The organism is Nocardia sp. NPDC058058, from assembly GCF_042885355.1.
Classification (GTDB): Bacteria; Actinomycetota; Actinomycetes; order Mycobacteriales; family Mycobacteriaceae; genus Nocardia.
Map to the genome: position 1 here is coordinate 511159 of NZ_JBHVSA010000003.1, position 115343 is coordinate 626501.

General features: G+C 65.4%; 98 protein-coding genes and 1 pseudogene (2 of these 99 only partly in view). 59 read left to right on the top strand and 40 right to left on the bottom strand.

Annotation, left to right across the window (positions count from 1 at the left end):
• From ACFVUS_RS25945 to ACFVUS_RS25955, 3 genes are all read right to left on the bottom strand, one after another.
• On the bottom strand, positions 1-171 hold the start of the coding sequence (locus tag ACFVUS_RS25945; RefSeq protein ID WP_387771555.1) for a non-ribosomal peptide synthase/polyketide synthase. Its footprint begins 20796 nt before the window's first position; 171 of the gene's 20967 nt are visible here — the first part of the coding sequence; it begins with the start codon at positions 169-171; the stop codon falls past the left edge of the window.
• Positions 172-241: 70 nt separating this feature from the next.
• Positions 242-16198: an amino acid adenylation domain-containing protein gene (locus ACFVUS_RS25950; RefSeq protein WP_387771558.1), complete on the bottom strand. Its 15957-nt coding sequence runs from the start codon at positions 16196-16198 to the stop codon at positions 242-244.
• A 20-nt stretch (positions 16199-16218) separates the two neighbouring features.
• Positions 16219-16449, bottom strand: a complete 231-nt coding sequence (locus ACFVUS_RS25955) for an MbtH family protein (RefSeq protein WP_387774690.1) — start codon at positions 16447-16449, stop codon at positions 16219-16221.
• A gap of 681 nt (positions 16450-17130) precedes the next feature.
• On the opposite strand from ACFVUS_RS25955, the gene ACFVUS_RS25960 reads away from it, so the two are divergent.
• Positions 17131-18561, top strand: coding sequence for an alpha/beta fold hydrolase (locus tag ACFVUS_RS25960; RefSeq protein ID WP_387771561.1), 1431 nt, complete (start codon positions 17131-17133; stop codon positions 18559-18561).
• 238 nt (positions 18562-18799) lie between these two features.
• Entirely contained in the window at positions 18800-20236 is a 1437-nt protein-coding gene (locus tag ACFVUS_RS25965) for a carotenoid oxygenase family protein (protein WP_387771564.1), read from the top strand.
• A gap of 63 nt (positions 20237-20299) precedes the next feature.
• Here ACFVUS_RS25965 and ACFVUS_RS25970 read toward each other — a convergent pair whose 3' ends face one another.
• Entirely contained in the window at positions 20300-25765 is a 5466-nt protein-coding gene (locus ACFVUS_RS25970) for a carboxyl transferase domain-containing protein (RefSeq protein WP_387771567.1), read from the bottom strand.
• Positions 25766-26041: 276 nt separating this feature from the next.
• Between ACFVUS_RS25970 and ACFVUS_RS25975 the strand changes: the two genes are divergently transcribed.
• Both ACFVUS_RS25975 and ACFVUS_RS25980 read left to right on the top strand, forming a co-directional pair.
• The gene (locus tag ACFVUS_RS25975) at positions 26042-26410 is read left to right on the top strand and encodes a hypothetical protein (RefSeq protein WP_387771570.1); all 369 of its coding nucleotides are present in this window, start codon (positions 26042-26044) and stop codon (positions 26408-26410) included.
• A gap of 92 nt (positions 26411-26502) precedes the next feature.
• Positions 26503-27150, top strand: a complete 648-nt coding sequence (locus tag ACFVUS_RS25980) for a uracil-DNA glycosylase (protein ID WP_387771573.1) — start codon at positions 26503-26505, stop codon at positions 27148-27150.
• 38 nt (positions 27151-27188) lie between these two features.
• On the opposite strand, the gene ACFVUS_RS25985 is transcribed toward ACFVUS_RS25980, so the two are convergent.
• Both ACFVUS_RS25985 and ACFVUS_RS25990 read right to left on the bottom strand, forming a co-directional pair.
• The gene (locus ACFVUS_RS25985; RefSeq protein ID WP_387771576.1) at positions 27189-27563 is read right to left on the bottom strand and encodes a hypothetical protein; all 375 of its coding nucleotides are present in this window, start codon (positions 27561-27563) and stop codon (positions 27189-27191) included.
• 43 nt (positions 27564-27606) lie between these two features.
• Positions 27607-28683 (bottom strand): PucR family transcriptional regulator, encoded by a 1077-nt coding sequence (locus ACFVUS_RS25990; protein WP_387771578.1) that lies wholly within the window; start codon positions 28681-28683, stop codon positions 27607-27609.
• Positions 28684-28995: 312 nt separating this feature from the next.
• Here ACFVUS_RS25990 and ACFVUS_RS25995 point away from each other — a divergent pair, with 312 nt between their 5' ends.
• The 5 genes from ACFVUS_RS25995 (at position 28996) to ACFVUS_RS26015 (ending at position 33347) form a co-directional block, all read left to right on the top strand.
• Positions 28996-30819, top strand: coding sequence for an FAD-dependent oxidoreductase (locus ACFVUS_RS25995; RefSeq protein ID WP_387771581.1), 1824 nt, complete (start codon positions 28996-28998; stop codon positions 30817-30819).
• A 96-nt stretch (positions 30820-30915) separates the two neighbouring features.
• Complete coding sequence (locus ACFVUS_RS26000; protein ID WP_387771584.1) at positions 30916-31365, top strand: hypothetical protein; 450 nt, start codon at positions 30916-30918, stop codon at positions 31363-31365.
• Positions 31366-31569: 204 nt separating this feature from the next.
• A complete protein-coding gene (locus ACFVUS_RS26005) occupies positions 31570-31863 on the top strand; it encodes a hypothetical protein (RefSeq protein ID WP_387771587.1) in 294 nt (97 codons plus the stop codon).
• Between the two features lie 85 nt (positions 31864-31948).
• A complete protein-coding gene (locus ACFVUS_RS26010) occupies positions 31949-32578 on the top strand; it encodes a LysE family translocator (RefSeq protein ID WP_387771589.1) in 630 nt (209 codons plus the stop codon).
• Between the two features lie 64 nt (positions 32579-32642).
• The gene (locus ACFVUS_RS26015; RefSeq protein WP_387771592.1) at positions 32643-33347 is read left to right on the top strand and encodes a hypothetical protein; all 705 of its coding nucleotides are present in this window, start codon (positions 32643-32645) and stop codon (positions 33345-33347) included.
• 40 nt (positions 33348-33387) lie between these two features.
• Here ACFVUS_RS26015 and ACFVUS_RS26020 read toward each other — a convergent pair whose 3' ends face one another.
• A complete protein-coding gene (locus ACFVUS_RS26020; RefSeq protein WP_387771595.1) occupies positions 33388-34671 on the bottom strand; it encodes an NADH:flavin oxidoreductase/NADH oxidase family protein in 1284 nt (427 codons plus the stop codon).
• Positions 34672-34754: 83 nt separating this feature from the next.
• On the opposite strand from ACFVUS_RS26020, the pseudogene ACFVUS_RS26025 reads away from it, so the two are divergent.
• The 4 genes and pseudogenes from ACFVUS_RS26025 to ACFVUS_RS26040 all read left to right on the top strand — a co-directional run bounded on the left by ACFVUS_RS26025 (position 34755) and on the right by ACFVUS_RS26040 (position 38978).
• Positions 34755-35680 (top strand): annotated as a pseudogene (locus ACFVUS_RS26025) (acetoacetate decarboxylase family protein).
• Positions 35677-36360, top strand: coding sequence for a type 1 glutamine amidotransferase domain-containing protein (locus tag ACFVUS_RS26030; RefSeq protein WP_387771598.1), 684 nt, complete (start codon positions 35677-35679; stop codon positions 36358-36360). Before ACFVUS_RS26025 ends, ACFVUS_RS26030 begins: the two are co-directional and overlap by 4 nt.
• Positions 36361-36616: 256 nt before the next feature.
• On the top strand, positions 36617-38176 hold the full coding sequence (locus ACFVUS_RS26035; RefSeq protein ID WP_387774693.1) for an acyl-CoA synthetase: 1560 nt from the start codon (positions 36617-36619) through the stop codon (positions 38174-38176).
• Between the two features lie 40 nt (positions 38177-38216).
• Complete coding sequence (locus ACFVUS_RS26040) at positions 38217-38978, top strand: dienelactone hydrolase family protein (RefSeq protein WP_387771601.1); 762 nt, start codon at positions 38217-38219, stop codon at positions 38976-38978.
• A gap of 8 nt (positions 38979-38986) precedes the next feature.
• On the opposite strand, the gene ACFVUS_RS26045 is transcribed toward ACFVUS_RS26040, so the two are convergent.
• Positions 38987-39325, bottom strand: coding sequence for a YrdB family protein (locus tag ACFVUS_RS26045; protein ID WP_387771604.1), 339 nt, complete (start codon positions 39323-39325; stop codon positions 38987-38989).
• Between the two features lie 93 nt (positions 39326-39418).
• Between ACFVUS_RS26045 and ACFVUS_RS26050 the strand changes: the two genes are divergently transcribed.
• Complete coding sequence (locus ACFVUS_RS26050; RefSeq protein WP_387771607.1) at positions 39419-40045, top strand: peptide deformylase; 627 nt, start codon at positions 39419-39421, stop codon at positions 40043-40045.
• Between the two features lie 39 nt (positions 40046-40084).
• Here ACFVUS_RS26050 and ACFVUS_RS26055 read toward each other — a convergent pair whose 3' ends face one another.
• Both ACFVUS_RS26055 and ACFVUS_RS26060 read right to left on the bottom strand, forming a co-directional pair.
• Entirely contained in the window at positions 40085-41497 is a 1413-nt protein-coding gene (locus ACFVUS_RS26055) for a pyridoxal phosphate-dependent decarboxylase family protein (protein WP_387771610.1), read from the bottom strand.
• Between the two features lie 200 nt (positions 41498-41697).
• A complete protein-coding gene (locus ACFVUS_RS26060; protein ID WP_387771612.1) occupies positions 41698-42375 on the bottom strand; it encodes a TetR/AcrR family transcriptional regulator in 678 nt (225 codons plus the stop codon).
• Positions 42376-42531: 156 nt separating this feature from the next.
• Between ACFVUS_RS26060 and ACFVUS_RS26065 the strand changes: the two genes are divergently transcribed.
• Complete coding sequence (locus tag ACFVUS_RS26065; protein WP_387771614.1) at positions 42532-43962, top strand: MDR family MFS transporter; 1431 nt, start codon at positions 42532-42534, stop codon at positions 43960-43962.
• Positions 43963-43993: 31 nt separating this feature from the next.
• Here ACFVUS_RS26065 and ACFVUS_RS26070 read toward each other — a convergent pair whose 3' ends face one another.
• The gene (locus tag ACFVUS_RS26070; protein ID WP_387771616.1) at positions 43994-44674 is read right to left on the bottom strand and encodes a TetR/AcrR family transcriptional regulator; all 681 of its coding nucleotides are present in this window, start codon (positions 44672-44674) and stop codon (positions 43994-43996) included.
• 66 nt (positions 44675-44740) lie between these two features.
• Here ACFVUS_RS26070 and ACFVUS_RS26075 point away from each other — a divergent pair, with 66 nt between their 5' ends.
• Both ACFVUS_RS26075 and ACFVUS_RS26080 read left to right on the top strand, forming a co-directional pair.
• Positions 44741-45850, top strand: coding sequence for an FAD-dependent oxidoreductase (locus ACFVUS_RS26075; RefSeq protein WP_387771618.1), 1110 nt, complete (start codon positions 44741-44743; stop codon positions 45848-45850).
• Positions 45851-45962: 112 nt separating this feature from the next.
• The gene (locus tag ACFVUS_RS26080) at positions 45963-46163 is read left to right on the top strand and encodes a CsbD family protein (protein ID WP_387771620.1); all 201 of its coding nucleotides are present in this window, start codon (positions 45963-45965) and stop codon (positions 46161-46163) included.
• Positions 46164-46177: 14 nt separating this feature from the next.
• Here ACFVUS_RS26080 and ACFVUS_RS26085 read toward each other — a convergent pair whose 3' ends face one another.
• The gene (locus ACFVUS_RS26085; RefSeq protein WP_387771622.1) at positions 46178-46756 is read right to left on the bottom strand and encodes a hypothetical protein; all 579 of its coding nucleotides are present in this window, start codon (positions 46754-46756) and stop codon (positions 46178-46180) included.
• Between the two features lie 156 nt (positions 46757-46912).
• On the bottom strand, positions 46913-47059 hold the full coding sequence (locus ACFVUS_RS26090; RefSeq protein WP_387771624.1) for a hypothetical protein: 147 nt from the start codon (positions 47057-47059) through the stop codon (positions 46913-46915).
• A 451-nt stretch (positions 47060-47510) separates the two neighbouring features.
• On the opposite strand from ACFVUS_RS26090, the gene ACFVUS_RS26095 reads away from it, so the two are divergent.
• A complete protein-coding gene (locus tag ACFVUS_RS26095; RefSeq protein WP_387771627.1) occupies positions 47511-47948 on the top strand; it encodes a response regulator in 438 nt (145 codons plus the stop codon).
• Positions 47949-47964: 16 nt separating this feature from the next.
• On the opposite strand, the gene ACFVUS_RS26100 is transcribed toward ACFVUS_RS26095, so the two are convergent.
• Positions 47965-48369 (bottom strand): MerR family transcriptional regulator, encoded by a 405-nt coding sequence (locus tag ACFVUS_RS26100; RefSeq protein WP_387771630.1) that lies wholly within the window; start codon positions 48367-48369, stop codon positions 47965-47967.
• A 49-nt stretch (positions 48370-48418) separates the two neighbouring features.
• Between ACFVUS_RS26100 and ACFVUS_RS26105 the strand changes: the two genes are divergently transcribed.
• From ACFVUS_RS26105 to ACFVUS_RS26130, 6 genes are all read left to right on the top strand, one after another.
• Positions 48419-49300 (top strand): NAD(P)-dependent oxidoreductase, encoded by an 882-nt coding sequence (locus ACFVUS_RS26105; RefSeq protein ID WP_387771633.1) that lies wholly within the window; start codon positions 48419-48421, stop codon positions 49298-49300.
• Positions 49301-49381: 81 nt separating this feature from the next.
• The gene (locus ACFVUS_RS26110) at positions 49382-50272 is read left to right on the top strand and encodes an alpha/beta fold hydrolase (RefSeq protein ID WP_387771636.1); all 891 of its coding nucleotides are present in this window, start codon (positions 49382-49384) and stop codon (positions 50270-50272) included.
• Between the two features lie 9 nt (positions 50273-50281).
• Positions 50282-51202: an ABC transporter ATP-binding protein gene (locus tag ACFVUS_RS26115; RefSeq protein ID WP_387771639.1), complete on the top strand. Its 921-nt coding sequence runs from the start codon at positions 50282-50284 to the stop codon at positions 51200-51202.
• Positions 51199-52050, top strand: coding sequence for an ABC transporter permease (locus tag ACFVUS_RS26120; protein ID WP_387771642.1), 852 nt, complete (start codon positions 51199-51201; stop codon positions 52048-52050). The genes ACFVUS_RS26115 and ACFVUS_RS26120 overlap by 4 nt, the downstream gene beginning before the upstream one ends.
• 84 nt (positions 52051-52134) lie before the next feature.
• On the top strand, positions 52135-52554 hold the full coding sequence (locus ACFVUS_RS26125) for a hypothetical protein (protein ID WP_387771645.1): 420 nt from the start codon (positions 52135-52137) through the stop codon (positions 52552-52554).
• Between the two features lie 89 nt (positions 52555-52643).
• Entirely contained in the window at positions 52644-53309 is a 666-nt protein-coding gene (locus tag ACFVUS_RS26130) for an NAD-dependent epimerase/dehydratase family protein (RefSeq protein ID WP_387771648.1), read from the top strand.
• Positions 53310-53404: 95 nt separating this feature from the next.
• Here ACFVUS_RS26130 and ACFVUS_RS26135 read toward each other — a convergent pair whose 3' ends face one another.
• Positions 53405-53836, bottom strand: coding sequence for a nuclear transport factor 2 family protein (locus tag ACFVUS_RS26135; RefSeq protein WP_387771651.1), 432 nt, complete (start codon positions 53834-53836; stop codon positions 53405-53407).
• 194 nt (positions 53837-54030) lie between these two features.
• Here ACFVUS_RS26135 and ACFVUS_RS26140 point away from each other — a divergent pair, with 194 nt between their 5' ends.
• Positions 54031-55440: an amidase family protein gene (locus ACFVUS_RS26140; protein ID WP_387771654.1), complete on the top strand. Its 1410-nt coding sequence runs from the start codon at positions 54031-54033 to the stop codon at positions 55438-55440.
• A 13-nt stretch (positions 55441-55453) separates the two neighbouring features.
• Here ACFVUS_RS26140 and ACFVUS_RS26145 read toward each other — a convergent pair whose 3' ends face one another.
• Positions 55454-56182 (bottom strand): nuclear transport factor 2 family protein, encoded by a 729-nt coding sequence (locus tag ACFVUS_RS26145; RefSeq protein ID WP_387771657.1) that lies wholly within the window; start codon positions 56180-56182, stop codon positions 55454-55456.
• A gap of 60 nt (positions 56183-56242) precedes the next feature.
• On the opposite strand from ACFVUS_RS26145, the gene ACFVUS_RS26150 reads away from it, so the two are divergent.
• Positions 56243-56836 carry a TetR/AcrR family transcriptional regulator gene (locus tag ACFVUS_RS26150; RefSeq protein WP_387771660.1) on the top strand — a complete coding sequence of 198 codons (594 nt, stop codon included), beginning with the start codon at positions 56243-56245 and terminating at the stop codon, positions 56834-56836.
• Here the strand turns inward: ACFVUS_RS26150 and ACFVUS_RS26155 are convergent.
• Entirely contained in the window at positions 56830-57402 is a 573-nt protein-coding gene (locus ACFVUS_RS26155) for a TetR/AcrR family transcriptional regulator (RefSeq protein WP_387771663.1), read from the bottom strand. The two genes, ACFVUS_RS26150 and ACFVUS_RS26155, sit on opposite strands and share 7 nt — an antisense overlap.
• Positions 57403-57580: 178 nt before the next feature.
• On the opposite strand from ACFVUS_RS26155, the gene ACFVUS_RS26160 reads away from it, so the two are divergent.
• Both ACFVUS_RS26160 and ACFVUS_RS26165 read left to right on the top strand, forming a co-directional pair.
• Positions 57581-58720, top strand: a complete 1140-nt coding sequence (locus ACFVUS_RS26160) for a PucR family transcriptional regulator (RefSeq protein WP_387771666.1) — start codon at positions 57581-57583, stop codon at positions 58718-58720.
• Positions 58721-58918: 198 nt separating this feature from the next.
• Positions 58919-61003, top strand: coding sequence for a CocE/NonD family hydrolase (locus ACFVUS_RS26165; RefSeq protein ID WP_387771669.1), 2085 nt, complete (start codon positions 58919-58921; stop codon positions 61001-61003).
• A 57-nt stretch (positions 61004-61060) separates the two neighbouring features.
• On the opposite strand, the gene ACFVUS_RS26170 is transcribed toward ACFVUS_RS26165, so the two are convergent.
• On the bottom strand, positions 61061-61726 hold the full coding sequence (locus ACFVUS_RS26170) for a hypothetical protein (RefSeq protein WP_387771672.1): 666 nt from the start codon (positions 61724-61726) through the stop codon (positions 61061-61063).
• On the opposite strand from ACFVUS_RS26170, the gene ACFVUS_RS26175 reads away from it, so the two are divergent.
• The gene (locus ACFVUS_RS26175; protein WP_387771675.1) at positions 61703-62404 is read left to right on the top strand and encodes a hypothetical protein; all 702 of its coding nucleotides are present in this window, start codon (positions 61703-61705) and stop codon (positions 62402-62404) included. The two genes, ACFVUS_RS26170 and ACFVUS_RS26175, sit on opposite strands and share 24 nt — an antisense overlap.
• Here ACFVUS_RS26175 and ACFVUS_RS26180 read toward each other — a convergent pair.
• From ACFVUS_RS26180 to ACFVUS_RS26190, 3 genes are read right to left on the bottom strand one after another with little or no spacing between them, the layout of a single operon-like run.
• A complete protein-coding gene (locus ACFVUS_RS26180; RefSeq protein WP_387771678.1) occupies positions 62392-63897 on the bottom strand; it encodes a multicopper oxidase family protein in 1506 nt (501 codons plus the stop codon). The genes ACFVUS_RS26175 and ACFVUS_RS26180 overlap by 13 nt on opposite strands.
• Positions 63898-63948: 51 nt before the next feature.
• Positions 63949-64575 carry a sortase domain-bontaining protein gene (locus tag ACFVUS_RS26185; RefSeq protein ID WP_387771681.1) on the bottom strand — a complete coding sequence of 209 codons (627 nt, stop codon included), beginning with the start codon at positions 64573-64575 and terminating at the stop codon, positions 63949-63951.
• A gap of 2 nt (positions 64576-64577) precedes the next feature.
• Positions 64578-65435: a hypothetical protein gene (locus tag ACFVUS_RS26190; protein ID WP_387771684.1), complete on the bottom strand. Its 858-nt coding sequence runs from the start codon at positions 65433-65435 to the stop codon at positions 64578-64580.
• Between the two features lie 212 nt (positions 65436-65647).
• Here ACFVUS_RS26190 and ACFVUS_RS26195 point away from each other — a divergent pair, with 212 nt between their 5' ends.
• The gene (locus tag ACFVUS_RS26195; protein ID WP_387771687.1) at positions 65648-66319 is read left to right on the top strand and encodes a TetR/AcrR family transcriptional regulator; all 672 of its coding nucleotides are present in this window, start codon (positions 65648-65650) and stop codon (positions 66317-66319) included.
• 85 nt (positions 66320-66404) lie between these two features.
• Positions 66405-67784 carry an MFS transporter gene (locus ACFVUS_RS26200; RefSeq protein WP_387771690.1) on the top strand — a complete coding sequence of 460 codons (1380 nt, stop codon included), beginning with the start codon at positions 66405-66407 and terminating at the stop codon, positions 67782-67784.
• Here ACFVUS_RS26200 and ACFVUS_RS26205 read toward each other — a convergent pair whose 3' ends face one another.
• From ACFVUS_RS26205 to ACFVUS_RS26215, 3 genes are all read right to left on the bottom strand, one after another.
• Complete coding sequence (locus ACFVUS_RS26205; protein ID WP_387771693.1) at positions 67785-68186, bottom strand: hypothetical protein; 402 nt, start codon at positions 68184-68186, stop codon at positions 67785-67787.
• Positions 68187-68280: 94 nt separating this feature from the next.
• On the bottom strand, positions 68281-68892 hold the full coding sequence (locus tag ACFVUS_RS26210; protein ID WP_387771696.1) for a TetR/AcrR family transcriptional regulator: 612 nt from the start codon (positions 68890-68892) through the stop codon (positions 68281-68283).
• Positions 68889-70505 carry an FAD-binding oxidoreductase gene (locus ACFVUS_RS26215; protein ID WP_387771699.1) on the bottom strand — a complete coding sequence of 539 codons (1617 nt, stop codon included), beginning with the start codon at positions 70503-70505 and terminating at the stop codon, positions 68889-68891. Before ACFVUS_RS26215 ends, ACFVUS_RS26210 begins: the two co-directional genes overlap by 4 nt.
• Before the next feature lie 264 nt (positions 70506-70769).
• On the opposite strand from ACFVUS_RS26215, the gene ACFVUS_RS26220 reads away from it, so the two are divergent.
• Positions 70770-72386, top strand: a complete 1617-nt coding sequence (locus ACFVUS_RS26220; RefSeq protein ID WP_387771702.1) for a carboxylesterase/lipase family protein — start codon at positions 70770-70772, stop codon at positions 72384-72386.
• Here ACFVUS_RS26220 and ACFVUS_RS26225 read toward each other — a convergent pair.
• Positions 72367-72699 (bottom strand): putative quinol monooxygenase, encoded by a 333-nt coding sequence (locus ACFVUS_RS26225; RefSeq protein WP_387771705.1) that lies wholly within the window; start codon positions 72697-72699, stop codon positions 72367-72369. The genes ACFVUS_RS26220 and ACFVUS_RS26225 overlap by 20 nt on opposite strands.
• 305 nt (positions 72700-73004) lie before the next feature.
• On the opposite strand from ACFVUS_RS26225, the gene ACFVUS_RS26230 reads away from it, so the two are divergent.
• Positions 73005-74321 carry an FAD-binding oxidoreductase gene (locus tag ACFVUS_RS26230; protein WP_387771707.1) on the top strand — a complete coding sequence of 439 codons (1317 nt, stop codon included), beginning with the start codon at positions 73005-73007 and terminating at the stop codon, positions 74319-74321.
• A 72-nt stretch (positions 74322-74393) separates the two neighbouring features.
• Positions 74394-75350: an NADP-dependent oxidoreductase gene (locus tag ACFVUS_RS26235; RefSeq protein WP_387771710.1), complete on the top strand. Its 957-nt coding sequence runs from the start codon at positions 74394-74396 to the stop codon at positions 75348-75350.
• 99 nt (positions 75351-75449) lie between these two features.
• On the opposite strand, the gene ACFVUS_RS26240 is transcribed toward ACFVUS_RS26235, so the two are convergent.
• On the bottom strand, positions 75450-75677 hold the full coding sequence (locus tag ACFVUS_RS26240; RefSeq protein ID WP_387771713.1) for a hypothetical protein: 228 nt from the start codon (positions 75675-75677) through the stop codon (positions 75450-75452).
• Positions 75678-75830: 153 nt separating this feature from the next.
• On the opposite strand from ACFVUS_RS26240, the gene ACFVUS_RS26245 reads away from it, so the two are divergent.
• Together ACFVUS_RS26245 and ACFVUS_RS26250 are read left to right on the top strand one after the other, a co-directional pair.
• Entirely contained in the window at positions 75831-76178 is a 348-nt protein-coding gene (locus ACFVUS_RS26245; protein ID WP_387771716.1) for a hypothetical protein, read from the top strand.
• A 108-nt stretch (positions 76179-76286) separates the two neighbouring features.
• Complete coding sequence (locus tag ACFVUS_RS26250) at positions 76287-77369, top strand: YihY/virulence factor BrkB family protein (RefSeq protein WP_387771719.1); 1083 nt, start codon at positions 76287-76289, stop codon at positions 77367-77369.
• Here ACFVUS_RS26250 and ACFVUS_RS26255 read toward each other — a convergent pair.
• Both ACFVUS_RS26255 and ACFVUS_RS26260 read right to left on the bottom strand, forming a co-directional pair.
• Positions 77274-78494, bottom strand: a complete 1221-nt coding sequence (locus ACFVUS_RS26255; RefSeq protein ID WP_387771722.1) for a serine hydrolase domain-containing protein — start codon at positions 78492-78494, stop codon at positions 77274-77276. The genes ACFVUS_RS26250 and ACFVUS_RS26255 overlap by 96 nt on opposite strands.
• Before the next feature lie 108 nt (positions 78495-78602).
• Entirely contained in the window at positions 78603-79619 is a 1017-nt protein-coding gene (locus ACFVUS_RS26260) for a DUF6670 family protein (protein WP_387771725.1), read from the bottom strand.
• Between the two features lie 109 nt (positions 79620-79728).
• Between ACFVUS_RS26260 and ACFVUS_RS26265 the strand changes: the two genes are divergently transcribed.
• Positions 79729-80334, top strand: a complete 606-nt coding sequence (locus ACFVUS_RS26265; protein WP_387771728.1) for a TetR/AcrR family transcriptional regulator — start codon at positions 79729-79731, stop codon at positions 80332-80334.
• Between the two features lie 32 nt (positions 80335-80366).
• On the opposite strand, the gene ACFVUS_RS26270 is transcribed toward ACFVUS_RS26265, so the two are convergent.
• The 5 genes from ACFVUS_RS26270 to ACFVUS_RS26290 are packed head-to-tail and all read right to left on the bottom strand — an operon-like array spanning position 80367 to position 83646.
• On the bottom strand, positions 80367-80984 hold the full coding sequence (locus ACFVUS_RS26270) for a HEAT repeat domain-containing protein (protein WP_387771731.1): 618 nt from the start codon (positions 80982-80984) through the stop codon (positions 80367-80369).
• Between the two features lie 45 nt (positions 80985-81029).
• On the bottom strand, positions 81030-81914 hold the full coding sequence (locus ACFVUS_RS26275; protein WP_387771733.1) for an LLM class flavin-dependent oxidoreductase: 885 nt from the start codon (positions 81912-81914) through the stop codon (positions 81030-81032).
• Between the two features lie 24 nt (positions 81915-81938).
• Entirely contained in the window at positions 81939-82391 is a 453-nt protein-coding gene (locus ACFVUS_RS26280) for a hypothetical protein (RefSeq protein WP_387771736.1), read from the bottom strand.
• A 9-nt stretch (positions 82392-82400) separates the two neighbouring features.
• Positions 82401-82859, bottom strand: a complete 459-nt coding sequence (locus tag ACFVUS_RS26285; RefSeq protein ID WP_387771739.1) for an SRPBCC domain-containing protein — start codon at positions 82857-82859, stop codon at positions 82401-82403.
• Positions 82860-82908: 49 nt separating this feature from the next.
• On the bottom strand, positions 82909-83646 hold the full coding sequence (locus tag ACFVUS_RS26290) for an oxygenase MpaB family protein (RefSeq protein ID WP_387771742.1): 738 nt from the start codon (positions 83644-83646) through the stop codon (positions 82909-82911).
• A 271-nt stretch (positions 83647-83917) separates the two neighbouring features.
• On the opposite strand from ACFVUS_RS26290, the gene ACFVUS_RS26295 reads away from it, so the two are divergent.
• The 13 genes from ACFVUS_RS26295 (at position 83918) to ACFVUS_RS26355 (ending at position 96404) form a co-directional block, all read left to right on the top strand.
• Positions 83918-84142: a hypothetical protein gene (locus tag ACFVUS_RS26295; RefSeq protein ID WP_387771745.1), complete on the top strand. Its 225-nt coding sequence runs from the start codon at positions 83918-83920 to the stop codon at positions 84140-84142.
• Complete coding sequence (locus ACFVUS_RS26300) at positions 84143-84331, top strand: hypothetical protein (RefSeq protein ID WP_387771748.1); 189 nt, start codon at positions 84143-84145, stop codon at positions 84329-84331.
• 273 nt (positions 84332-84604) lie between these two features.
• Positions 84605-85423: an MlaE family ABC transporter permease gene (locus ACFVUS_RS26305; RefSeq protein ID WP_387774696.1), complete on the top strand. Its 819-nt coding sequence runs from the start codon at positions 84605-84607 to the stop codon at positions 85421-85423.
• 1 nt (position 85424) lies between these two features.
• On the top strand, positions 85425-86288 hold the full coding sequence (locus ACFVUS_RS26310) for an ABC transporter permease (RefSeq protein WP_387771751.1): 864 nt from the start codon (positions 85425-85427) through the stop codon (positions 86286-86288).
• 10 nt (positions 86289-86298) lie between these two features.
• Positions 86299-87696 carry an MlaD family protein gene (locus ACFVUS_RS26315; protein ID WP_387771754.1) on the top strand — a complete coding sequence of 466 codons (1398 nt, stop codon included), beginning with the start codon at positions 86299-86301 and terminating at the stop codon, positions 87694-87696.
• Positions 87693-88715 (top strand): MCE family protein, encoded by a 1023-nt coding sequence (locus ACFVUS_RS26320; RefSeq protein ID WP_387771757.1) that lies wholly within the window; start codon positions 87693-87695, stop codon positions 88713-88715. The genes ACFVUS_RS26315 and ACFVUS_RS26320 overlap by 4 nt, the downstream gene beginning before the upstream one ends.
• Positions 88712-89731, top strand: coding sequence for an MCE family protein (locus ACFVUS_RS26325; protein WP_387771760.1), 1020 nt, complete (start codon positions 88712-88714; stop codon positions 89729-89731). Before ACFVUS_RS26320 ends, ACFVUS_RS26325 begins: the two co-directional genes overlap by 4 nt.
• Positions 89731-90837 (top strand): MCE family protein, encoded by a 1107-nt coding sequence (locus ACFVUS_RS26330; RefSeq protein WP_387771763.1) that lies wholly within the window; start codon positions 89731-89733, stop codon positions 90835-90837. The genes ACFVUS_RS26325 and ACFVUS_RS26330 overlap by 1 nt, the downstream gene beginning before the upstream one ends.
• Complete coding sequence (locus ACFVUS_RS26335) at positions 90834-91967, top strand: MCE family protein (protein ID WP_387771766.1); 1134 nt, start codon at positions 90834-90836, stop codon at positions 91965-91967. Before ACFVUS_RS26330 ends, ACFVUS_RS26335 begins: the two co-directional genes overlap by 4 nt.
• The gene (locus ACFVUS_RS26340; protein WP_387771769.1) at positions 91964-93142 is read left to right on the top strand and encodes an MCE family protein; all 1179 of its coding nucleotides are present in this window, start codon (positions 91964-91966) and stop codon (positions 93140-93142) included. The genes ACFVUS_RS26335 and ACFVUS_RS26340 overlap by 4 nt, the downstream gene beginning before the upstream one ends.
• A 10-nt stretch (positions 93143-93152) precedes the next feature.
• The gene (locus ACFVUS_RS26345) at positions 93153-93833 is read left to right on the top strand and encodes a hypothetical protein (RefSeq protein ID WP_387771772.1); all 681 of its coding nucleotides are present in this window, start codon (positions 93153-93155) and stop codon (positions 93831-93833) included.
• A gap of 14 nt (positions 93834-93847) precedes the next feature.
• Complete coding sequence (locus ACFVUS_RS26350) at positions 93848-95068, top strand: TetR/AcrR family transcriptional regulator (RefSeq protein WP_387771775.1); 1221 nt, start codon at positions 93848-93850, stop codon at positions 95066-95068.
• 133 nt (positions 95069-95201) lie between these two features.
• Positions 95202-96404 carry a TetR/AcrR family transcriptional regulator gene (locus ACFVUS_RS26355; protein WP_387771778.1) on the top strand — a complete coding sequence of 401 codons (1203 nt, stop codon included), beginning with the start codon at positions 95202-95204 and terminating at the stop codon, positions 96402-96404.
• 28 nt (positions 96405-96432) lie between these two features.
• On the opposite strand, the gene ACFVUS_RS26360 is transcribed toward ACFVUS_RS26355, so the two are convergent.
• On the bottom strand, positions 96433-97395 hold the full coding sequence (locus tag ACFVUS_RS26360) for a LysR family transcriptional regulator (protein ID WP_387771781.1): 963 nt from the start codon (positions 97393-97395) through the stop codon (positions 96433-96435).
• 206 nt (positions 97396-97601) lie between these two features.
• Between ACFVUS_RS26360 and ACFVUS_RS26365 the strand changes: the two genes are divergently transcribed.
• From ACFVUS_RS26365 to ACFVUS_RS26375, 3 genes are read left to right on the top strand one after another with little or no spacing between them, the layout of a single operon-like run.
• Entirely contained in the window at positions 97602-98285 is a 684-nt protein-coding gene (locus tag ACFVUS_RS26365) for a succinate dehydrogenase cytochrome b subunit (protein ID WP_387774699.1), read from the top strand.
• A gap of 2 nt (positions 98286-98287) precedes the next feature.
• Positions 98288-100222, top strand: a complete 1935-nt coding sequence (locus tag ACFVUS_RS26370) for a fumarate reductase/succinate dehydrogenase flavoprotein subunit (RefSeq protein WP_387771783.1) — start codon at positions 98288-98290, stop codon at positions 100220-100222.
• Between the two features lie 12 nt (positions 100223-100234).
• Positions 100235-100978, top strand: a complete 744-nt coding sequence (locus tag ACFVUS_RS26375) for a succinate dehydrogenase/fumarate reductase iron-sulfur subunit (protein ID WP_387771785.1) — start codon at positions 100235-100237, stop codon at positions 100976-100978.
• Positions 100979-101031: 53 nt separating this feature from the next.
• On the opposite strand, the gene ACFVUS_RS26380 is transcribed toward ACFVUS_RS26375, so the two are convergent.
• The 3 genes from ACFVUS_RS26380 to ACFVUS_RS26390 form a co-directional block, all read right to left on the bottom strand.
• Positions 101032-101952, bottom strand: coding sequence for a formylglycine-generating enzyme family protein (locus ACFVUS_RS26380; RefSeq protein WP_387771787.1), 921 nt, complete (start codon positions 101950-101952; stop codon positions 101032-101034).
• 9 nt (positions 101953-101961) lie between these two features.
• On the bottom strand, positions 101962-104301 hold the full coding sequence (locus ACFVUS_RS26385; protein WP_387771789.1) for an arylsulfatase: 2340 nt from the start codon (positions 104299-104301) through the stop codon (positions 101962-101964).
• Positions 104302-104543: 242 nt separating this feature from the next.
• Positions 104544-105605, bottom strand: a complete 1062-nt coding sequence (locus ACFVUS_RS26390; RefSeq protein ID WP_387771791.1) for a hypothetical protein — start codon at positions 105603-105605, stop codon at positions 104544-104546.
• A 108-nt stretch (positions 105606-105713) separates the two neighbouring features.
• On the opposite strand from ACFVUS_RS26390, the gene ACFVUS_RS26395 reads away from it, so the two are divergent.
• On the top strand, positions 105714-106331 hold the full coding sequence (locus tag ACFVUS_RS26395) for a TetR/AcrR family transcriptional regulator (RefSeq protein ID WP_387771793.1): 618 nt from the start codon (positions 105714-105716) through the stop codon (positions 106329-106331).
• A gap of 86 nt (positions 106332-106417) precedes the next feature.
• A complete protein-coding gene (locus tag ACFVUS_RS26400) occupies positions 106418-106729 on the top strand; it encodes a hypothetical protein (RefSeq protein ID WP_387771795.1) in 312 nt (103 codons plus the stop codon).
• Positions 106730-106735: 6 nt separating this feature from the next.
• On the opposite strand, the gene ACFVUS_RS26405 is transcribed toward ACFVUS_RS26400, so the two are convergent.
• The gene (locus ACFVUS_RS26405; RefSeq protein ID WP_387771797.1) at positions 106736-107689 is read right to left on the bottom strand and encodes an endonuclease/exonuclease/phosphatase family protein; all 954 of its coding nucleotides are present in this window, start codon (positions 107687-107689) and stop codon (positions 106736-106738) included.
• A gap of 111 nt (positions 107690-107800) precedes the next feature.
• Between ACFVUS_RS26405 and ACFVUS_RS26410 the strand changes: the two genes are divergently transcribed.
• The 4 genes from ACFVUS_RS26410 (at position 107801) to zomB (ending at position 114312) form a co-directional block, all read left to right on the top strand.
• The gene (locus ACFVUS_RS26410) at positions 107801-108286 is read left to right on the top strand and encodes a hypothetical protein (RefSeq protein WP_387771799.1); all 486 of its coding nucleotides are present in this window, start codon (positions 107801-107803) and stop codon (positions 108284-108286) included.
• Between the two features lie 72 nt (positions 108287-108358).
• A complete protein-coding gene (locus ACFVUS_RS26415) occupies positions 108359-110650 on the top strand; it encodes an MMPL family transporter (protein ID WP_387771802.1) in 2292 nt (763 codons plus the stop codon).
• 133 nt (positions 110651-110783) lie between these two features.
• Positions 110784-111929 carry a low temperature requirement protein A gene (locus ACFVUS_RS26420; RefSeq protein WP_387771805.1) on the top strand — a complete coding sequence of 382 codons (1146 nt, stop codon included), beginning with the start codon at positions 110784-110786 and terminating at the stop codon, positions 111927-111929.
• A gap of 496 nt (positions 111930-112425) precedes the next feature.
• Positions 112426-114312, top strand: a complete 1887-nt coding sequence (gene zomB, locus ACFVUS_RS26425; protein WP_387774702.1) for a flagellar motor control protein ZomB — start codon at positions 112426-112428, stop codon at positions 114310-114312.
• Positions 114313-114331: 19 nt separating this feature from the next.
• On the opposite strand, the gene ACFVUS_RS26430 is transcribed toward zomB, so the two are convergent.
• On the bottom strand, positions 114332-115111 hold the full coding sequence (locus ACFVUS_RS26430) for a class I SAM-dependent methyltransferase (protein ID WP_387771808.1): 780 nt from the start codon (positions 115109-115111) through the stop codon (positions 114332-114334).
• A 19-nt stretch (positions 115112-115130) separates the two neighbouring features.
• A protein-coding gene (locus ACFVUS_RS26435; RefSeq protein WP_387771811.1) for a hypothetical protein crosses the window boundary here: on the bottom strand, positions 115131-115343 show its 3' portion. It continues 180 nt past the right edge of the window; the window shows 213 of its 393 coding nt (coding positions 181-393); the start codon falls outside the window, past its right edge — the gene reads right to left on this strand; its stop codon occupies positions 115131-115133.

Consider the following 115343-nt stretch of genomic DNA (forward strand, 5'->3'; position numbering starts at 1 on the left):
GAATACGACCGCGACCGAATCGGGAGCGGCGGCAGCCTGCGCTTCGAACAGAGACACCAGGGTGGCAGCGGATTCGGTGGGAGTTCCCGCGGCGGCGACCTTGGCGAGCAATGCCTGCACGCTCAGGCCGCGGCGGTTTCCGGTGGTACTGGAACGGTCCAAGCTCGTCATGCGAATGTCCTCGACTGTTTCGATCACGTACTGGTTTGGGCGGGGCCGATTCGGTGGCGCAGGACGCGGCTCACACGGTGTCGGCCAGGGTCAACGCGATCGCGGCCTGGAACGCCGCGGTGAAGGGTGTATCGGGTCCGGCCGGATCGGCGAAGATATCGCCGGTTCCACCGGAGTCGAGCCAATCCTTGGCCCCGATGACGGTCACACCGGGAATAGCCGCGCATTCAACGGCGAGTCCGGCTTCCCAATCGGCCCAACCACATTCGGAGTCCGGGCAGGGGAGCAATCCCACAGTCACCGGACTTCTGGTCGCGGCGGCACGAATGGCGGTCAGATACCGGGCGGTGACCGCATGAGGGTCGGCACCGGCATGATCGCAGCCACGGATCAGCAGGGCCGTGGCGACTGCCGCCGGATCGAGCGATTCCGGGTGCGGTCCGGACGGTGCGACGGTGTACACGGTCTGATGCAAATCGGTTGCGCCCGCGCACAATTCGGCGAGAATACCGGGCGGGAAACTGGTCGCGAGCAGCATGGTGGAGGGCACCGGAGCACCCAGCGCCGCACGCTCGGCCGCATCGAGTATCTCGATCCGCGAGATACGTACCGCAGAGTCGGTGCTCACCTGCTCGAGCACCGCCAGATACCTTCCGGCCAGGGCCTGCACGGTGTCGCGGTCGAACAGGTCGGTGGCGTATTCGATCGTGCCCCGGTAGCCCTCCGATGTGCTGTCGATGAGCATCGACAGGTCGAAACGCGCTGTGCCCGTGACGATGTCGACCGGCTGGACGGTCACCTCGGGCGGCGTTGCGGCAAGCGGATCGCTGCCGCGACCGACCGTGCCCTGGAACGCCAGCGATACCTGGAACAACGGATGGAATCCGGTGGAGCGCAGCGGATTCAGCGCCGTCACCAGATGGTCGAACGGCACCTCCTGGTGGGCATAGGCAGCCAGCGCCTTGTCCCGGACCCGGACCAGCAGATCCGCGAATGCCGGATCTCCCGATGTATCGACCCGCAGCACCCAGGTATTGGCGAAGTACCCGACCAGATCGGCCAGCGCTTCGTCGGTACGACCCGCGATCGGCGCACCGATCGCGATATCGGTCCCCGCGCCCAGGCGAGACAGCAACGCGGCCAGGGCCGCCTGGGTGACCATCGATACCGTAGTGCCGTGGCAGCGGGCCAAGTCCTCGATCCGGGTGCGTAGCTCCAACGGCACGGTGAAACCGACGGTGCCACCACGGTTGGACGCGATCGCGGGGCGCGGGCGGTCCGTGGGCAATTCGATCACCTCCGGAAGTCCGGCCAGCTCCCGTCTCCAGTACGAAATCTGTTCCGAGATCAGCGATTCCGGGTCGTCGAGATCACCCATCAGTTCGCGCTGCCACAGCGTGTAGTCGGCGTACTGGACCGGCAACGCCTGCCATTGCGGTGCGAGACCCCGGTGCCGTGCGGTGTACGCGGTGAGCACATCGGTCACCAATGGAGCCATCGACGCGCCATCACCGGCGATGTGATGCAGCACCAGCGCGAGGACGAATTCGCCCGGGCCACAGGCGATGATCGTCGCCCTGATCGGTATCTCGACGGTCAGATCGAATCGATGCGCGGCCGCCGTGGCGACGACGTCGGCCGATCGGTTCGCCGGCTCGGTCACGCCGGTCAGATCGACGAACCGCACCGGTACCGCCGCGGTATCCAGAATCCGCTGGGTGCCGACACCGTCGACCTCGGCGAATAGCGTGCGCAATGCTTCGTGCCGCAGCACCACATCGGTCAATGCCGCAACGAGCGCCTCGGCATCGACAGCTCCGCTCAGCCGCACCGCGAACGGCATGTTGTAGGTCGCCGAGGGCCCCTCCAGCCGATGCAGGAACCACAACCGCTGCTGCGCGAACGACAACGACAATACCGCCGGACGCTCCCGGCGTGTCAGTGCCGGACGCAGCGCCCCGCCCTCTCCCATCCGCGCGGCCAGGCCGGCGACAGTGGGGGTATCGAACACCATGCGCACCGGCATTTCCACACCCAATGCGGTGCGCACTCGCGCCGATAGCCGCATCGCCGAGAGCGAATGGCCGCCCAATTCGAAGAAGGAATCATCGACACCGATGTGGTCGAGGCCGAGCAGCTCGGCGAAAATCTCGGCCAAGACCCGCTCGGCAGCGCTGCCAGGTGCCCGGTAGGCGGCGCTGGAGCTGATCTCGGGTTCGGGTAAAGCGCCCCGGTCCAATTTTCCGCTCACCGTCAACGGCAACTGTTCGAGCGGCACCACCGCTACCGGAATCATGTACTCGGGCAACCGGTCCGCCACGAATCGGCGCAACCGCAGCGGATCGAGCGGATCTGTGGCGGCGGAATCAGCGATCACGTACGCGACGATGTGCTTGCCCGTCATTCCGGCGATCTCTCGGACTATCACCACCGCCCGCCCGACATCCGGATGTCTGCGCAGGGTGGCTTCGATCTCCGCCGGCTCGATGCGGACACCGCGTACCTTCACCTGGAAGTCCGCGCGGCCGATGTACTCCAGGGCGCCGGAAGCGTTCCAGCGCACCACATCACCGGTCCGATACAACCGCTGCCCGGAGCCGAATGGATCGGCAACGAACCGCGTCGCCGTCAGCACCGCATGGCCGCGATACCCCCGCGCCACACCGGACCCCGCGATGTACAGCTCACCCGAAACCCCCTGTGGCACCGGATGCAACCACTGGTCGAGCACGTACACGCGGGTGTTCGCGATTGGGGCCCCGATCGGCACGGGCCCACTGTCGTCAATGCTCAGGGGCACCCGGTGCGCGGTCGCGTACACCGTGATCTCGGTTGGGCCATACCAATTCGTCAACCTGATCCGCGGAGCGATCTCGGCCAGCAACGCCACGGTCCGCGGCGAAATCGCCTCCGCACCGGTGGCGATCTCGACCAGTCCATTCAGATCCGCTCCGCGCTGAGCGCGAACCTGTTCAGCTACCTCGGCGAGGACAGCCGGGGTGAGGAACGCACGCTGAATCTGTTCGGTCCGTAGCAGATCCAGCAATCGAGCGGGATCGAGCGGCGATCCCTGTGCGAGCACGACTGTGCCACCGGCGGTCAGCGTCGGCCACAACTCGACGGCGAACGCATCGAATGCCGGAGACGCGGCGGCCAGCATTCGCTCGCCTGCGCCGACGCGCCAGTGCTGATGCACCAGATGCACCACATTTCCATGCGAGACTCCCACCCCTTTCGGCCGTCCGGTCGACCCGGAGGTGTAGATGACGTAGGCGAGGTTTCCCGGACGCAGCGAACCGCGTCGATCTGCATCGATGACGTCGCCAGGATCGGTTGCCCCACTTCGCCTTCGCAACCTCGATGCGGTGATCTCCAGGACCTCCGGACCGGTCACCACGGCCTCGGGAGTCGTGACCACCACCGCGGGAGCGGCTTCGGCGAGAATCGTGGCAATGCGCTCACTCGGAGATCCCGGATCGAGCGGTAGATAGGCGGCGCCCGCCTTGAGTACCGCGAGCATGGCCACCACCAGCTCGGGTGATCTCGACATGGCCAGTGCGACCACATCGTCCACGCCGATACCGCGCCGGATGAGGGTGCGGGCAAGCCGATTCGCGGCCACGTTCACCTCGGTATAGCTCCACGAGGTTCCCGCATAGCGGATCGCGATCGCGTCCGGGCTGGTACCGACGCGGTCCTCGAACATCGAGACCACGGTCGCCGCCAGATCGATCGGCGCGGCGGTGTCGTTGCGATCTTCGATCAGCACCGTTCGCTCACCCGGATCCAGCATCTCGAACTGCGACAGCCGAATACCGGCGTCCGCGATCAGTTGCCGCAGGATCCGCTCATATCGACCGGCTATGGTCTCGATGGTTTCCCGGGCGAAAATGTCGGTCGCGTATTCGATCCGGCAGACATATCCCTCCGACACCGGGGTGGCGGCATCGATGGAAATCGACAGGTCGAATCGTGCAGTACCGGTCGATATCCGGAGCGGAACCGCGCTGACACCCATCAGTGACAACGAGTCCGGGACGGGGCTGTCCCCGAAAGTGAGCGCGACCTGGAACAGCGGGTGATGTCCAGCCGAGCGCACCGGGTTCAGTGCCGTCACAAGTTGTTCGAACGGCAGGTCCTGATGAGTGAAAGCGGCCAGCGCCTTGTCTTTCACCCGCGCCAACAGATCACCGAACTCCGGATCACCCGACATGTCCAGGCGCAGCACCCAGGTGTTGGCGAAGAATCCGACCAACCCGGTCAACGCCTCATCGGTGCGCCCGGCGATCGGCGTGCCGATCGCGATATCGGGCCCGGCTCCCAGCCGTGACAGCAGGACGCCGAGCGCTGCCTGGGTCACCATCGATACGGTGGCCCCGTTCGCGCGGGCGAGGTGTTCGAGCCCCGCGCGCACCGGTGCCCCGATCACGAACTCAACCGTGTCACCACGGTGGGACGAAACGACCGGGCGTGGGCGGTCCACCGGCAGTTCGATCACTTCCGGCAAGCCGGCCAGTTCACGCTTCCAATACGAAACCTGCTTGGAGAGCAGCGATTCCGGATCATCATGGGTGCCGAGGAGCTCCCGCTGCCACAGCGTGTAGTCCGCGTACTGCACCGGCAGCCGATCCCATTGCGGGCCGCTCCCCCGCTGCCGTGCCGCATAGGCTGCCAGCACATCGCTCAGCAGAGGGGCCAGCGATGCGCCATCACCCGCGATGTGGTGCAGCACGATGACCAATACGTATTCGGCTGCGCCACAGTCGATCACCGTGGCGCGGATCGGTATTTCCGCGGTCAGGTCGAAGGCATGCGCCGCGGCGTCGGCCAGGGCCGCGGCGATGTCGGCGGGGCCGGCGGTGCGGATCTCGACCGGAACCGAGACCGTCGACTCGTCCAGGATTCGTTGCGCACCAACGCCATCGACCTCTGTGAACACTGTGCGCAGCGCTTCGTGCCGCAGCAGCACATCGGTCAGCGCCGCGACGAGCGCAGCGGTATCGACAGCACCGATGAGCCGTACCGCAAACGGCATGTTGTAGGTCGCCGACGGCCCCTGCAGTCGATGCAGAAACCACAACCGCTGCTGGGCGTATGACAACGGCACCACATCGGGGCGCTCCCGCGGAGTCAACGGCAGCCGCGCAGAGTTGCCCCCACCGAGCCGGAGGGCGAGTTCGGCAACGGTCGGCGCCTCGAATATCACTCGAACCTCGAGCTCGACCGCCAGTTCGGCCCGCAGCCGGGCCAGTACCCGCATCGCCGACAGCGAGTGACCACCCAGGTCGAAGAAGGAATCATCGACCCCGACCCGCTCCACGCCCAATACCTCGCCGAAGATCCCGGCCAGCACGCGCTCAGCCTCATCACGTGGTGCGCGATAGGACGCTCCGGAGGCCATCTCCGGTTCGGGCAGCGCCGCGCGGTCGAGCTTGCCGTTGGGCGTCACGGGCAATCCGTCCATCACCACGACCGCCGACGGAACCAGATGACCGGGTACCCGGGCCGCCACGTAGTCGCGCACCGAACGGCTCAGATCAAGAGCGGCACAGCCTTTTTCGGCCACCACATAGGCGACGAGCACGGCTCCCGACATAGCGCCGGGCACCTCGCGCGCGACCACGGCGGTCTGCGACACCTCCGGATGCGCCGCCACGATCGTTTCGATCTCGGCGGGCTCTATCCGGATACCGCGCACCTTGAGCTGAAGATCGGCTCGGCCGATGTAGTCCAGCACGCCGGAATCATTCCAGCGCACCAAATCTCCCGTGCGATACAGCCGTTCACCGGAACCGAACGGATCGGCGACGAACCGCGCCGCGGTCAACACCGGACGGCCGCGATAGCCACGCGCCACGCCCGCACCGGCGACGTACAGCTCACCGGCTACCCCGGGTGGCACCGGGCGCAACCAGTCGTCGAGCACGAACACCCGCGCATTCGCAATCGGCCCGCCGATCGGCACCGGTCCCCTGTCACCGATGGTCGAGGGCATCCGATACGCGGTCGCATACACGGTGATCTCGGTCGGGCCATACCAGTTCGTCAGCCTGACATGCGGGGCGATCTCGGCCAGCAGCGCCACGGTGCGGGGCGATATCGCCTCCGCCCCCGTCGCTATTTCGTTCAGGCCATCGAGTTCGCCTGCGCCGCTTCGAATCTGCTCGAGTACCTCGCTCAGGACCGCCGGTGTCAGGAAGGCACGATCCACCCGCTCCGCCCGGATCAGCTCGGCCAGCAGTCGCGGATCCACCGGCGGTTGCGGAGCCAGCACGAGCGTGCCGCCGGCGGTCAGCGTCGGCCACAGTTCCACCGCGAAAGCATCGAAAGCCGGGGACGCGGCGGCGAGCATGCGTTCGCCGCCGCCGACGCGCCACCGCTGACTCGACAGGTGCACGACGTTGCCATGGGTGACGGCAACGCCCTTCGGGAATCCGGTGGAGCCGGACGTATAGATTACGTACGCCGAATTCGACTGCCGCACAAGACCGGTCCGCTCATCGGCCACCACGTCGGCCGACCCCGCACGGGACGGATCGATCCGGTCCAGGACCACGACGCCGGCCGTCGTACTCGGCAAGCCCGCGCGTACCGCCGCCGTTGTCAGCACCGCCGCCGGTGCGGCATCGTCGAGCAGATAGGCGATGCGATCGGCCGGATACGCCGGATCCACCGGGAGATAGGCCGCCCCGGCCTTCAACACAGCCAGGTACGAGATAATCGATTCCGATGACCTCGGCATCGCCACCGCGACCACATCGTCGAGCGCAACACCTTCGTTCAGCAGCGTGCGCGCGAGATCATTTGCCGCGCAATTCAATTGTGCGTAGGTCAGCGAGAGGCCAGCGGAGCGCACTGCCACCGCCTCGGGGGTGGCGGCGGCCTGCAGCTCGAACAACGACACCACGGTCGCCTTGGGATCTATTGGATGCGCTGTCGCATTACGGGTTTCAAGCAGCAACGTCTGCACCGTGGAGTCGAGTGTGCGCAACCGGGACACCAGCGCCAGCGGATCCGCGACCAGGGCGCACACCGTGTCGGCCAGCCCGCGTAGCAGTCCCGCGATCATCGTCCGGTCGAACAGGGTGGGCTGGTATGACGCCCGCAGGTGCAGCTGCCCGTCGATCAGGTGCGCGATGATCGCCAGCGGGTAGTGGGTTCCGTCGCTGACCGTCATCTCGGTGACCGATAATCCACCTACCGACGCGGCCTGACCGCGCAGTGCCGCATCATCCATCGGATAGGACTCCAGCACCAGCAATGTGTCGAAACGGGTGGCCGCACCGGCAACAGCCTGAATCTGTCCGAGGCCGGCGCGATAGTGGTGGTCAAGCAATCCGATCTGCTCGCGCTGCAACCGCGCGAGTGCTTCGTCCACGCGCTCACCCGGCACCATGCGCACTCGCACCGGCAGTGTGTTGATGAGCGATCCGACCATGGTCTCGACGCCCGGCACCTGTGCGGGACGACCCGAGACCGTGGTGCCGAACACCACATCCGAACGGCCGGTGGCGGACCCGAGCACGAGCGCCCAGCCGAGCTGCAACAAGGTGTTGACGGTGACGCCGAGTTCGGCAGCACCGCCGGTAACTCGTTGCGTCTGCTCGGAATTCAGTGTCCGACGGATGTCCTGCGGTAACCCGTGCGGCGTAGCCCGAGAGTCGTTGGCGCAGAGCAGCGTTGGTTCCTCGACACCGGCCAGCGCCACGCGCCACGCGTCCAGATCTTCCGCCGGGTCACTCTGGGCAAGCCAGCGCACGTAGTCGCTGAAGGGCGCCACCGCACCCAGCGGCCCAGGATCGGACTCGGTGAGGTACAGCACCAGTAGATCGCGAAGTAGCAGCGGCACCGACCAGCCGTCGAGCAGGATGTGATGCGCGGTCACGATCAGCGTGGCGGTCTCATCGCGCAGACGCACGAAGGTGAACCGGAGAGCGGGGGCCCGGGCCAGATCGAATGCGGTATCGCGGTCGGCCCCGAGCACCCCGGCCAACTCGGATTCGGCCGTATCGGCGTTCAATTCGATTCGACGCCAACGCAATTCGACAGCAGCGGGAATGATCTGGCGCACCCTGCCATCGGCATCGGTGACGAACGCCGCCCGCAGATTCGAATGCCGCGCCAACAGTGCCGCCGCTGCCGCACGCAACCGCTGCTCGTCGATGAGGCCCGCCAACCTCAGCACCGCTTGAATCGAGTAGGCATCGGTCTGCGCGCCGGCCAGGGCGGAGTGGAAATACAGACCCGATTGCAGCGGAGTGCAGGGCAATACGTCCGCCAGCCGCCCATACCGGCGTTCGAGGTCGTCGATTTCGCGGCGAGAAGCCCGCACCAGTGGAAAGTCCGAGGGAACCGCGCCACCGGCATCCGGCGAATTCAGGTGCACCGCAATTGATTCCAGGGCTCGAGTCCAGAGCTCGGCGAATTCGAGGACGTCGTCGTGTGAGAGCAGGGTGTGTGCGTACTGCCAGCGCGCTACCAAACGGCCTTCGCGCACCACGCAGTCGACCGCGATTGCCGCGGGCACGGGACGATCGGCGTCGGGAGTGGCGACCAACTCACCCAGTTCGGGGTCCGGCAGCCACGGACCGGCGTCTGGAAGCACGATCTGGCCCAGATAGTTGAACGCGATCTGCGGCATGATTTCCGCCGCGCGGTCGGGCTCCGAACGCCCATACCGCGTCAGGCCGTATCCGACACCACGGGCGGGAATCGCGCGCAGTTGCTCCTTCACCGATTTGATGACCGCGCCCGGGTTACCGCTCAGTGCCGCTGCGGTGTCGGTCCTCGACAGTTCGATGCGTGCCGGGTACAGCGTGGTGAACCAGCCGACCGTGCGCGCCAGGTCCGCACCCGGCACCAGATCCTCCGTTCGACCGTGCCCTTCCAGGTTCACCAGCAGCGCGGCGTGCGGCGTGCCGCGCCGGGCCCGCCAGCCCGATGCCGCCAGCGCGAGCGCCGCGATGAGGCCGTCCTCGACGCCGGTTCGATATTGCGCGGGCAACCCGCTCACCAGCCGCGCGGTCACCGCCTCATCCAGTTCGACTGCCACACTTGCCATGTGGGCCATCACATCGATCGCCGGATCGACGGGCCTGCTGCCGAGTAACGGATCCCGCTGCTGCGACAGGTCCCGCCAGTACTCGATGTCCCCGGGATCGGCCGCGGCCAACGCATGCGCCCAGCGCCGCATCGAGGTGCCGACCGGAGACAATTGCGGTGCCGTTCCGGCCGCGATATCCGGCCAAACCCCGAGCAGGTCGGCCACGATGATCCGCCAGGAGACCGCGTCGACCACCAGATGGTGGGCTACCAGCAGCAATCGACCTGCCGCCTCGGCTCCGCAATCGAGCCATACCGCCCGGAACATCACGCCATCTACGGGTCTGAGTGTCGCGACCGCGTCGTCGAGTGCGGTCACCGTCGTGGCCCGCAGGTCCGCGCCGACCTCCACACGCCACAGCAAGTCGGCTATATCGACCGCGCCGTGTTCCCGCACCACCAATCGGTGGTGGCCCGAATCGACTACCAGCCGCGCGCGCAACATGTCGTGGTGGTCGATCACCGCCGCCAAGACCGTCGTCAGGGACTCGCGATCGATTCCGATCGGCAGCTCGAGCACCACATGCTGGCTGAATCGGTCCCAGCCACCTGGCCGGGACACCATCCAGGCGGCGATCGGCGGCAGCGGCATGGAACCGATTCCGCCGCCGGATAATTCAGCCAGCACCGTACTGGCCGGCCCCGATTCGGAGTGTGCGGCCAACCGCGCGACCGTCCGATATTCGAACACGTCCCGCACCGTGAAATTCACCCCGCGGGCACGCGCTCGCGACACCAACTGGATGGCGATGATGCTGTCGCCGCCCAGTTCGAAGAACGAGTCGTCGACACCGACGCGGGCGCAACCGAGCACCTCGGTGAATACATCGGTGAGTGCGTGCTCGGCCGCGGTGGACGCCGGCCGAAAATGCGTGCCGGAGAAGGGCTCCGGATCCGGTAGTGCGGCCTGATCAAGCTTGCCGTTCACGGTCAGCGGCAAGCGATCGACCGCAACCAGCGCGGAGGGTACCAGGTGCGCGGGCAGCCGCTCGGCCACGGCCAGCCGCAGCCCGGTCACATCCACACCGTCACCGGCGGGCACCACGTACCCGACAAGTCGGCTGCCCGATGCCGCGGGGCGGGCCACGACCGCGGCCTGCGCCACTGCCGGATCCGCCAGCAGTACCGCTTCGATTTCACCCGGCTCGACCCGGAAGCCTCGCACCTTCAGCTGCGTATCGGAGCGGCCCAGGTACTCCAGTTCCCCGGCCCGATTCCAACGAACCACATCCCCGGTGCGGTACATGCGCTCATCGGTATCGAACGGACTGGCGACGAAGCGCGCCGCCGTCAACGCCGGTCGGCCACGGTAGCCTCGGGCCAAGCCGATACCCGCTATGTACAACTCGCCCGCTACCCCGGGAGCCACCGGGCCGAGCCCCGAATCCAGCACGTACACGCGAACATTGGCGATCGGACGGCCGATCGGCACCGGACCCGCGCCCGTGCCGGCCGGAACTCGATGAGCTGTCGCCCATACGGTGCCTTCGGTCGGACCGTAGGCATTGACGACCGGCGCACCGGGCAGGGCGGCGGCGGTCGAATCGACGACCGCCCGCGACAATGCCTCCCCGGCGTAGACAACCGCCTCCGGGATGCCCTCGAATCGGCCGGCGCATGCGGCCAGCACCTGGCCGAAGGCCGAGGGAACCGTGCAGATCATGCCGTACCCGGTGCGGCGGGATTCGGACAGCGACACGATATCGCGCACAATCTCCACACCGGCTCCGGCGCACAGCGCGGGAAAGAGTTCGAATACCGACGCATCGAATGACACCGAGGAGCTGACCAGCACGGGTGCCGAAGGCTTTCCGTCCCACAGGGTCTCGATGACGGCCCGGACGAGATTCACCACGCTGCGATGGGTGACGGCGACGCCTTTGGGCGCTCCCGTGGAGCCGGAGGTATAGATGACGTACGCCAGATTCGCCGGACGCAATGCGCCGGTGCGCGCGCTCTCCATCGGAGGTGTGGGATGCGCTGCCGGATAGGCATTTTCGAGCTCGGTGAGCAGCAGCGTCGGGGCGGTGGCCGGGAGTGCCGTGACGGTTCCCGTTGTGATCGTCAATGCCGGTGCCGCGTCTCGGAGAATGTACGCGATGCGTTCGCCCGGATAACCCGGATCGATCGGCAGGTACGCCGCACCGGCCTTCAGCACCGCCAGCAAACACACCACCAGATGCGGTGACCGCGGGACCGAGACAGCGACCACATCATCGACCGAAACACCCCGGCGCATCAGCAGACGAGCCAATTCATCCGCGGCAGAGCCCAGTTCGGCATAGGTTAACGACGAGCCCTCGTGCACCACGGCAGTCGCGTCCGGATCGGTCGCAATTCGGCGCTCCAGCAGGGATACCAGCGTCGCGCTGTCGTCGACCGGGCCGGTCGTGTCGTTCCAGACACCGAGAACAAGTGATCGCTCGGCGTCCCCGAGTACATCGAATCGCGTCATCGGGGTGCCGATATCGGAAACCGCTCGGCGCAGCACCCGCAAGTAACGCTCAGCGAAGGCTTCGATCGTGGCGCGGTCGAACAGATCGGTCGCGTATTCGATACTGCCGCGGTAACCCTGCTCGGCGTGACTGGTGGTGTCGATCATCACGGCAAGGTCGAAACGCGCAGTGCACGTGGGGATCTCAAACGGTTGCAGTGATACACCGGGCAGCAGATCCGCAATCCGAGACGCGCTCACCACCTGGTTGTTCTGGACGGTCAGCGACACTTGGAACAGTGGGTGGTGCGCGGTGGACCGCACCGGATTCAGCAGTCCCACAAGCTGTTCGAACGGAATGTCCTGATGCTCGTACGCGGACAGAGCCCGATCGCGAACCTGCGCCAAGAGGTCTTCGAATGCCGGATCGCCCGAGGTGTCCACCCGCAACACCCAGGTGTTGACGAAGAACCCGACCAGATCTGCCAGCTCCGCATCGGTTCGGCCGGCAATCGGCGAGCCGATGGCGATATCGTTGCCCGCCCCCAGTTTCGAGAGCAGCACCGCCAGCGCGGTCTGGGCAATCATCGATACGGTGACCGAACGATCCCGAGCCGCCGCCTCCAGCCCCTCCCGCAGCGGCGCGGGGATCGAAAAGCCTAGCGTTTCACCGCGATACGAGGACACCGCGGGGCGTGTTCGATCCATCGGGAGCTCGATAGCGTCCGGCAGTCCCGCCAGTTCGTGTCGCCAGTACTCAGCCTGCGCTGAGATAACCGACTGCGGATCATCCAGCTCGCCCAGCAGGTCTCGCTGCCACAGCGTGTAATCGGCGTACTGCACCGGCAGGGGCGGCCACTGCGGATCCACACCGCATTGCCGGGCGGCGTACGCGGTCAGCACATCGGTCACCAGCGGTGTGATCGAGGCGCCATCGCACGCGATGTGGTGAACCACGACCGCCAGGACCACCGTGCCGTCGCACTCGATTATCGAAGCGCGGAAAGGGATTTCGGCCGCCAGGTCGAAGGTGTATCGCGTCAGCACGTCGACGGCGTCGGCAACCGATTCCGGTGTGAGCGCCTCGACGATATCCACCGGTACGTGGACCGCCCCGGGAGCCAGCACCCGTTGCGACCCGGCATTCGCAACCTCGGCGAAAATGGTTCGCAGCGCCTCATGGCGCACCACCACATCGTGCAGCGCCGCATGCAGCGCCGGCACATCGACCGCTCCGCACAGCCGGACCGCATAGGGCATGTTGTAGGTCGCCGACGGTCCCTCCAGCCGATGCAGGAACCACAACCGCTGCTGCGCGAACGACAGCGGCACCGTGTGCGGCCGGTCCCGCCGGGTCAGCGCCGGGCGCGCCGGTGTGGCGTCTGAGAGGCGGGTGGCGAGCCGCGCCACCGTCGGCGCGTCGAACATCGCCCGCACCGGCAGTTCGACGGCCAATTCCGCGCGTACTCGCGCAAGCACCCGCATCGCCGACAACGAATGGCCGCCGAGGTCGAAGAAGGAATCATCGGCGCCGACCCGGTCGACCCCCAGCACCTCGCCGTATATGTGCGCCAGCATGCGTTCGGCGGGGGTCGAGGGATCGCGGTACACGGTGCTCGAGACCGCCTCGGGATCCGGCAGCAATGCCCGGTCCAGCTTTCCGTTCGACGTCAACGGGAGCCGGTCCAACAGCACGATCGCCGTGGGCACCATATGGTCCGGCAATTGCCGCGCCACACGGCGCCGCAGTTCCGCCGCGTCCACATCCCCGGTCGCGACGACGTACCCAACCAGCCGTGAGTCCAGCCCGGCCCGCGAACGCGCGACAACGACAGCCTGGGCGACTCCGGGTTGTTCGGTAAGCACGGCCTCGATCTCGCCGGGTTCGATCCGGAACCCGCGCACCTTCAGCTGAAAATCGGAACGCCCGATGTACTCCAGTCGGCCCGACCGATTCCAGCGCACCAGATCGCCGGTTCGGTACAGACGTGCGCCGGAACCGAATGGGTCGGCGACGAATCGCGCGGCCGTCAGTGGTGCTCGGCCTCGATATCCGCGCGCCAGTTGCACACCGGCCAAATACAACTCACCGATGAGGCCCGGCCCGACGGGGCGAAGCCATTGATCCAGCACATACGCGCGAGTGGCCGTCACCGGGCGGCCGATCGGGACAGAGACGGTGTCCGCGTCGGACACCTGGTGATAGGTGACGTCGACAGCTGCTTCGGTGGGCCCATACAGATTGTGCACGGCAGCGCGAGTCGCCGCGCGCGCACGTTGGGCGGTATCTGCGGGCAGTGCCTCGCCGGAGGTGAAAATCCTTTGTAGCGAAGACATCTCACCGAGCGGGAGCTCGAGGAATTCGGCGAGCATCGAGGGTACGAAGTGCACGGTGGTGACCTGCTCGGCGTCGATCAGCCGGGCAAGATAAGTCGGATCACGATGTCCGCCGGGAACTGCGAGTACTTGCTTGGCCCCGGTCAGCAAGGGCAGGAACAGTTCCCAGACCGATACATCGAAGGTGATCGGCGTCTTCTGGAGCACCACATCGGCGGTGGTCAGACCGTATTCCCGGCCCATCCAACACAGCCGATTGACTATCGAGCCATGCTCGACCGCAACGCCTTTCGGGCGACCGGTGGAACCGGAGGTATAGATCACGTATGCCACGTTCGACGAATGCAGCACACCTGCCCGCTCACCATCGGTGACATCGGTTCGGTCGACATCATCCGAAGCCGTGTCATCCGGCCCGATGATCAAGGTTTCGACGGCGGATTCGGGCAGCGCGGCGCGATTCGCCTCGGTGGTGATCAACAGGGCGGGATCGGCGTCGGTGAGGATGAAGGCCGAACGTTCGGCCGGATGCTCAGGATCGATCGGCAGGTATGCTGCACCCGCTTTGAGGATGGCCAGCAGCGCCACAATCAGTTCCGGGCACCGCTGCGCGGCAACCGCGACGACATCGTCGACGGCGACCCCTGCGTGGATCAGTCGGCGAGCCAACCGGTTCGCCGCCGAATTGACCTGCGAATAGGTAAATTCCGAGCCCTCGAACACCACAGCGATAGTCGACGGCGTCTCGGCGGCACGAGCCTCGAACAGCGAGATCAGCGTTTCCTCAGCCGATCCAGCTGTACCGGTATCGTTCCATGTCCGCAGCACGAGGGCCCGCTCGGCCGGGCTTTCGTGATCCACCCGGCAGACCCGCAGACCTGGATCGGCCACCACCTGTCGCAGCACCCGGACGATCGTGTGGGCATAGCGTCGCAGGTCGGAACGACCGAATTGCCTGCCGTCGGCCTCGATCTCGATCCGGCCGTCGGTGTATCTCCCGGAGTCATAGGCGAACAGAACACTCAGATCGGAGTCCGGCGCCATCGGCAGATGCCGGAACTCCACGCTCCCGTATTCGAACGGAATCGACGCGTTGAGAAAGGGGATGATGTTGACGGTCGGACCGAAGGAGTCGCCTGCGGCGATGTTCGCATAACGCCGAATATGGGAGATATCCAGCTTGGACCTGCGCAGAATGCTCGAAATCTCCGACGCGACGGCCGCACAGAATTCCCGGAAATCCATTTCGGGCCTCATGCGAATATGCAGCGGGAGAACATTGGCGAGCAGTGCCGGCGTCGATCGAGCCCGTCCTACCCGGTTGGCCACCGGGAATTGAACATAGAATTCATCCGATTGGCCGAAGTATCGAAGGGCCAGCGTAACCACTGCGGTCAACACCGCCGGCAGCGGCAGTCCCAGACCCTCTGCGGTCTTGGCGATCAGTGCGACATCCTCGGCCGCGACATCGATGCCTTCGCTCAGCAGCACATCGTGACCACCAGCGGTCTCCCGGGAAATCCGATAGGTTTCCGCGAATTCACCCACGTAATCCTGCCAGAACGCAGCATCGCGCTCGAACCTCGCGGATTCGTAATACTCCGCGACGGTGTCCACATATTCACCGATGCCGAGGAATCCTGATTCGCCGGCTGTCGGTCCTCCCAGCAATTCCGTATATCGCTCGACAATTCGCCGCCCCAGGATCACCCAGCTGGCCGCGTCACCGATCACATGATGCGAGACAAACCCGAACAGCAATCGCTGCGCGGACAGAGATATCACATAGCAGCGAAAGAGAATATCGTGTTCCAGATCGAACGATTCATTGTCGAGTTCGGCAAAGAATTCCAGCGCACTCTGCTCGGGGTTCGAATGCCCGGAGAGATCGACCAGTTGTGGCGTCCACGAATCGATATTCCGGAAATTCTGCCGTAGGCCATCGGCACCCTCGGTAATGCAGACCGTGACGGTAGGTGCGTCCACGATGACGCGCCGTGCGGCCTCGACAAACTTCTCCGGATCAGCGATACCACGCACGTCCAGGTATCCGGAGACGTTGAGATTCTTTTCGGGATCCAGTTGCTGCGCGAACCAAACCGACATCTGCTGCGGAGTCAACGGGTATGACGCGGACACATGCTGGTCTTGCACGAAAAATCTCCTGTGTGCTCTTACCCCGCTTGAGCGGCGTCTGCTGCCATGGCCTCGCGCAAACTGCGCGGGCGCATATCCGTCCAGGTACGCTCGACGAATTCCGTACACGCCTGGCGACTATCGGCCCCGAAGGCGACCGTCCAACCGGCCGGAATCTCGGCGAATATCGGCCAGAGCGAGAACTGTTCCTCGGCATTCACGAGGACATAGAACTCACCGGATTCGTCATCGAAAGGATTTACACTCATCGCTTCTCCATAGTGTGCGCCGAACACAAACAGCGCCATCGAATTGATGGTCTCCCCACCACCGTCAGACCGGACGGCGAAGCGACACCATCAGATATGAATTACACCGTCATTCGCGGTGCACAAGGTCAAGCCGACGGTCTACCGACACGTAGGCTGAGAATGATCCACCATGCAGCACAAATCGAGCGACAGACGCGTTCGATCAGCTGCTGCGGGGATGTTATTTCACGGAATGTCCGGTCATATCGACATTCATGCAGGTATCAGCCACTGCCCGACGATTTTACGTAATTCGTGCAGCAAAGCCTCGATGATATCCATATCCCCTCCAATGACCCTGATACAGGCATGTTCCAACAGAAGGAAGGCAGGAGCAGAGGTCCCCCGACCCATCTATTGATGTAGCCGAAACTCCCTTTTCAGCTACTAGCACAGAGGCTACCACGGCATTGCATACCCGATGATTCTGTCACATGTGACGACAGTCACACACATTGTATTCGGTCCCCACCCGGGGCACATAGGCGGCAAACAATTAACCGTAAGATAAGAACCCGTTTCAATTCTGGCTGAAAATGACAACCTCCTGTCGGACTCGGACAAATTTCAAATGCCAGGGCTGGAACCGGGCTCACCAGGCATGCACTACGATTCGCCTGGCACCCAGTGGAGGGGAATATGCGCATGAAACTGGATTTCAGGTGGCGAGCTCTGGCGCTGACAACTTTCGTCGTCGCGGCTTTCGGGTTTCAGACCACCGGGGCGAGCCTCACCGCCGCACCGCCCGCGGGCCTGGACTGGGCGGCCTGCCCTGCCGATGCCTCAGTAGACGGTGGTTCGTGCGCAACACTCCCGGTTCCGATGAACTATTCGGAACCCGATGGCGCCCGGATCGAGGTGATGGTCAGTCGTATCCCCGCACGGGATCCGGTGCACCGGCAGGGTGTGCTGTTCGGTAACCCAGGTGGTCCCGGTGCGGATGCACTGGGGTTCTGGTCAACACTGAGCAAGCGGGTGCCAGAACTGCGTGATTTCGATCTGATTGCCGTACAGCCGCGCGGATTACGGTGGTCGACACCGTTGAACTGCTCATCGCCCGTACTCGACGGGTTGCCGGTTACGGTCCGATTGACTTGCGAGGCCGCGCAACCCGGATATCCCGCGACCATCACCACCGAATCGGTCGCACGTGATATGGAGCAGGTGCGTCAGGCCCTGGGTGAGGATCGGATCAGTTTTCTCGGGGTGTCGTGGGGGACGTATCTGGGTGCGCTGTACGGAACTCTGGTCCCCGAGCACACCGACAAACTGGTGCTCGACTCCAATGTCGATCCGCAGGCGAGCTGGTCCGAGCAGACGGCTCAGGTTCCGCTCGGTGTCTCGCAACGACTCGACCAGATCTTCGATTGGGTCGCCGCCAACGATGCGATCTACAGCCTCGGCTCGACCCGCCAGGCCGTGCTCGCGGAGTGGAATCGCCAGATCGACGCGCAAGGCGGTGGTTGGTACGCACCGAGTTTCGAGGCGACAACCTTCGCCGCGTACTCGCGCAACCTGTGGCCCTATCTCGCGCAGGGGATGCGAAAGTATCGAGATGACCCGCGGCAGAACGAGTTTCTGAAGTATCTGTCGCAGTCCCCGCTGGTCGCCGACCCCACCTCCGGCTGGATGCGCGACGCCAGTCGATGCAATGAGGACGGCGGCCCGAACCTCGCGGCGCTGACCGGCGCCGCGGCCACCCTGTTGACCGATAACGATCTGTTCCGCCAGCAGGCGGCCGTCACCGGTAGCGGGATCCTCTGTGCCGGCTGGCCCTCGATCGCACAGCGTGTTCGGGTCGATGGAAGTCGACTTGCGTTGCGCCCCTTGCTGTTACAGAGCGAACACGATCCCGCCACGTCGGGTGCGACGGCGCTGGCGACTGCGGTGAACGGCACGATCATTTGGGTCGGCGGCGGCGACCACGGCCAATTCGGCCGCGACAATCCGGTCTTGAACAACGCTGTCGTGCGCTACCTGCAAACCGGGACGGCCGACATCACCGCGGCCCCGGAGCCGCCCATCACAACCGCGAACCCTCCCGCCAGCGTCCCCGGACCCGCTCGCTGACTCCAGCGAATCCGAATGCCCAGAGCAGGGGGAAGCGCGTCGTCGCAGTTTGGCAAGCTCTAGGCAAGCTGGCGTATTCCGGACCTGCCGCCGAGAGGCGGGAAATCAGTCCCGGGCAGCATCGATCGGCGACACCGGATTCGTCATTGACAACACTTCAGGCGTGCTTCTACATTTGCGGACATACGTCATCAGATGACAGGTGTCATCAGATTAGCGATTCAAGGGAGAATCCGCGATGACCAGTACTCACGCGTCCGCCTACCACCAGGTCACCGCACCGCTGCTCGATGAGCTCGACTATCGGATCGAACAGATCGACGGGGCGCTGCCGGAGGATCTGCGGGGCACGCTCTACCGGATCGGGCCGGGCAGGTTTCAGGTCGGGAAGTCGCTGCTACACAACGTGTTCGACGGCGACGGGATGATCTCGCAGTTCGTATTGGATGGGTCCGGGGTGCGATTTCGCAACCGGTACGTGCGCACCCGGCACTTCCAGCACGGTCAGCGCTCGAACCGGATTCGGTATCGCGGTGTGGGAGACCAGATTCCGGGCGGGCCGCTCGCCAATATCGGCCGACTGCCGGAGAACGTGGCCAACACCAATATCGTGAACTACGACGGTGGCCTACTCGCGCTGTGGGAGATGGGCAATCCACACCGCATCGACCCCGATAGCCTGGATACGCTGGGCCCCACCGACTTCGGCGGCCGCCTCGGCTTCCTCGGTGCGTTCTCCGCGCATCCGAAATGGGATCCGACCACCGGCGATATGTACAACTTCGGATTGGATGTGCTGCCCACACCGCGCATCCGCACCTATCGGATCGATCGCACCGGGCGGCTGCACAATGTCGCGTCGGTACCGATGCTCGATGTGCCGTGGAATCACGATTTCGCGCTCACCGAGCGCTATATGGTGTTCGTGCTGGATCCGATCCTGCCCAATATCGCCAAGCTGGCGCTGGCCACGTCCTCGTTCGTGGATTCGCTGGAATTCAAGCGCGCCAAGGGAACCCGATTCCTGCTGGTTCCCAAGCACGGCGGCCGCCCGCGCATCATCGAGCACGAAGCGCTGCTGCATCTGCACCTGACCAACGCCTACGACGACGGCGATGACGTGGTGGTCGAACTCATCCGTCTCGACACCGGCTGGGACGAGGTCCGCCGCATGACCGGCATGGTGAATCGCGCGGACCTCGGCGAGCCGCAGTTCCCGCACTCGCGGCTGATGCAGTACCGAATCACCAAGGGCGGCACCGTCATCGAGCGCGAACTCGCCGATCGATCCGGCGAATTCCCGCAGTACGACTGGCGTCGCGGCAGCCGGGAACACCGCTACAGCTACTTCGCCGGAGCGGGCGGACCGGCCGGACTGTTCAACGCCGTCGTGAAGGTCGACCACCACACGGGCAAGCTCACCAGCTGCGAATTGGGCTCGAGCTCGGTCGGCGAACCGCTATTCGTACCGCGCACCCGAGATGCCGCCGAGGATGACGGCTGGCTCCTGGTACTCAATCACGAACTCATCGAAAACCGTTCCCAGCTCCTGATTCTCGATGCCCGCGACCTCGAATGCGGTCCACTGGCCACCGCCTGGCTCGACCATCACATCCCGTGGGGATTCCACGGCACCTTCAGCCACCGCATCGCACATCCCGACGGGCACAAATGATTCCGCCGGTCCCTCTTGTGAAGGGACCGGCGGAATTTCGTCAGCCGACTAGCCGGGTGTAGCTCAGCGCAGCTTCGCCTCGATGGCATCGATGATGCGCGGACGCAGTTCGGCGGCGCGGATGATGGCGTCGACCGAACCGACCTCGACAGCGCGCTGAATATTGTGCACGCGGTCGAATTCGGCGGCGACCTCACCGAGCTTCTCGGTACGGACCGAGGAGCGCAGTTCGTCGAGTTCGGCCGTCAGCACGGCACGATCGGCACCGGCCGTGGTGGCGGCGCGGGTCTCCAGCTCCCGGACGCGGTGGTCCGCGGCGGTGCGGGTGCTGACCTCGTGGGCGAACACCACCGCGGCGGCGGGCGCGCCACCGAGCACGGAGGCGAAGGAGCCTTCCAGCGCGAGCACCGTCATATTCGGGTTCAGCGCCTTGGAGAACACCACGAACGCACCGCCGTGGTAGCGCGAGATCACGCAGAACACGATCGGTCCTTGGAAATTGACGATCGCACGGCCGATTTCGGCGCCGTACTCCAGCTGGAGTTTGCGCATCGACTCCGGGGAGCCGTCGAAGCCGGACAGGTTCGCCAGCACCACCAGCGGGCGATTACCGCTCGCGGCGTTGATGGCACGCGCGGCCTTCTTCGACGAGCGCGGGAAAAGCGTTCCGGCGGTGTAGGTGTCGGGTCCGTCGGTCGGCGTCAGACCACGACGCGTCACACCCCGGGACTCGATGCCCAACAGGCACACCGGAATACCGCCCAGACGCGCGTCCTGCACCACCGCGGTTTCGGCGTCGGCCATGCCCGCCCAGCGCTCCAGCACCGGGTGATCCTGGTCGGCCACCGCGCGCATGACGGTACGAATGTCGAAGGGCTTCTTGCGATCCGGGTTCGCGGTCGAGGAGAAGATCTCGCCGACGGTGGTGAAATCGCTGTCCGCCACCAGATGCGGGAAGTCCGAGACATCGCGATCGAGCGGATCGCTAGTCTCCACGCGACGGGGAGCCTGCTCACCGGGTGCGATGTAGGTGTGGTCGTAGTGCGCCATCAGGACATCGCGGGCGGCGAGCAGGTTCGGCGCCCAGTACTGCGCCTGACCGTTCGGCCCCATCACGCGGTCGTAGCCACCGATACCGAAGTTGTCCTCGGCCGATACGCCACCGGAGAAGTCCAGGGCCTGCTTACCGGTGAGCACCATCGCCGAGTCGGGAGTCATGATCAGCACGCCCTTGGTGTGCATGAGCATGGTGGCTTCGGCGTTCCAATACGGCTGCGCGCCAACATTGATGCCCGAGACGACGATATTGATCTCGCCGCCGTCCTGGGTGAATTCGACGATGCGTTTGAGCGCGGCCGCCACCCAGTCCATGTTCTCGGTGCCGGACTTCATCGAGATCCGCGCGCCCGAGGACAGCGCGTACCACTCCAGCGGCACCTGCATCTGCTCGGCCAGATCCAGCGCCGCGATCACCCGGCGGCATTCCGGTTCCGACAGTGCGCCAAGCGATTTGGTGGGATCGCCGAGCAGCACCACGCGGGTGACGCCCTCGGGGTACTGCGCGGTCGGGGTGGTGACCACACCGGCGACCATGGCCGCCTTGTTGTAGCCCTTGGGCCGATCCACCGGCACCAGCGCGTTCTCGACATTGAGGTCGTACTCGGCGAAATCGCCCAGCTGACCGGTCAATTCGTACGGGTACACGGTGTTGCGGCTGCTGGCGCGCAGCACCTTCTGGCGGTACTCGTCCAGCGGCTCGACGGCCTCGTCGGTGCGCTCGCCGATGGTGACCTCGGCACCGCCCGCCGCGTCGAACGAAATGCGCAGGGCGATCTTGGTGAGCTCACCGGTCTCGGGATCGAGCTGGCGTGCGATGAGCAGGATCTCCTCCAGCCCGGCGCCCGCGGTCATCGGCAGTACGTGCCCGCCGATGACGGTCTCGAGCTCCGCGCGGGTGACATCCACCGCCGGCCAGATGTACATGACGATGCGGTTGGTGTTGAACCGCTTGGCCGAGGGCCGCATCGACTGCGCGCGCCGGATCGAGTCCAGGCAGGTCGCGATCGCGATTTCGGCCGAGGGCAGCGCCAGCAGTCGACCGTCCCGCTCGCGCAGCGCCGCCAGGTCGCGGACCTGAGCGAAGGCGATGAGCCGCTCATCGGACGGATTGTCCTTGGCGATACCGCGGAACAGGTACACCTCTTCGTCGTCCGAGGACGGCAGTCGGGTGAGGTCGAACTTGCGCAGGCGCTTCATCTGCATGCGCTGGGCGATGAACGGGTGCAGGCCGCGGATCAGGCGCTCTTCGACCATGCCGGTCGCCGAGGGCCGGAAAGTGAAGTGGTGGTGCATAACCGCACCGCCACTGCCCGCGACGGTGGCGGTAATGCGATGCACCTGGTTCGGCAGCGGCTGCGCGTCCAGGGCTTCCTGGAGCGCGACAGCCATCGAGTCGAAGTCCTCGGGCTGCTTCTCCCAGCCGAGGTAGATATCGGCTTCCACCGATGCCGCGCTGGCCGACACCTGCGCCAAACCGCTGAGCACACTGCTGATCTGGTCGAAACTGCCCGCGGCCGAGACCAGGCTCAGCCCGCGGCGTTCGGCGACCACGAAGGTGCTGCCGCTGGCGTGCTTGGTCTGGACATCGGCGAGGTCCTTGTTGCCGTAGTAGCGGCGGGTCAGGACCTCGAGCATGGCGGAGTTGTCGGCGTAGCCGCGCACCAGGCGCTGACCCAGCAGTCGCACCAAAGGCTCTGTGCTGCGGACCATGTCGGCAATGCGCTCACCGCGATCGGCGGCATCGGGATGCTGATCGAGGTAGTGCAGATTCTTGCGCACGCTGGTGTAGACGCGAGCGCGGTTGCGGCGCAGCAGCGGCTGACCGAACCAGGCGTACACGACCCCGCGCGCGAGATCGGCGATGACGGGGAAACGCACCTGCGTCGCGGCGACTAAACGCTCCAGCGCCAGACCGACCGGTTCCCGCAGTACCCCATCGGGACCCGGCTCGCGCAGCCACTCACGCAGCAGCGTCGTAATGATGGTGACCGCATCGGCCGGACGCTGCTGCGCCAGGAAGATGCGGAACACCGCCGCCTCGAGATCGGGCGAGCGATCCAATTCGGTGACACCGTAGTGCGCGAGCGCGGTACCCAGCTTGGCCTGGTACGACGCGGGCAGACCGGCCCGATCGACATCGAGGCTCTGCAGGTAGATGTGGAAGTACTCGCGAGCGCTCGGCGCGTGTGCGGGACCGCTCTCCTCCTCCCACGACCGATTGTGGCTCAGCTCGGCGAGATCGGCGAACAGGCGCACGATCTCGAATTCCTCGACCAGCGGACGGCGCTTGTCCGCGATGGCGGCGCGACGGGCGATGAGGTACTCGTCGACCACGCGGCGATCATCGTGCGGATCGACATCGAAGCCCATGAGCAGGCTGCTGACATCCTGCAAGCCGCGGGTCAAACGCTCTTGCGGGCGAACGGATTCGGGCGCACCGGGCAGGTCCAGCTCGACCTGTTCGGTGGCGGCGCCCTCGGCATCGTCGCCTTCTTCGGCGAGCGGCTCGAGGCGCATCAGCGGCGCACCGGTCTCGACCTGGCTGCCGACGGTGACCGAGACTTCCTTGAGCCGAGCCCGGAACGGCGCGCGCAGCACGGTTTCCATCTTCATGCTCTCGAGCACGAGCACCGGAGCGCCCGCCTCGACCTCATCGCCGACCGACAGCGGGGTCGCGACGACCAGCGCGGGCGCGGGCGAGCGCACGACGCCACCTTCGTCACGGCTGATGCGATGCGTCACGCCGTCGACATCGACCACGTGGATCGGGCCGTGCGTGCCGGTGACCAGGCGGTACCGGGTGCCGTTGACCACGATCTGGCCGGTGTGCTGATCGAAACGCTCCAAATCGACGTCAGCGGTGGCGATATCGCCACCGGCCTCGATGCCGATCCGGAAGCGGTGCGCGCCGATGCGGGCGACCCGAACGCGGTAGCTCGCGCCACGCAGTTTCAGATCGTGCGGGCGGCCACTCTGATGCTGCACCTGCGGGCGACCACCGGCGGCGGTGGAGAGCAGGCGATGCCGTTCGGCGTTCTCCTCCTCCTCGTACGCGTCGATGGCGGCGGCGGCCAGGGCGATGGACGAATGCTTCTGCGAGACAAGGCGACCCTCGCCGCGCACGCGGTCGATCCAGCCGGTGTCGGCGCTGCCGTCGATGACCTCGGGTTGATTGAGCAGGTCGAGCACGAAGCTCTTGTTGGTCGCGCCACCCTCGATGACGACCTGGGTCTGCGCCATGGCACGGCGCAGGCGCGCGAGCGCCTCATCGCGATTGCGGCCGTAGGCGATGATCTTGGCGATCATGGAATCGAAGTCGGCGGGGATGGTGTCGCCCTCGCTGACGCCGGTATCGACGCGAATGCCCGGTCCCGCCGGAAGATTCAGGCGTGCGATGCGGCCCGGCGCGGGTGCGAAGTCGCGATCGGGATCCTCGGCGTTGAGGCGCGCCTCGACGGCGTGGCCGCGCTCGGCCGGGGGCTCACCCTCGAGCTTGCCGCCGGAGGCGACGTGCAGCTGCGCACGCACCAGGTCGAACCCGGTGGTGGACTCGGTGATCGGATGTTCCACCTGCAGGCGGGTATTCACCTCGAGGAACGCGAACATGCGGTCGCCGGGGTGGTAGAGGAATTCGACGGTGGCCGCACCGCGATACCCGACCGCGATGGCCAGGCGCTCGGCGGAAGCCTTGAGGTCGGCGACCTGCTCGGGCTCGAGCACCGGCGAGGCCGATTCCTCGATGACCTTCTGATTGCGGCGCTGCACCGAGCAGTCGCGCACGCCCAGCGCCCACGCAGTGCCCTGACCGTCCGCGATCACCTGGACCTCGACGTGCCGGGCTCCGGTGACCAGGCGCTCCAGGAACACGATGCCGCTGCCGAAGGCGCGCGCGGCTTCCTGACTGGTGCGCTCGTAGGCATCGGCCAGCTCGGCCTCGTTGGACACCATGCGGATACCGCGGCCACCACCGCCGGCGGTCGCCTTGAGCATGAGCGGGTAGCCGACCTGCGCGGCGGACTCCAGGGCGGCGTCGAGGGTTTCGACCGCGCCGCGGCTCCACGGTGCGACGGGTACGCCGACCTCTTCGGCGATCAGCTTCGCGCCGATCTTGTCGCCGAGCTTGCGCATGGCGTCGGGGCTGGGGCCGATGAAGGTGACCCCGATCTGCTCGCAGAGTTCGGCGAACGCCGGATCCTCGGCGACGAATCCCCAACCGACCCAGGCCGCGTCGGCTCCGGTCGCGACGAGCGCCTGCTCGAGCGCCTTCAGGTCCAGATACGGGCGCGCGGACGCCGGGCCCAGGTCATAGGCGGCGTCTGCTTCTCGCACGAATGTCGCGTTCCGGTCGACATCGGTGTGCAGGGCCACAGTTTGAATGGGTAACCCGGTCTCCGCGGCCAGATCTCGGACGGCGTGGATCAACCGCATGGCGGCCTCCCCACGATTCACGATGGCGATACGGCTGAACACTCGCCAACTCCTTCCACAGCACTGGCCCGGGGTCGGGCGATTGGATTACGACTGCCGGTCTCGCGTAGTTTGCACCCGAACCGCGCGCACGTACACAGCGTCTCGGGGTTACTCGTACGTATCGTGGGCAATTCCTCAGTCGACGTCGGGAAAACCGGTAGTGAAAATCCACTGTCGGAGACAATGGTGTAATTGGTTCCGGGCGTGGATGGACCATTCGAACCGACGGGGGCCGGGCTGCGCACCGCCCCCGCCGCAGCGTAGGAGGGGATCTGTGTGACAGACATTCTCGACGTGCTCCAGGCACGCTGCGCCGAGATCGCCGGTGAGGCGATCCTGTCCGGAGAGACACATCCCGGGTTGGAGTTGACCACCCGCGAAGTGGAAGACCTGATCAACCACATCGCCGACCTCCACCGCCGCCTACACGACTTAGCCGCCGCACACCGCGACCTCGACGACCGCCACACCCAACTCCGCGACGCCACCACCGCAACGGGAATCTCCCTAGACCGCATCCGCGCCGCCGTCGAACACCGCACCGCCCACCCCGAAGCCCAACTACGCCAAGCCGCCACCATCGCCCGCACAGCCGCCGAAAACCTGACAACCGCGACATTGACCATCGAAGGCTCATCGAGCTGACTTGACACGCAGCCGAATTCAGCCTGCGCGCCGGGACACGCCGGGCGTGGCTCTTGCGGCCCTACCATCGAGTTAGTCGATGGAGGAGCAGCATGGTCCTTGGACGCAATGCCTACCCCGAGGTCGTACGCGAGCGCATGTCGCGTATCCGCCAGCCACACGTAGCGCCGATAAACGCGCTGGCCGATGAGATCGCGCAGGCACGCGCACTAGAGCTGGGCACGGTCCCCTACGTCGATCCGGACCAGGGCGGAATCCACGCCCGCGCACTCGTTCTGCTCGACAACCCGAGCACGATGGCCGAAGCCGGTACCGGTTCCGGACTGCTCAGCCTGGACAACAACGACGCAACCGCGCGCAACTGCCGCGAAGCGTACGACCGTCACGGTGTCAGCTGGAAGGACGTCGTGCACTGGAACGTCTGCCCCTTCCCCACCGCGAACACGAAGAATGGCGGCTCGCACCTCTGGGAACTGAAGGCGGCCACCATCTGGACGCGCCGCCTGGTCGAACTACTCCCGAACCTCACAATTGTTCTGCCCCTTGGCAAGAACGCCCGCACCGGCTGGCACCTCGCAAACATCACCCATCCAGATCTCTACGACTTCACCGGCCGCGAAATCCCCCACTGCGGCAACCGCGGCCTGAACAGTCGACCGGGGAGTCGGCAAGTATTCGAAGACGCGATCCGAGACCTGAGCACCATGCTCGGCGCATCCGGTGACGCAGCCCGTCCTTAAGGCTGAAACAGCGGAATCTGGCTTGGGGCGTCGACGATCTATTTCGAGGAATCGCGTGTGGTCATGGTGACTTCGGCGCCCACTGGTTCGCCTTCGGAATCGACCGGCATGTAGTCGATTTCGCAGCTCAGGCCACTGCTCGCGCAAAGGTTGATCAGTTGTTTCAGGTTTGCGACCGACTCTGATTCGTCACCGTCGAGGGTGCCTTCGATGAGGTAGTGGGTGGGGCGACCTGGGGCGGTTGCGGCTTCGTGGCAGTAGAGGTAGGTCGATTCGTCTTCGTAGGTCAGTTCGTATCCGAACATTCGTTCTCTGCCGTTCAGCGGTCCGCGGTCCAGCCAGTTGGTGAGAACGCTTGACACCGGCCGGCTTTCGCTGGCGGCGATATCGCCGTAGAAGGCGATTCGAGTCATTTGTCCTCGACTGATTGATCGGGTGGGCTGGTGGAGTGAGGCGTCAGGGTTTTGGGCCTTCGCTGAGTCTGGCTATCAGGGCTGAGCGTAGTTGCCAGAGGCCGGAGGGGAGGGCTGGGTCCAGGCCGGTTAGTTGTTTGATGCGGTGCATGCGGTAGTCGACTGTGTTGGCGTGGATGTGGAGTTGGCGGCCGGTGCGGCGGCGGTTGAGTTCGTTGGCCAGGTGGATGCGGAGGGTTTTGAAGAGGTCGGGGTGGGCGTCGAGGGGGTCCAGTTGGGTTGCGAGGAGGCGGCGGGCGGGGCCGGGGCGGGTTAGTTGGTATTCGAGGGCGAAGTTGTCGAAGCGGTAGAGGCCGGGGGTGTTGTGGGCCTGGCGGACCAGGTTCAGGAGTTCGTGGGTGTGTTCGGCGGCGGCGGGGATGCCGGGGACGGTGGCGGGGGCGCTGGTCGCTGTGAGCTCGACTTCGACTGCGGCGGACAGGTGTTGGATCAGGGCGTCGACCTCGCTGTCGGATAGGACCGGCTCGGGGATCAGTACGGTGCCGCCGTGTGGGCCCAGCAGGAAAAGCACACCGGCCTCGGCGTGCGTGGTGAGTGCATCCTGGATGCGCGCGATCGTGCGGTTCATGGCATTCGGGGTGGGGTTCGGCCGGGTGGCTGGAAAGCCCAGGGCTAGAACGGTATATCGCTCGGCGATCGTGATGCCGCATTCGCGAGCCATCGTCGAGGTGCTGCGGCCACCGAGCAGTGCGGCAGCGAGTGTCGTTGTGGCCCCGCGCCGTTCGCAGAGTACTGATCGCAGTTCGTCGAGGTAGGCGAGTGAGGCGGCCGAGGTGATCACGGTCAACAGCGAGAGGGCAAGTTCGATTCCGGTGGTGATGTCACCGGCGTTCACCGGATCGACCCGGGTAATGAATTCGGCCATGCCCCTGCGGAATCCGGAGTGGATGGCGTGCTGGATCGCATCGAGGGGCACCCCGGCGCGCGCCCATTCGGTCACCGCGCGCACCAGCTGCTCCAGATCGGCCGCGGTGGGCTCAGCGTGACCGTCGAGCATGGCGATCGCGAATTCGGCGCACCGCCATGTCACGGAGGTGAGGTCGGTACAGGTCTGGTTCATGGGCACCACGACTTCTCATGTCGCACAAGGTCTATCGCCTGGATCGTGGGACGTAGCGTGACACGAGACAACTCCCAGCGCCACGCAAATCAAAGTATTTGCTGGAAACTAATTCCATGCCCACGTCCAGTCGAGATAGTTCCGTTATTGCACATATGTGCAGGTGAAGGCGTTTTCTGTGACCTGCAACAGACTTGCCAGGGAACCGTTTCACGCCAGAATAATTGTTAACATATTGCCTCGACGGAATAGTCGGGCCCCCGGCGGAGCACAGGATCGCACGCCCCGGGCCGATTGGTCGGGAGGCCGAAGTTGCACGACAAACAGTTACCGCCACAATCGCGGCGCACATTCTTCAAGCAGGCGGCGGTCGCCGGCGCGGGCGTGGCGGCGCTCACGACAATGGGCACGGCGCCGGGAACCGGAAAAGGGTGGCGGGCCAGCGCCGCTCCCCCGGGTAAATCCGTGGCCGTATTCGGCGCCGGCCCAGCCGGTATGACCGCCGCACACGAACTGGCCGAGCGCGGATTCGCCGTCACACTGTACGAGGCGCGAAATGTGCTGGGCGGCAAGACCCGCAGCATCTATGCCCCCAACTCGGGAGCCACACCATTGCCCGGCGAACACGGGTTCCGCAGCTTCTTCGGCTTCTATCACAACCTGCCGAACACGATGCGCCGAATACCGTTCGCGGGCAATAAGAATGGCGTGTGGGACAACCTGGTACGACTCGAAGCGGCAATGATCGCCGGGGTCAACCGGCACAACCTCACCATTCCCCTGCCGTTCCCGATACCGCTGCCCGAGCTGCCGATGACGTTGAAAGCCTTCATCGATTCGGTGTCCTCGGTGCTCGAGACGGTATGGCGGCTCCCGGCCCAGGAGGCGCTGTTCGCCGCGGAACGGCTTGGCGTCTACGTAACCAGTTGCGACGAACGCAAATTCGGGCAGTGGGAGAACATCACCTGGACCGATTTCGCGAAGCTGAACAATTCGTCGAAGGAGTACAACCGGTTCCTCGGCGACGGATTCATCAAGGAACTCGTCGCCACCAAATCCGCGAACTGCAGCGCCAACGCGATCGGGTTGGTCGGCGAATCCTATGTGTGGTCACTGCTGGGCATCAATAACGACGGCGGCGCGGCGGGCAAAGGCAACGATCGGGTGCTCAACGGGCCAACCAGCGAGCAGTTCGTCAATCCGTGGGGCGACTATCTGCGCTCGATCGGCGTAAAGATTCAACTGGAGCAGCAGCTTTCGAGCTTCAAGACCAATGGCAAACACATTTCCTCGGCGACGGTCTCCGGTTCCGGCGGCACGCACACGGTGGAAGCGGACTACTACATCTCGGCGATTCCGCACGAGCGGTTTTCCGCGGTTCTCGACGATGCCATGATCGCGGCGGATCCCGCCCTGGCCGGGGCACGCAAGCTCGAGAACGCCTGGATGGTTGGTCTCCAGTACTTCCTCAAGTCCCGCCACGACCTGGCCAACGGCCACGTCGGGTACAACGACGCGCCCTGGGGACTGACGTCCATCAGTGAAGCGCAGTTCTGGAAGAAGCCGCTCACCTCGTACGGCGATGGCACCGTCAAAGATGTTCTCTCCGCGATCATCTCGGACTGGGACACCCCGGGCATGTTCAACAAGAAGACCGCCAAGCAATGCACGCCCGAGGAGATCGTCAAGGAAACCTGGGAGCAGATCAAGGCGCACATCAACGGCGACGGCGTCACCCAGCTGACCGACGATATGGTGCACTCGACGCTCATCGACACCGGGCTCACCGGCGCGGGCACACCCCAAATCGCCTACGACGATTCGATTTTCATTCAGAACGCGGGCTCGTGGACACAGCGTCCCGAAGCGACGACCGGCATCGACAACCTCATGCTCGCCGGTGACTGGATCAAGACCGATATGAACGTGTCCTGCATGGAAGGCGCGAACGAGGGCGGCCGCCGCGCCGCCAACGCCGTACTGCACGCTTCGGGGTCGTCACAGGGCGCGGTCGAACTGCACAAACAGTTCAAACAGCTGCTCTGGGAACCGTTCAAGGCCGTCGACGCCGGCCTGTATCGCGCGAATCTGCCCAACGAATTCGACATCGTCGACGGCGGACGCAAACCGCACTGACCACATCGATCAGAGCCCGGAGGTGACTGCCGCTCGACACAGTGACAGCTCGAAAACCAATGCGCGATAACACATTCGAGATATTTGGAGAACCATATGTATCCGGCACGAAGACGCGTACGAATATTGGCCATCTACCTGCAAGCCGCCGCGGCGGTCATGATCACCGGAACCTCGCTGGTGACGCTCGGCCTCGGAGTCGCCGCCGCGACACCCGCCCCCATCGGCGGCACCGGTAGCGCCGACTTCCCATCGCTGCCACTGTCGCAAAGCGCCTACACCGGTTCGGCGGGCAGCAGCGACACCGGCAAGGTCAACTTACCCATCGCCGATGCGGGCAGTTCCGGCTCGGGCGGCACCGGTTCCGGCCTCGGATCCGCGGGCAGCGACGGAAATATCGCAAGCCCCGGCAACGGCAACACCCTCAGCTCGGGCGCGGTCGGCGACGGCTCCAGCGAAAGCGGCAATCGAAACACCGCGCACGACAGCCAGAACGGCGCGCAACCCCTGGACCTGGGCCCGGCGGTCCCGGATCCGAGTCCCTGAATCCATCCATCGAACCGGGTCGCTCAGCAGTCGAGAGCCTGCTGAGCGACCCGTTGCGCTGTCCGAAATCGGGTATATCACGGGCATCCCAGCTGTGAGACGCGCCGCGAAGTTGGGCCACATGCTTGAATTCACGTGCCATGCGGGCTAACGCTCTGTATGAAGTAGGCGAAACAGGCAAGGACCGCAAGGAGATTGACACCGATGGAAACCCAGACCCAGACCGCGCCCACCCCCGTTCCCGATACGGATGTGGATTCCGCCATCGCCCTGGTGCGTGCGAAGGCCCCGGAAACCCGCTTCGGCCGGTTCACCGCGCGCCGACCGGCCAACGGCGGCAAGTACATTCAGGTAAACCGCGTCGATGCCGACGGCCTCGTGCTGCCGAACGGGTGGACCTTCCTGGTCGACCTGTCCGCGCAGAAGGTCGTGCGCGTCGCCGTGGATCCGGAGAACTTCGACCCCAAGTCCGCTGTGCGCCACGGCATGACGTGCTAACCGGTCATATCGACCTCGACGCACCGAACCACTCGACGGCAGCGAGCCAGCCGGTATGGGCCAACCGCCCATATAGGCTGCGCGCATGCCGCACGCTCTGCTGTCCTTCGCCCTAGTCGCGGGCCTGCTCACGCTGGTCCCCGGCTTGGACACCGCGCTGGTGCTCCGCGCTGCGATCAGTCGCGGCCGCGGCTACGCATTCGCCACCGCGATCGGCATCGGCACCGGCACCCTCATCTGGGGCATTGCCGCCGCGGCAGGAGTCTCCCTGCTGCTGACCGCATCGGAACTGGCGTACACCAGCCTGCGAATCGCGGGCGCGATCTACCTGACGTGGATGGGCGTCACCATGATCCGCGCCGGACTCCGCAAACCCGCGACCAATCCACAAGCCGCAGTACATGATTCATCCCCGAGCGCCCTCGGAGCCTGGGCCCGCGGCCTAGGCACCAACCTGCTCAACCCGAAAGTCGGCGTCTTCTACATCGCAATGCTCCCCCAATTCCTCCCCACCGGAGCCCCACCCTTGCTGATGGGCACCCTGCTCGCCCTCATCCACAACATCGAAGGCATGCTGTGGTTCACCGCCCTCATCACCGCCGCCACCCTCGCGAAAACCTGGCTGAGCCGAGACACCGTCCGCCGCACCATGGACACCCTCAGCGGCACAGTCCTGATCGCCTTCGGCCTGAAATTAGCCACCGACCAGCGGTGAAGATTCGGAACGCTTCCTCAGCGGGCGCGGCACGGTGTCGGTGACCGGTACTACAGTGCCGGGCATGGACTTGGAGCTGCCTCATCCGCGCACACTGTGGGTGACAGCTGTTGTCACAGACGTCCTATTCGCTGTCTTCCCCGACGCGGTCTTCGAACCCAGCGAACTGGCCGAGGAGATCGGTGCGACGACGGTGATCACCGGCGGGCGTGTGGACAATGAGGACGGTGCGGGCAACTGGTACGCCCTCATCCGATACCCGGGCGATCGCGCCGTGCTCTTCGGATGGGATCGCGACAATGACCTCCGAGACCAGGCATACGACCCCAGAGCCGCTGCACCGGAATGGGTTCGAGCTGTCGAGCTGAAGACATATCACCCACACGTTCTCACCCCGGACGCGATCAGCTTCGTACGCTGGTGGGAACACGGCGGTTGGCATCGCACTCCCGCCGAACACGAAGACGGCCTCTACATCCGCCTACGTGAGTACGCCCATGAAGACAGCCTTCGAGAAGCAGCCAAGAGTGCGTATGCGTCCGCCGTGCGGACGTCATATGACGATGACACCGGCGAAGTTCTCGATCACGCCAGCCTCGACGACCTCAACCGTCTCGCCGATGCGGCTCGTCGCCATGAGGTGACAGAACACCACCTGGAAATCCTTGGACCCGAAGTGGCCCACGCCGCATACCGCTACTTCTGGCGGGCCGGTATCGTCTCCGGCGCTCCTTTTCCGGTCGAATCACTGCCCGCTACAACGCAATAGGAGCAGGTGCCTCGGTCACTACCGTATGCGATCAACGGGTTCACGCCGTGCGGCTGGACAGCCATACGCGGTAGTTGCGGAGTGCGCGTTGCTGGAGAACGGTTTCGATGAGTAGGGCGAGTATCGGGTTGGTGGCGGGGCGGGGGTGGCGGCCTGTGCCTAGGCGGCGAAGTTGTCGGCGGACGCGCGCCATGCCAGCGGCGGAGGCCACGGCTTTGTCCTTCATTCGGACCGGCGTGAGTTCGACAGTGGCGGAGCGGTTTTCGTGCCACTGATTCGGCAGGTCGGGGTTGACGGCGAGTGCGCTGCCCATGCCGACCAGGTCGATGCCTCCTGCCAGAACCTGTTCGGCGACCGGGAGTCGTACGACGCCGCCGGTGAGCATCAGGGGTAGGGGGCTGGTTTTGGCGAGTTGTTCGGCGAGGGTCAGGAAGTATGCCTCGCGGGAGCGGGTGCGGGCGTCGCCGGATTGGCCTGTCATGGCGGGTGATTCGTAGCTGCCGCCGGAGAGTTCTACTGCGTCGACGCCGAGGGGCGCGAGCATGGTGATTACAGTTGCGGCGTCGTCGGTGTCGAAGCCGCCGCGTTGGAAGTCGGCGGAGTTTAGTTTGACCGCGACGGCGAAGGTGGGGGCGACGACGGCTCGGACGGCGCGCACGATGTCGAGTAGGAGCCGGGCGCGGTTTTCGAGGCTGCCACCCCAGCGGTCGGTGCGATGGTTCGCTAACGGCGAGAGGAGCTGGGACAGCAGATAGCCGTGTGCGGCATGGATTTCCACGCCATCGAATCCGGCTTCCGCTGCCCGGCGGGCGGTTTCGGCGAAGCGCTCGACTGTTTCGGCGATCTGGTTCTCGGTCATCTCGACCGGCCGCGCGAAACGCTTGGTGTTCTTGCCGACATCGACCCGGATTGCCGAGGGAGCCCAGGCCACGCCGGGCATATCCGCGCGCACCTGCCTGCCTGGATGGTTGATCTGCATCCATACGTGTGCGCCGGCGTTTTTGGCCGCGACAGCCCATCGCTCGAAGGGCTCGAGCGGCGAATTCGCGTCGAGGACAACGCCACCCGGCCCGGTGAGCGCCTCGGCATGGACCATGACATTGCCGGTGATGATCAGTCCGGCTCCACCGTTACTCCAGCGCTCATAGAGCCGGAACAGCGCCGGGCCGGGGAGTTGCCCGGGAACGGCCATGTTCTCTTCCATGGCGGCCTTGGCGAGCCGGTTCGGCAGGACCGATCCGTTGGGGAGTGTGAAGGGCGCGAAGACCGGTGAAGCCTGCTCCGACCCGCCGGACCTGGTGGGGATGGGGATTGCGGATGACATCGCTGCTCCTGATCGCGGTATGTTTACATTGCTAACATGAGACTCTATCGTTGATGTAAGCATTGTCAACATGAGGAGTGTTCATGGGTGCGCCCACACCACAGCTGGTCACCGTCGACCTCGGAGGCCACGAGGTCGATATCCCCCGAGGCGGTCTCTACGACCGCTTCCGAATGCACACCGACCTCGATGTCATCGCGGCCGATCCGCGAGTGCCCGGCGTCGAGTTCTTCCGGCAGTTACCCAAGGTCGAAGTCGACTCCCCGATCGGCTCCACCTGGACGCCGAACTTCTACTACCGGATCTCCACCGCGCGACTGACGATGATCGCGCCCACGACTGCGATCCGCTCACGCCTACCGCGCGAGTTGTCCCCGGTCGAGCTCGTACCCGGCCTCGGGCTCGTCTCGGTGATGTTCTTCCGCTACGACATCTGCGATATCGACTTCTACACCGAGGCCGCCGTCGGCATCGCCGTCAACCCGCACGGCACCGCGGATTCGGATTCCTCGATCTGCTCACCGGATTGAAGAACGACCACCTGCACACCTACGTGCTGTCCCTGCCCGTCAACAGTAAGATCGCCCAGGTGCGCGGCCATGACGGCTACGGGTTCCCGAAATGGGTGACCGACATCGATGTCGACATCGATGCCGATCGCGTCACCGCTCGCGTCGCGAATGACGACGGCGATATCGATGTCGCCTTCTCCGCCGCCACACCTCGTCAGGTGAAACACACTTCGGGCGAACAGGTTTCGACCCTGACCTCGTACACGAGGATCAACGACGCCTGGCATTCGACCCTGAGTCAGACCAATACCCTCTCCACCGGCACCACCCGCTTCCCGCGCGGCGTCGACCTCGAACTGGGCGCCGGCCGGGTCGCCGACGACATCCGCTCGCTCCGCCCCATCCGGACGATCCAGCTCGATGTCATGACCGAGGGCCAGAACGCCCTGCACATGCCGATCCCCACCTCCGTACGCACGAAGGGCGATCACAAATGACCAAGCGCATCTTGAACGTCGTCACCAACGTCGGCCACTACGACGACCCGTCCCACCCGACCGGACTCTGGCTGTCCGAGCTCACCCACGCCTGGCAGGTTTTCGAAGAACACGGCTTCGAACAGACCCTCATCAGCCCGGCGGGCGGACCCGTACCCCTGGAACCACGCTCGCTCTCCTTCCCCAACTACGACAGGACAGCCAAGGCCTGGCGCGCCGATCCCTCCCGAATGGCATTGCTGGAGAACACAACCGGCCCCGATCAGATCGACTCCGCCGACTACGACGCCATCTACTTCACCGGCGGCCACGCGGTCATGTACGACTTCCCCGATAGCGAAGGCCTGCAACGCATCACCCGCGAGATCTTCGAACGCGGCGGCATCGTCGCCTCGGTCTGCCACGGCTACTGCGGCCTGCTCAACACCACCCTGTCCAACGGCTCCTACCTCGTCGCCGGCCGCAACCTCACCGGATTCGCCTGGCAAGAAGAGGTTCTCGCCCGTGTGAGCAAGCTCGTGCCCTACAACGCCGAACAGGAGATGAAGAACCGCGGCGCCCACTACACGAAGGCCAAACTCCCCTTCGTCTCCTACGCCGTAGTCGACGGCAACCTCGTCACCGGCCAAAACCCCGGATCAGCAAAGGAAACCGCGAAAAAGGTCGCCGCACTCCTCTGACGGATCTTGTCACGATGTTTGCGCCAGTTCTCAGTATTGCTGTGGGTCCAGTACTCCGAACGTACCCGAAATACCGCTAAGAGTGTGCGCGTTCGCACTACTTTGATCTCCCTATGTGAATCCGGATTCTCATGTGCGATAGTGGCGGGACAGGTCGTTTCAGGAGGTGCCGGTGAGGGCTGCGGATTCGCTGCTGCGGGTGGGTCGTTCGGTGACGGATGCGGTGTCCGCCGTGGAGGTGTTGCGCAGGCGGGGGATGTTCGATTTGCGGCGGCCGGGGGAGGTGGTGCAGTCGATGCGGGATGCGGCGGTTTATGGGCCGTTCACCACGATCCTGGCGCATGCGGCGCGGCGGGATCCGGGTGCGGATGCGATCAGTGATGAGCGTGGGACGCTGACGTTCGGGGAGCTCGACGCGCAGTCGAATGCGCTGGCACGGGGGCTGGTGCTGGCGGGATTCGGGCCGGGCACGGTGCTGGCGGTGTTGTGCCGCGACCATCGCGGGATGGTGCTGAGCCTGCAGGCGGCGGGCAAGATCGGTGCGCGAGTCGTGTTGATGAATACCGGGTTCGCGAAACCGCAGCTCGCGGATGTGGCTGCTCGTGAACAGGTCGGCGCGGTGCTGCTCGACAGTGAATTCGCCGGTCTGCTGGATGCGATCCCCGCCGAGATTCCTCGAATCCTCACCTGGGTCGATCAATCCGACGACGTCGACGCGAGCCTGCCGACGATCGATGACCTGATCGCCGCCAACTCTTCGGAGCCGCCCAAGGCCCCCGCCGAGCCAGGCGGTCTGGTCATTTTGACGAGCGGCACCACCGGAACACCGAAAGGCGCACCGCGCGATAAGGTTTCGCCGCTGCAATCCGCGCAGTTCCTCGATCGGATCCCACTCCCCCGCGACTCCACCATGGTCATCGCCGCACCGATCTTCCATGGCACCGGGCTGTCCCAGCTCATGCTCGGATGGGGGTTGGGCAACAAGGTCGTGCTGCTGCAACGCAAGTTCGATCCCAAGGCGACGCTGACCGCGGTAGCCGAAAATCGCGCCGCCACACTGGTTTTGGTTCCCACCATGCTGCAACGCATTGTCGACCTCGGACCCGAGGTCTTGCAGAGCCTCGACACGTCGTCGCTCCGGGTAATTTTCGCGGCGGGCTCCTCGGTCTCACCCGACCTCAGTCGCCGCACCGCGGCAGCCTTCGGCGAGGTGCTCTACAACCTCTATGCCTCAACCGAAGTCGCGGTCGCCGCCGTCGCCACGCCACAGGACATGCGCGACGCACCGGGCACAGTGGGCAAGCCGCCCGTCGGCTGCCGCGTCGCGCTATATGACGAAAACCGCCGCCGCATAACGAAACCCGGCATCACCGGCACCATCTTCGTCTCCAGCGGCCTGAGCTTCGCCGGATACACCGACGGCCGCAACAAGGAAACCGTCGACGGCCTGCTGTCCAGCGGCGATGTGGGCCATTTCGATTCCGAGGGCCGCCTGTTCATCGACGGCCGCGACGACGACATGATCGTCTCCGGCGGCGAGAACGTTTTTCCGCTGGAGGTGGAGAACCTGCTGGTCTCACGCCCGGACATCCTCGATGTGGCGGTTGTCGGCGTCCCCGACCCCGATTTCGGAAAACGCCTGCGCGCCTTCATCGTCCCGGCCCCGCAAACCACCGTCGACCCGCAGTCCATCAAGGATTACGTCAAAGCCAACCTCGCCCGCCACAAGGTCCCGCGCGACATCATCTTCCTCGACGAGCTCCCCCGCAACGCCACCGGCAAGCTGCTACGCCGAAATCTGGCGGATATCGAATGAGGTACGTTCGAAGTCGACTAAGCAACAGGAGGCTTCAACGATGACTGCGGTGCAAGGTCATTCACTCGACATCCCCACGCCCGATGGCATTGCCGACGCGTACCTCGCCCACCCCGACGATGACGCCGCACACCCCGGCGTGCTGGTGCTCCAGGACGGTTTCGGGCTGCGCCCGAGCCTGCGCACCCTCGCCGATCGCATTGCCGCCCATGGCTTTACGGTGCTGCTCCCGAACGCCTACTACCGTCACGGCCGCGCACCGGTGGTCGACCTGCCCGACTTCATCGATCCCGGCGAGCGCCCGGAGATCTTCCAGCAGGTCTTCCCGATGATCCGCGATCTGACCTCCGACCGCCTGCGCAGCGACGTCGGCGCCTACCTGGACTGGATGGCGGCCGCACCCAAGATCAGCAGCGGCAAGGTCGGCCTCACCGGCTACTGCATGGGCGCGCGCCTGGCGGTCATGGCCGCCGCCATGTTCCCCGATCGAATCGGCGCGGTAGCCGGATTCCACGGCGGCCCGCTGATCACCGACGCCCCGGACAGCCCCCACCTGACCCTCGAAAACATCACCGGCGAACTGTATTTCGCGCATGCGGGCGAAGACCAGCACATGACCCCCGAACACATCGCCCAGTTCGACAAGGCGTTGGCAGCCGCCGGTATCCGCCACCGCACCGAGGTCTACGACGGCGCCCAGCACGGCTTCACCCAGGCCGACACCGCCGCCTACGACGCCCAATCCGACGATCGCCACTACGTCGAACTACTGGCCCTGTTCGACCGCAACCTGCGACCCTGACCCGGCGACTACGAAACCAGGTGGATGGCAGCCAGATTCGCCAGCACCACAATCGGATAGACCAGAGCCGCGCGGCGGTACCCGAGGCGATGCAGCGCCAGCGCCGCTCCGCCGAATACCGCGATCTTGGTCAGCACCGCCAGCACCGGAACGCTGAAGCTCGCCTGCGGCGCGGCGAACAAACCCCATACGGTCATGGCCGCCAGTGCGGCGGCCACGCCGCAGACGACTTTCAGCACCGGCCCGCGCCCCCATCGGGCGCCCAGAAACCCGATCGCGCCGAAGGCGATCAGTTCCATGAGGAATGCGACGGCGAGGTTCGCGCCCCGCCAGATTTCGATCATCATCACCACTCCGAGATCAGTGCTCTCTTTTGTGATCACTGTGTCACGCGCGGTGATTCGAGTCAAGAGCACTGCTCTCCGTGAAGAATGGCCGGTATGGAGATCGCGGAGTTGGTGACCGAGTTGGTCGAGAAATACCGGGGTGCGGCCGCGCCGCTGGTGGAGGTGGGCGACCCCGTGCTGCGCGCAGTGGGCGAACCGGTGAATGGACAGGTGGGGATGGAACTCCTGCGCGAACTGGCCGAGATCCTGTTCGCCACGATGCACGCGGCCCCCGGAGTCGGGGTGGCCGCGCCGCAGATCGGAATCCCCCTCCGCATGGCGGTGCTCGGCGATTCCGCGGCCGTGCCGGAAGAGGTCGCGACCGCGCGCGGACGGCGTCCACTGCCGGAGTTCACCATCATCAACCCGACATACACCGCCGACGGTGACGAGATCGCATTCTACGAAGGCTGCCTGAGCATGCCCGGCTACCAGGCGGTCGTCGCTCGCCCCGAATCCATCATGGCCACCTATCAGGACCTGGATGGCGTTCAGCACACCGAGCGCCTGACCGGCTGGGCCGCAAGGATTTTCCAGCACGAGACCGATCACCTGCACGGCATCATCTACATCGACAAGGCCGACACGCGATCACTGACCACCAATGACAACCTGCGAGACCGCTGGGCCGATCCGACGCCGGTGCGGGCATCGCGGGCTCTCGGCTTCTCGCTGCCGTGATCGGCAAGTGTTCCGAAAGCGATTGCCCGAAGCCTGTTTTCAACCCCGCGATGTTGCCGTCTGATCGAATTCCTCTGCAAGGCTGATAATCTCGTCGATCAACGTGTCGATATGCGCGGTCCCGGTCCGATGATTGCAGATGCACGCTCGCAACACGGTCTCGCCGTCGTAGTCGACCGTGGCCAGGTACGCACGCCCGCGTGCCTGGACCGCGGCGGCGAGGTCGGCATGGGAATCGATATCGCGGACCTGGAAGCAGACCACAGGCAATGGGCCGCAGGGCAACAGCCGCAGGCGCGGGTGCTGCTCGACGCGCTCACGTAGGTACGCCGCCATCCGGTCATAGTGCTCGAGTAGATTGGTGACACCGGCGCGGCCGAGCTGATGCAGCGTGGCCCACAGTGCCAGCGCGCGTGTACCGGGCCTGGTCAGCTCGAAGGTGTACTCCGACATCCAGGGCAGATTCTCATTGCCTTCGAGGTAGGAGGCGCGCACTCCGAACGCCGCGCGCAACCGCCCGGGATCGGTGACCAGCGCGGCACCACAACCCACGGGCACCGACAGCGTCTTGTGCGGATCCACTGTGAGAGAGTCGATTTCGGCGATGCCGCGGAAGGCGTCCGCCCACCGCGGCACGCGCGCACCGAGCCCACCCCACGCCCCGTCGGCGTGGTGCCACATTCCATTCGCGCGGCACACCGCGGTGATCGGTTCCGGAATATCGACCGCGCCGGTGGGAGTGCTGCCGAGATTGGACACCACACAGAACGGCAGCAGTCCGGCCTCGAGATCCGCGCGGATCGCCTCGGCCAACGCCGGCACATCCATGCACCGCTCGGCAGTGGTGGCGATGACGCGCAGCCGTGAACGCGGAATACCTATCACCGCACAGGCTTTCGCGACGGACATATGCGTCTGCTCACCGCAGTACGCGACCAAACGGCTTTGCGCCGCATCGTATTCCGGTCCGTCCTCGGCGCCACGCTCGGCGAGGAACCAGTGCCGCGCGGCCGCCAGGCACAGCAGATTCGCCATCGACCCACCGCTGGTGAGCACCCCGCCGGTCGAATCAGCCAGGCCGGCCAGCCGGGCGAGATCGGAGATCACGCCGCGTTCGAGATCCATCAGCGCGTGCTCGCCCATTCCGCAGGTGGCGTTGATCGCGGTGGCAAGCAGTTCGGCGATGACTCCGGCCGGTGCGGGCGGGGAGTTGATCCAGGCGAAGAAGGCCGGATGCCCATTTCCGGTCGGGTACGGCGCGAGGGACTCCTCGGCGAAATCGAGCACGCCGAACAGATCGCCGCCCTGCTCGGACATCCCGCCCGCGCGCAGTCGCTCGCGCAGCGCCGCCGGCAATGGACGAGTGACCGGCCCACTGGGCAGTTGCTCCAGATACTCGGCCACCCACTGTGCCGCCGAAACCAGCTCATCGCGGAATCCGCGTGGATGCACCTGAAGCACCGACGCGGCGTCGGATGCCGATGCCGCCGAAGAACCCTGCCCGTTCCAGATCGAAGACTGTGACCGCACCGGTGGCCCGCATTCTTTGCTAGAAATTGCTGTTCAGGACCCCGGAATCGTAGGGGATACACACACGCCGCCGCGGTGCGCCACACGGACGGGCACGCGTATTCGATCTTGAAATGGACCCGCTAGCGCCGGGCCGCACGGGCGAGCAGGCCATCGATGACCACGTCGATGGCGACTCTGAAGCGCTGCTCGGTATCCCCCGCGACGAGCTCGGAGGCATAGGTGGTGACCAGCGGGAACCGGTCGGGAGGCAGGCTGGTGAAAGCCTGGTAGCCCGCGTCGGCCTGGCCCCGGCTGTCGGCCTGCCGGGCATCGGCCTCGACTGCGGCGTGGGTGACCAGAATCGCGAAAATGTCTGTGGCCCAGGCGGCTTCCTGCGGTTCAAGTCCGGCGGCGAGCAGGATACCGAGCAGATTCTCGGTGTAGCTCAGGGTCGCCTCGGTGGCGGGGGCCTCGGCTACAACCGTTGCGGCGATGCCGGGATGTGCGATGAGGGCCTGATGCATGCGGGCCAGTAGCGCGTGGAGTTGGTCGCGCCAGCGCGCCGGGTCCGGGGTCTCGAGTTCGACACTGGCGAAGACGCGCGACTGCATGGCCTGGATGAGCGCTTCGCGGTTGGCGACGTAGACGTAGAGCGAGGACGGGCCGGTATCGAGTTCGGTCGCGACCCGGCGCATGGTGACCGCCGCCATGCCCTCGGATTGCAGTAGCGCCAGGGCCGTATCGATGACCGCTTCCTCGCTGAGCGGCGCCTTGGCGGGGCGATCTCGGGTCGAGCGCTGGCGATTGGTGGGCGTCATCGGCGGCGTACTCCCTGATGTCGGTGATGAGACCTATTGACAGTTGCAGCCTACAGCGTACTCTGTTCGTAACGAACGCTGTTCGTGACGAACGCCGTTCGCACTGCTTCCGAGGCTCTCACCAGCCTCGATCCGACACCAACCGGGAGGAATTCCATGACCACCACTAGCAAGCCCCAAGTACCCGATTCCGATCGGATAGATCCACACGTCTGGCGAATCGGGATCACCGTGATCATCGGCGCGCTGGCGGTGGTGTTCGACACCACCATCCTCAGCGTCGCGATCAACGATCTCGGTCGCGATCTGCACGCGCCGCTGAGCACCATCCAATGGGTCAGCACCGGCTATCTGCTGGCGCTGGCGATCACCATGCCGATCGCCGGATGGGCGCAATTCGCACTCGGCGGCAAGCGACTCTGGATCGTCTCACTCGGCATCTTCCTACTCGGCTCGATACTGAGCGCATCGGCGTGGAATGCGCCGAGCCTCATCGCCTTTCGAGTCGTACAGGGCATCGGCGGCGGGTTCATGATGACGCTCACCGCCACACTCATCATGCAGGCCGCGGGCGGCCGCAATATCGGCAAGCTGATGTCGCTGATCACCGTGCCCACCGCGCTCGGCCCCATCCTGGGTCCGGTCCTGGGCGGGCTCATCCTGCACTTCGGGAACTGGCGCTGGATGTTCCTGATCAATATCCCGTTCGGCGTGATCGGCATCTGGCTGGCCATGCGCAACCTGCCCGCCGACGCGCCGAGCCCGCGCCAGCCGCTCGACATCATCGGGTTCCTACTGCTGTCCCCCGGTGTCGCGGCCATCATCTACGGTCTCTCACGCATCGACGGAACCGCCGGATTCGCGGACGCGAAAGTGCTGGCGCCCTTGCTGATCGGGGTGATCCTGGTCGCCGCGTTCGCCGCATGGGCATTGCGCCGCCGCGCAGGAGCACTGGTCGATATCCGACTGCTGCAACACCGTCCGCTGGCCGCCTCATCGGCGATGCTGCTGCTCACCGGTGCCGCGCTCTACGGCTCGATGCTGCTGCTCCCGCTCTACTTCCAGCAGGTCAGGGGCACCGACGCGCTCGGCGCGGGTCTACTGCTGATCCCGCAGGGCATCGGCACCCTGCTCTCGCGGTCGCTCGCCGGCAAGTACACCGACAAGTTCGGCCCGCGCCCGGTGGCACTGGCCGCGTTCGTCATCGCCTGCGTGGCAACGATTCCCTTCGCCTTCGTCACCGCGGACACCAATGAGATCTTCCTGATGGCGGTGCTGCTGCTGCGCGGTATCGGCCTGGGCGCGGCCATGATTCCGCTCAGCGGAGCCGGATTCAGCGGTATGAGTCACGATGAGATCCCGCACGCCAGCATCATCATTCGGGTCGCGCAGCAGCTCGGCGGGTCGTTCGGCACCGCGATCCTGCTGGTCATCCTGCAACACGCCGCCGCCGGAGCTCACACCCTCGATGCGCTCAATCAGGGCTTCCACCAAGCGTTCTGGTGGGCGATCGTCGCCACCGCGCTGTCCATCCCACTCTGCTTCCTGCTGCCGGGCAAGACCGCGAACGCCGAGACGACCGCCTGAGATGATCACGGCCGCAACGCATCAGACCGCATTACCGCGCGACGCGCGCCTGGATACCGTCGAGCAGGAACTCCAGGCCGGTCCGGAAGGTTTCGTCGGCATCCAGGTGCGCGGCGTCGCGGATAACGGTCGAGAGTGCGGGGAATCGGCCGGTCGCGAAGGTTCGCTCCAGGTAAGGACCGAAGGTCCGCTGCCACTGCTGTTTATCCATCCCGCTGGCATGTTCGCTGCGCCGCTCGGTGATCTCGCGGCGCACCGCACCGATCACGTACGCGTTGACCGCGTCGACGATCGGCATCACGATATCGATGTCGACGCCGGTCATGGCGGCCACCACCGCCTCGCCGCGGGCGAGCGTATTCGGCCCGAGTTGCGGTCGCCCACCGAGCAAATCGGCCAGCCACTCATGCCGATGACCGGCTTGCCGGGTGGTTTCGGCCAGCGATCGCAGCACCTCACGCCACGCCGTCCCGACCGGCTGGATCTCGGCGAAGACCGCATCGACCATGAGGTCGAGCAACTCCTCCTTGGTGGCGATATAGCCGTACAGCCGCATCGGCCCGACATCGAGCACCGCGGCGACCTTGCGCAGCGAGACCGCCGCGAGGCCGTCCGCGTCGGCCAGTCCGATAGCCACCGAGACGATCCGCTCCCGGCTCAACTGCGCGGGCACCGGGCGATTCGGCGGTTCGGGTCGCTCCCACACCAACATGGCGCTGACGATACATCGCCTCGCGCGATACAGTGTATTGATAGATACAGTGTATCGGAGGAAGTCATGACGATAGCCATCGCCGGAGCCGGATTGGGTGGCCTGGCCCTCGCCCGGGTACTGCGCGTGAACGGCATCGACGCCGTCGTGTACGAACGGGAACGCTCGCGCGAGGCGCGCGGTCAGGGCGGCATGCTCGACATCCATTCCGGACAGCGGGCATTGCGCGAAGCCGGACTGATCGAGCAATTCCACGCGATCGCCCGCGGCGAAGGCCAGGACATGCGCCTGCTCGAACCCGATGGCACCCTGCTTCTCCAGGAGGACACCCCCGACGACGCCCCGCTCGCCCGTCCCGAGGTCGATCGCGCGGATCTGCGTGGGCTGCTGTTGAATTCGCTCCCCGGCACCGTGGTGCGCTGGGGCCACGCGTTCGAATCCGCGTCCGAAGGCGTCATGCGTTTCGCCGACGGCCGCACGGCCGACTACGACCTGCTGGTCGGTGCCGACGGCGCGCAGTCCCGGGTCCGCGCGCTACTCACCGATGCCCGCCCGATACACATCGGCCAGAACGCCGTCGAGCTCTGCATCTCCGATATCGATCGCACCCACCCCGGCCTCGCGGCCATGGTCGGGCGCGGCAATTACTGGGTGCTCGGCGACGGCATATCCCTTGCCGCACAACGCAATGGCGACGGCCGTGTCCGCATCGGCGTGAGCTTCTACAACACTCCCGAGGACTGGTTCGCCACCAGCGCAATCCCATTCGACGATCCGGCCGCGACCCGAGCGCGGCTGATCGATCTGCTCCCCGGCTGGGACTCCCGATTCACCGGCCTGATCGCGGCCGCCGACGACACCATCGTGCCGCGTTCGATCAGCACCCTCCCACCGGGCCTGACCTGGCCATCGGCCCCGGATATCACGCTCATCGGCGATGCCGCACACCTGATGCCACCGGTGGGCGAAGGCGCGAATATGGCCCTGCTCGACGGCGCGGTGCTCGGCCTCGCGCTCGCCGCGCATCCCGACGACTTCGCCTCCGCCATCAAGGAATACGAGTCTGAGATGTACACGCGCAGCGGTGCGGCCGCCCGTAAGTCGACAATGCTGCAGGAGATGCTGATGGCGCCCGACGCCAGCCGACGGCTGCTCGAATTCTTCCAACCTCGGTGACCGCCGGCGGCGATTCAGGGACGAACGTGTGAATCCGCAGAACCCGGGTATGGCTCATTTCGGGACGTCACTGATGCCGTTCGCGAGCCACAACCGAGAGGAAGGACCCGCCATGAGCACAGCAGATAACAAGGCCGAGGAATTCAAGGGCCGTGCCAAGGAGGCTGCGGGCAGCCTCACCGGCGACGATGACCTCAAGGCCGAGGGTAAGGCCGATCAGGCGTCCTCGTCGGTGAAGCAGCACATCGACGACGCGGCCTCGAAGGTCAAGGAAGCCGCCGAATCAGTGAAGGAAAAGCTGACCGGCCACTGACGATCCGAGCGTGATCACATCGCGCGCGAATCCACCGGTTCGGTGGATTCGCGCGCGAACCCGCGCCGCACCGCCGAGACTTCGGTGGCAACGAGCGCGATCAACAACGCACCTTCACCGGCGTTACCGAGGGGCGGAACAATGGGTGCGACGGCCGACGCCGCGATCAGCGTGAGTACTCCGGCCAGTAGCCACACCCACTGTCGCTGACGCCACAGTCGCACGCCCGCCATCAGCAAGATGACGGTGACACCCAGTGCCGCAATCGGCGGACCGGCGGGCACCGCGTGGGTGTATCGGAGCGTATCCCCGAACGTCCGGGGCACCAGGTTCAGCGATAGGAGATCGGTGACCGCACCCCACACCACCAAACACAGCACGGTCGGCCATACCCACCACGCTCGTGCGCGGAAGACTCGATCACCAGCCCACACCACCAATAGCGGGGTCAGCACCACATGACCGACGAAGCGCAGCACGCTCAGCACACGGAGCGCGGTTCCCTCGCCGAGCAGCGCGCCGCCGCCGAAAACGGCCGAATCGTAGGCCAGCCCGCAGCCGACCAGAACGACGAGCCAACGAGCCCGGTCCATCGGCTCAAACCGACGTGAGATGACGAGCAGCCAAGCCACACAAGCCAACTGAGCCACTGCCAGCAGTATGAGCGCCGCAGATACCACAGCGAATTCCTCCACAGCTACATGCGATTGGGCGGCCGGATTCACCGGCCGCCCAATCGCCTGGAAGCGCTACCTCGGAAGCGCGTTGTCCAACAGGTAGTAGAGCTGGACCAGGGGCATATGGATGGCCTGGAACAGGGCCTCGAACACCTCACGCATGGCGATCATCTCCATCGGGTACGGCTTGCGCCCAAGGACTTCGGGCTGTGCGACCAACTATTTCACCAACGAGATATTTAAGCAACTGAAATATTTCTGCGGCACCCGCCGCCCGCACCCGAGCCCTCCGAATGCACTGGGACAGGGGCGAACTTGATGGCCGCGCACACCCGATGTCCGAAAGTTGCCTGCGGATAGCAGAATTGGTGCGCACGCGGACTCGAGCTGCGATCCGCCGCCTGTGCGCCGTTCGATTACGTCTCCCGCAGCACGTGTTCGGCGCCCGATCCGGCAGCGACACTCCGATGAAACGCAGTAGATTCGATCACGAATTGGACGCGATCTACCGCGCGGAAGGCAATTCTCGATTACATATTGCCGATAAATAGCTGAGACGTTAGCGTGCGAAACATGGCTCGATTATCGACTTTTCGACGAGGACGGATCGTCGACGGGAATTCGATGATCGAGCTTCGACGGCAGGGTCGGGGCCGAAAGGGTATGGATCGTGAACACACATCAACTGTGCGGTCGCAGAGCAGCACATCCGCTCATTCCCGCGTCACAGCACGAGGGTCCCGCACTGGGGCGGGTATTCCTCCTCGAGCAGCACGAACCAAGCGCCGCAGCCATTGTCGGCGCACTCTCGGGCGCGGGCTATGACGCCTTGCACACAATGGACGCGAGACAGGGCGTGGAGATCGCACACTGGTGGCGTCCGGACCTGGTCGTACTCAGCCTGTCCACGCCCGACCCCGGCGAGCTCGACGTATGCCGACGATTGCACGCCGCACTTCGAATCCCGATCTTCATCCGCTGCCCCCAGCCGGACCCCGCCGCGGTGAGCGCGGCAATCGACGCGGGCGCGTGCGACTACCTACCCGGACCACTGCGCACCGGAGAACTGCTGAACCGCATACGTGTTCGCCTCCACCCGCAGGCGTGAAACGGGATCATCGCGATCAAGCCGGAATGCGGTCCGTGTCGCCATCGAACGGGGGATAGCTGTCCCCGCCCGTCTGTGCGGCGGCGTCGATGTAATCAGCCAGGGCCGCACGCGATTTCGCGAGAGTCTCGATCTGATCGTCGAGGCGCTGCATGCGTGACCGCATCGCGGACATCAGTTCTGGGCATCCCGGCAGCTCGGGCACTTCACCGACCGCGCAAGGCAGCACGTAGGCGATGTCCTCCGACGACAGGCCCGCGCCGAGCAGATGCCTGATCTGCTGGACCCGCAGTACCGCGGTCTCGTCGTAGTCGCGATAGCCGTTGGCGCTGCGTTCCGCGTCGAGCAGTCCCTGGGACTCGTAGTAGCGCAGCTGGTGTGCGTTCACCCGGGTGCGCCGACTCAATTCACCGATAAGCATCGAATTCTCACTTGACCTTCACACCGATATCAACGTTGACGATGTTGCCATGAGCAATAACGAAACCCCCGTGGCAGTCATCGGTCTCGGTTTGATGGGACAGGCACTGGCCAGCGCTTTTCTTGCCGCCGGGCATCCGACCACCGTGTGGAATCGCACACCGGACAAGGCCGAACGGCTCGCTGCCGAGGGCGCGGTGATCGCATCCTCGGTCGGGAAGGCGCTCGCGGCGGGAGCGGTGACGATCATCTGTCTCACCGATTACCGGGCCGTGCGCGATCTTCTCGATGACCCCGATGTCGACCTGACCACGACGACACTGGTCAACCTCACCTCCGGAAACTCGGCCCAGGCCCGCGACGCTGCGCGGTGGGCAGAACAGCGCGGCGCGCGCTATCTCGACGGCGCGATCATGGCGATCCCCGCCACCATCGGCACCGCCGAGGCGACCATCCTGCACAGCGGGCCGCAAGCGGTGTTCGAGGAACACCGGCATGTGCTCGAAACACTGGGTGCCAGCACATATCTGGGCGCGGACCCGGGACTTGCTTCGCTGTACGACGTCGCCGGTCTCACCATGATGTGGAGCGTCCTCAACGCCTGGTTGCAGGGCACCGCCATGCTCCGCACCGCCGGTGTCGATGCCACCACCTTCGCCCCGTTCGCCCGGCAGATCGCCGCCGGTGTCGCCGACTGGCTCCCCGGCTACGCCGACCAGATCGATCGAGGCGACTACTCCGCGACGGTAGCCGCCCTCGAAACCGACGCTCGCGCAATGGAACACATGGTGCAGGAGAGCGAACTACTGGGTGTGAACACCGAACTCCCGAAGCTGATCAAGGCAATGGCCGATCGAGCGATCGCCGCAGGCCACGGCGGTGAGCAATACCCCGTGCTCATCGAGGAATTCGCCAGGGAGCGGGCCAGCTGACCTGGTCCACAACCCCGCAGTGGTACGGGCATACCATGTACGTGGTACGGTCATATCATCAACGATGATGAAGGGGCGGCCATGGCCAAGGTTGGGCGATTCAAGAATGAGCAGGCACGGGCCGACTTCATGAATGCGTACGCGGCGCTCGAGGCGCGGTCGACGCTCGAAGCGAAAACACGAGAGATTCCAACATCTTTCGGCACCACCCAGGTGCGGCAGTGCGGACAGGGAACGGGTACGCCGATCGTGCTGTTGCATCCGTTCGGCGGGAACGGTCTGTACTGGGATTTCGTCGCGGGGGAACTTGCCGACGATCGCGTTGTCTACGCACTGGACACGATCGGCACTGCCGGGAAGAGCGTGCAGACCGCGCCGATCGCCGGTGATGCCGATTTCGCGGGGTGGTTCGGCGAGGTCTTGACCGGGCTCGGGATCGATCGCGCTCATGTGGTGGGGTTGTCGCAGGGGGCCTGGCATACCGCGCTGGTCGGGTCGCAACTGCCGCAGCGGGTCGCGAGCGTGACGTTGATCGAGCCGAATGGCGTGATCACCAAGATGAAATGGAGTGTGCTGTTCAAGATCCTGCGGTTCGGGATCAACCCGTCCGAGGAGGATTGGCGCAAGATGAACGCCTGGATCACTCCCGGCGTCACCATGAGCAAAGCGCAATTCGATTGCGCGAAGGCCTCTCTCGGCTATCGGACGCGCCTGGGGTGGGCTCGGGTGCTCAAAGACGCCGAGCTGCGCTCGTTCTCGGTTCCGATGCTGGCGATTTTCGGTGGCGAGTCGGTGGCATGTGATCCCGTCGCGGCGGTGCGGCGAATCAACAGCCTTGTCCCGAACGCGGACACCGAGATCTACCCCGGGATGGGGCACGGCGTGCTCGACCAAATACCCGAGCGCGTCGTGCCTCGAATCCTGAAACACGTGCGACGGCACGATCATTCGCCCGCGTCCAACTCGGTGTAGGGGCGAGTCATGGGAGCGGACCTGGTGCTCGAGGTCGAGCAGTTGCGGATGCGTTACGGCACAACCGATGTGCTGCGGGATGTCAGCTTTCGAGCGCGACGGGGTGAAGTGCTGGCGTTGCTCGGGCCGAACGGGGCCGGTAAGACGACCACGATCGAGATTCTGGAGGGGTTTCGCGCCCGGTCGGCAGGCGCGGTCCGGGTGCTCGGGAGCGATCCCGCCCAGGGGGATGAGGCGTGGCGGGCGCGAGTCGGGGTGGTGTTGCAGTCATGGCGGGACCACGGCAAGTGGCGAGTGCGGGAGCTGCTCGCGTATCTGGGGTCGTTCTATGCCCCGTACAGTTCCGGGGATATCCAAAGGCCTTGGAATACGGATGAACTCATCGCTCTGGTGGGGTTGACCGCGCAGGCGAACACCAGGATCAATGCGCTGTCCGGCGGGCAGCGCCGCCGGGTGGACGTGGCGATCGGGATTGTCGGACGGCCCGAGATTCTGTTCCTGGACGAGCCCACCGCGGGTTTCGATCCCGAAGCGCGGCGCGAGTTTCACGACCTGGTGCACCGGCTCGCCGACGACCAGCGGACCACGATCCTGCTCACCACCCACGATTTGAATGAGGCCGAGAAGCTCGCCGACCGGATCCTGATTCTGTCCGGGGGGCGAATCGTGGCCGACGGGTCGGCCGCCGAGCTGTCGCGCCGGGTGGCCGCCGAATCGGAAGTGCGGTGGTCGGTGAATGGAGAACGATTCTCGGACAACACAACCGAGTCGACGAAGTTCGTGCGGGAGCTGTACGAGCGATATGGCGAGCGACTCGAGGACCTCGAGGTTCGGCGCGCCTCGCTCGAAGACACCTATATGACCCTGGTGCGTCGGCACGAGTCCGGGCACGATGACGACCTGCGCGCCCTGGAGGAGATCACACTATGAATCCGACGACCGTGGCCATCCGGGGCGGTATCACCCGCGCGTGGCTCGAATTGCGTCAATCCTTCAGCAACGCGACCGATCTCATCAATCTGTTCTTCTTCCCCATCCTGATCCTGATCGCGCTGTACTTCATGCGAAACGGAACGTTCCACCAGACCGAGTTGAAGCTGGGCGCGCTGGCGCTGCCGGGCGTGCTCGGCAGCATGATCGTGTTCAACGGCCTGTACGGGATCGCCAACTATCTGGTGCTCGACCGTGAGGACGGAACCCTGTTGCGCGCCAAGGCGACACCGAACGGCACCCTGGCCTTCTTCATCGGCAAGATCGGGGTGAGCGCGGGCCAGGTGCTGGTGCAGGTGGCGTTCCTACTAGCGGTCGGCGGGCTGATAGTCGGTGGGCTTTCAGTCGGAAGCGTCGGCAACTGGCTGACGCTGGGGTGGGTGGTCATCCTCGGGTTACTCGCGGTACTGCCCCTGGGCGCGGTCCTCGGGGCGATCCTGGACGGCCCGCGCGCGACATTCTTCCTGACCTTGCCGCTGATGGGATTGATCGCGATCTCGGGCATCTACTACCCGATAACCGCGATGCCGGGATGGGTGCAGGGTCTGGCCCAGGTGTTCCCCATGTACTGGGTCGGCCTGGGTATGCGATCGGCCCTGCTACCCGCCGACGCCGCGGCGGTCGAGATCGGCGAATCCTGGCGACATCTGGAAACCGTTGCGGTACTGGGTGTCTGGAGTCTGGCCGGACTCGTGCTCGCACCGAGTGTGCTGCGCCGCATGGCCCGGCACGAGTCGGGATCCAAGGTCGCGGACCGCCGCGAGAAGGCATTGCAGAGCGCCTACTGAGTGTCGACAGCCAAGGGAAATAGGGGCATTTCATTTGGGCGCGGATTTCCTAGGGTGGGCATCCACACCAGGAAGGCATGCTTGATGACATACCGGATCGCGGTCGCGGCCGCGGCAATCGCAGTACCCCTTGCCCTCGGCGCGGGCAGCGCTCAGGCCGCGCCCGCGGGCGCACCCGAAGCCGTGGCCGCCGATTCCGGCTCCGCACTGCTCAATTCCGATCTGGCCGTCGCGCTGGGCACCGGCTCGGGCGAGCTCGCCCGGGCACTGCTCAATGCCGGATCCAGTCGCGCGCAGACCACTGCGAATATCGCGGGTTCCGGGTCCGCCGATCTGGCATCGAGCGGGTCGGCGCTCGGCAATGGCGCGCTGACCAGCGGTTCGGCGCAAGCCCTCATCGGGCCCAATAGCGCCTGGTCCAATTTCTGGGCGATGCTGGCCAATTCGGGCTCGGGCAAGGGGTGGATGCAGGGATTCGGTTCCAGCGGATACCAGCCGGGCTGAGCGGGCGAACGAGGCAGCGCGATGCGGGGACCGTCGACTACCGGCGACGGATCCCCGCCATCCTCATGCCGATGGGGCAAGATTCTGGCATGAAGGTAATTCTGTTCGGGGCGACCGGGATGATCGGCCAAGGGGTGCTCGCCGAGTGCCTGCGCGATGAGCGGGTCCAGCAGGTGCTGGCCGTGGGGCGCGGTGCGCTCGGGATCGAGAGTCCCAAATTGCGGGAGTTGGTTCAGCCCGATCCGTCGGACCTTTCGGCGATTTCCGGGGAACTGGCGGAGTTCGATGCCTGCTTCTTCTGCCTCGGGGTGTCCTCGGTCGGTATGAAAGAGGCCGACTATCGGCGGATCACCTACGATCTGACCCTGCGCGTAGCGAACACGCTGGCGGCGGCGAATCCGAAGATGACGTTCATCTACGTTTCCGGGCAGGGCACCGACAGCACCGAGCAGGGGCGGTCGATGTGGGGTCGGGTGAAGGGTAAGACCGAGAACGATCTGCTGGCACTTCCGTTCCAGGCGTACATGTTCCGGCCGGGATTCGTGCAACCGATGGACGGCGTGGTCTCCAAGACACCGCTGTACCGCGCCGCGTACGCGGTCACCGGACCGTTGATTCCGCTGTTCAAGCGGCTCGCGCCGAACGCGGTCAACGACAATCGGGAGATCGGGCGCGCGATGATCTCGGTCGCCGCGTCGGGCGCGGATACCCGGGTTCTCAAGCCTCGTGAGATCAACGCGCGGGCAAGGCAATAGCCGGTTCAGCCGAAGATGGCCGTCGGATCGCCCGTGTACCAAGTGTTTTCGATGCGCACCCGATGGATGAGCCAGCGCTCACCGTCGCGCCGCAGTTACAGAATGTAGGGATTCTTCAGCAGCGCACGGGTTTCCGGTGCGGCGACGAGCACGTGCTGGGCCTCGACCAGCGCGGTCATGCGGGCGATGTCGCCATCGATCCGCACCCGCACATTGGTGACCTGATGGGTGGTGTCCACTCGCCCGGTGAACATCGCCAGGATGCTGCCGACGATGGTGTCCCGCCCGGTCATGACGGGCGGGTTCGCTCCCCACTTGGCGGCCGCGGGCCGGAAGTCGAGTTCGGCGTCCGCGGTGAACGCCGACGCGAACAAATCCTTGTCCTTCAGATCCTGGCCGAGCGCGAAACGGTATAGGGCATCGGCGATTTCGGCCCGATCGCGCAGTTCGGCGATGACCGCCGCACCATTGTCCACCGATGCGTCCAATGCGCGATGGATCGTCTCCGAGTGCTGTTGGTTCGACATGATTCGAACCGTATGTCCATCGAGCCGCTGCGCCCGGGGACCCGATGCGCCAACATCCGGACCGACCGCGCCACCCGATCACCGCAAGGTTTAGCCACGCTGATGAAGCGTTGACCGAACGCCTGTTGATCGATCGTCGTTGCAGGACCGAAGGTTTGGGTGAACGTACTCGCCAACCCATTCAGGAGTCAGTAGTGACGACCACTCGGTCCACCGCATTGTGGACCCACGACGCGCAAACCCTGGCGGGCCTGATCGCCGCCCGCGAAGTGACGGCCACCGAGGTGGTGTCCGCGCATCTGCGACGGATCGCCGAGATCGATCCGGTCGTGCACGCCACGACATCGGTGCTGGTCGATACCGCGCTCGCCACGGCGGCCGCGATCGACCGCAGGGACGGGCCACGGGGTCCGCTGGCGGGGGTGCCGTTCACGGTGAAGAACAATCTCGATATCGCCGGTGGCCCGACCACCTGGGGTGTCGGGGCATTCGCGGGTGCGGTGGCAACGCAGGACGCGCCGGCGGTCGCGGCGCTGCGGCGGGCGGGCGCGATCCCGATCGCTCGCGGCAATATGCCTGACTTCGCCACCCGCTGGCACACCGATAACGACGCCAACGGTCCAACCATCAACCCCTGGAACGCTTCCCACAGCCCCGGCGGCTCCAGCGGTGGTGACGCGGTGGCGGTCGCGACGGGGATGACGCCGCTGGGTCTGGGCACCGATTTCGGCGGATCACTCAGGGTGCCTGCGGCTTTCACCGGCGTCGCCTCGTTGCGCGTCACGCCGGGCCGGGTCGCGGTGGCATCCAGCCTACCCGGACCCGCACCGACACCGACCAACCAATTGTTCGCCGCGCCAGGGCCTTTGGCGCGTTCGGTGGGTGACCTCGCGCTGGTCTTCGAACTGCTGCTGTCCGCGGATCCGCGCGACCCCTCCTGGATTCCGGTGCTGGACAGCCCCGATTCCGCACCGCCCGCAGTCGCGGTCACCTTCGACGGCGGAGCGGGCAGTCTCGACCCCGAGGTCCGAGACGCTGTCCGGCGCGCCGCCGACGCACTCGCCGACGCCGGGCATTCGGTCACCGAGCAGACGCCACCGCGGCTGATCGAAGCGACGACCTCCTACGGCCGCTTGGTTTCCACCGAATTGCTGCCCCAGCGCCTGGAATTCATGAGCCAGGTCGGCAGCGCGGGACTCAACGCGTTCCTCGGTGCCGCGCTCGAACTGTTTCCGCCACTCGATCTCGCGGGATACATTTCCGAACTCGGTGAGCGGCTGCGCGTGCGCGCGGCATGGTCGCAGTTCCTGCACGAGTATCCGATCCTGCTGGGACCGGTATCGTCACAACTGCCATGGGCGGTCGGGTACGACCTGGGCGGGACCGCGGCGGTCGCCACGATGTACGACGCTCAGCGCCTGACCGTGGCCGCCAATTACCTTGCGCTGCCAGCGGTTACGGTTCCGGCGGCACTGTCGGGCACGGGGCTGCCGATCGGGGTGCAGTTGATCACCGCACCGTTCGCCGAGCGCCGGGCGCTCGCGGCGGGGGCGAGTATCGAGGCGGCCTTCCGGCCCGCGACCCCGATCGATCCGAGGTCCTGAGTACGCACGCCCGCTATCGCCGCAGTGTGGTCGCGACCCGGGTTGCCAATCCCGCGCCACGCATGAGCCATGCGAACTTCCTGCTGGCCGGGCCCGGGAGCAGACCGGCCGTCTGTACCGCGTCGATGAGGTCGTACAGGGTCTCACCCTCGTACATCAGGTGGTCCCGGTTGAAGTGGTAGCGGTCGACCGCGGTGCACTGCACGAAAGCGCCGTTTCCAGGCAGTGCCACCGCGTCGTCGCCGTAGGGATGCAGCTTCAGCGGGCCAGCCAAATGACCACTGCCGTAATACCTTACGACCATTCGGACCTCGCCCGACGGATCGATATCCACGTACGCCTGTCCCGGAATCGGGTCGTATCGCCAATCCGGAATCGCCTCGAAGAACGCGAAGTTGTAGGCGACGAACTCGTCGAGCCCGACCATGGTCGCGCCCAGCGTCGTGACGTCCTTGTAGCGCAGGTCTGCGGTGTAGAGCTCGTCGTTGTGGCTCATATCCCGTGCCTGCCAACTCCACCAGTACTTCTTGGCCCAGTCGAGGGTCCAGGCGATATCGAACCCGTGCGCGGCATACCAGTCGATCTTCTGTTCGTACTCGGCGAACCAGGTCGTGGTCATCGCCGTGAGCGCATCCTCATCGAGGACCGGCACCGGGACCGCACGATTGGTCAGAATCGATGGAATCGGTTGTGCCAGGCGTGATTGCCCGAGCGCCCGCTGGAATTGTGCATCGGTGAACATCGCGTCTCCATCTGGAACCAACTGCTTTCTGAAGCAGATGGTTCCTGATAGGTTCGACATGTGTCAAGGAGCTACGGCGGTCGCACCGCCACCGACCGAGTCGCCGACCGGCGCGCCCAGCTGATCGCGGCGGGCATATCCGTGGTCGGCACGGAAGGCGTTGCCGCACTGGGCATGCGAGCGGTGTGCCGGGAAGCGGGGCTGAGTCAGAAGTTCTTCTACGAGAGCTTCGCCGACGCCGATGAACTGCTGCACGCGGTCTATGCCGCGGCGCTCGCCGAACTGGAACAGGCCGTGGCCCCGGCCGTCGCGGCACAGGATCTTCCCGCGATCGTCGACGCGGCCGCCCGCGCCATGGAGGCCGACCCACGACTGTGCCGCATTCTGCTGGTCGAACCCGTCGCCGATATGCGCCTGCGCCGCCACGTGCGTGAAACGATTCCCGCCCTCACCACCGCCGCACTGGGTCACCTGTTCCCCGGATCCCCCGACGACCCCGCGGTCCGCATGCGCTTCTCGGCGCTCTTCGGCGCGCTGATCTCGCTATTCGTGGAATGGACCGAAGGCAATCTGGGCACCGACCGCGACGCGTTCGTTCGCCACACGGTTTCGGTCGCGACCCAACTGCTGGGCGTGCACAGCCCCGCTCAGTAGGCGGGCCACTCCGACAGCGAGGTGTGCAGCGCGTCCAGAATCCGCGCCCACGACTCGTCGGTGGCGCGCGAATGCGCGAAACCGCCACCGGCCTCGAGAGTGGCGAAACCGTGAAAAGTACTGCGCAGCAAGCGACCCGCGTCCAGCCCCTCGGATTCACCCAGCTGGTAGCCGCGCAATACGGCCGCGGTCAATTCGATGCCGCGCAACAACGCGGGCTCATCGGCCACCTCGGCGGGATCCATCCGAATCTGCGTCGCCGCATACCGTTCCGGATACTCGAGTACATATCCCCGATACGCGTTGGCGAACGCCACCAGTGCGTCCTTACCCGCCCGCCCCGCCACAGCGGCACCGATCCGATCGTTCAATTCGACGCTCGCCAGCATCGCCACCCGCACCCGCAGATCGTGCAGGTTCCGCACGTGCACATACAGGCTGGGGTCCTTCACCCCCAGTCGACGCGCGAGCGCGGATAGGGTCAGCTTTTCGAAGCCGATCTCATCGGCCAGTTCCGCCGCCGCGATGACGACCCGCTCCCTGGTCAAACCGACGCGCGGCGACATTCGTTCTCCTGCCTATGGGCCCTAATACCAAACCTAGACTACCTAGGATCAGCCGACGTCGATGGCCACCGGGAACATCGTCTGAGACGAAATCGCGTTCGATATTGCCGTTCGATCATCAAACGGCCGCCACTTTTCACTGTGGATAGTTCCAAAATCTGGGTAGGGTCGGTCGATCATGACGACTCGACCCGCCGGATCGGCCGAACAGCGGCTCCTCGAACAGGTCCGCATGCGAGCGGGCGAGATCTCCGAGCGGATCGTCGCCCGCGCTCGCGCGGAGATCTCGGCCTACGCGGCGCTACCGGCCTCGATCTTCGAGGCGACCCGCCTGCTGATCGAACTGACGCTGGTCCTGCTGGTCGAGGGCCGCGATCTGAACGACGCCGAACGCGCGATCGTCCGAGCCTTCGGTGAAACCCGTGCGCAGCAGGGTGTTTCACTCGCCGAGCTACATAACGGCTGGCGCATGGCGGTCAATGAGGTGCTCGGCGAATTCGCCGCGGCCGCCGCCGAATGCGATGTGAGCGATCGCGGGCTCTACGACCTGAGCATCCGACTGCTCGGGCTGCTGGATCAGGCAACCGTCGCGTACAGCGCGGGACATGGCGATGTCCAGCTCGCGGCAGCACGCCATGACGGGCATTTGCGCGCCGACTTCACCCGCGCGCTGCTGCTCGGCACCCTGGGTCCGGCCGACGCCGCCGCGCGCGCACGGCGTTTCGGACTCGACACCGGGCGTGAGTATCGCGCCTTCCGCACCACGGGCAGCGATCCGACCATGGTCATCGCGCCGTGGTCGATGGGACGCGAATTCGGCCAGCACGTATTCGTGGCCACCATCGACGGCAGTATCGCGGGCTTCTTCGACGCCACCCGATCGCTGGGAACCGAGATGTCGATCGGGATCGGGCCACCCGTTCCGCTGGACGAACTCGATCGGTCCTTTCGCCTGGCCACGCGGCTGCTCGCCACGGCACGGGCGCACAATCTCAGTGGCGTCGCCGACCTCGATCAGCTCGGGCTGCTGCCCACCATCGCCGCCGATCCCGATATCGGCGCGGAATTCGTGCGGCGCTATCTGACACCGCTGGGGAGCGGTGATTCCGCGCGGGCGCTGATCGAGACGGTCACCGGTTTTCTCGACAACGGCATGCGGGTCGACGCGACGGCCGAGCAATTGGTGGTGCATCCCAATACCGTTCGCTACCGGATCGATCGATTCGAACAGCTCACCGGCTGTGAGCTGCGGTCGGCACATACCGCGCTGCGGGTGTGGTGGGCAGTGCAGTACCTGCGCACGATCGATGGCTCCTGACGTAGCGGCCAATGTTTGGAATTTTCAACATGACCGACTCCCGCACTTGAACGATCTCGCTATGGCCCGGGTTACATCCGCGTGTGAATATCGGTTACCGCCGGTTTACCGACCCGGACAGTTGCGCCGCACACCGGCGCACCCGCGGACGCCCTACTTCATCCACCCGTACGGGTTCGGATAGAGGAGATCTTCGAAGTGAAATCTGAACAGCGAGCATCGTGGCTCGTGCGGCGAGCGGTGCTGGCCACCGCGGTCTCGACCACCATCGCGGCCTCGATCGCGGCGGGGGCGCTCGCCCGCGCGGAGGACGGGTTCACCGGTATCGACGGCGGACCCTACGCGGCGGCCTGGACCGCCGCGGTGGATGGGCCGCAACCGTTTTCGGCGATGAGCACGGATTTTTCGGTGCCGATCACCATGAGCGACGGCAAGGTGCTCAAGGCCGATATCTATCAGCCGACCGTCAATGGGCAGGTGGCGTCGGGGCAGCGTCCGGTGGTCCTGCAGTTGCAGGGGTACGGCAAGGCCACCTACAACCTGCTCCAGACCATCCTGAAGATTCCGGGCGTCGAGGATGTGCTGATGCCGTGGCTGGCAACGTTGAATTTCCCGGGTAGCGGATTGGACGGGATCACCGATTTCACCCGCCAGCTCGATGCCGGACTGGCTCAGGGCGCCATCCAGGACTGGGATCTGGTCAAGGGCGGGTACACGCTGGTCCAGGTTGATATCCGGGGAACCGGTGTCTCCGAAGGTGATTGGCAGATCTTCGGTCAGCGCGAACGCCAGGATGCCTCGGAGGTGATCGACTGGATCACCCGGCAACCGTGGAGCGACGGCAATGTCGCCACCATGGGCACCTCGTTCACCGGGATCACCGCGCTCGGAGCCGCGGATCAAGCGCCGCCCGGCTTGAAGGCGGTGTTCGCCTTCGAGCCCAGCACCGATGTTTTCAACGATATCGCCGGCAGCGGCGGCGCGATCGGGACCGCGTTCCTCGGTCCGTGGTTGCTCGCGGTCAACCTGCTGAAGATGGCTCCGGATGTGGAGGCCGTCATGTCCGGCCGGTTCGATGCCGCCCAGCAGTTGCAGTGGTTGCGTGACCGACTGGCCGATCCGGCGACGTATCTCGATGTCGTCGCCAATGGCTACACCGCGCTCAACACCGATCAGCTGGGCCCCAAGGCGCGCGCGTTGCTCGATCCGGATTCGCCTTTCCGCAAGGGGATTACGATCGATCTGGCCGAGATCGACGCGCCCACCTTCATCGCCGACTCCTGGTTCGACATCTTCGGGGCCAACCCCACCACCGCCTTCGAGAAGCTGCCGCTTCCGGCGGAACAGAAGAAGTTGATCATGGGCGACGGCTACCACACCGGTGGTGGGCTGGCCGGATTCGGCCATCCGGGCATGCCGCCGCGATTGGATGTGCTGCAACGCGCTTGGTTCGACAAGTGGCTCAAGGGAATCGACAACGGCATCGACAAATACAGCCCGCTGACGTTGAAGCAGCAGGGCGGCGGCTGGACCACCGGTGGTGTCAGTCTGCTGCGCCCCGAGGCGAGCTATCGCCGGATGTATCTCAATGACCGCCCGTCCGGCACCGCGCCGACCTCGCTCTATGACGGCGGGCTGGCCGAACAACCACTTCAGGACGGTGTCCGGGACCTGACGGTCGCGCCCGGGCTGCTCAGCATCTGCGGTCGCGATACCGCCCGGATCACCGCCGGAGTGTCCGCCTTCGTCGTGGGCTGCACCGAGGATTCCCGCATCTGGGAAGCCAATGGCCTCAGCTTCACCAGCGGTCCGGTGACCCAGGCCGCCACCCTGTCCGGCCCGATCAGCGTGCACCTGAACACGGTGCTCGACGCGATCGACGGGTACTGGGTCGCCACCGTCAATGATGTTGCGCCCGACGGCAATTCCCGGGAAATCAGCTCCGGGCAACTGGTGACCTCGTTGCGCGCGATCGACGAGGCCAACAGTGCCAAATCCGCCAACGGGGACTACACGCGCCCCGCGTACTACATCGATCTCGACCGACGCCAGACGGTCGTGCCCGGGCAGGCGATCACGCTCGATGTGGCCATGGTGCCGACCGAAGCGGTCCTGCAACCGGGTCACCGATTGCGAATCGACGTTTACGCCAGCAACTTCCCCAAGGGCATTCCGATCTTGCCCGTACTGGTCGACACCCAGCTCAAACCCCAGCACCTGCGGCTCGACCCGAACGAACCGAGCTGGGTCAATATCGCCCTGAATTCCGATATCCCCAACTGACTCCGAGGCCGGTGGCCGTGCATCCCGCGCGGCCATCGCTTGCACCGAACCGGTCGATCAGATCTGCGGAACCGGCTGTGCCCGTTGCCGAACCGCGACCATATGCTCGCGCGGTGTCCATGAGTCCACCCACACCGGCACCTCCAGTTCGGTGTCCGCGACCTCCAGATCACCGCGCGCCGCGATGGCGAACTCCTTGCGCAGCCGGTAAGCCTCCCGAATGATCAGCAGCCAATCATCTTGCCCGCTCATCTCTCCCTGCGCGAACCACTCCAAAGTCCAAGTGCACCTGTTGAGTTCGTCTCCCACCGCCACCGCCTTCGGGCTTCCCAGCAACTGCGCTTCCTGCCAGCGTTGAATCCGCTCCCCCTCCAGCTCCCCCAGGCGAACAATCCCGTCCTGCAACACCATTCCCTCGATATCGGTCGCCCCCGCGCGTATTCGAACCAATCGCGCGGCCAAGGTGTGCATCGCCCTGGTGACGATCAGATACTCCGAATACACCTGCAACCGGCGCTCATCCCACCGCGCCCCCTGACTTCGATTCCATTTCGACCGTTCATTGACATACGACGCGAGAAACGTGATCGCCCCACCGATCACCACCCCGCTCAACGTCCCGAGCAACTGCGCCAACACCCCCCAAATACTATCCACCCCAACACTTTCGTAGCCACGATCGATGGTTGAATTGCGCTCATGCCCAGCCCGCTGCGCCCGCAAGCCATCGCCCTGCTGACTCGGCTGGGCAGCGGCGAAACCGATCAATCGATCTGGAATCCGCTGTGGGATGAGCTCTATCACCAGCACGCCGCACTGGACGCGTGCGCGGCACTGCCCTCACTGGCAAACGCTGCCACCAACGGGATGCCCGCCGCACGATCGGAGGCCATCGCCCTGGCGGCGGGGGTCCTCATCAACGCGGGCGCGGGCAATGCGGAGATACGCCGAAGATACGCCACCGCGATATCGGCGCTGCTCCACGAGGCGCAATCCGATCTGACGCGACCTGCCGATGAAGACGACTACGCCCCACAGGATTTCGTCGGCCATCTTCAGGCGGTACTGGCCTTCGAGGATCAGACGTCGTGGGCCTCGAAGCTGATATGCCTTACCGACGAGGAACTCGAGATCGACTGCCCCACATGCGGGACCGCGATCGTCGTGGCGCTCGGCCGGGACGGGCTCTTCACGTGCACAGTCGATTACGGACTGGGCAGAGTCGCATCCGCCGCGCTGGTACCCGCAGACCCGAAAGCCTTGACCGGCATCGGTGCTCGACTGCACGCACTCGCGACGGCCGCCCGCCAGCCCGCGACCGCACGCCAGCTCACCGCCCTGTTCGGTTCCGGCACCTGCCTACCGGACGGCCACCACTTCGTCCCCGGTCACGAGATGTAGGACAGGACGGTCATCATTCCGGCTTCGGCGTGATAGGCGTTGTGGCAGTGGATCATCCATTGGCCGGGGTTGGTGGCGTCGAAGTCGACTTCGAGGGTTTGCATCGGGGCGACGATGGAGGTGTCTTTGCGCGGGCCGGGGGTGTTAGGGGTGCGTTGCTGATAGGTGTGGCCGTGCAGGTGCATGGGGTGGAACATCATGGTGGAGTTGATGAATCGGAGGCGGATGCGTTCGCCTTCGGTGACGTCCAGCGGGGTTCGGGTGTCGTAGGTGCGACCGTTCAGGGTCCAGAGGTAGCGTTTCGGGTCCGAGCCGAGGGTGAGGTCCAGGATTCGGTCGGGAGCTTTGTCCGGGAGGCGGACCGCGTCGATGGCGGTGAGCCGGTCGGCCGTCATCGGAGGTGTTGTCAGTTCGGCGGGTCGGATATCGAGTGGGGGCGGGGTGCCGGGGGCGGTGCGGATCAGGGCGAGAGCCTGGCCGGATTTTCCTTCTGGAACGGCAACGAACGGGAAGACGCCGTCGGCGAGTTCCACTATCGCGTCATAGCGTTCACCCATTCCGATGAGGATGGCGGCGGCGTCCACGGGTTGGACGGGAAAGCCGTCGGTGTGGGTGACGCGCAGGCGATGGCCGCCGACCGCGACCCGGAAGGGAGTGTCGGCGGCGGCGTTGATGATTCGCAGGCGGATGCGCTGGCCGGGGCGGGCGGTGAAGGTCGCGGGGTCCGTGTTGAGGCGGCCGTTGATGAGGTAATAGGGGTATTGCACGTCACCGGTGTCGGATCCCAAGGGAGCGTTGGGATCAGATGGCATGTCCATCGACATGCCGCCCATGCCAGCCATTCCCTTGTCCCGCAATTGCCGCAGTTCTCTATCGGGATCACGACCGTCGACACCGTCGAGCCAATCATCAAGAACGACAACGGCTTCCAGGTCATAGTCGCGGCCGTCGGCGGGGTCTTCGACGATCAGCGGCGCGTAGAGTCCGCGATCCTGTTGCACGCCGACGTGCGGATGGAACCAGTAGGTGCCCGCATCGGGCACGGTGAATTCGTACGGAAATGAGCCGCCCGCAGCGATTTCCGGTTGGGTGATGTCGGGGGTGCCGTCCATGTCGTTGCGCAGGGCGAGGCCGTGCCAGTGCACGGTGGTGGGTGCGGGCAGCGCATTGGCGACCTGTGCGCGCAGCACCTCGCCTCGACTCAGGCGAATTTCCTGGCCGGGCAGGCAGCCGCCGTAGGTCCAGGTCCGCACCTGTACCCCGCCGAGATCGACGGTGGCGGGTTCAGCGCTCAGGGTGAAATCGCGAATGGTCGCCGATGCCGCTCGCCGTCGCCGTTCGGCGGCGGCCACCGCGTCCGAACCGGGCTGAACGGGATTGCGCGATGAGCCACTCGAGCATGCCGCGAGCGCGCCCGCGGCCACGAGCCCGCCGCCGAGAGCGAGGAACCGCCGCCGCGTGGTGGGCGATGCCGGAAAGTTCGAGTCACGCATGGTCTCTCCCGGTGTCATAGGTGCCCGGCGGCCCGCAGTGGTCGCCGAATTTCATGGCCGATCGATGAGGCGGGTGTAGACGATGACATTGGAACGGTAGCCGCGCGTGGCGGTGTCAAAGGCTCCGCCGCAGGTGACCAAGGCCAAGTCGCTGGGGCCGCCGCCGCGGTAGACCTGATCGGCGGGGAACTGTTCCTTGGGCACGGTCTGAGTTCGGTACACCGCGAAACTCGCGGTGGTGCCGTCACTGCGGTTGACCTGGATCTCGTCGCCGAGGGCGAGGGAACTGAGCCGGAAGAAGACCGCCGGGCCACGGTAGTCGTCGACGTGCCCGATGATCACCGATGAGCCCGATTCGCCCGGACTGGGCCCGGGCGCGAACCACGACGCGCGGGCGAAACCGGCCGGGTCGGCGATATCACCGTCGGGTTTGGTGCCGATGCGATCGAGGTCGGTGACCAGGCCGATCTTCGCCGCGGCCAGGCTCACCGGAATGGCGCGTGCCAGCGGCGACGGGGACGGCGGTACCACATCGAGCCGCGCGTCGGCAGCGATTGGCGCTGTCCGGGCGGCAGACGGACTGATGACCAGGGACAGCAGGACGGCCGCTATGCCGAGCAGCACCGCCGACAGCACCGCCCAGCGTTCCCGCACCGAAAGTCGAGTGAGCTTTCGCATCGTCAGTTCCTTTGCGCAGCAGGGTGAATGGCGCGCGACACCGCGAACCCGGCACCGATCAGAGCGAGCAGACCCAGCACCGCGAGCATGGCGCGGTCGGTGCTGACCAATCCACCCACGCCCGTCTCCGGATGACCGCTCGGGCGGGGATAGTCGGCGCGCGGCGCGGCGGAGCGATCCGAACTCGGTGCCCCACCTCCGAAGTCCAGGAGCGGCAGCGACTGTGGCCCGGCATCCTGCGAGTCACCCGGCCCACCACGCCCCGGCCCGGCGGCACCCGGGCCGATTTCCCTTGGCCCGTACTGCGTTTGCGGTCCGACTGCTCCCAACCCCAAGGCAAGCCCACCGCCGACACCACCGGCGGCCGCGCCCGCGCCCGCACTGCCCACTACGGCACTGCCGACGGCGGCACTACCGACCGCCGCACTACCCACCGCGGCGCTACCGACGCCCGCGCTGCCAATCGCCGCACTTCCGGTGGCAGCGCTACCGGCAGCCCCGCTACCGGTCCCAGCGCTACCCGCGTCGGCACTACCCGCACCCAGAGCCAGGGGCAGCACGTCGCCACTGCCTGTCGATGCCAATGCCGAACTTCCTGCGGCACTTGCTGTTCCATCCATCGCGGCGCTCCCGACTCCCAACCCGGCCGCACCTTCGGCCCCCAATTCGGTGGCGGCGCTTCCGGCGGCGGCGCTACCGAGGCCGAGTTCCGTCCATCCCGAATCAGCGGCGAGACCGGCGCTTCCGGCATCGAAACCCGCGGACCCGAGACCGATCGTCGTATCGACCGGGTCGGCCGCCGCAGAGGGCGCGAAACCGCCGACCAGAACCGTCGTCGCACCCGCCAGCGTGAAACTCACCAGCCGCGACCTGCGATGGCTACGAAATATGTTGTTCGACAACGTGATCACCAACCTGAAAGATCTGCATGGCTAGAACAAGCGGCGCCGTTGCCGTGAGCTATCGAAGTCCGCTGCTGCTGCCCACCTTCCATATGTGGAGGATTTCTTCCACTTAGCGAACACAACGCTTATGTGGAAGGACTATTCCGCTTAATCGCTAGAATGTAACCATGAGCAAGGTCACTGCCTCCCCGACCGGCCGCCCGTTGCGCGCCGACGCCCTGCGCAATCGGGAGCTCATCCTGGACGCGGCCCGCGAAGTCTTCGCCAGGCGCGGCCTCGACGTCACCCTCGCCGATGTCGCCCAGCACGCGGGTGTGGGCGTCGGCACCATCTATCGACGCTTCCCGAACAAGGAAGATCTGGTAGAAGCCGTCTTCGAACGGTTCTTCCAGGACATGGCCGTGGCCGCCGACCGCGCGTTGCGTGAGCCCGATCCGTGGACCGCACTCGCCCAATTCTTCGAGTTCGCGGGCACCCACATGGCGGTCAACCGCGGCCTCATCGAGGTGATGAGCGGGGTGGATCTGACCCGCGAGCAACGCGAGTGCCAGCCCTCACGTGCCGAACCCGCCGTGGTGGAGCTGTTCACCCGCGCCCAGGAAGCGGGCGAGATACGCCCCGATGCCGAGCCCACCGACTTCGACACCCTCATCTACATGATCGGCGCGGTCGCCGAGTTCACCCAGCCCGTCAACCCCGACACCTGGCGACGCTATCTGGCTCTGGTCCTGGACGGCCTGCGGGACCACAGCCGCGACCGCGCTCCCCTGCCCGTCCCCGCGCTCTCGCTCGCCGAACTCGAACAGGCCAAACTCATCGTGCAATCGCGACGGAAATAGCGGCGCGAGTCGCCGGTCGGGGAGTCCGACCGCGATAGGGTTTCCACATGGTTGCTGATCATTCGCGGATCAGAGTCGGGCGTCGATGACCTCGGCGAACGACGGTGACCGCCCGCACGGGCACGATGCGTTGAATCGTTTGCGGCGCAGTGCCACTCACGCGACCGAGCAGGGCGTCGGGCTGGTGAAGCAGGCCGCGCGAGCCAATGGCGCGGAGGAGTCCGGGCTGACGGCGCTCCTGCGGGCGACGGTGGCCAATTTCGCGACGGACGCCGCCATCGCGGTCGCATTGGCGAATACGCTGTTCTTCGCGAGCCCGGCGACCCAGTCCCGGGTGAATGTGGCGCTGTATCTGCTGATGACGGTTGCCCCGTTCGCGGTGATCGCCCCGGTGATCGGTCCGCTGCTGGATCGGGTGCAGCGCGGACGGCGGGTGGCCTTGGCCGCGACGTTCGCGTTGCGGGTCGCGGTGATCGTGCTGCTCATCTTCAATCTCGACGGGTGGGCGCTGTACCCGCTGGCATTGACCACGATGGTGTTGAGCAAATCGTTCTCGGTACTCAAGAGCGCCATCACCCCGCGCGTGCTGCCGCCGGGAATCGACCTGGTGCGCACCAACTCCCGGCTCACCGTGTTCGGATTGGTGGGTGGTTCGATCATCGCGGGCGGTGTGGCCGCGGGAGTGGCGTTCCTGTTCCATTCCACCGGCGCGCTGATCGTCGCCGCGTTGCTTGCCGCGACCGGAGCCGTACTGAGCCTTCGGATTCCGAGCTGGGTGGAGGTCACCGAGGGCGAAGTGCCCGCCACCCTCGGCCACGGGGGTGACCAGGAGAACGGCCACCGCTCGGTTCTCCCGACGCGACAGCCCCTGGGGCGCACCGTAATCGCGGGCCTGTGGGCGAACGGCGCGATTCGCGTGCTGACCGGCTTCCTGACGTTCTATGTCGCGTTCGTGGCCAAGAGCAGTGGGGAATCGGCTCTGCGGCAGGCGATCATGCTGGCCGCCGCCGGTGCCGCGGCCGGAATCGGCAACTTCACCGGCAATTTCGTCGGCGCACGCACCGAACTCGGAAAGCCGAGAACGGTCATCATCGCGTGCGCACTGAGCTGCGTCGCGATCGCGGTGGCGGCGGCACTGCTGGACAACCTGGTCGGTGCGGTGCTGGCGGCCCTGGTCGCGTCGGCTTCCACCGCGCTGGCGAAGGTTTCGCTCGACGCCACGATTCAGGACGCCCTGCCACCGGAATCGATCGCCTCCGGTTTCGGGCGCAGTGAGACTGTCCTGCAACTTGCCTGGGTCACCGGCGGTGCGCTGGGAGTGCTGCTGCCGACACGGTATTGGCAGGGATTCACGGTGGTATCGGTGTTGATGGCGATGGCGTGCCTGCAATCGGTGGTGAGCTATCGCGGGCATTCGATGCTGCCGTCGCATCGTCGCGAGCCGGACAGGACCGAGCCGCGGTGACTACGCGCGGCGGCAGTCGGTGACCGTCGATATCCCCCTGCTGTAACCGTTCTCATTTTCCGGTTCGGCGAGTTCCACGTGGACCGTGCACGTCACGCGGTCGCCGGTGCGCAGGCCCGCGATCTCCGGTTGTGGCGACGACGAGATGACGGGGAGGTTGTTCCGCGTGGCCAGGGGCGGTGTCTGCTCCGGCAGACTCTTGATGACGCAGGGCGTCCCGGGCGAACAGTCGGCGATGAAAGGCACCTCACCATCCCATTGCGGAGTCCGGACGGTGGTATTCAGATTGGCCAGCAGCCACCAGATGCCGCCCACTGCGACCACGAACGCGCAGAGCGCACCGATCAGCACCCACAGCGCATCGTCGAGTATCCGCCGCACATCGATCCGTGGCCTATCCATAACGTTCCTTTCCGCACCGCCGGGTTCCGGCGGGAGATCTGACGTTATCGGCTGGGTGTGCGGAACTTTCGCCAGAATTGGAGAGATTTCGTGCTCATTCGCGCGCCGGTTGCCGGATGGCGGTGAATACGCGCAGACAACGCTCGGTCATATCGGCGGGGGTGTGATCGGGGTGGTCGGTCCACCAGGCGATGGTGCTGGACACGATGCTGAACCACCACGTCAGCAGGAGCGAATGGTCTTCCGCGCCGGTGATTCCCGCGCCGGACAGCACCTCGGCGACGCCTTCGGAACCCATGATGTTGAGCGCGTCCTGGTAGCCGCGGGCGAGATCGTGAGCCGCGCTCGGACGAGGCAGGGTGCTGTCGTAGATGATTCGCCAATTCTGGGTCCGCCCGTCCAGGGCATGAAAGATGCCGGTCAGGGTGGCGAGCGCCTTGCCTTGCGCGCCGTGCACCACCTGCGCGCGAGCGACGGCCTCGACCAGGCTTTCGCCCGCGCGCCGCACGCACGCCGCGTGCAAGCCGTCGCGGGAACCGAAGTAGGTGTAGATCAGCGGTTTGGAAACTCCTGCCGCACCGGCTATTTCGGCGAGCGAGGCATGGGTGTAGCCGCGCGCGCCGAATTCGGCCGTGGCGATATCGAGGATCTGCTGTTCGCGTTGTTCGCGCGGTACGCCCTTGGTTCCCGCCCGGCTCACGGTCATCGCCGGGTCCGTGCCACGGGGTCGATGAGCACGCCGGGGTTGAGGATTCCGGCGGGATCCAGTGCCGATTTCGATGCGCGCAGCGCGGTCGCGAACGGTTCGGGGCGCTGCCGGTCGTACCAGGGACGGTGGTCGCGTCCGACGGCATGGTGATGGGTGATCGTGCCACCGGCATTCGACAGTGCCTGGGACACAGCGGCTTTGATCTCATCCCACTGTTCGACCGTGCGGCCCCAGTGACCGGCGGCGTAGATACCGAAGTATGGTGCGGGGCCGTCGGGGTAGACGTGCGTGAATCGGCAGGTCACCACCCCGGCGATGCCGAGTGATTCGAACGCCTTCGCCGCCGCGGCGTGCACCGCGTCTCGCAGTTCGTCGAAACGGTCCCAGGTACAGGCGGTTTCGAAGGTTTCCACGATCATCGACTGCGCGGCCAGCGCATCACGCTGATACGGCATGCGCAGAAAGGAGGAGCGCCAGGTATCGGCCGCGCCCGTGCGAGCCTGCTCCTGCTCGGAATCGGCCGACCGCACGCCCTCCGGCGCGTTGCCGCCGTGGCCGCGGCAGATCTGCAATGCCCGCGAAATGGCTTCGTCGACAGGGTGATCCGCGGATTCGAAACCCAGCACCAGTACGCCACCGGAGGTGGGCGTGCCCGCGTTGAGGAACGCCTCCACCGGATCGAGCAGTCGGCAGTTCGCCGGAAACAGCCCCGACTGCGCGATCTCGCGGGTCGCCGTGACGGCGGCGGAATAGTCGTCGAAGATCACCGACGCGCCCGCCCGCCAGCGCGGTCGCAGCTGTACCCGCATCCAGGCTTCGGTGATGACGCCGAGAATTCCCTCGGATCCCAGGAACATTCGATCCGGCGACGGTCCCGCGCCCGAACCGGGCAGGCGGCGGGATTCGCTGATCCCGACCGGTGTCACCACCCGCATCGATTCGACCATGTCATCGATATGGGTGTACACGGTCGCGAAATGCCCGCCCGCCCGCGTCGCCAACCAGCCACCGAGAGTGGAGAATTCGAATGATTGCGGGAAGTGTCGCAGCGTCAGCCCTTCCGGGCGCAGGGCCTGCTCCAGGTCCGGTCCCAGCATTCCGGCTTGAATCCGCGCCGCCCGGCTGACCCGATCGATCTCCACGACCCGGTTCAACCGGCCGAGATCCAGGGACACCACCCCGGCGTAATCGGCGACCCCGCGCGGCTCGACCCCGCCCACCACGGAGGTGCCGCCGCCGAATGGGATCACCGCTATTCCGGCGGCCGCGCACCAGTCGAGCACGTCGACGACATCGCGTTCGGTGCGCGGCCGCACCACCAGATCCGGGACCTGCTCGATCCGCCCGAGCAGCATTCGCACCACATCGCGGAAGGCCTGCCCGTGACTGTGCGCGACGCGATCCTGGAGGTCAGCAGATCCCAACTCCGCCAGCGCGTCCGGAAGCTGGATTCGGGACTCCGGCACCGTCAGGGCATCGAGTGCGGGCGGTTCGTGCACGGACAGGTCCGCGCCCGGAAGCAGATTCGCGACCCGCTTGGTGAGCGCGGCCCGTTCCGTCTCGCCGACCGCGTCCTCGACATTTCCCCAGCCCCACCACGACCGTGTCACAGCCGTCTCCTCTCGACCCGTCGGGTAATTGACTGCAAGGTAATTTACTCACGGTTCAATTGCAATGGCTGGTCTCCGAGCACCTGCTCCGACCAGGTCACACCGATTTGATGACCGATGCGGCGGCCGCTCGGGCGGGGTGACGATGACGCGTCAGCGGAATCTCGGGATGTATCGGTATGTCGAAGGCTCGCGAGCGGTCGCGCTACGTATCTTCGGTGCGACGATTCGAGCTCTCGGATGACGGCAATAGGAGATCGGCGCGTGATTGAATCTCGTAATGTGCTGCGGAGCAACGGCATCCGGTGGATTGCGCTGGCCGCCACGCTATCCGCGATCCTGACGGCGTTGGCCGCCTCGACGGCATCGGCCGATCCGCTCGACACCGTCGTGACCGACTCCGGTCCGGTGCGCGGCAAGCTCATGCCGGGCTATCGCGAATTCGCGGGCATCCCCTACGCCGCACCCCCGACCGGCGCGCTGCGCTGGCAACCGCCGCAACCTCCCGCCCCCTGGCAGCAGGTGCGCGATGCGACCGCCCCCGGCCCGAAGTGCCCCCAGGGCGACGGGTCCGCGCCGAATTCCGCGCAGAACGAGGACTGCCTCTCGCTCAACGTCTGGTCGCCCACGACCGTCACGACCGACCTACCGGTCATGGTGTGGATCCACGGCGGATCTTTCACCTCCGGTGCCGGATCCGACTACGGCGCAGCGCAATTCATGACCCAAGCGGCGAACCCGATGATAGTGGTCACCATCAACTACCGGCTCGGTGCGCTCGGTACCCTTGCGGTGCGGCAGCTCGAATCCCCCAACGGCGACGTCGGCAATTACGGGCTGGAGGATCAGCAGGCCGCCCTGGGCTGGGTACAGCGCAATATCGCCGCGTTCGGCGGCAATCCGAACCGCGTCACCATCGCCGGAGAATCCGCCGGGGGTATCTCGATCTGCCAGCAGTTGGCGAGCCCGAGTTCGGTCGGACTCTTTCAGGCCGCGATCACCGAAAGCGGCCCCTGCCTACAGGCCCCCGACAAGGCCCAGGCCGAATCCACCGGTGCGACGACTGCGGCCGAGCTCGGCTGCACTGACGCCGCCACCGTGGCCGAATGCCTTCGCTCTCAACCGGTCTCGGCCATCCTGCAGAAAGCCCCCGACGCGAACTACGGCACCACCGGCACCCCCTTCCTGCCGACCAGCGGCTTCGACGCCATGAACAACGGCACCCTGCACCAGGTCCCAATCCTCAACGGCGACAACCACGACGAATGGGCCCTACAGACCTGGTCCCGTTATGGCCAGCCCGGTCAACCGACCCTGGCCGCCGCGGATTACCAATCGGCGTTGACCACCGATCTGGGCCTGTCCACCTTCTGGCCGGTCCCCCCGGACCGCATCCCCGAGGTGATGGCCGAATACCCCCTGACCAATTTCGCGCAACCGGTCGAGGCGTTCTCCCGGGCCACCAGCGACTTCTTCATCTGCCGCATAGGGGCCGAATCCACCGCGCTCGCCCGCCGAACTCCCACTTACGCTTACGAATTCGCCGATCCCAATCCTCCCGCACCCCCGAGCACCTTCCCCATGGGCGCCTTCCACGCCAGTGAACTCCCCTACCTGTGGTCCGGCTCCCCGCTGTTCACCACCGCCCGGCTGTCCATGACCCCGGCCCAGCACGCCCTCAGCGATCTCATGGTCCGGCGATGGAGCGATTTCGTAGCCACCACCGGCCACCCCAGCGACTCGAGCCTCGTTCCGCTGACCGCCGACAGTCCGCAGCTGACGTCCTTCAAGCCCGAAGCGACTGCCCCGGAACCGCTTTCATCCTTCGACGCCGACCATCACTGCGGTTTCTGGGCGACCCTCAGTCAAGCGACCCCGTAGCGCCGCCGTGGTAGTGCACGGTGTTGCCGTAGTGGCCTTCGGGTTGTCCGGCCAGCAGCGCCGGAACCAGGCGGCTCACCGCCGCGACCGGCTCGGACCGGGTCGTCGCGTCATGCGCGGCCTTGTCGACCCACAGCTGCGTCAGCCACACCGTATCCGAATCATCAACGGCCGCATTGATACTGAATGACAGCAGGCCACCGCCTTTACCACCCGCTTGCAGCCCCGCCAGCAGCACGGCGATCAACTCGTCCCGCCGACCGGGTAGTGCGGTCATGCGGCCATAGACGCCGAACAGATTGTCGCCGGACATATTCGCCCCTTCGCGCGTGATCGATCCGGGTTCGAGGCTACTCCGCGCGCGTCCGACCCAGCCCGTCCGATTCGAACGGTGCGGTGGTGCGATCGCCGGGCAATCGGGCATGGGATTTAAGGCATGTGACCGATGCGCGGGAGTAGTTGTGGTTTGTAGCGTTTCCGACCGGGATTGGGCTGCGGAAATAGGCGCAGGCACCTGTCTGGTGAACCGGTGCGCCGCGCTCGGGGCTGGTGATGTCACACCCGCGGGTGCCGTGTCGTCAATCAGGCAGTGACCCGGCAAACACGAGTGGATGAGGGATGAGAATGGGTATCGAGAACCTGCGCGGGAATGTACGCGGTGGGGTGTTGCTGCCGGGTGACGCTGATTTCGAGCAGGCTTCGCAGCCGTGGAATTCCGCGGTGCGCCAGTCGGTGGCGGCGGTGGTCGAGGTGGCCGACGCGCAGGATGTGGCAGCGGTGCTGGAGTACGCGAACGGATCGGGCCGGGTCGTGGTGACGCAGCCGACCGGGCACGGGGCCACCGGCGATATCGACGGGGCGATTCTGCTGCGCACCAGGCGATTCGACCGGATCGAGATCGATGCTGAGCAGCGGGTGGCGCGGGTCGGCAGCGGGGTCTCCTGGGGGCAGGTGCAGGCCGCGGCCGCCGCACACGGACTCACCGGGCTGGCCGGGAGCAATCCGGTTGTCGGCGTGACGGGGTACACGCTCGGTGGCGGCTTCGGTTGGTTCGCAAGGAAATACGGATGGGCCGCGGATGCGGTGCGCGCCGTGGAGATCGTCGACGCGGCGGGACGGCCGCAGCGGGTCACCGTCGAATCCGATCCGGAGCTGTTCTGGGCATTGCGCGGTGGCGGTGGGGATTTCGCGATCGTCACCGGGCTGGAGTTCGAATTGTTCACGCTGCCCGAGCTTTACGGCGGCCGGGTGATGTGGCCCGCCGGACGCGCGCGGGAGGTGTTCGAGGTGTTCACCGAGCTCACCACCGACTCGCCCGACGAACTGTCGGTGTGGTTGCAGCGCTTCCAGATTCCCGGTGCGGATCCGATGATCGCCCTCGATTTCGCCTACCTCGGTGATCCGGCCGCGGGGCGGGAGCTGACCGGTGCGCTCGATTCGCTCGGTGGCACGGCGGTCGATACGCGCGGGCCGCTCACCCCCGCGCAGATCGGCACCATTACCGCCGAGCCGACCGATCCGAGCCCATCGCTGTCCCGCGGGGAGCTGCTCACCGATCTCGATGACGCGGTGATCAAGACACTCATCGACGCCCCGGTCGCACCGCTGCTCAATATTCAGATTCGCAATCTCGGTGGTGCGCTCGCCCGGGAGGTACCCGAAGGCGGCGCGCGCGGCGCGGTCGCCGAACCGTACGCGCTCTACCTGCTCGGGCTCGGTCTGCCGCAGCTGATCGACCCGGTGCGTGACCGATTCGAGGAGATCGTCGGCGCGCTGGGTTCGCATATCACCGGGGCCAAGCCGTACACCTTCCTCGCGCCCGGTGAGTCCGCCGCGGCGGCATTCGATGCCGAGACGCTGGCACGCCTGCGCGAGATCAAGCGAAATCGCGACCCGCACAGCGTTATTCGCGCGAATTTCCCCGTTCAGGACTGACTTCCGGTGGTGCGGGATGGGGATCGTCGCCCGTCCCGCACCGCTGATCCGCACACACGATCTGGAGTAATCATGACTCGCACCACCATGACCGCGGCCCGTATGCCCCGTGCCGGCCGCGCCGCCGACCTCGTCGTGGAGTCCGCGCCCTACCCCCGTCCCGCTGTCGGCGATGTCATCGTCCAGGTGCATGCCGCCGCGTTCACCGCCGGCGAATTGGCCTGGGAGCCGAACTATGTGGACCGCACCGGTCGTGATCGCACCCCCGCGATTCCCGCCCGCGATGTCTCGGGCGTGGTGGTCGAACTCGGATTCGGCACCAATCCGAGCGATCTGCGCATCGGCGACCGGGTCTTCGGCATGATCGACCGCTATCGCGACGGAGCAGCCGCCGAGTACGTCGCCGTGGAAGGTCGCGATCTGGCCCTGGTTCCCGACGGTGTCGACCACATTCAGGCCGCTTCGCTTCCCATGTCCGGTCTCACCGCCTGGCAGGCCCTGTTCGCGCACGGCGGCCTCGGCGCGGGACAGCGGGTGATCATTCATGGCGCGGGCGGCGCGGTAGGCCAACTCGCGGTGCAGCTCGCCCGCAATGTCGGCGCGGAGGTGATCGGCACCGGTCGCGCCCGCGACCGCGATGCCGTGCTGCGGGCCGGTGCCACGACCTTCCTCGATCTCACCGGTGATCCGCTCGAACCTCTCGATGGCACAGCCGATCTGGTCTTCGACATGATCGGCGGCGACACCCTCGCCCGATCCACCGCCCTCATCGCTCCGGGCGGCACGCTGGTCTCCATCGCGGCCCCGCCCGCGGTCCAACCGCCCACCGGCCGCGCGGTCTACTTCATCGTCGAACCCAACCGCACCCAACTCACCGAACTGGCCCGCGCCCTCGCCGCCGGAGAACTCGAGATCCCTTCACCGGTGCTCTACCCGCTGGGCGAAGCCCAGAAGGCGTTCTCCGACAAGGAAAACAGCGTCCCCGGCAAGTTCATCCTGCACACCGACAACGCTGTCTCGAACACGTAACGCTGAGCCCGCGAACCGGCCCCGACTTTCTGGGGCACCGGGCATCGCCGCAGGCTCGTGGTCCGGGCGGTCACCCCGATGTGAGGCGGCGCTGGCGGTTCAGTGCCGGCCGTGCCCGCCGTCGTGGTTGTTCCCGAGGTCGCCCTCTTGGTCGTGGTCATCGGGGTACTGGGTGCAGTAGGGGTTGTTGACGTCGGGATATGTGCACAGTTGTGAGTTGGGATCTGTGCTCGGATCGTCCGGATCGGCGACGGCCGTGCCGCCGAGAGCGATCGCGCTGACGATGTAGACGGCCGTTGCCGCCGCGGCCGCACACTTCTTCCACATGGGATACCTCCACGGATAGAACGAACCGGATCGGACCCTCGCACCATCGACACTAGCGAATTGCGGGAGACGGTGATCAGGACCCCTGGTCGCTGGTCCGAGCAGGCAATACGCGGTACCGAGCAACCGATCGGCACGGCTAACCTGGTGATCATGAGCGCCATTCCCGCCCACTGGATTCCGCACCGTCGCGAGGACGGCGAGGTCATCGGCTGGATCGATCTGGAGTCCCAGGCCCCCGATCTGATCCCGGTCGATCGGCTGGGCCGATCCCTCACCGCGGTCTCGGATTGGGTCGCCGCCGAAGAGGCGCTCGAAGAGCATGGCCTGCGATTCCTGATGAACCGATTTCAGTACGACGGGCACACCGTCCGCATCCGGCATCTGTATGACGACCGCATCATCGTCACCACCGCGGTCACCGACGCCATCGGCGATGTCGGCGACGAGTTCGTCCTGCCATTTCCTGCCGGATCGGAACTCACCGAGATCCTGTCGTGAACCGAATGTTCAGTCTCGACCGGAATGGGTCGAACACGAGCGTCAAGTAGCCGCCGGATCTGAGACTCCAGTCCACCCGTTTTCCGTACCTCGCGATCCAACCCAGGTTTGAAGCCGGACAGCAATGTCAATGACCCTCGGGGAGGTGTGGGTATGAGCTTGAAATCGCCGTGGGCGCGACGCTATTCGATCATGCGGCTTCAATCGATCCGCGTGGGTATTCACACGATCAGGGCGGCATGGTCCGATGAGTTGTCGGACAGAGCCGCGACGCTCACCTATCACAGCATGCTGTCGCTGTTTCCCGCTTTGCTGATAGCCATGGCGGTCTTGGGACTGCTCGAACCACGATCCGCCGATTCGATCGCCGAGGCGGCCCGCCGTCTCGGCCCCGGCGACAGCCGCGTGGCATTGGTCGAGTCCATCCAACACCTGCAACCGTCCGCCAACTGGTCGGGTCCGGTCGCGATCATCGGCTTCGTTTCGGCGATCTGGACGGTCTCGAGCTACCTGGGCGCCTTCATACGCGCAGCCAATTCGCTGTACGGGGTTTCCGAAAATCGCTCGGCGGCAAGGATGGTCGGGCTCCGACTGCTCTTGAGCGTGCTGCTGGTCATTTCGATCGTCGGCATCGTCGTCGGGCTCGCCCTCACGGCGGGTGTGGCCACTCGGGTCGGCGGTTCACTGCACATCACGACCACCGTGCTGACCGTCTGGCGAATCCTGCGATGGCCGGTGCTGGCGCTCATCGCCAGTGTGGCCCTGGCACTGCTGTACTGGGTCGCTCCGAATATCGCCGGTCAGCGGATACGGTGGCTGACGCCGGGTAGCCTGCTCGCGGTCGCGACATGGATCGCGGGCTCGGCATGCCTGGCCTTCTACGCCGATCGCTTCGATTCGTTCAATCGACTGTATGGATCGCTCGCGGCCGCCGTCATTGTGCTGGTGTGGATGTGGCTGTCGAATTTCGCGCTCCTGCTGGGAGCGGTCATCGATTCACAGATCTCGCGCCAACGTCTCCTCGCCGGCACCTCCACCGGCGAAGCCCACGACAGTCCCGTCACCGAGATGATCGTCGCGCCCGACCACGATCGTTCATCTGGTCGGAGCGGGTTGCGCGGGGTCGTGGTCGGGAATGGCGTTGGCGCCGTAGAAGGTTGGCAGCATGCCTTTCACAAGGACCAGGGCTGAGCCTTCACCGGAGGGGACGGTGGCCAGATTGGTGGCGACCACGATGGTGAGCCCGGAGTCCGGGTCCGATCCCATGAAGGTCATATAGCCGGGGATTTGGCCGTCGTGACCGAGCAGGTGGGTACCGAAGCGGACAATGCCCAGTCCGTATCCGGCCATAGCCGGGTTGGCCGGGTCGATGGCCCGAATGCTCGCAATTCGCTGCTGCTGCATCGATTTATCGAGCAGGCCGCCGTCCGCGAGCGCCTTGACGTAGGTGGTCATATCGCCGACGGTCGAGATCACCGCGCCCGCGGTCCAGGTCCATGATGGGCTGGAAGTGGTCTGATTGCTCGGCTGCAAGGTGCCCGCGAGCGCCGCCGCCTGCTGATCCGTTGGGAGGGCGAAAGTTTCGATGGTCGATACGTTGGTGCCGAAGGCGTATCCCTGCGGATGCGGGTCCGGGATGGCGGAATCCGCGGGCGCGGGGAATGAGGTGTGTTTCAGACCGAGCGGGGTGAAGATGCGGTCCTGGAAGGTGGTGGCGACAGATTTGCCGGTGACCTTCTCGATGACCAGGCCGAGCAGGATGGTGTTGGTGTTCGAGTACTCGAACTTCTCCCCCGGCGCGAAGTTCACCGGATGCGCGAAAGCGATGTCGAGCAACTGCTCCGGCGTCCAGATCTTCTGCGGCTCATTGTCCAGGTAGGCGTTGAACTGTTCGTCGAAGGTGTAGCTGTAGAGGCCGCTGCGCATTTCGGCGAGCTGGGCCAGGGTGATTCGGTCACCGTTCGGCACTCCCGGCCAATACTTGGCGATCGGATCGTCGAGGGCGAGTTTGCCCTCCTGCGCCAATTGCAGGAGCACGGTCACGGTCATGGTCTTGGTGTTGCTGCCGATCCGGAAGTGATCGTCCACCGTCACGGGGACGTCTTTACCGATGGTCCCGGTACCGAATGTGGCGGTCCAATCACCGTCCTTGGGTGATCGAACCACCACTACCGCACTGGGAATGACGTTGTCCCGCATCAACTTCTCGATAATCGGCCGCAGTGTCGCGGCATACGCCGGATCGGCCGGCGCGCTGGAATCGGTGGCGGAACCGCACCCCACCGCGACCGTCAACACCACGGTCGCGACAATCACCCAAAAACCCCGTCGGTATCCCATGGCTGTCTCCGGGTCCGCTGGATTGTGGTTACGAAGTGTTTGCCAGCGTAATCCCGTACCGGTCGGTCTCGATGCGAAACGGGTTCAGCGGTTGCCGATGTACTCGATGTAGCCGGTGCCGTCGATGGGCGCGCCGCGGAATCGGCCGGTGTACCGATAGCTGCCGACGTATCCGCCCGCCATCCCGTAGACGTAATCGTCATTGGTGACGGCCTGGATTTCGATGAGTTCGCGACCCTGCTCGTCGTCGACGCTCCAGGTGAATTCCGTCGCGAGCCGCATCGGCAGGCCGTTGGGGGTGCGGCGGGCAACGGGTTCGACGCGATGGACATCGAAGGCGAAGTTGTCTTCGTAGGTGCCGCCGTGATCGTGCAGCGAGCGTACGTAGACCGCCCGTTGCACGGGGACGCCGAGGGGTCCGAGGACCTCGGTCATCAGCACCTGGGTGGTGTCATCGATATTGATGATCTGATAGGTGAAGAACGAAAACGGCAGTGCAACATCGGCTCCGCGCGCGTACTCGAGTGTGTTGAGCCCGGACAGCTCGGTCGTGCGGCCGTCGTAGGTGACGGCGCCGTCGTACTGGCACAGCAGCGACCAATGGTCGTAGAGCCCGCCGCGCACCTTGGCGAAATGGGAAACCTTATCGGTGGCGCGCACCTGGAGGTAGAGGTCGAACGCGGGATTGCGATAGGCGACGGTGAAATTGGGGTAGGTCCCCTCCAGCTGGAACTCGTCACCGAACCGGACGATGCTCGAATCCGCCGCCAACTCCAGATCGCGATCGACCTGATAGCCCCGGAACTGGCCGGGGAACTCGATACCGGCGCCGATCAGCAGATTCGCGGTATCGGCGGCAGTGGTTTCGATCAGATGATCGTTGCGCCACAGCGTGATTCGCGGCTGGCCGATGACGGCGATCACGTCGATGAAGTTCAGCGGCGCGGGCAGTCCCGGCAGCATCAGCCCGTAATGCACCGTGCCATATCGCCCCTGCGGGGGATGGAACGGCGTCGCCGGGTCGAATGGTTTGCCGCGCAGCGCGTATGACCCCGACACTCCGCGCTGGGCGGCATGGAATACGACATCTTTCAAGCTCACGTGACTGTCCTCTCGCAAACACCAATGTATGCGTAACTGACGGTATCAGACAGATATGACCTTCGAGTCACTTGATGTATCATCATTGATGAATCGGGAGGTGGAGGCCATGAAACAGCGATCGGGCAGCAGAGGCATGCCCCGCGGCGAACGCGAAGCCCAGATCCTGGACGCCGCCGCGATCGAATTCGGCACCCACGGCTACGCCGCCCTCCTGGTAGCCGATGTCGCCACCCGCGCCGGAGTCTCCAAACCCCTTATCTACCAGTACTTCTCATCCAAGGACGGCCTCTGTGCCGCCTGCGTCGAACGCGCCGGCACAACCCTGTCCACCGGCATCGCCGAGGCCATGAAGTCCCCCGGCCCCACCTTCGTCACCGCCGCCACCGCGGTCCTGGACGCGATCTTCACCGCCCTGGAACCCCGCCCCCACGACTGGCACGTCCTCTACGACCGCACCGCCCCACCCGACACCGAAACCGCCACCACCGCACGCCGTTTCCGCGCCATCATCGCCGCCCAAGCCGCCTCCGGCGTCGGCGCCGCCTTCTCCGCCACTCCCCCCTCCGACCCCGGCGACCTGGCAATCCTCACCCGAGTCTGGATGAACAGCGTCACCGCCATCGTCTCCTGGTGGCTCGACAACCCCGACCAAACAGCCGCCCAAATGACCACCCGCGCCCACCGCGTCCTGTCCACGCTGACACCTCGCTGACCCACCCCGTGGCGTCGTCGGCGTCGAGCGGATCAGTCCGCCAGGTTTCGCAGGATTCGTTGCGCTGTTCTGCGATGCCAGGCGTTCTTCGAGGCCGCGAAGGGCTCGACGTGGTCACGTACGCCCTGCGCGCGCAACTTCGCCAGCGCTTCGAGAGCATGGCCTTGGACGGTTTCGTCATTGAGCTGAGCGACGGCGATCCCGATGGCCTCCGGGCGGCGGGATTTACCGAGCCAGTTCACGATCATCTGCCGGGCACTACCCAATGACCGATCCTGCGCGATGGCCGCGAGATCGTCGAAATAGCTGTCATCGGCCGGGATGTCGTACAGCGCGCTTCCCGCACTCCACCGCGCGTTCTCGAAGATGGTCTTATCTCGATCGAATTGACCGAGGAGAGCGGGGATGGCCGCGGACTTGCGCGACTCGCGCCTATTGAGCGCCTGGATCAACACGAGCCGGGCGGTATCACGCCCGGCCTCTTCCGGTCCAGGCCAACGTATCTCGAGCTCCGACAACCACCCGGCCAGTACCGCGATAGCCGTCTGCGGCTGCCGGTGCGGGTGGGAGATATCGCCGAGTTCCCGCGCGTATCCCCCGAACGCGCGGTAGTCGCTCATCAACTGCTCGACGGGAAGTGAATTCGTCAACTGTTCAAGGCATTTCGCTCGAGGTTGTAGTGCGGCGCGACCCGGTCAGAGCAGTGCTCGGGTGGCGGGGATGACATCGTTGATCCAGCGGCGGAGTTGGGTTTCGTCGGGGGATTCGGGCCAGTAGACGAAGGTGTCGAAGCCGGTTTCGGTGGCTAGGTCGGCAAGGATGCGGGACCAGCCTGCGGCGTCGGTTCGGATGGGGTTCTCGCCACGCAGGGTGACCGAGCCCGGGGTGTCGGTGATTGTGCCGACCAGTTGGGCCATGCGGGTGATGTCGGTGGGTTGGCGGCCTGCGTCGATTGCGGCGGCGGAGATAATTGCTTGTGTTGCTTGCCATTTCTCGTAGGGGAGGTAGTGCGGGATGGGGGCGGCCCAGCCATCGGCGATGCGGCCGGTGAGGGCGTTGGCCTTGGGGCCTACGCTGCCGAACCAGATGCCGACCGGGTGCGCGGGGGCGGGGCCGGATTGGACGCCGTGCACGCGGTAGAGGGTGCCGTCCACTTTCGCCTTGGCGCCCGGTTGCCACATCGCGCGGATGATTTCGGTGGCTTCCTCGAGGGCTTGCAGCGCTTCGGGATTGGATCGGGTCGGGCCGCCCATGGCGCTGATCGCGGGCCAGAACGCACCGGCCCCCAGAGCGAGTTCGAAGCGGCCGCCGCTGAGCAGATCCAGGGTCGCGGCCTGCTTGCCGAGCATGGCGGGGCCGCGCAGCGGGAGGCTGGCTACGTCCGGAAACACCCGCAGCCGTTCGGTTTCCGCCAGCACGGTGGCGATGACGGCGAACGTATCGGCCAGTCCACCCGAGTACGGGTGATCCTGGATGCCGAGCAGATCCAGGCCCTCCCGGTCCGCGATCTCGGCCATCGCGCGCAGCTGCGGCAGCTCGGTCGCGGTCGGCGCCAACTGAATACCGAATCGTAGGTTCACTCCGCGATCATGCCAGCCGGTTCATCAGCTCACCGCGCCGAGCACGGCCTTCCCCTCGCGTGCGGCGGCGACCAAGAACGGGCCGAGACCGAGAAAACGAGTCCATCCTTCGGCCGTCAATCCCTCGGTTACCGCGCGCACAGCGGCAGGGTCCAGGGCGAACGCATGATCATCGGAGTCGAGTGCGCTGTCGGGATCGAATCCGGTGGCCCTGGCCAGATTGCGGTATGCCAGAACCCAATCGGCGATCCCCTCCTCCGCTTCCGCTCGGCCTTCGGCGATGTGAATGAGACTGCCCAGATCCTCGGCGTGGCGGTCCGTATCCGGACGAAACCCGTCGATGTGCTCGCCGGAATCGGCATCCTCGACCAGCGATTGCAGCAAGTCGGGGCGCTCGAGCGCCCGCGCCAAAACAATCGGATCCACCTTGACCAACGTCAACCACATCGACACCGGGCTCATGATCGCAGCAGGCATCGGTGTCGGCTAGTTTTCGGCGGCGCGATCGTCTCCGGCGGTCACGGCTGCGGCCAACTGTTCGAGCGTGCGCATCAACTCCAGTTGCCCGTGACGCTCGAGAGTGCGAGACAGCGCGGTGGTGATGTACGGGCTGGTGAAGACGCCGCCGATCGTCAGGCGCGTACCCGCGTCGCACGGTTGCAGCCAATAGGTGAATTCACTTCGGAATCCGGATCTTCCACTGCCCTGCAACACGATTCGATGCGGAGCGTCGAGCACTTCGACGGTCCACTCGAATTCGTTGTCCATGCCCAGGATGACCACCTTGGACAGCAGCGTCGAACCTTCGCGCAGCCGTGCGGGCGGTTCGTCGATGAAGTCGCGATGGATGCTGAACCATCGGCCCCACCCCGCGGGCTGAATGATGGTGTCGAACAACACTTCCGGACTGCTCGGCACCACCCTGGTCACTACGAGGGATCCCATGGCGTCACCGCACTCCTGCTCCGAAATTGGTCGTCGGGAAATCGTGTGCTCACGGTCTGGCCTGTTGCACCATGCGGATCCGACGCGGGGATAGCGCGAATCCGGCGCGGGTAGCTGCGGCCAGTGCGCGCAGGGCGAGTTGGTCGGCAGGGGTGGGGTCGATGCCGAGCAACTCTTTCGCGCGGTTGTGTTGCATCGCTCGGATCGACGCGCGCGGCAGCGAGCGGACTATCCAGGTGTCGGGGTGCAGGACTTGCTCGGCAAGGGCGGTTCCGGCGGTTCCCAGGTGGAGGTGAGTGGCGCACGCGGTGTCGAAGTATTCGGTGAACTCGGCCCAGGTGCCGGGGAGCAGGCGATCGCTGACGCCGTGTGAGCGGTACCAGTCGCAGCATTCCGAATACAGTTGCACGCGTGCGTCTTCGGTGATTCGAGGGCCGAAGGTGGCGCTGGCCGTCATGAGCGCGTCGACGTAAGTCGCGTGCTGGAACAGGAAGACCTCGGGACGCAATGCGTGGTAGCGGTCGCCGTGTTCGTCGTATCCGGTCACGTGTTCGTGCGCGTTGCGGATTACCGAGCTCATGTCCCGATCGGCACAGGCCATGTAGATCATCTGCGTGACCGCGCGCTTCTTATGCGCCCATAGCCGATTCGTGGCGTGTTCCGCCAGCGCCGTCGCGATGGCAGGATGCAGAATCTGTAGTCCGACCGCTCGGGGTAGCAGCAGCAGGAAGCGTCGATCGCCCAGCTGCCGACGCAGTAGGTCACCGGCACGCCATTGTCCGCTCACATCCGCCCCTCCCAATTGCAACGATGTGAATGGAACATAACTTAGAGCCGCCGCGATCGAACGTCAACCAGCGGCGCCCTGCGCTGACTTGCTGGTAAAACTTCAGCGAAGTTGTCCAGAAAGGCTCTTCCATCGGCGTGAATTGTGAGTAACATACGCTGCGCCAGCTCTTCGCAATGCCGCGTGGAGCGTGTGGGAGGCAACGACGCGGCCGACCGAGAGGACGAGCGCGCCGCTGCCAACGGGCAGGAATGCGAAAGGATTACCCCGGATGCTCAAGCGGCTGGATCGACTACTCAGTTATGAGATGAAGGTGTCCGAGTTCCTCGGCACACTGATCATTCTCGGAATCCCCTACGGGTTGGTGGGTCTGGTCTGGACCCTCACGCACACTTCACATCTCAAGCAGATGCACGGCGTCGACGTGATCATCTCATTCCTCGGATCGATCGTGTGCTGGCCGGTGCTCACCTTCTCGAATGTGTGCATGACGTAGATGATGATTCTGGTCTGGCTCATCGACATCCTGGTGATCGGCGTCAAGATCCTCGGTGGGCGTATGAAAGTCAATCCCGTACTCCGCTTCGGCCTCTGGCTCGCGGTGCTGAGCACCGTCGCGGCGGGCGTCGCGGTGGTGGGCTTCGGCCTGGTGCTGCTCGAGCGACAGCTCTCCGGCACGGCCTGATCCTCCGATTTCATCGGACGAATGAGTAATTACTTGTCGTGACCTGCTCCCGTTGTCAAGCGCGGGAGCAGTCTGGCACATCGACAAGAATGATCAGTTACATATTTCTTGTCCCGCACCACTGTGGTGTGCAACACTTCACACGCTCCGCCCCAGCGCTGGGGGATCGATCCCATATTCCGGCGGCGGTGAGCGGCTAGAAAGGATCGGCGACCCGTGACTGCCACTTCGGAAAGAGCGCCGGCGCGCGAGCGCGCCCCGGAACCGGGCGAACTGGAGAAATTCAGTGCCAGCGCCACCGAGCTGTGGCGCCGCCACCCCCAGCAGTCGCTGGAGACCCTCGGCCGACAGGTGAGCCTGGGCCGAGATGCGTTGGTGCAGTTGCTCATATCGATTTTCCAGCGCCGCTTCCCGTATCGCGAGTTCATCAAGCAGTCCGCGTTCATGACGAGCGTTTCGGCGATTCCGACCGTGCTGGTCGCGGTGCCGATCGCGGTGGTGGTCTCAATTCAGTTGGGCGCGTTGGTGAATCAGGTCGGCGCGACCACCTTCATCGGCGCGGTGGCCGGGCTCGGCATCATTCGCCAGGGTGCGCCGCTGGTCACCTCGCTCATGATGGCCGGTGCGGTCGGATCGGCCATTGCCGCCGATCTGGGTTCACGCACCATTCGCGAGGAGATCGACGCCATGATGGTCATGGGCGTGGATCCGGTGCGACGACTTGTCGCTCCCCGCCTGGCCGCGGCGGTGCTGGTGAGCATGCTGCTGTGCGGGTTCATCGTGTTCGTGGGCTTCTCCACCGCGTACCTGTTCAACGTGTACGCCCAATCCGGTACACCCGGTTCGTTCATCTCCTCGTTCGCCTCCTTCGCGGTTGCCAATGATCTGGTGATCGCGCTGGTCAAAGCGGCGGTCTTCGGGTTGCTCACCTCGGTGATCGCCTGCGATATCGGCCTGCACGCCAAGGGCGGGCCCGGCGGCGTGGCCAATGCGGTCAACTCCGCGGTGGTCACCGCGGCGCTGATGACGTTCGCCACCAACGTGATTCTGACCCAGCTGTACAACACCCTCTTCCCCACGAAGGTGATCTGAGGTGGGCAGCACCTACACGCCCCCGGCGCTCAAACCGGTGCGCGTACTCGGCAGTGCCGTCGCCGCGCCGGTGCAGGCCAACCAGCGGCTCGGGCACCAGGCGTACACGTTCTTTCAGGCGTTCATCGCGGTTCCGTTCGTGCTCAAGCACTATCGCAAGGAGGTGTTGCGCCTGACCGCCGATGTCGGCTGGGGCAACGGCTCGCTCGTGGTCGGCGGCGGCACCATCGGCGTGGTGATCATGCTGTGCGGATTCGCCGGTGTCACAGTCGGTATGGAGTCGTTCACCGCGCTGAACCTGCTCACCATGAGCCCGCTGACCGGCGCGATCTCCGGCTTCGCCACGACCCGCGAACTCGCGCCGGTCATCGCGACGCTGGCGGTCGCCATTCAGGCGGGCTGCCGTTTCACCGCGCAGCTGGGCGCCATGCGCATCTCCGAGGAGATCGACGCGCTGGAATCCATTGCCATCCGGCCGCTTCCGTACCTGGTGACGACCCGGATGATCGCGGCGACGTTGACCATCATCCCGCTCTACAGCGTCGGACTGGCGGTGGCGTACCTGGCCACCAAGCTGTCCGTGCTGTTCCTGGGCGGCACCACCGCGGGCACCTACGATCACTACTTCTACCAATTCCTGCTCGGCCCGGACGTGTTCTGGTCGCTGTTCAAAGTCGTTGTCTTCGTGCTGATCTCGACTTTCATCCAGTGCTACTACGGGTACACCGCCACCGGCGGGCCCGAGGGCGTCGGCGTCGCGGCCGGACGCGCCATCAAGATGGTCATTGTCGTCATGGTCTCGGTGAATCTGCTGCTGACCCTTGCGATCTGGGGCATCGACCCCGGATTCCGGATCTCGGGGTAGGTGATTCGACATGCTTCTTGACCCCAGTGGTCGCGGGCCCACCGCCCGCCAACTCTCCCTGTACGGCCTGGTTCTGCTCACCGCCATCGCGGCGCTGCTCTACCTGCTGGCGCTGCGCTACAACGGCCGATTCGAGGACAAGGTGCCCGTGGTGGCGACCTTGACCAGCACCGGCGACGGCCTGCCCGCCAATGCCGATGTCAAGTTCCGCGGCATGGTCGTGGGCCGGGTCGACAGCGTCGACATCGTGTCCAAGGGCGCGAGCCAGCGCGCGTCGCTGTGGCTCAAACCCGGTATCGCCCAGACGATTCCGGCGACTGTGACCGCCCGCGTCATCCCGAACAATATCTTCGGCGTGACCGCCATCGAATTGGTCGACACCACGCCCACCACGCAGACCCTGCGCGCGGGCGCGACTATCGCCGAGGACACCAGCGCCGCCACCGTGCAGTTGCAGAGCACCCTGAATGTGCTGCGCACCGTGCTGTCCAATATCCAGCCCGAGAAGCTCGGCCGCGTGCTCGCCACGCTGGCCGCGGCCCTGGATCCCAGCGCCCGCGTGCCCGGTTCCACCATCGAGCGCCTCGACAATTGGATGACCCAGGTACGCGGCCTCCCCGAAATGGGTGACCTGCTGGGCAATCTCGGCCGCGCCGCCACCGCGGTGAGCCAGTCCGCACCGCAATTGGTGCAGGTGCTCTCGCAATCGGTGACGACCGCCAAGACCCTCACCGAACAGCGCGCGGCCCTGGTCGCCCTGCTGACCAACGGTGGCACCGCCATCGATTCGGTGAACGAATTGTTCGCGGCCAACCCCGATTCGGGCAAGTTCCTGGTGTCGGGCTTGAACGAGCTGTTCGGCAGCCTCGCCCAGGATCCGCAGGCCATCCCCTACTCGATCGCCAATCTCAATACCGCACTACAACGTTTGCAGCCGACATTCAGCTTCGGACCGCACAAGCAGATGGTGTGGACCATGGATGTGAGCCTGACCCCGTTCCAGCAGTACGTGGCCAAGGACTGCCCGCACTACGGGAACCTGTATGGCCCGCGCTGCGGTACCCCGACCGTCGCGGATTCCGCTCCGGCGCAGGACTATCCGGCTCAGCTGCTGCCGCAACATCTCAATTCGGCCGGGCCCGCGCCGCAACCGCAGGCGCCGGGACAGATCAGCGTTCCCGGGCTGCCGCCGCTACAGATTCCGGGCCTGCCGCAGATTCCGGGTCTGACCGCACCGGCGTCGACCACTCCGTCCGGCAACGGCACCGTCGCTCCGGCCGCGCTGCGCGGTAAGGACGCGGTGGCGGCGATGGTCGGCGGCGAACCGAATATGGCGCAGGTGCTGCTGCTCGGCCCGGTGCTGGCCGGTGGGCACGTCACGTACGCGAAAGATGGTGAACAGCAGTGAAATCCGGTAGGGCAACGATCGGGTTCAGCCTGTTCGCGATTGTCGCGGTGGTGCTGACCTACACCATCTGGTCCACGCTGCAGCGCTCGGTCGCCGGTGGCACACACAGCTATTCGGCCGTGTTCTCCGATGTGCTGGGTCTGCGAATCGGCGATGACATCCGCATGGCCGGTGTGCGGGTGGGCCGGGTGGACAAGATCGATTTCACCGACGACTACAAGGCGCGGGTCGACTTCCGCATCGAGGACGACCAGCATCCGACCAACACGACGAAAGCCCTTGTGCGCTATCAGAACTTGATCGGACAGCGCTATGTCGCACTGATCGCGGGCAAGGACGCCGGATCCCCGATGCGCCCCGGTGACGCCATTCCCATCGAGCGCACCGAACCGTCCTTCGACGTCTCGGCCATGCTCTCGGGCTTCGAACCGCTGTTCAGCGTGCTGCAACCGGATCAGGTGAATTCGCTGTCGGACACCCTGATTCAGGCGCTCCAGGGCAATACCGTCTCGATGAGCGCGCTGATCACCCAGGCCGCCGAGCTGGCGGGCACGTTCGGGCAGCGCGATCAGATCCTCGGCGATGTGCTGACCAACCTGAGCAGCGTGATCTCCGGATTGGCCAATCGCAGTAGCGAACTCGAAACGCTGATCACCCAGGCGCGCAGCCTGATGCAGGGTCTGTACGCGCAGGGTGAAGCGCTCAAGAGTTCGGTCGATCAGGTCGCCACCGCCACCGACTCGCTCGTCTCCCTCATCGGCGCGGTCAAGCCCGGTTTGGCACGGGCGCAGAATGACGCGACCGCGGGCGTGGCGTTGCTGCTGCTCAACGGAGCGTCCCTGGATAAGGCCGCCGTCGAGCTTCCGGCGATGCTGAACCGCGTCTCCACCTTCACCAGCTACGGCGCGTACGCCAACGCGTACATCTGCCGACTGGACGTCTCGCTGTGGGGCGTGCTCTTGCCCCCGGGCCTGTTCTCCCAGGTCGGCGGCCCTGCCCAGTCCGAGGTGTGCCGATGATTACCACCGCACGCGACATGCTCTTCAGCGCCTGGCGCAATCGCTATCTCCGCGTGGGCGTGCTGGCCTCGCTCACGGTCGTGCTGCTGCTGGTCGGCTCGACCGCGATCAAACAGGCGCGTCTGGGCGATAAGACCATCGAGGCCGAGTTCGCCCAGGCCGCCGGACTCAAATCCGGTGCGACCGTCGATATCTCGGGAATCGATGTCGGCCAGGTGAGTTCGGTCCACCTGGACAACGGCAAGGTCCTGGTGGAGATGAAGGTCCGCAATGATCTGCGCTTGGGCGCGGACGCGACGGCCGGTATCAAACTGTCCACCATCCTGGGCCGCCTGCACGTCGAGCTGACTCCCGGCGATGGAAAAGGGCTGCCGGGCAACCGCATTCGCCTGGACCGCACCACCGTGCCGTACAACCTGGGCAAGGTGGTCCAGGATCCGCAGTACAAGAACCAGTTCGAGCGCATCGAGGGCATCGACCCGGCCAAGCTGCGCCAGGCCCTGGATACGGTCAATCAGCAGATGGGTGACTCCCCACAGCTTGCCGTGCAGGCGCTGGACAGCATCGGCGCGCTCGCCAAGGTCATCAATGATCGCCGCGATGCGGTCGACAGCCTGCTCAAGGGCATGGACAAGGTCTCTCAGCTGGCCTCGGACAATCAGAACAGCGTGCTACTGCTGTTGACCCAGGGCCAGGCCATCGGCACCGCGGTGCAGCAGCGCCAGGATCTGCTGCGCAAACTGCTCGACAATGTGGCATCGCTGTCCAAGACCTTGCAGGACATGGGGCTGGAGAACAACAACCAGATCGGCCCGCTGATCCAGGACCTGAACACCATGTCCCAGGGTCTGCAGAAGAACAAGGACAATCTCGACCGGCTGTACGAGATCATGCCGGTCGCGTTGCGGCAGTTCAACAATGCGCTCGGCAACGGCCCCTACGGCGAGGTGTACGCGCCGTGGCTGTTCCCGGACAACTGGTTGTGCTTCGCCCAGGCCATTCAGGGGTGCAAGTAATGAAGAGCCGCGTTATCGCCAAACTGGCCGCGCTGTGCTGCGCGGCCACGGTGGCGGCCGGATGTGGGCTGCTGCCCGATAGTTTGACCGCGATTCCCAATGAGTATCTGGGCAAGCGCATGCGCATCAGCGCCGATTTCGAGAGCGTCGCGGGCCTGTACGCGGGCAATGAGGTTGCGGTGCTCGGTGTTCCGATCGGGAGCGTCGAATCTGTCACGCCGCGTGGCGGTTACGTCGAGGTCGTGATGAATGTCGACTCGACGGTCAAGATTCCCGCCGATGCCTTCGCCGCACTGGTGAATCCGCAGCTGATCACCAATCGGCACGTGGAGCTCACCCCCGCCTACACCGGCGACGGTCCGGTCATGGCGGCCGATGCGCATATTCCGTTGCCGCGCACCCGGGTTCCGGTCGAGCTCGATCGGATTCTGGAGAATTTCGACAAGCTCGGCGCCGCGCTCAAGGGCGATAACGAGACCGGGCCGATGGCCAGCCGGGTGCTGTTCCCGCTGCTGGACGGCAATGGCGACAAACTGCGCGAGACGCTGGACGCGCTGTCCTCGGCGTTCGAGGTGACGCTGGCCAATAAGGACCAGATCGCCAACACCATCGTCAAGCTCAACGACATCACCCAGATCATCGCCTCCAATGACGAGACTGTCCGCAGTTTCAGCGGCACCCTCACCCAGTTGGTGGATCTGCTCGGGCAGCAGGCTCCCGGGTTGCAGTCGGTGCTGACCCAGCTCAACGACTTCCTGAACAACACCTCGGCCCTGGTCGGGGACAACAGGGAGCAGTTGGCGGGCGCGCTGACCCGATTCGTCGATATCGCCGGGCAGATGCGGGCCAATGCCCGTTCCCTGACCGAGATCGTCGATGTCGGCCCGCTCATGTTCCAGAACCTGTCCAATGCCACCAGCCGCGAACATCAGGCGCTGCGCCTGCACGGCCTGCTCGACAAGATCGTGCTGGACAGCGAGGCGCTGTCCACCTTCTGCGAGCGCATCCAGATGCGCATGGACGGCTGCCGCACCGGCAAGATCGCCGACTTCGGTCCCGACTTCGGGCTCACCGCCGCCCTGCTGGGCATCACGGAGATGAAATGAGCACACGAACCAGATCCCTTGCGGCGGCGGTCATTACCGCCGCCACCCTCGCCGGGAGCACCGGGTGCGCGGTCACCGTGCAGAACATGCCGATGCCCAAGCCCGGAATCGGCGCACCCGGCTACACCATTCACGCCTCGTTCCGAGATGCGCTCAATCTGCCCGATCACGCGCACGTGAAGATCGGCGGCAGCGATATCGGGGTGGTCACCAAGATCAAGACCACCAATTTCATCGCCGACGTGGAAATGCTTATCCGACAGGACATTCAGTTGCCCAAGGGCACCACGGTCGAACTGCGTCAGGCCACTCCGCTGGGTGATGTGTTCGTCGCCATGACGCTGCCTTCGGCGCAGGACGCCGGACCGCTGCTGCACCAGGGCGACACCATCGGCACCGACTCCACCGCAACGGGTGCGTCGGTGGAGCAGTTGATGATGTCGGTGTCGATGCTGATCAACGGCGGCGGCATCAATCAGGCCGCCAAGATCACCACCGAATTGAATTCCATGTTCGCCGGGCGCGGACCGCAACTGGCGCATCTGCTCACCGAGATGACCGCCACCATCGAGGCGTTGAACAAGCGCACCGGTGATATCGACGGCGTACTGACCGGGCTGAATACGCTCGGCGGTGAACTCGCCAGCCGCAAGGCCGAACTGGGCCAGGCCGCCGATACCTTTCCGGGTCTGATCGGACTGTTCACCGAGAACAATCAGCGCATCGTGGATCTGCTCACCAAGGTCTCGACCACCATGGCCGCGCTGCACGATTTCAGCGATACCACCGGCGGGGATTTCGTCAATCTGTTCAACAGCATTCAGCAGTTGATGTCCGGATTCGCGCAGTCGACCGATCTGACCGCGACACTGGACGGGCTGCATCAGCTCTATCCCTCGTTCATGGCCAGTTTCAAGGGCCCGACCCTGGCGATCGCGGCGACGGTGTCCTATCTGAGCATCGGCGCGCTCACCGATCCCAGCGGCAGCCGACTGCCCGAACTCAGTGATGTGCCCGCGTTCATCGGCAGTTTCGTGCAGGTGCTGGAGAAGGTGTTCGGACGTTTGACGAGTCCACCGCAGCCGGTTCCCGCCGCCCCGGCTCCCGCCACCGAGGACGGTGGCCGATGAATACTCCCCTGTGGCACTGGGTGGTGCGCAGCCGGATCGCCATCGCCAATGTCGGACTGATCGTGGTGCTGATACTGGGCTGCGGCTATATCGGTTCGAGTGTCCTGCGGTTCAATCCGATTCCGCACACCTACAAGGTGACGGTGTTGCTGTCTACCTCCGGTGGACTGCTCTCGGGCAATGACGTGACCTTCCGCGGACTGCGGGTGGGCCGGGTCGATGAGATCAAGGTCGCGGGCGACGGCGTGGCCGCGGTCGCCGAGATCGACGATTCGGCGCATATCGCGTCGGACGGTGTGGTCGCGGTCGGGCGATTGTCCGCCGCCGGTGAGCAGTATCTCGATTTCCGGCCCGAATCCGATTCCGGGCCTTACCTTTCCGATGGCGCGGTGGTGGACCGCACCCGCACCAAGACCCCGGTGCAGATCCAATCGGTGCTGGCCAATCTCAGCGATTTCATCGGCGGTATGAACCCGGACCGGTTGAATGTGATCGTCGACGAGCTCGACAAGGCGCTCGCCGGCGGCCCGGATCGGTTGCGCAATATGGTTTCCGGGATCAGCCGGGCCATGTCCGGCCTCAATGATCTACTCCCCCAAACCAAACAGCTGCTGGAGAACCTCAGCGTCATCGGGGCGACGACCTCGCACGCGCAACCCGATCTGGGCACCATCACCGCCGCGGGCACCGCGCTGTTCCAGCAGCTGACCGCCGCCGATGCCGAGGTCCGGCACCTGTTGCAAACCGGGCCCGATCAGCTCGCCACCATCGGCGGATTCGTCTCCGAGACAAAGGATCCGATCACCAACCTGGTCACCAACTTCGTGGCCATCACCAAGGCGGCGAAGCTGCGCGCGCCCGCGATCGCGGCGCTGTTCCCCGCCATCCGGGCGGGCTCGGAGGCACTGGGCATTCCGGCGCACGACGGCAGCTATCACACGCTGGTGGATCCGTGGCCGCGTCCCTGGTGCGAATACGACACCATCCCGGTGGTGCCGACCAATGCCCAAACCGACACTCGGACACGGCTTTACAACTACTGCCTCACCAGCAATCCGGCATTGCAGGTGCGCGGTTCCGCCAATGCGCCGCGTCCCGACGTCGCCGACAACGGCGTGAGCGCGCCACCCGGTGTGACCGGTAACGAACTGTCCCAACCCGTCACTGGTCGATAGGAGAAAACCCATGAGCGGCAAGGAAATCGAGGACAAGCCCGACGAGGTCGTGGTGGAGACGCCCGTGGAGCCGGAAGCGGAATCCACCGTCGCGACGCAGAAGTCCACCGATCCGAAGGAACCGGCGAAAGAGACCGCGGACGAGAAGAAGCCGCGCCTGCGCACACCGACTCTGCCGTCAATTGGACCGCGTGGCCGCATCGCGTTGCGCGCCGCCGCCGTGGTGGCGCTGGCCGCGTCCATCGGGTCGAGCGTGTTCTTCTTCCAGCGCAGCCAGCACGACAGCGACCTGCTCGCCGCGCAGGAAGACGCCCGCGCGGCGGCATGCAAGTACGCCCCGGTGCTGGTCACCTACGACGCCAAGAACCTGGACGCGTACTTCAACGCGGTGCTGGCCGGCGCCACCGGCGAATGGAAGACCCAGTTCGACAACACCAGCAAGGATCTGCGGGATGTGCTCACGCAGGGCCAGGTGGTCGCCAAGGCCAATGAGGTGCAGTGCGCCATCCGCACCGGTGATCAGAACTCCGCCGAGGCCATCGTGGTGATCGGGCAGACCATCACCAGTCTGGGCACGCAGGGCAAGCCCGCCCCGGGGCAGCTGTCGATGGTGATGCGCCTCGAGCATTCGGGTGATCACTGGCTGGTCAACAAGCTGAATTCGCCGCTGGTTCAGCCGCCGCAGTCGTGATGTGAAGCCGGGCAATGACTTCCGAGGAGGTGCGGGTGCGGCGTCACCGCCCCAAGGATCGGCGCGCCCAGATCGCGGCGACCTCGGCCGCCGCGTTCGCCGAGCTCGGCTATCACAAAGTGAGCATCACCGATATCGGTGCGCGCCTGGGCATTACGTCCGCGGCGCTGTACCGGCACTATCCGAGCAAGTACGCGATCTTCGCCGCGGAACTGTTCCGGCTGACCGAGGTGACGGTCGCGGCGGTCACCATGCCGCCGCAGGCCCAGCAGTGGACGCCGCAGCGGCGGCTCGGGCACGCGCTCGAGGCGATCATCGCCGGAACCATCGCCAATCGGCCGACGGTGGCGCTGGCGCGCTGGGAAGCCCGCTACCTGGACTCGGACGATCGCGCCACGCTCGACGAACGGTTCGCGACGGCGGTGGCGATGCTGTCGGAACTGGTCGCCGGGGTGCGCCCGGAGCTGACGGCGCGCGAATGCGGGGTGCGCGTCATCGGAATGTTCAGCGCCGTCAGCAGCATCGGCGATCATCGGGTCGCACTCGCGGCGAAATCACTCGCCGCACTGCTGGATTCACTGTGCTGGGCGATTGTCGAGACGGATCTGCCGGAGCCGGAACCGATCTCGGATCGCCCCGGCGTGGAGGTCGCCTCACCACTCAAGCATGAGCTCATGCTGCGCCAGGCGATTCACCTGTTCTACGAGCGCGGCTACGCCAATGTCAGCGTGGAAGACATTGTGCTGGCGGCGGATCTGCAATCGGCGTCGGCGCTGTATCGCTACTTTCGCAGCAAGGGCGATCTGCTCACCACCGCGTTCCGGCGGGTCACCGATCGTATGGTGGCGATCATCGGCCCCACCATCGCCGAATCCTCCGGTGCCGCGGAAGCACTATCCAAGATCGTCACCTACTACGCGTCCGAGGCGCTCACCGAACGCGAACTCGCCTACGTGTACTACGCCGAGGCCGGACAACTTCCGGTAGAGGAGCGCAAGCCGGTGCGCACGGTGCGCCGCCTGGTCGTGGACGAATGGGCGGCTCTGCTGATCGAGGCTCGGCCCGAGCTCTCCCCGGCCCAGGCGCACGTCCTGGTACACGCGGCACTGGGATTGGTCGTCGACTTCGGGCGCGTATACGGCGACGATGAGCACCTGTGCCCGCAACGCTGGGTCATCCGGCTCATGCAGATCGCGCTGTTCTGGGAGTCACCGCCAGAGGCAGTAAGTTATTGAGCCTTCTGAGTGGAAGATCCCGAATATCGTTCGTCAAGTGTCATTTGCTACACATATGTGAGTTTTCATTCAAATTGATGCTGTTGCCGGAATGACGCCGAACAGCACTGTTCGCTGCCGTAACATCGCGTCCATGCCAGCCGCCTCCGGACAGCCGCGCCCGGTGCGCCGCCGACCCAAGAACCGGCGCGCGATGATCGCCGCCACCTCCGCCGAGGCATTCAGCACGCTCGGCTATCACGGCGTGAGCATGGAGGAGATAGCCTCCCAGCTCGATATCAGTTCCACCGCGCTGTACCGGCACTACCCCAGTAAGTACGCGCTCTTCCGCGAGGAGATGCTGCGACTGAGTTCGGTATGCCTACAGGCGGTCGCGCTGCCCGCGGGCGATTCGGAGCTGCCCGCCGCCGATCGGGTGCGCGTGATGATCGATTCGCTGATCGCGGCCTCGATAGCGCATCGGCGCAGCGCGGCACTGCTGCGCTGGCAGGGACGATATCTGACCGCCGAGGATCGGCGCGAGCTCGGCGCGGAACTCGCGGCGGCCGATCGCGGGATGCGGGCATTGCTCGCCGAACTCCGGCCGGAGTTGAGCGAGGACTCCAATGCCGTTCTGTCGCAATCGCTTTACAGCATTATCACCAGTATCGGCGACCACCATGTGACGCTTCCGGTGAAGGCCCTGAACCGTCGACTACACGCGGCCTGTATCGCGGTATCGCACGGCGAGCTACCCGGACCCGTATCGGTGCCCGTCGCCGCCCCACCACCGGATCCGGGGACGATCTTCACCCCGGATCTATTGCTGCGCAAATCAATCGAGCTCTTCCATGAACGCGGCTACCCGAATGTCAGCGTCGAGGACATTGCCGAGGCATCGGGTCTGCCCGCACCGTCCGCGGTCTACCGGTACTACCGCAGCAAGGGCGATATCCTCACCGCCGCGTTCCGCCGCGCCGCCAAGCTCGTTTCCGATGCGGTCGGCCCGGCGGTAGCGAGCTCCACTTCCCCCGAGCAGGCCCTGACCACCCTGATCGAGCAGTACGTGGCGGGCTCCTTCACCGAGCGCGAACTGACTTTCGTCTACTACGCGGAGATCGGCAATGTCGAACCCGCCGAGCGCACACTGCTGCGAAATGTGCAGCGCCTCAACGTGGAAGAGTGGGCCAGGCTGCTGGTCGCCGCACGTCCCGAACTGACCGCCGCCGAGGCGCGACTGCTGGTGCATTCCGCGCTGGCGCTCGTGGTCGATCTGGGCCGCCGATTCGGTTCGGCGCATCCGGCGTGCGCGGAGGTGCATGTCGCCTACCTGATGCGCACGGTGCTATTCGGCTAGCGCCCCAACCTCTTTCGGGTAGGTGCCGTCAATGCTTGCCGGCCGTGAGCAGTGACTCGACGCCGGTCGGCAGGGTGCCGTCTGCGGCGGCGTCGATGAGGAACCCTTCCAGGGTCGCGCGGAACGCGGTCGCGGCGTGCGTGGGGGCGACATCCTTGCGATGCGCGAGTGCGACCGTTCGATGCAGGCTGCGCCCACTTCCGCTGTCGTACAACGACAATGGCGTACCGCGCAGACCCGGCCGTCCGGCCAGCACCGTACTGGGAACCACCGCCACCCCGAGTCCCACCTCCACGAATCGCAGGACCGCGTCCATCTCGCCGCCCTCGACCGCGAAACGCGGTTCGAATCCGGCTTGGCGGCAGGCCGCGATGGTCGCTTCACGCAGGTCGTAGCCTTCGCGGAACATGACCAGCGGCCGGTCTTTCAGGTCCTCGATTCGCATGCGGGATCGGACCGGCAGCGACTGGTCATTCGCCCGTGCGGCCACCACCAGGTTGTCCCGCAGGATCGGGCTGGTGACCAGCGGGGTGTCATCGGCCAGCGGCAGAATCACCAGCGCCAGATCGAGTGCGCCCTTGGTCAAATCGCGTACCAGGTCGCGGGATCCGCTCTCCTCCACAATGAGCCGGATGCCGGGATAGGCGTCGTGGAAGCGGCGCAGGATATCGGCGAGCAGGCCGGAGCACAGCGACGGCGTGGCTCCCAGCCGGACCCGGCCGCGGCGCAAACCGGCCAGTTCCTGCACCTCGAGTCGCGCGGTGTCCACATCGGCAAGGATGCGGTTGGCAAGGGGCAGCAGCGCCTCACCCGCCGGGGTCAGGGTGATATTGCCTCTGGCGCGGCTGAACAGCGGTGCGCCCAGCTCGTCTTCGAGCACTCGAATCTGCTTGGACAGTGAGGGCTGCGCGACGCCCAGCACCTCGGCCGCCCGAGTGAAATGCCTGGTCTGGGCTACCGCCAGGAAATACGACAACTGCTGCAACTGCACACTCGATAGCCTAGGACTACCGACTTCGGGTTTTCGATTCCGAGAGACCAGGATCATCCCGGGCGTGTGAAAGCCCTCACCCGAAATTCCGCTACAGCGCGTAGTAATTGGCGTCGCAGCTCGGTTCATAGACTGCGGCCATCGAGATCAGAGCAACGCGGACTTGGACCGCCTGAACTGGCCGGACGTACTTTTCGCTGGTGGCTATGGCAATACCGGCGCTCTACCGCTCGACGGTGGGCAAGAAGGCCGTAATGGCGGTGACGGGCGGCATGCTCGTGCTGTTCCTCATCGCCCACATGGCGGGGAATCTCAAGGTCTTTTTGGGGGCATCCGATTTCAATCACTACGCGGAATGGCTGCGCACGCTAGGTGAACCATTGCTGCCGCGCAGGTGGCTGCTCTCGGCCATGGAGGTCATGCTCGGTGCGAGCGTGATCCTGCACATGTGGTCGGCGGTGAGCCTGGCCCGCACGGCTCGGCAGGCGCGGCCGGTGAAGTACGCGGCCAAGAAGAAATCGCATGCCAGCGGGTACGCGGTGCACACCATGCGGTACGGCGGGGTGATCATCGTGCTGTTCCTGATCTGGCATCTGCTGGATCTCACAGCGGGCGCGGTGAATCCCGAAGGCGCCGATGCGACGCCGTTCGCCAAGGTCGTCGCCGACTTCGAGCCGTCGCGGTGGTACATCACGGCGTTCTACGCGGCGGCGGTGATGCTGGTCGGGTTGCATCTTCGGCACGGAATCCGCAGTGCCTTCCAGACATTGGGGCTGGCGAGCAGTCGCAGCTATGCCGCGTACGACCGGATCGCGGCGGCGTTGTCCGTGCTGCTGGTCGCGGGGTTTCTGGCGGTTCCGATCGCCGTCACGTTCGGATGGGTGAGGTAATCATGAGCGAGTTCTACAGCGCGGGCGAGACGATCACCGACGGCGCGGTCCCGGCCGGTCCGATCGAAGACCGTTGGACCACACGAAAATTCGAGGCCAAGCTGGTCAATCCCGCGAACAAGCGGAAGAAGACGGTGATCATCATCGGCACCGGCCTGGCCGGCGGTTCAGCCGGAGCCACACTCGGCGAACAGGGCTATCACGTCATTCAGTTCTGCTTCCAGGATTCCCCGCGCCGCGCGCATTCCATTGCGGCGCAAGGCGGTATCAACGCGGCCAAGAACTATCGCAATGACGGTGACAGCGTGCATCGCCTGTTCTACGACACGGTCAAGGGCGGGGACTACCGGTCCCGGGAGTCGAATGTGCACCGGCTGGCGGAGATCTCGACGCAGATCATCGATCAGTGTGTGGCGCAGGGAGTTCCGTTCGCACGGGAGTACGGCGGGCTGCTGGACAACCGATCCTTCGGTGGCACACAGGTTTCGCGCACCTTCTACGCGCGCGGGCAGACCGGTCAGCAGTTGCTGCTGGGCGCGTATCAGGCGCTACTGCGCCAGGTCGACCTCGGCACGGTGGAACTGCACGCGCGGCACGAAATGCTGGATCTGATCATGGCCGACGGGGTGGCGCGCGGGGTGGTGGTGCGGGATCTGATCAGCGGAGAGATCAAGTCCTACACCGGTGATGCGGTGGTGCTGGCCTCGGGCGGATACAGCAATGTCTACTTCCTGTCGACAAATGCCATGGGCTCCAACGTCACCGCGTCCTGGCGAGCGCATAAGCACGGCGCGTATTTCGCGAATCCCTGCTTCACACAAATACATCCGACCTGCATTCCGGTGTCGGGGGATCATCAATCCAAGCTGACCCTGATGTCGGAGTCGCTGCGCAACGACGGCCGGGTGTGGGTGCCGGTGCGCGCCGGGGATCAACGCAGACCCGGCGATATCGCCGAGGATGAGCGCGATTATTACTTGGAGCGCATCTATCCCGCGTTCGGCAATCTCGTGCCGCGCGATATCGCCTCGCGAGCGGCGAAGAACGTCTGCGATGAGGGGCGCGGTGTCGGGCCGGGCGGGCTCGGTGTCTACCTCGATTTCGCCGATGCGATCGAGCGGCTCGGGCGAGAAGCGGTAGAAGCCAAGTACGGCAACCTCTTCACGATGTACGAGCGGATCACGGGTGAGAATCCGTACCAGATGCCCATGCGGATCTACCCGGCCGTGCACTACACGATGGGCGGACTGTGGGTTGATTACGACCTGCGCTCGAACATCCCCGGACTGTTCGTGATCGGCGAGGCCAATTTCTCCGATCACGGCGCGAATCGGCTCGGTGCGTCCGCACTCATGCAGGGGCTGGCCGACGGGTACTTCGTGCTGCCGACCGCCATCGGGGACTATCTCGCGCGCGGTCCCGTCGGGGGTGTCGACGAGTCCGCAATCAGCAAGGCGGAGAACAGGGTTCGCGCGATGGTCGAGCGGCTACTGTCGATCAAAGGCGATCGAACGGTCGACTCCTTTCACCGCGAACTCGGTCACATCATGTGGGAGCACTGCGGTATGGAGCGGACCGAGGAAGGGCTGTGCAAGGCGCTCGGGCTCATTCCAGCGCTGCGCGCGGAGTTCTGGCAGCGGGTCAATGTGCCGGGTTCCGGCGACGACCTCAACCAGTCGCTCGAGCGGGCAGGACGAGTGGCCGACTTCCTGGAATTGGCCGAGCTCATGGTGATCGACGCACTGCACCGCACCGAATCCGCGGGCGGACACTTCCGGGCCGAATCGCAGACCGAGGACGGTGAGGCGCGACGCGATGACGACCGGTTCTCCTACGTCGCCGCCTGGGAATGGGGTGGCGAGGATGCGCCGCCCACATTGCATCGCGAGGCGCTGGAGTTCGAATACGTGCACCCGACGACCCGTTCGTACAAGTAGACAGGATCGGTCATGAAGCTGACATTGCGCATCTGGCGGCAACGCGGACCCCGCGACAAGGGTCGTCTGGTCAACTATCCGGTCGAAATCTCGCCCGACGCTTCGTTTCTGGAGACCCTGGACGTACTCAACGAGCACCTCACGGCCGAGGGTGAGGAACCGGTCGCATTCGATCACGATTGCCGCGAGGGCATCTGCGGGATGTGTTCGCTGGTCATCGACGGCACACCGCACGGGCCCGAAAAGGCGACCACCACATGCCAACTGCATATGCGCAAGTTCACCGATGGGGAGACCATCACGGTGGAACCGTGGCGGGCCAAGGCTTTTCCGGTCGTCAAGGATCTCGTGGTCGACCGCTCGGCCTTCGACCGCATCATCGAGTCGGGCGGCTACATCACCGCGCCGACCGGCACCGCACCCGAAGCCCATGCGGTGCCCGTCCCGAAACCCGACGCGGACTACGCCTTTCAAGCCGCCGAGTGCATCGGCTGCGGCGCCTGCGTGGCCGCCTGCCCCAACGGTTCGGCCATGCTCTTCACCGCGGCGAAAATCACCCACCTCGGCCTGCTCCCCCAGGGCCAGCCCGAACGGTACTCCCGCGTGGTCGACATGCTGGAAACCCACGACGAATTGGGGTTCGGCGGCTGCACCAACACCGGTGAATGCACCCTCGCCTGCCCGAAGGAGATTCCCCAGGACGTCATCGGGCGCCTCAACAAGGATCTACTGCGAGCGACGCTGAAGGGGCACTGACCGCACCGGCGGGGGCGTTTCCGGTCGCGCATTTCAAGCCGACCTGGATGCGCCTACGGCCGTACAACACAACGGAATCCGAGGTGGCCTGTAGCAGTGTCCTCGGTTTGACCCTGACGGGCGGCGGGGCGATAGCGCAGGCAGTAATTGGGAGCGCACAGGTAGGAGCCGCCCTTGACGACTCGGCGCGGGTAACGCTCGCCCGCGTCGATTGTCGCGGGATTGCTTGGGGCACAGCATGATCGGGCGGCGCTGTGCGGGGCGAACAGATCCGTCGTCCATTCCCAGACATTGCCGGTCATATCCGACAGGCGATAGCCGTTGGGCGGGTAGGTGCCGACGGCCGTGGTGCCGGGTTGATCGGACTGGCCGCGACCGGGCAGAAATTGCCAGGGAAATTCACCGATCCAGGTATTGGCCATGCGCCGATCCCTGGGTGCGAAGTCATCTCCCCAGCTGTAGGTGGCGTGATCGAGTCCACCGCGGGCGGCGAATTCCCATTCGGCCTCGGTGGGAAGCGATTTCCCCGCCCACGCGGCGTAGGTCGTCGCGTCCTCGAAACTTATCTGGGTGACCGGATGGCGTTCGCGCCCCTCCAACGTGCTGCCCGGCCCCCGGGGATGTCGCCAGTCGGCCCCCGGGACATACGCCCACCAGCGCCGGAAGTCGTCGAGGTCGACCGGCCCGGCGGTGCGCTGGAACACCAGCGCGCCGGGCACCAGTCCTTCCGGATCGGCACCGGGAAAATCATTGGGATCCAAGGGGCGTTCGGCGACGGTGCGATAGCCGGTGTCCTTGACGAAGCGGCGGAACTCGGCGTTGGTGACCGGGTGAGTGTCGATCCAGAACGGGTCGACACGCTTTCGGTGCACGGGGCGTTCCTCGGGAAAGAAATCCGCCGAACCCATATCGAATTCACCGCCGGGTACCTCGACCATGTTCCGGAGCCGTTGGCGGGCAATACCGTTCGTCATCGCATCCTTTCAGTCCCGCAGGTAGGCGCCTTCGGCGGCTCGTTGCAGATCGACGGAGATATCGTCGGCGGTGTACACCTCCACCCGGGCGATGCGAGCCCCGGACAGCGCGAAAGGTGAGTGATATTCGGCGGATACGGGCTGACCGCGATCCCGACCCACATTCATGCCCTCGCCCGACAGCGAGAAGAAGAACGGCTGGATCGTCACGTTCGATGCCCCCACGCGTTCACCGTTGAGGTACAGGTGCGCGTCACCGGTGGGTGAGGGTCCATCACTACCGGTTTTGCGAAAATCGACGCCGAGGGTGACGCCGCCGAGGGGCAGCGTGCGATCGGAGACGAGGTGCTGTTCGCGCTCGCCCAGCCAGTTGTAGACGTAATGCAGGCGCTGATCCTTGACGAACAGCGAATGCCCGCCGAAGCGGCCACCACCGGCGAAAATCACTCCCGCACAATCGATATTGTCGATCGTGACATCCGCGGCGATGGCGAATGAGCGTCCGATCATCACGAATGCCCGTTCGGGCACCTCCGAACCGCCCGGATAGAGCGTGATGCGGCCGTTGCTGTCCGCGACCGAAGGCCGCTCCAGATCGGCGATCTCCATACCGGTGCGGTCATCGAGCGGATAGCCTTTGTAGAGCCCGGCCTGCTCGTCCCACAGCGCGACCAGTTCGGCAAGGCGTTGTGGTTCGGCGGCGGCCCGGTCGTGCATCTGATTGCGGTCGGTATCAAGGTGATACAGCACCCAGGTGTCCTGATCGAAGTGTCCCCACCCGTTGGGGGCCGGAGCATGCACGGTGTTGGCCTGCCAGCCATCCCGCCACATCGCCCGGGTGCCCATCATCGAATAGAACTGGGTGTGCTTGGGCGACACAGCTTCCGGGTTGCGCAGCACCGTCGCCATCGACACGCCCTCGAGCGGGGTCTGTTTCACCATGCGCACGGAGTCCGGCGCGGGGATTCCCATCAGCTCGTACAGGGTGGGCACGATATCGATGGCGTGAATGTAGTTGTCGCACTTCACTCCTCGCACCGAAAGCCCGGCGGGCCAAGAGATCAGCAGCGGGTCGGCGGTGCCGCCTTCCCAGGCCGCGTTCATCTTGTACAGCTTGAACGGGGTGTTGAACGCCATCGCCCAGCCGTTGCTGTAGTGCGGATAGGTGGCCTCGCTGCCGAGTTCGTCGAGCTTGGACAGGTTTTCATCGAGGTTCTCGGGAATCTGGTTGTACCAGCGATTGGCGTTCACCGACCCCTGCGGGCCGCCCTCGGCGGAGCTGCCGTTGTCCGACATGGCGACGATGATCGTATTGTCGAGTTGCCCGGTCTGCTCCAGATAGTCGAGTAGTCGCCCGACCTGCTGATCGGTATAGGAGGCGTACCCGGCGAACACCTCGGCCTGCCGGGCGAACAGCCGCTGCTCCCCCTCACTCAGCGCGTCCCACGCGGTGACCAAATCCGATGCGGGCCAACCCAATCCCTCGGCACTGGTGGCGTGCGCGAGCGGATTGATATCGGGCAGCACGGTATCCGCGGGCAGCAGCCCGAGTTCCTGCTGCCGCAGCAGGACTCGTTCGCGATAGTGCTCATACCCGTCGTCGAACACGCCCCTGTACTTGTCGGCCCATTCCCGGAACACATGATGCGGGGCATGACACGCGCCCGGGCAGAAATACATCATCCACGGCTTATGCGGAGCCGTCGCCAGCGAATCGGCGAGGAATTCGATGGCATGATCGGCCAAGTCCGCGGACAGGTGATACCCCTGCTCCGGTGCGGCGGGCGGATCGATCTGATGGTTGTCGTACCAGAGGTCCGGATACCACTGATCGGTCAGCCCGCCCAGAAACCCGTAGAACCGATCGAATCCGCGCCCCAGCGGCCAGGTCCGCTTGGCCGCACCCATCGACATCTCCGAGGCGGGCGATAAATGCCATTTCCCGATCGCCATGGTGTTGTACCCGCGCTCACGCAACACCTCGGAGATGAACCCGTTCTCCGGCGGGATATAGCACGACATGTTCGGAAAGCCATCGGAGATCTCCCCGATCACAGCCATCCCATTGCTGGTCGCATTGCGCCCGGTCAGCAGTGCCGCACGCGTGGGCGAACACAGCGCGGTCGTATGAAACTGCGTGAACTGCACCCCCCGCTCCGCGATCCGCCGCATATTCGGCATCTCGATTTCCCCGCCGTAAAGATCCCACGACCCGAACCCCATGTCATCCCACACGACATAGAGCACATTGGGCGACCCCTCCGCCGCCCTCGGCTCGATGAACGGCCCCCAATCCGGCACCGAATCCCGCACATCATGAGCGATCTTCCCACCGAACTTCGGCGTCATCGTCGTCTCCTCGGCAGGCGAACCGGACCGACCACTCAACTGCGACCCCACCGCGGCGCCCGCGACCCCAACCCCCGCCAGGGCCGCCCCCGCACCGAACAACCTACGTCGTGACATCCGCGGCTTCTGGAAACCACCGTCCGTGTCGGCATCGCCTCTCATCAACGTCCTCTCGAAACCCGCACCGTCGACCAATTCGATCTCTTGGACCCGACGCTACGAATCCGACCCGGACACCTACCTCACCCCCGGGGGGTGAATTCGCGACGCGCGAGCGGACGAGCCCGATCGGCGGCGTCGATGACCTTGATCCCGGCCGAATCCAGCTGGGGATTCATGGATCTCAGCGTGCAGAGTTCCTCGGGGTTGAAGCAGCCCGTGGCCGACGTTCGAGTGAGAGCGTCACCGAAGATCACGGCGGCTTGGGCGGCATGGGCGTAGCCGCCGGTGCATTCGACCGTGCGGGCTTCGAGTTGGGTTCCCCGGCGTGAGGTTGCGATCCAGTGCAGGATCGGTTCCGCACTGGGTTGAGGTGAGATGGATTGTCGCCCAATGCGGAAGGGCATTTCGGGGACGTCGGGGAGCAGGCCCAGCGGGTTGAGGGCGATGACCAGGTGGTGGAGGTGGGGGCGGTCTATGTAGGCGAATGTTCGGATGGTGCGGCCGCCGGCGGTATCGAGGAGCCAGGCACGGTCGCGTTCGGCGAAGCCGAAGCATTTCTTGTTGCCCATCGGCGGCGGTAGGGGGACGGTCCGGGTGTCGTGGCGGGGGGACCGTTTGTTGTAGACGCCGTGGTGGCCGATGGTGGTGAGGTTCTCGTGCACGAAGTGCACGCCCGCGCGGCCGGCCATGCCGCTGGCGGGGAGGCACATTACGAAATCGACGGTGTCCGACTCCGGGTGACGCGCGAGCATGTCGGCGATGACCAGATTGGTTACCCCCGGTGCGAGCCCGGCGTTGAGGAGCACCGTGCCGCGAGATGTGCTCTGGGCGGCTCGGATTCGGAGTCGGCGGGCCGAGTTGACCGGGACCGTGGCCATATTGAGGATCCGGTGGCCGTGTTCGAGGGCCCATTGCTCGGCGCGTAGGTCTGCGTCGGCGACCGTGTTGATGGTGAGATCAGCTGCCGCGAGGGCGGGGCCGATGGTTTCGGGGCGGGACAGGTCGACGGGTACCGAATCCGGGTCGCCCCGGTATCTGCGTGTCCCCCGCAGCACCTGCCACCCCGCGTGGCCGTAGGCCGCTGCGACGGTCCCGCCCAGGACGCCGTCCGCGCCGATCACCAGCACTGTTCGAGTGTTCATCGCGTTTCCCCTATCCCTCGGATTCGGAAGTTTCCGAACCTTCTCCACGCCGGTGACCGACTGTAAGTCGCAGACCGACTCTGAGTCTGTTCAGTATGATTACCAACCGTGAGTGAGGTCAAGGGCGGCAGTCGCCGCGATATGTACGCCGCGCTGACCAGGACCGCGATCCTCGACGCGGCCCGCAAGCTCTTCGTGGAACGCGGATTCGACACGACCTCGGTCGATGACATCGCGCGCGAATCCCAGCTCAGCAAGGGCGCGGTCTATCACCACTTCCAGGACAAACAGCAGGTCTTCGCCGAGGTGTACCTGGAGGCCGAGCGGATCGTGATGGTCGAGGTCGCCAAGGCCGCCGCCGCGCCCGACCTCGCGCCCTGGGATCGCGCCGAGGCGGCCGCGCAAAAGGCCATCTCCTGCTATGCCGCCGATCCGGACACCCGCGCACTGCTGCGGCAGGCCACCAGCGTGCTCGGCTCCGAACGCACCCGCGAGCTCGACGCCACCATCGCCATGCCGTTGATCGAGGGCATGCTGACCGAACTCGCGCGGGTCGGTGAATTGCGGGCGGTGAATACCGATGTCGCCGCACAGCTGGTCTTCCGACTGTTGGCCGAGGCGTCGATGACGGTCGCCCTCGCCGAACATCCCGAACAGCTCACCGCGGACGTCGAACTCGTCACGTTCACCATGCTCAGGGGATTGCGCGCGCAGCCTCAGCCCTAGCTTGTGAATCGGACATTTCCATTGATAACGTTCGGCCGATCGGCGACAACATTGCCGAATCAGGCTGGAACGGAAGGAAATACGCTGTGAACAGGGTCATCACCCTCGCCCTGGCCGGTATCGCGCTCACCGGTTTCGCCATCGGCACCGCCGAGGCCCGCACCATCGATGGCGGGACCTTCGCCACCCGTGCCGCATGCGAGTACGCCGGGAAGACTCAGGTACGCGGCGAGGTGCTCGGCTACCGATGCAGCGCCACATCACCGAATTCGGCGACCGGGGACTACTACTACGCGCTGTACCTGGAAACCCGGGATGCCAACCGTCCCTGCCAGACCGGCGGCACCGGCTCGGCCGCTGCCTCTTCCGAAGCGTTCTGCCTGTTCCAGCGACGCTGAATCGGATTACGAACGATCGAGGCGGATTCGCGCGACCAATGAACGATGGTCCGCGCCAGGCAGACTCACCGTCTCGACGGTGAGCGCGCTCGCCCGCGCAATGAGAATGTGGTCGATCCCGACCAGCGCGGGCCAGCGTTTATCGGTGGGATAGGTGACCAGGTGCCCCGCACCCGCCTGTTCCGTGGCATCGCCGAACCGCTCCGACAGCAGTGCGCGGAACTGCGCGTGATCGTAGGTCGCGTTGAAATCCCCGGCCGCTATCACCGGCCGATCCGCCGGGGCCTGCGCGAGAATCCCACGCAGCCTCGACAATTCGTCCGCCCACACCCGAGTGCCGTACACCGGCGGCACCGGATGGAACACGTAGATCGAAACCGGTCCCGCGCCAGGGATATTCGCGGTCGCCGATAGCTGATTCAGCACGAACCCGTCGTATTCGACGGTGTCCGACAACGGATATCGACTCCAGATCCCGGTCCCGGTCGCGGTCCGCCCGGGCGAGAGGTACCGGTACGGCAGTACCTCGTCGAGTCCCGCCCGGCCCAGCCCCGCCACCGCGGCCGGTGTGAGCTCATTGACGGTGAGCACAGCGATATTTCGCGCCCGAACCCGTTCGACCACGGCGGTGGGATCGGCTCCGTCGAAGAGCAGATTCGACTGCATCACCATCACCTCCGGCCCGTCCCCGCCGCCCGACCGGCCGAAGTACAGCGGAGCTTGAGTCCACACCGCACCGGCCACGACAATGCCCGCCACGCTCGCGCCGATCCACCGTCGCGTGGCGGCGAACGCCACCGTTCCCACGAGCGCGGCACCCATCAAATAGGGCGCGCCCGAAGCCGCGAGAACCACCGCCCGGGCTTCCGAACTGCTGAAATGCAGACCGATCCCGGCAATTCCGGTCAGCGTCGCGGCCCATCCGACCGCGCCCGCACTGATCCCCACCCACTTCGACACCACCGCAATAGACAATCACACGGCTGCGCGACCGACTATTGACATGTGAGCGACTCGAAGTATGGTTCAGACTCAGAGTCTGTGAATCTTCGATCGCACCGAGGAAACCCCATGCGACCTGCATCCACCGCAATTCCACTGCTGGCCTGCGCCGCCGCCGTACTTCTCGCCGGTTGCGAAAACCAGGACACCGCACCCGCCAAAGCGGCTGCCACGACCACCGCCGACTGCACACAGCACGGCAAATACCCCGCGTCCCCCACTGTCGATCTACTCAACGGCCTGCTGACCAAAGGTCTGGACCCGAATGTCCCCAATACCGACAAGGTCGACCTGATCCAAGGTGCGGTCGGTGATCCGGGACTCTTCAATCGCATGCTGCCCGCGCTACAGCAGGCCAACTTCGCGGTCGTCATCGACAACGTCACCGACTACTGCAACGGCACCGCCAATGCCGATGCCACGCTGAGCTTTTCGGGCCAGACCAGTCCGGCCCAGGTACCGATCGTCGCCGAGGACGGGCGCTGGAAACTCGAACGCACCTGGGCGTGCGGCCTGGCGGCCAGTCTGCAGCAGACCTCACCGATCTGCGCCTGAGCAATCGGCGGCGGATTCCGCTGCCCCGCAACGACATACAGAGCTGACCTCACGGGGAAGAGGGCACGACACATGTTCCTGACACGATTGACCGACATCGCACAACGATCACCGCGCCGCATTGTCGCCGCGGCAGTGCTGTTCCTGGTGCTCGCGGGTGTGTACGCCGCACCGGCCACCTGGAAACTGGCGGCCGGTGGCTTCTTCAATGAGCCCGGGGCCGAATCGACAAGGGCCGAGCAGCTTTTGGAGGGGATCTTCTCGGCCGGCGGCGAACCGCTCGTGCTGACGGTGAGCACCGACGCGGGCGCGGACAGCCCCGCGGCCACCGCACGCGGGAAGGAGATCCTCGCCGCGCTACAGGGATCACCCTATGTGCGGCAGCCGATCTCGTATTGGACGACACCCGCGCAACTGAGCGGGCCGCTATTGAGCCGGGACCATCGCACCGGATTGGTCGCCGCACAGGTCGTCGGCGATGACGTGGACGCACCCGCGCGAGCTCGCGAACTGGTCCAACCCCTGCTCGGCACATGGGATGGCGTGACCGTCACCGCGGGCGGACAGGCCATGGTTTTCAGTCGGATGCAGCAGCAGACCCACAGCGATCTGCTGCTGCTGGAAGCCATCGCGATACCGCTGACTTTCCTTGCCCTGGTGTGGATCTTCGGCAGCGCGGTGGCGTCCGTCATCCCGCTGCTGGTGGCGTTCTTCGCCATCGCCGGAACCACCGCGACCCTGTGGACGCTGCACTGGTTCACCGGGGTCTCGAGTTTCGCCATCAATGTGGCCACCGCGTGCGGACTCGCGATGGCGGTGGATTACACGCTGCTCATGGTGAGCCGTTTCCGCGAGGAAACCCGCGCCGGGCGATCACCGCAACGAGCACTGGCGATCACCATGGCGACCGCCGGACGCACCGTGACCTTCTCGGCGCTGATCATGGGGTCGGTCTTCCTGGTGCTGACGGTGTTCCCGCAATATATGTTGCGGTCCATGGGATTCGGCGGCGCGATCGCCATCGGGTTCGCGCTGTTCGGCGCATTGCTGATCGCACCCGCGCTGCTGGTGCTGCTGGGTTCGCGACTGGACGCGTTCGATCTGCGCACGCCGGTGCGTCGGTGGTTCCGCAGGCCCCCAACGCGATTCGTGCCGCCGGAGCAGCGGTTCTGGTATCGGGCAGCGCATTTCGCCACTCGACGACCCATCGCGGTGGTTCTCGTCGTCGGCGGCGTGCTCGCGGTGATGGCCGCACCGCTGCTGGGTATCAAACTGGGATTTCCGGATGACCGTGCGCTGCAGGCCTCCACATCGGTGCGGCAGACCGGCGATGTATTGCGCGCTGATTTTCCGCAGCAGAATCTCGCCGGGCAGGTGGTCATTGTGATCCCCGGCGGCGTCACCGGGCCGGGCGAGATCGCGCGATATGCCGCCGCGTTGTCCGATGTCGACGGCGTGACCACGGTCGCTGGCCCCAATGGCCTTTACACACAGGGCCGTTCGGTCGGAGCCGCGACATTCGGCTCGGCGATCAAAGGTCATGCCGCCTATCTGACCGTCTCCACCAACCGAGATCCGCTCAGCGACAACGGAAAACAACAGCTAGCCGAACTGAAGCGAGTCGCCCAACCCGCACCGGCGCTCTTCACCGGGCTCGCCCAGCGCGATATCGACAACACCCGTGGCGTCACCGGCAAAATCCCGGTGGTGTTGCTCCTGGTCGCGGTGATCACCCTGATCCTGATGTTCGCCATGACGGGCAGTGTGGTGCTGCCGATCAAAGCGTTTCTGCTGAACCTGCTATCGCTCGGGGCGGGACTCGGCGCGCTGGTGTGGATTTTCCAGGACGGTCACCTCGAGGCGCTGGGCACGACCGCGACCGGTGCGGTGAATCCGATCAACCCGCCGTTCCTGGCCTGCGTCGCGTACGCGCTGGCCGTGGATTACGAACTGTTCGTGCTGGCGCGCATCAGGGAGGAATGGCTCGCCTCGCCGCGCACCGCCGCCGATAACGAGCGCTCGGTGGCCCTCGGCATGGCTCATACCGGTCGACTGGTCACCGCGGCGGCCACCATCATGATCATCGTTTTCGCCGCCATGTGCGCGGGCCAGGTCTCGTTCATGCGCGCCTTGGGTTTCGGCCTGACCATCGGCGTACTCGTAGACGCGTTCCTCATTCGCACGCTGTTGGTCCCGGCCTTCATGACCCTGCTCGGGCGCGCCAATTGGTGGGCGCCGCGTCCGCTGGCCCGCTGGCATCGGCGAATCGGTCTCGGCGAATCGGCGGTGCCGGACCGGGATCCCGAGATCGGTCAGCTCGTGGCCGATCCGACTACCGCCACAGCGTCGACCTCATCCAGGTAGGCAGTCTTTCGGACATATCGGACAACACTGCGCACCGCGGTTCCCGATGGGCACCGCGGTGGCCCGGGAATTTCGGCAACGTTGCGCGGTTACAGTGGGACGCTTTCGATCGACCGCTAGACAAGGATTTACGTTGACCGAACCTCTGCACGAGGCGCATGACCGGGCCAGTTGGGCTGAATTGTTCTTCGATCTGGTGCTGGTATTCGCGGTGACCCAGGCAGCGCATCTACCCGTCGGGCATCCGAATTGGGGCGCGGTGGGGCAGGCAGTACTGCTGCTGGCCGTGATGTGGTGGTCGTGGGTGGGCGTCACGCTCGCGGTGCACGGTGTGGAGGACACCGATCGGCAGCGGTTCTTCCTGTTCGCGGCCGGACTGTGCATGTTCGTCATGGCGATCACGGCGCCGCACGCGTTCACCGGACGCGCGACGCCGCTGATCTTCGCGGGCGCGCATCTGGCGCTGCGGCTGCTGCTGTGGAGTGCGATGCGCCGCAAGAAGGCCTTCGATACGGTGTTGAACCCGTACGCGGTGACCGTGATCAGCGCGGTGCTGCTGGTAATCGCGGCATTCGTGCCGGACGGCGGTGTGCGCAACGGAATCTGGATCGCGGCGGTGCTGCTGGCCTTCGCGGGTCCGGCCGTGCGGTCGCGGGCGCTACAGGGCGTGCAGTTCGGCGCGACCCATCTGCCGGAGCGATTCGCGCTGTTCGTGATCATCGCGCTCGGCGAATCGGTTGCCTCGGTGGGTAATCAAGCCGCGGAGTCCCATCTCGGGATATCTGCCTGGATCGCCATCGTGCTGACGTTCGCGCTCGGCTGCGGACTGTGGTGGCTGTACTTCGCCTACGGATTCGCCGCCATCGAACATTCACTGCGCACCAATGTGATTCGCGCGACGGTGGTTCGGGACGTGCTCAGCTACGGGCACATGCTGCTGGTGGTCGGCCTGGTGCTGGTGTCGGTGGGCGCGCGTGCGGTGGTCGAACATCCCACCGAGATCGCGCACGGCGTCAACGCGCATCTGCTCGCGCTCGGGGCGGCGCTGTTCGTGCTCGGATTCTGCTTCACCCGCTGGCGCATGTTCGGCGCGCCCACGGTCGGGCGGACCGTCACCGCGCTGGCGCTTTTCGTCGTCGCCGCGGTGGGGACGCTGTTGCCCGGCATCGTGACGCTGATCATCGTGACCGCGATGATCGCCGCATTGAACGGCTATGAGCACTGGGTCGTCTCGACGAACCGGCCACTGGCGCTGGTTCGCCTGCCCGTGCGCTCCTGATCCAGAACTCGGCTGTGCCACAGGCTATTACGTGTCACAAAGCCGAGTTCTGCATGTGCAGATGTACTTGCAGCACGCTAGGCTCGGCATGGGAATCGGCAGGGTTCCCATTGGGGGTGGTGATGGAAATCAGCTATGCCACTGCGGGATTCGGAGCCGAGTCCTGCCGGATCGGGATCGCCGAGGTAGTGCGTTCCTACGGGATCGACACCGTGCGCAGTCGAATAGCACACCTGCGCAGTGTCGGAATGAACTACGCCGCAACAGCTATCGAGTGCGAGCTGGAAGCCAGCCAATCGGCCGGGGCCATGGCGTCGGCATTGGTGTGCCTTACGGAGTGATGACCCCGATTTTGGTGGCTGGGGATTCGCCGAACCGCGAGATATGGTTCGCCCGTACCAGTTGAGGGGATAGTCATGAGCTGCTTTTCCGGACGGCCCGCACCGGGGAGCCGACCGCCACTCGGCGGGTCGGCGTGCGAGTCGGGAAGGTGACGCTGACCGCTTCGACCGCGGCTTCGGACATTTCCTTCGCGGAAGAGCAGCCGCAGCGGGCGACACTTCCCTCGCGACTGGCTAGACCGGTGCTTGTGAGTGGAATCCTGCTCACCGCGGCGACTTTCGCCGTCGGCGCCTGGGAGCGCCGCTGGATCGCGGATGACGGCTTGACCGTGCTGCGTACGGTGCGCAATTTGCTGGCGGGCAATGGACCCGTGTTCAACGCGGGTGAGCGGGTCGAGGTCAACACCAGTACCGCGTGGACGTATCTGATCTGGTTCTTCAGCTGGCTGACGCAGGCGCGGCTCGAGTACGTGGTGCTCGGTATCGCACTGACGCTCTCGGTCACAGCGATCGTCTTCGCCATGCTGGGCGCTTCGCGGCTGTGGGGTCGCGGTACCCAATTGCTGCTTCCGGCAGGGGCTCTCGTCTATATCGCGGTGCCCCCGGCGCGCGACTATGCCACCTCCGGGCTCGAATCCGGCCTGACGATCTGCTGGCTGGCGGTGCTGTGGTGGTGGATGATCCGCTGGAGTCGTGCTCGAAGTATGCGCCGCGCGGATGTTTTCGGGCTGTGCTTCTTCGCTGGGCTGGCACCGCTGATTCGACCGGAGATGGTGTTGGTCGGCGGGCCCGCATTGCTCATGATCGTCTGTGGGCCCGTGCGGGCTAACGGACTGCGCCCGTGGAAATTTCGAGTGCTGGCCTCCGTGATCGCCGGTCTGGTGCCAATCGGCTACCAGATCTGGCGGATGGGCTATTACGGGTTGCCGTACCCGAACACGGCCGTCGCCAAGGATGCCAGCGGTGCGAAATGGCGGCAGGGGTTGATCTACCTGTGGAACATGATCGGGCCGTATTGGCTGTGGGTACCACTGGCAATCCTGGCGCTGACAGCGCTGGCCACGGTGCGGGCATACAGGTTCGAATATCGGTCCTGGCTGGCCAATCGCTCGAAAGACACTCCGCGCCAGCGTATTCGCCGATTCAGAGTGTGGCTGGGAACCCCGTCGGCCGTCGTGGCACTGATGCTGAGCGCCGCCGCCTTGCTGACCATTTACCAGGTGCGGGTGGGCGGTGATTTCATGCACGGCCGCATGCTGCTACCACCGCTGTTCTGCGTACTACTTCCCGTCATGATGTTGCCGCTCACCTCCGTTGCCGCACAGCGGAACCCGCTCCTGCAACTGACTCGCGTGGCATCGTTCGCCGCAGTTGCGGGCTGCGCATTGCTCGCCACCGGCGTCACTGCCATCACCACACCCAACGGGATCACCCCCACCGGTATCGCCGACGAGCGGCACTACTACATCCAGAGCACCGGTCGCGCGCACCCGATCCGGGCCGAGGACTATCTCGACTATCCTCGGCTCCGGCCCATGATCATCGATCTCGGGGCGGCTCCGGCCGGTGGCTTACTCATCAACACGCCGTCCTTCTCCACCTGGTACGTGGTCCCGCCGCGAGCTCCGAATTCGGTTGTGCCCCAAACCGTCTTCTATGTGAATCTGGGCATGATCAGCATGAACATGCCCTTGTCGGTCCGCGTCCTTGACCCCGTCGGGCTGTCATATCCCTTGGCAGCGCATACCTTCCGTTTCCCCAATGCCCGCATCGGTCACGACAAGAATCTCGATTCCGACTGGGCCGTAGTCGATTCCGGTATGGCTACGCATCATCCCCGACTGCCCTGGTATCTCGACGAGGGCTGGGTCAGTCGGATCGAAACGGCCCTGACCTGCCCTCGAACCGAAGACCTGCTGGCCTCCGCCCGTGCGCCCCTGACCTCGGACCGCTTCCTGCGCAATATCGTGTACGCGCTCGACTACGCGTCGTACCGCATCGATCGCGTTCCCGAACAGGAATTGGACCGCTGCCAGCTGTGACATCGCCTCGGTGCCAGCGTCAAAGCCGTCGAGTACGGAGGACTCCGGTCAGCAGTGGAAGGGTGAACTCGCCGCCCGCCGTCGCGGGGTTGCTCAGCAGGAAGGACCGAACCCGTGCGAGCAGGGTTTCGCGCTCCAGATCGGGCATAACCAGCACCCCCGCCCGTGTCCCGAGCGTCGCGGCAAGGGATTCGGCGGTGCGACGCTGCCCGTGCGCGAACTCGGATTGCTCGGCCGATCCGAATCGAGTGAGTGCGCTCGCGACGGGAAGGTGCAGTGCCGCAGTGGATTCACGCCAACTACTCACTGTGTCACGCACTCCGATGGCCGCGCTTCCCGCGACTCGGGCCAACTCGGCGACCCACTCAACCTCGTCATCCATGACATTCCACAACCCGGCGAAGACTCCCCCGGGCGTCAGCACCCGGGCGATCTCCGGCCCCGCCGCATCCATATCGAACCAATGCAACGCATTGCCGGCCACCACGGCATCGACGGACCCATCCGGCAGCGGTATCGCCTCGGCACTCCCCGCGAACGCCCGGACGCCCGGCAGCGCTTGCCGCAACTCGGCCAGCATCGCCGAATCAGGCTCAACCGCAACAACATCGACGCCCATGGCAACCAATGTCCCGGCCAGCTTGCCGGTTCCCGCCCCGAGATCAAGCACTCGCGGGCCCGGCGCGTTTTCCAGCGCCCAGTTCACCGCGGCAGGCGCATAGTCCGGCCGATGCGCGGCGTAATCAGCCGCGGCAGCGCCGAACGACGAGGCAAGGACGTGCCGCCCATCCTGGTGCATGCGGCCACGCTACCGAGCCTCAGCCGATCGTCTCGCCCTGTTCGGCCGCTCCGGCGCGTTTGGCGCGAATGGCATCGAGTTCGGCAGCCTTTCGTGCCGCCATTCGCTCCCGTGTGCCGGAGGTTCGGTGCGGGGTCGCGGCTCGTTCGCGCCCCTGCGCCCGGATGGCGGCCCGGCGACGAGCGGCGTCATCGGTGATCTCATCCATCGTGCGCACCGAATCGATCAGCAT

Bases quoted from the DNA above. Each gene is read 5' to 3' on its own strand.
- ACFVUS_RS26075 (WP_387771618.1), top strand. From the start codon at position 44,741: ATGACGATAGCCATCGCCGGAGCCGGATTGGGTGGCCTGGCCCTCGCC.
- ACFVUS_RS26415 (WP_387771802.1), top strand. From the start codon at position 108,359: ATGTTCCTGACACGATTGACCGACATCGCACAACGATCACCGCGCCGC.
- ACFVUS_RS26210 (WP_387771696.1), bottom strand. From the start codon at position 68,892: ATGACCGTGAGCCGGGCGGGAACCAAGGGCGTACCGCGCGAACAACGC.
- ACFVUS_RS25985 (WP_387771576.1), bottom strand. From the start codon at position 27,563: ATGACTCGAATCGCCTTCTACGGCGATATCGCCGCCAGCGAAAGCCGG.
- ACFVUS_RS26115 (WP_387771639.1), top strand. From the start codon at position 50,282: ATGGGAGCGGACCTGGTGCTCGAGGTCGAGCAGTTGCGGATGCGTTAC.
- ACFVUS_RS26145 (WP_387771657.1), bottom strand. From the start codon at position 56,182: ATGTTCACCGATGCACAATTCCAGCGGGCGCTCGGGCAATCACGCCTG.
- ACFVUS_RS26265 (WP_387771728.1), top strand. From the start codon at position 79,729: ATGAAACAGCGATCGGGCAGCAGAGGCATGCCCCGCGGCGAACGCGAA.
- ACFVUS_RS26050 (WP_387771607.1), top strand. From the start codon at position 39,419: ATGGAGATCGCGGAGTTGGTGACCGAGTTGGTCGAGAAATACCGGGGT.
- ACFVUS_RS26135 (WP_387771651.1), bottom strand. From the start codon at position 53,836: ATGTCGAACCAACAGCACTCGGAGACGATCCATCGCGCATTGGACGCA.
- ACFVUS_RS26085 (WP_387771622.1), bottom strand. From the start codon at position 46,756: ATGGACCGGGCTCGTTGGCTCGTCGTTCTGGTCGGCTGCGGGCTGGCC.
- ACFVUS_RS26300 (WP_387771748.1), top strand. From the start codon at position 84,143: ATGATGATTCTGGTCTGGCTCATCGACATCCTGGTGATCGGCGTCAAG.
- ACFVUS_RS26030 (WP_387771598.1), top strand. From the start codon at position 35,677: ATGACCAAGCGCATCTTGAACGTCGTCACCAACGTCGGCCACTACGAC.
- ACFVUS_RS26380 (WP_387771787.1), bottom strand. From the start codon at position 101,952: ATGACGAACGGTATTGCCCGCCAACGGCTCCGGAACATGGTCGAGGTA.
- ACFVUS_RS26100 (WP_387771630.1), bottom strand. From the start codon at position 48,369: ATGCTTATCGGTGAATTGAGTCGGCGCACCCGGGTGAACGCACACCAG.
- ACFVUS_RS26295 (WP_387771745.1), top strand. From the start codon at position 83,918: ATGCTCAAGCGGCTGGATCGACTACTCAGTTATGAGATGAAGGTGTCC.
- ACFVUS_RS26350 (WP_387771775.1), top strand. From the start codon at position 93,848: ATGACTTCCGAGGAGGTGCGGGTGCGGCGTCACCGCCCCAAGGATCGG.
- ACFVUS_RS26130 (WP_387771648.1), top strand. From the start codon at position 52,644: ATGAAGGTAATTCTGTTCGGGGCGACCGGGATGATCGGCCAAGGGGTG.
- ACFVUS_RS26430 (WP_387771808.1), bottom strand. From the start codon at position 115,111: ATGCACCAGGATGGGCGGCACGTCCTTGCCTCGTCGTTCGGCGCTGCC.
- ACFVUS_RS26060 (WP_387771612.1), bottom strand. From the start codon at position 42,375: ATGACGCCCACCAATCGCCAGCGCTCGACCCGAGATCGCCCCGCCAAG.
- ACFVUS_RS26345 (WP_387771772.1), top strand. From the start codon at position 93,153: ATGAGCGGCAAGGAAATCGAGGACAAGCCCGACGAGGTCGTGGTGGAG.
- ACFVUS_RS26230 (WP_387771707.1), top strand. From the start codon at position 73,005: ATGAGAATGGGTATCGAGAACCTGCGCGGGAATGTACGCGGTGGGGTG.
- ACFVUS_RS26370 (WP_387771783.1), top strand. From the start codon at position 98,288: ATGAGCGAGTTCTACAGCGCGGGCGAGACGATCACCGACGGCGCGGTC.
- ACFVUS_RS26200 (WP_387771690.1), top strand. From the start codon at position 66,405: ATGACCTCGGCGAACGACGGTGACCGCCCGCACGGGCACGATGCGTTG.
- ACFVUS_RS25955 (WP_387774690.1), bottom strand. From the start codon at position 16,449: ATGAGTGTAAATCCTTTCGATGACGAATCCGGTGAGTTCTATGTCCTC.
- ACFVUS_RS26385 (WP_387771789.1), bottom strand. From the start codon at position 104,301: ATGACGCCGAAGTTCGGTGGGAAGATCGCTCATGATGTGCGGGATTCG.
- ACFVUS_RS26015 (WP_387771592.1), top strand. From the start codon at position 32,643: ATGGACTTGGAGCTGCCTCATCCGCGCACACTGTGGGTGACAGCTGTT.
- ACFVUS_RS25980 (WP_387771573.1), top strand. From the start codon at position 26,503: ATGGTCCTTGGACGCAATGCCTACCCCGAGGTCGTACGCGAGCGCATG.
- ACFVUS_RS26110 (WP_387771636.1), top strand. From the start codon at position 49,382: ATGGCCAAGGTTGGGCGATTCAAGAATGAGCAGGCACGGGCCGACTTC.
- ACFVUS_RS26340 (WP_387771769.1), top strand. From the start codon at position 91,964: ATGAATACTCCCCTGTGGCACTGGGTGGTGCGCAGCCGGATCGCCATC.
- ACFVUS_RS26160 (WP_387771666.1), top strand. From the start codon at position 57,581: ATGACGACTCGACCCGCCGGATCGGCCGAACAGCGGCTCCTCGAACAG.
- ACFVUS_RS26005 (WP_387771587.1), top strand. From the start codon at position 31,570: ATGGAAACCCAGACCCAGACCGCGCCCACCCCCGTTCCCGATACGGAT.
- ACFVUS_RS26035 (WP_387774693.1), top strand. From the start codon at position 36,617: ATGTTCGATTTGCGGCGGCCGGGGGAGGTGGTGCAGTCGATGCGGGAT.
- ACFVUS_RS26120 (WP_387771642.1), top strand. From the start codon at position 51,199: ATGAATCCGACGACCGTGGCCATCCGGGGCGGTATCACCCGCGCGTGG.
- ACFVUS_RS26065 (WP_387771614.1), top strand. From the start codon at position 42,532: ATGACCACCACTAGCAAGCCCCAAGTACCCGATTCCGATCGGATAGAT.
- ACFVUS_RS26375 (WP_387771785.1), top strand. From the start codon at position 100,235: ATGAAGCTGACATTGCGCATCTGGCGGCAACGCGGACCCCGCGACAAG.
- ACFVUS_RS26125 (WP_387771645.1), top strand. From the start codon at position 52,135: ATGACATACCGGATCGCGGTCGCGGCCGCGGCAATCGCAGTACCCCTT.
- ACFVUS_RS26180 (WP_387771678.1), bottom strand. From the start codon at position 63,897: ATGCGTGACTCGAACTTTCCGGCATCGCCCACCACGCGGCGGCGGTTC.
- ACFVUS_RS26365 (WP_387774699.1), top strand. From the start codon at position 97,602: ATGGCAATACCGGCGCTCTACCGCTCGACGGTGGGCAAGAAGGCCGTA.
- ACFVUS_RS25960 (WP_387771561.1), top strand. From the start codon at position 17,131: ATGCGCATGAAACTGGATTTCAGGTGGCGAGCTCTGGCGCTGACAACT.
- ACFVUS_RS26355 (WP_387771778.1), top strand. From the start codon at position 95,202: ATGCCAGCCGCCTCCGGACAGCCGCGCCCGGTGCGCCGCCGACCCAAG.
- ACFVUS_RS26195 (WP_387771687.1), top strand. From the start codon at position 65,648: ATGAGCAAGGTCACTGCCTCCCCGACCGGCCGCCCGTTGCGCGCCGAC.
- ACFVUS_RS26205 (WP_387771693.1), bottom strand. From the start codon at position 68,186: ATGGATAGGCCACGGATCGATGTGCGGCGGATACTCGACGATGCGCTG.
- ACFVUS_RS26410 (WP_387771799.1), top strand. From the start codon at position 107,801: ATGCGACCTGCATCCACCGCAATTCCACTGCTGGCCTGCGCCGCCGCC.
- ACFVUS_RS26315 (WP_387771754.1), top strand. From the start codon at position 86,299: ATGCTTCTTGACCCCAGTGGTCGCGGGCCCACCGCCCGCCAACTCTCC.
- ACFVUS_RS26105 (WP_387771633.1), top strand. From the start codon at position 48,419: ATGAGCAATAACGAAACCCCCGTGGCAGTCATCGGTCTCGGTTTGATG.
- ACFVUS_RS25990 (WP_387771578.1), bottom strand. From the start codon at position 28,683: ATGAACCAGACCTGTACCGACCTCACCTCCGTGACATGGCGGTGCGCC.
- ACFVUS_RS26045 (WP_387771604.1), bottom strand. From the start codon at position 39,325: ATGATGATCGAAATCTGGCGGGGCGCGAACCTCGCCGTCGCATTCCTC.
- ACFVUS_RS26225 (WP_387771705.1), bottom strand. From the start codon at position 72,699: ATGTCCGGCGACAATCTGTTCGGCGTCTATGGCCGCATGACCGCACTA.
- ACFVUS_RS26185 (WP_387771681.1), bottom strand. From the start codon at position 64,575: ATGCGAAAGCTCACTCGACTTTCGGTGCGGGAACGCTGGGCGGTGCTG.
- ACFVUS_RS26335 (WP_387771766.1), top strand. From the start codon at position 90,834: ATGAGCACACGAACCAGATCCCTTGCGGCGGCGGTCATTACCGCCGCC.
- ACFVUS_RS25965 (WP_387771564.1), top strand. From the start codon at position 18,800: ATGACCAGTACTCACGCGTCCGCCTACCACCAGGTCACCGCACCGCTG.
- ACFVUS_RS26285 (WP_387771739.1), bottom strand. From the start codon at position 82,859: ATGGGATCCCTCGTAGTGACCAGGGTGGTGCCGAGCAGTCCGGAAGTG.
- ACFVUS_RS26010 (WP_387771589.1), top strand. From the start codon at position 31,949: ATGCCGCACGCTCTGCTGTCCTTCGCCCTAGTCGCGGGCCTGCTCACG.
- ACFVUS_RS26390 (WP_387771791.1), bottom strand. From the start codon at position 105,605: ATGAACACTCGAACAGTGCTGGTGATCGGCGCGGACGGCGTCCTGGGC.
- ACFVUS_RS26235 (WP_387771710.1), top strand. From the start codon at position 74,394: ATGACTCGCACCACCATGACCGCGGCCCGTATGCCCCGTGCCGGCCGC.
- ACFVUS_RS26070 (WP_387771616.1), bottom strand. From the start codon at position 44,674: ATGTTGGTGTGGGAGCGACCCGAACCGCCGAATCGCCCGGTGCCCGCG.
- ACFVUS_RS26245 (WP_387771716.1), top strand. From the start codon at position 75,831: ATGAGCGCCATTCCCGCCCACTGGATTCCGCACCGTCGCGAGGACGGC.
- ACFVUS_RS26080 (WP_387771620.1), top strand. From the start codon at position 45,963: ATGAGCACAGCAGATAACAAGGCCGAGGAATTCAAGGGCCGTGCCAAG.
- ACFVUS_RS26175 (WP_387771675.1), top strand. From the start codon at position 61,703: ATGCCCAGCCCGCTGCGCCCGCAAGCCATCGCCCTGCTGACTCGGCTG.
- ACFVUS_RS26240 (WP_387771713.1), bottom strand. From the start codon at position 75,677: ATGTGGAAGAAGTGTGCGGCCGCGGCGGCAACGGCCGTCTACATCGTC.
- ACFVUS_RS26330 (WP_387771763.1), top strand. From the start codon at position 89,731: ATGAAGAGCCGCGTTATCGCCAAACTGGCCGCGCTGTGCTGCGCGGCC.
- ACFVUS_RS26155 (WP_387771663.1), bottom strand. From the start codon at position 57,402: ATGTCGCCGCGCGTCGGTTTGACCAGGGAGCGGGTCGTCATCGCGGCG.
- ACFVUS_RS26280 (WP_387771736.1), bottom strand. From the start codon at position 82,391: ATGCCTGCTGCGATCATGAGCCCGGTGTCGATGTGGTTGACGTTGGTC.
- ACFVUS_RS26040 (WP_387771601.1), top strand. From the start codon at position 38,217: ATGACTGCGGTGCAAGGTCATTCACTCGACATCCCCACGCCCGATGGC.
- ACFVUS_RS26000 (WP_387771584.1), top strand. From the start codon at position 30,916: ATGTATCCGGCACGAAGACGCGTACGAATATTGGCCATCTACCTGCAA.
- ACFVUS_RS26020 (WP_387771595.1), bottom strand. From the start codon at position 34,671: ATGTCATCCGCAATCCCCATCCCCACCAGGTCCGGCGGGTCGGAGCAG.
- ACFVUS_RS26325 (WP_387771760.1), top strand. From the start codon at position 88,712: ATGATTACCACCGCACGCGACATGCTCTTCAGCGCCTGGCGCAATCGC.